Genomic DNA, 115,343 nt, shown 5'->3' on the forward strand with positions numbered 1-115,343 from the left:
CCTTTTACAACAATTCCCCAGCTACCAATAATAGGTGCGTTTTCAATGTCTTCAACATAAAAACTGCTTTTAGGATATTTCGAACCAAGTCTTACAAAGCCCCTCCGCTCAAAAATAAATTTTTTCTCTTTTCTGCTGCGAGATTCTCCTTTTTTACCTGGAGTTGTGCTTTTACTGTTCTTTCTGGCATTTGTACCGGCATCCATATTCAAATCCACCTCGCTAATTACTGATTTTAATTTTAAATGATATCGATTTAAAATTGTTCATCTACATGTTTTGCCATTGATTTGTAAGCGTATACTTTATTCCTTTTACATCGTTTTCTTCTAATAGTCCTTTAAGCCTCTCGCTTATAACTAAGCTCCTGCTGGAAAGCCCTTCAACCCTAAATATATCAGTGTTTTCAATAGCTTTTTCCATTATGGAAAAACCATTGCTAATTTTCATTATTCCTGGTTTGATTTTTTCTGCTTGGTTATTAGATGGTTTGTCTGAAATTTCATAAGATATACAATCAATTTTCTGTGGACAGCAGAAATAATAGTTAAATTCCATACCGTCATATAAGAAAAATGTATCCCTAAAAAATATCTTTGCATTAGTATTATCTTGTATGATACATTTTAGCTTATGGGAAACAAATGTAAATCTTAAACTCAAATAATCGGACATTTCTTCACTAACCATGTGTTTTATGTTTATTAGTAAGTTGTCTTCAGGAATATATGAATCCAAGCCTAAAATCATGTTTTTTCTTTCTTCGGGGGCAATGTTTATTTCATCTAAAAAGATCTTGTTTTTTGAGTTAGTATCTTCTTCAATAACATAGAAATTCATGATCCTATTCTTCCTTTCAGATTTCTGCATATTGAGTTGCTATTTTTTCAGTCAGCATATTTAAGTTTTCCATGTATTTTTGAATATCGGAGCAATGAAAGAGTCCATTATGTATGCTTTGCAAAATTTCTTCCTCTACTAGGCATATTGCTGAATAAATAGCATCCTGGATAGTAAAAAGCAGTACTTTATCTGTATAACAAAATGAGCCTTTTAGTATTTCGTTTATACAGTCTTGTAATTTTCTATTGGATTGATTTAAAGGGCATAGCATCAATCCATCTATAATCCACAGCTCTGAGGTAGGTTTATTTATAGGGCTTCTAAAAAAACATGGACTGTCCTTTTCATTGCACTTGGGAGTTGATCTTTCCATAATTTTTTGTCGTTTTAATAGAAGAGCTTGGTTTAATTTGATTGTATTACCCATTTTTTCACCATCTTTCCTATTTATAGGCCTTATTGCCCGTCTGCCAGTATTATTTCCAAATCACCTTTCTGACGCTCGGATAGCTTTAGAAACTTAAGCTGATCTTCATGTAAGACTGCTCCATTAAGGCTTGCTCCACTCAAATTTGGAAATATAAGATTGCTTTTTTCCAGAGTGCTATTGCATAGAATACTGTTGGATAAGTCTGTATATACAAAATTGTTAGATGAGGAAAGGCCACCTAGGCTAAAGTCATAACCACTCAGATTTGTATAGGTGAAATTGTTGGATGAAAATAAATTACCCTTCATTGCTTTAAGCGTTGAAAGATCAACAAAGGAAAAATCATTTTCTCTTAAAATAACTTCTGCCAAATCAGTCCCCTTTAAAGAGCTCCATCTGAAATCACAGTTGGATATAATTTTACTTTTTGAAAAGCTTGCATTGTTTAATTTTGCTTTAATAAAAGCCGTATTCTCTATACACTTAAATTCAATTTTGCATCCGTTCATATCGGAATTTCTAAAATCACATTTAACTATACCATTTTCAATATCCATTATATTGCCTATTAATCTACTTCCCCTTAAATCACACATGATAAATGAATTATAATGAAAATACTGGGATACATTAAATGTAGCATCCATTAGTCTGGAATTATAAAAATAGGCTTCTTGAATTATAGAGTTTGTAATTTTTGCACAGGAAAGGTCACTTTTCACAAATGTGGAGCAATAAAGGTCACTGTCTGATATGTCAATTCCTTTCATGTCAGCATAAGAAAAGTTGGTATTGTTTATTTCAGTTACAGTAAATTTAGCATCCCTAAGACAGCTTTTTAGAAATTGTGCACCAGTCAGATCACAGTCAATAAACTGAGAACCTGTCAGCATGCAATCATTAAATATGGCACGTCTCAAATTGCTGTTTCTGATTGTTATTCCTTTTAAATCTTTTCCTGTAAAATTATATTCCCGCAAATCTCTATTGCTCAGGTCTAAAGTGTTTGTTTTTTGAACTGTTACAGATTTGTAGGGCATGAAGCAAAAAGGTTTTTCTGCATTAGGTAAAGTTATATTTTGATAGGCTTCGACCTCTTTTTGAAAGCAGCACTTGTAATCGTATACCATAGGTGGATTCATGCTCTTAAAATACTCTTCCTGAATGTAAATTCTGAATCTTGTATCTTGATGAAGTTGTTGGTAGTGATCAAATATTTTGCATTCTAAAGCAGCACTTAGGAGAACTTTTTCTTTAAAAAGATTCCTGGCATAATCCTTGAGAGTTTCGGGCATTTGATCAAGCAATTCACCTATAGATTTGATACTCTTTAAATAATACTGATTTTGATGAAACCCTTTAATCTCCTCGGAAATTTCCAAGGTTCCGCTTTCTAAAGAAAAGAAAAACAAAAGAAATCTGTCTGATAAAATCTCACCAGAAAACTTTTTACCCCTATAACCGTCAAACAAAGCTTTAAGGACAGTATAAATCTCTTTTCCAATGTCATTTTTTCTGATCATTTCCTCTGTTTTACGTGCAAGATCATATTTGCCCTGCTCACCGGCAGCTTTTCTAAACTCATTTAACCTGTCCTCTAAAATTACTCCCCTTAGTCTTTCTTGATAGACTTTGTCCCGCACATTCTCGTAGCCAAAGAAGTTCTCTATGGATGTACATTCAAATCCTGAGTACTCTATCCTGTCAAGCTTTTCTGTAACAATTATATATGGAATATCCTTAATTCTGAAAATCTCCAGTAATCCTGTCTTGTAATCATCTATTTCAAAATACTCCGGTATTCCTGCTTTGCTAAAACATAAACTTCCTTCAATTATACAGTCAAGTTTCTCAGGAATGATAAGAATATACTCTTCTACACGTTTTTTATCTGCTATAAACCCTACATGGCAATATTGCATCTGTCTTAAATCCAATTTACTTTCAAGGTACAGCATGAATTTAATGGAAATGAAGTCGAGACCGTTTTCTGTAAAATAATCTGGAAAATAGGTTCCATTAACAGGAACAAAAAGTGTCTGCAGATCATTGATTTTAAGCTTGTCCCTTTTTATATCTTCTAAAGAAAAATATTTATTAAAGTCTATAATTCTTATTCGCTCGCAATTTTCATCGGGTCTTTCCTTTAAGATAAAAAAGTTCTTCCTTACCTTTGTTGAGTAGTCTGTAAGCTCACTCATATTTTAAGCCAGCCCTTTCATTGCTTTTTGTATATAAAAATACTATCATAACTAATTCTTTATAGTAATGTCCATTAAAACTACCCACTAACAAAAAAGGGGTGTATTTTCTACACCCCTTTTTATCTTGTTTTTTTTCTATGCCCATTTTATTAACTTTTTCAACAGCTTCCTTTGATGATTTTACATTTAGCTTTTTTAAAACTTGATGTATTAATTTTTTTACTGTATTTTCACTCCTATCAAGATCAGCTTGTATCTGCCGCCTTGTCTTGTTTTCTTCCATTAGCAAGTATACTTGTTTTTCACAATAAGAAAGGTCTTTTAACTGCTCCTCCTTTTTTAGTTTCTGATATTCTTTGATAAGTAATTCGTAAGGAGTTGTATTTTTAGATATGTTTCTTATTATATCAGGAAGTGCTTGATAATCCTCTTTATAAACAAAATTCATAGCCCCCGCTGTAAAAGAATCTATTATAATATCATCTCTTTTAAGAGAGGTCAACATAATAATCTTTGTATTGCTGATATCGCTTATCTCTTTGGCCGCTTCAATTCCATCAAGATTATTTTCACTTAAATTTATATCCATCAAAACTACATCGACTGCTATGGATTTTATGAAATCAATAGCTTCATGCTTAGTCTTGACCATACCGGATAGTAGAATATCTTCTTCCCTGCTTAAAAACCTTGACATGGCTGATTGCCAGGAATAATCATCTTCAACAAGTAAAACTTTTATTTTCTCCATATACCATTACCTCATTATAGTTTTCTGCTTTTATGGCATGTGCCTTTTTATTGTTGAAATTTAAGTAAACTGAGGTGCCAAAACCTTTTCTGCTGCTTATTTCAAGCTTACCTTCATGCTGCTTCATGACATTATAGCAATAAGAAAGGCCAAGCCCGTAGTTTAGGCCTGTCTTTTTTGTGGAGAAGAATGGTTCGAATACATATGCCAGGTTGTTACTGTCTATACCGGAACCATTATCAGTTACTTCCACAACAGTCCATTTGCTTTCTCTATAGATGTGTACCGAGAGATAGCCTTCTTGAGACATAGCTTCTATGGAATTTTTAAAAACGTTAATAAAGGTTTCTTTTATATGAATGGGATCACACTCTATAGATGCTTCCAATTCAACACTTTTCTTAACTGTTATTCCCTTTTTGTCAAGATCCGGCTTTATCATTGTAAGGCTTTCATCTACCAATTTATTTAGGCTTACCATAACGGGATTTATAGAGATATCTGTCAGATGCTCATTAATTGTCTTCATCATATTGATCAAATGAGAAAAGGACAAATCAATAAGTTTAAAATCCTCCTGTGTAACTTTTCTTATGTATTCTGCATCTTGAGAATTATTAATACAATGTCTCAAATTATTAGTACAAATGGAAATCTTGGTTATTTCATTTTTAAGAGTATGTGTAAGGAGGGCTGTTCCTGATGTTACAGACTTTCTTGTGCTTTCAAGTTTGCTTTTTTCAAACCTAATCTTGATCCCCATTACACCATATTTTGCACTTGCAACTATGAAAATGGATACCAAAACAAAAACTGTTACGCTGTTATACTTCCAGACAAGATGGTTTCCCATAGCAGTCATTACATAGTTTGAAATGGTATCAAATACAGTTGGAGGCGTGATAATAAGGCACGTGAAAAGTTTCTGTCTTTTTATTACTGTGTTTCTTTCCTTAAGAAAGGTTATTATCAATAAAGCATTTGAAAATATGCAGTAAGGAACAACCCACAAGCTTAAGGCGAAGAAGGGAGCCTTATACCTAAACTGTACAGGATATATCAGATACATCAAAACAGGAGGAATAAGGAGTATCTTTTTTGCATGCCTGCAAAAAAACGGTGTTTTCTTAATAAGCCATTTTGATGAAATGACGCTGTAAACCGACATGGAGTATGGTGATAGCACATATGAAAGGGAATGTAAGTAAAAGATGGTATACTTAATTGGTAATTTAATATTTGGGTTGAGATTAAGACTTGGGTAAACCTGCTTTCGTAGAATTGAACAGAGAGCACCAAGACCTGAAAAAAAGCAAAGGGATGCTATCCATTTCATTTCTTTGTTTTCGTCATTGACTTTTACGATTATAAAAGACAGTGTCCATAAAGAAATCCAAATAAATAACATGATCTGTGCTCTCCTGCTTCAACTTTTGTAAATATCCTATCACAGATTAATGCAAATTGAAATATATAGTATTTTATGTATAGAATCAAAGTATATTGGAGAGATAACACTATGTGCTTTTATCTGTTCTTATAATAGAATACAGCAAGTTGAGTTCTATCTCTGAGGCCCAGCTTTTCTAAAATAATGGTTAGACTGTTTCTTACAGTGCCTTCCCCTAGATAAAGCATGTTGGCTATTTCCTTATTGCTTAGTCCTTCGGCTACAAGGGTGATAATGTCCAGTTCCTTTTCAGTTATGCCAAAGTTCGAAAAATCGGATTTTTACCAGTACTTATAAGTGATGGGATTTTTGAAACGATATCATCACCAAAGACGCTTTGGCCTGCATAAACAGCTTTAAGAGACGGCACGATAGATTCGAAGTTTTGTTTTATAATGTAGCCTTTAGCACCTATCTTAAGTGCTTTTATTATATATTCATTATCTGAAAACGTGGTGAGGAAAAGGATCTTGGCAGTTTTATCTGCATTTAAGATTGATTCTGCTGCATCGAGACCTGTCATAGTTTCCATCCTTATATCAATCAGCAGAATATCAGGCTTTAAACTGTTATAAAGTTCGATAGCTTCCTTTCCATGATAGCCTATTCCAACTACAGATATATCCTCTTCAGCTTCTAATATTGTTTTTAAAGATACACATACCAATTTATCATCATCAACAACTACTATCCTCATATTTTACCAATCCCTTCGTTAAACTTTGCTTTCGGTATGGAAATAAAAATCTTAAATCCTTTTTCGGTACTGATATTGATATTGCCGCTTAAAGCAGTTACCCTGTCTTTAATATTTTTTATTCCAATGCCATTTTCACTGTCTAATCTACTCTGAGTACCATTGTCGTGAATAACCAGTTGAAAGAGTGCCGGATGTTCACGAATTATCACTAAGACATTAGTGGCATTTGAATGTTTGAGCGTGTTTGACAAAGCCTCTTTTGTTACTGCAATAAAGCAGTATTTGATATCTTTATCAATGTTTGATTCCACATCATAATCAAAATTCACAGAGCAAAATTTAAAGTTATCAATTAACTTCTGTATTTCATATTGTAGGTCAATGGATTCTTCATGCAAATCATGAATACTGTTGCGAATGCTGTCCATGGCTTCTGACAGTGTGTCTTTTATAAGCTTTAAACTTTCTTTTGTTTCATCATCTTTTTTTATGGCAAGCAGTGCTCCGATCTGCAGTATGGATCTTGAAAGCAGATGCCCGACATTATCATGAATATCCCTTGCTATCCTGTTTCGCTCTTTTAATGTTGCAAGATTGACTTCGTAGTTCTGCTTTTCCAAAAGTTCATTGTTCTGCTTTTCCAGCTGCATTGATATTTCATTGGCATTATCACGTAGTTTGTAATAATTTCTCTGTATATTATTTATCGAAACTGTACGATATTTCAAAATGCATCCATTTATAATAAAGGCAGCTATTAAGCATTTTGAGGTGATGAGTGTTTGGTTAAAATCAGCTAGTAGCGGAAAGAATGAAAGTACCCAAATCCATTTTGGTTTAAGAAGTACTACATCATAACATATTAGAGGAATAAAAAATAAGAAATCCGATTCAAAAAAGCTAAGGATTAGATACAAAAGAAATATCCCTGAAGTTATACGATGATCTTCCATGCAGCTCAATACAGTACTTAATATTATGACAATCAGGATTGGTACGATCATGTATATGGAATTGGCATAGGGTATATATAGAGCCAGGGAAATTATTATAATCACTAATTTATCAATTAAATTTTTCATGCCATTTACCAAACCTTTATTTTGTAGGAGGAATCATTAATAATGATTTTTATTAAATAAAAATCTATTAATTTTTACATTTGTCTATCGCAAATCGCGTTGAGGCATTCGTTATTTGCTCTGCCAAATGTAAAATTAATAACGGTTTTTATTAGATTATATCATTGGATTTTATTATCCTCAAGTTTGATATTACATTTGTCATACGGGATTAGGAGTTTAGTCACTTATAAAAGGCAATAGGATATATTATCATTAATATATGATAAGCAATTCTTTAATACTCAATGAATAACAGGAGGAATCCTTATGGTAATAAAAGTTAAAAATCTGGTTAAAAGATATGGTGACTTAACTGCCTTGGATCATTTAAATCTGGAAGTAAATGAAGGTGAAGTATTCGGACTTTTAGGTCCTAACGGCTCGGGAAAAACCACAGCAATTAACTGTATTTTATCCCTTCTTAAGTTTGACAAAGGTACTATAGAAATATATGACAGACCTATGGCTCCGGATGCCTATGACATTAAACGCGATATTGGCGTAATTATGCAGAATGTAGCTGTTTTTGAGGAATTAAATGTTTTTGAAAACATTGATTATTTCTGCGGACTATACATTTCAGATAAAAAGAAGCGTCAGCAGCTTGTAGATGAAGCTATAGATTTTGTCGGGCTCAATGATTTCAGAAAGTTTTATCCTAAAAAGCTAAGCGGAGGGTTACTTAGAAGATTGAATATAGCCTGTGGCATTGCCCACAAACCAAAGCTGATTATTCTGGATGAACCTACTGTGGCAGTTGATCCTCAAAGCAGAAACAATATATTGGAGGGTATCCAAAGGCTTAATAAAGCCGGAAGTACAATAGTGTATACGTCGCACTATATGGAAGAAGTAGAACAGATATGTACAAGGATAGCAATTATGGATAAAGGAAAAATAATTGCAACCGGAACAAATGACGAATTGAAAGCAATGATAAATTCAGGAGAAAAACTCACTGTAGAAATATTTAAGATTGATGACAGTTTATTAGATGGTATTAAAAGTCTTCCTAATATAGTATCTGCGGAGTTTAACGGAAATTTACTTGTAGCAAAATCATACAGAGGCAAAAATAATCTTGTTGCCTTGCTGGATTATTTAAAATCCAGGGATATTACTGTTGGAAAAGTCTACTCTGAACCGCCTACACTAAATGATGTTTTCCTTGAGATAACAGGAAAGGAACTTAGGGATTAAAGCATGATTGAATATTACTTAACTAGTTATGAGGGAGGGGTATAAAAATGATTTTGCATAACTATTTATACAGGTTGAAATGCATAGTAAGGGATAGGGATATGATGTTTTGGTCAATGGTATTTCCGATACTTCTTGCTACATTATTCAATATGGCTTTTTCAAATATTTCTACTGCAGAAAATTTTTCTAAAATTAAAATTGGAATAGTTGATAATGCTGAATATAGAGAAAACACATATTTTGTAGATGCCGTTAAATCTGTCTCAAGTGCCGATAAGGGTTTAAGAAAAAGCAATCTATTTGATGTAAAATATATCTCAAAGGAGGAAGGGGATAGACTCCTTGAGGATGGTAAAATTGAAGGTTATATATATTCTGATAATGGAATAAATCTTGTAGTAAAAAAATCAGGCATTAATCAAAATGTGCTGAAAGGTTTTGTTGATGACTATAACCAGACTTCAGCCACTATTAAAACGATTTACGGCAAAAATCCTTCCATAGATAATAATGTACTTATGGCCACTATATCAAACAGGATTGATTTTCTTCAAGAAGTACCTGTCAGTAAATCTGCTCCTGATAATGTTGTGACCTACTTCTATGCCTTAATCGCAATGGCTTGTTTTTATGGTGGTTTCTTGGGATTAAAAGAGGTTATGGCTATTCAGGCAGATATGTCATCCCAGGGAGCAAGAGCCAACATGGCTCCTGTACACAAATTAAAGCTGTTTATAACTTCAATGTTTGCAGCAACTACAGTTCAGCTTGTTACAATTTCGGTATTAATCTGTTATTTGGTTTTAGTATTAAAAATAAACTTTGGAAGCCAGCTTGGATATATATTGCTGACTTGTTTAATAGGCACAATTACAGGCGTTACTTTCGGTACGTTTATTGCCTCAGTTGTCAAAAAAGGTGAAGGTGTAAAAATTGGAGTACTGATTGGAGTTACAATGCTGATGACCGTCTTGTCAGGCATGATGAATGACAAGATAAAATATATTATCAGCACAAATGTTCCTATTCTTGGATATCTAAATCCTGTAGCCTTAATAACAGATAGCTTTTACTCACTATATTTCTATGATACCCATAAGCAATTCTTGATTGATATAATGCTGCTATGTGGTTATAACATCGTTTTTGGCTTAATTACCTACTATGTATTAAGGAGGCAGAGATATGCAAGTTTATAAAGTGTATTTTAAAGCTATCTATAAAAATATGACCCAAATTGCCATATATTTCATAGTGTTCTTAGTTTTAGTAGTAGTTCTTGCCAATACTTATACCAGTCCTACTGATACAAACTATACAGAAACCAAAGTAAATATAGTATTCATAAACTATGACAAAGATTCGAAAATTGTAGAAGGCCTAAAAAATTATTTAAGCCAGAAAGCTAATATTGTCAATATAGAGGATAATACTCAAAAGCTTCAGGATGCTCTGTTTTTCAGAGAGGTTGAATATATCGTCAAAGTGCCTGATGGTTTTACTAAAGGGCTTCTAAATGGTGGGTCAATAAGACTTGATAAAACTTCATTGCCAAGTTCAACGAGTAGTGTATACATGGATAGCATAATCAATAAATACTTAAACACAGTAAAAATGTACGATAGCAATATAGGAAATTTACCTGAAGAAGAGCTTATAAGAAGCATCAATAAGGATTTGGATCAAAAAACGGATGTTAAGCTAAACAGCTATGCAAATGAAGCTTCTGAAAGCGAAAAGTGTTCGTATTATTTTAACTATTTGGCATATTCCATGCTTTCCATACTTATTTTAGGTATTTGTGCCGTAATGATTGTCTTTAACAATACTGATTTAAAAAAGAGAAACCTCTGTTCACCTATAAAACTTAGAACCATGTATTTCCAATTAATACTGGGAAACTTAAGTTTTGCAATAATTACCTGGTTTTTGCTGATTATAGCCAGCTTTATTATGTATGGCAGTTATATGTTTACTGCGAAGGGAATGCTATTTCTTTTAAACTCTTTGATATTTACCATAGCGGCTTTAAGCATAGCGTATTTAACAGGTAATGTAGTAAAAAGCAAAAAAGTAATGTCAGCAGTTGCAAATGTGGTTGTCCTTGGAACTTGCTTTATAAGCGGAGTATTTGTGCCCCAAGCTTTGCTTGGCAAGACTGTAATAACAATTGCAAGCTTCACACCAAACTATTGGTATGTAAAATCTAACAATACCATTGCAAGTATGGTGAATGTTAATATGGAAAACCTTACACCAGTATTTATTAATATGCTCATAATGATTGGATTTGCTTTGGCAGTGCTGGCGATAACTCTTTTGGTTATAAAGCAGAAGAGAGTAAGTGATAGTTAATACCATACTTGTAAAAAATGTTATTTTATGCCTATAATATAAGTAGGTAATAATATATAATTAACTGATCAATTTTCCTTTTATTATTGAAAAGGCTGTATGGCAGGAGGTGATGCTCGTGAAAGAAAAAAATATCAAGTGGCTATATGAAGAACTGCCTGTTTTGATATCCAAAGGCATACTGACACAGAAAACTGCAGAAGAAATTAGAAAATACTATGGGGAGCCGGAGGAAAGAAACTGGCTTAGAATAATACTGGCTATATTTGGAACACTTGGTTCCATACTCATTGGCAGCGGTATTATTCTTATTTTCGCTAAAAACTGGGACACCCTGTCTGTTCCTTCTAGAACTGTTTTATCTTTTACGCCTCTTGTTATTTCACAACTAATCGGCATATATGTAATTTTAAAAAAGACCGGTTCGATGGCTTGGAAAGAAGGAACATCAGCATTTATAACCCTTGCTGTGGGTGCAGCAATATCCCTTATAGGCCAGACCTATAATATATCTGGAGATAGGACTGTTTTTACAATTACATGGATGCTTCTTACAGTACCTCTTGTTTATATATTTGATGCATTTATCCCTTCTATATTTTATCTTGCAGGCATCACATTCTGGGCGGGCTTTGAGCAGTCGGAAGGCGGCTATGCAGTTTTGTACTGGGCCTTTTTAGCTATTCTGCTGCCTTATATTATCAAAGCATTCAAAAATATTGATTCAAATCGGTCTGTATTGTTATTATGGGCCCTGTGCTTAAACTTGTGCGTATCTCTAGGAATAGTGCTTGAGAAAGTTTTACCCGGTCTATGGATTGTCATTTATAGCAGCTTTTTCACCATACTGTTTCTAGTGGAAAGAACATATCACCGTAAAACAGGATCATTAGGCCAGCAGCCTTTTATTGTTACAGGTACCATAGGTATACTGGTTGTTTCAATATTATTAACCTTCAGAGAATTCTGGGAAGACATTGGATGGCATGAATATCGGTATGGGGTTAGATTCAATGAATTTGCAGGAATAGTTGACTATATTCTTGTGATATTGCTGCTGTCAGCAGCAGTTTATCTATTTTTCAAGAATTTGAAAACAAAAAATGCTCTTACACTTATTTTCGGATCATCAGCATTACTATCAGTGGTATGCTACCTTGCTGCATCAGTACTTCAGGATGGTGCAGTTCCTGTCATATTATACAATGCATATATATTTGTTCTCGGTGTAAATACAATCGTTTATGGAATAAGAAATAAGCATATGGGAATAACCAATGGAGGGATGTTGATTATTTCACTGCTGATAATAGTGCGTTTCTTTGATACCGACATATCATTTTTAGTGAAGGGTCTGTCCTTCATACTTGTAGGTGTTGGGTTTATTGTGTCCAATGCAGTTTTGATTAAGAAGTAACTGAAATATTACTTCCGATTTTGAGCGGGTGTTGACGAGTCAAGCCAATACATAAGCGAAATTATAGCGGAAGTTATATTTTAGTTATTACTAAGAAGCAAAAGGAAGTGAGTTCTGATGAAAAAGCATCTTAAGATTATTTTTTTTATATTGCTCTCTCTTATACAGCTGGCTATTCCTGCACAGATGATATTGGGCAGGGAGAAGGCATTGAATAATGGTGAGATTTTTAAATTCCGCATCGAACCTGTTGACCCTGTTGATAATTTCAGAGGGAATTACTTGATTATTAATTTTAATGATAATAAAATTCCTGCTGTTGATAGCAAGGATTATGTGAGAAATCAAACAGTGTACGCATTTGTAGAAAATGATGGTGACGGTTTTACACATTTTACAAGTGTATCTCCCGCGGTTCCTCGAAGAGGAAATTATATCCGAACCAAGGTTTTGTATTCCGATAATGAAGCGGTTTATATAAAGATTCCGTTTGATAGGTATTATATGGCTGAAGATAAAGCCAAATTAGCTGAGGAAGTATATAATAAGAGTCTTAGAAATAGAAAAGATGTATATGTGTCTGTGAGAATATATGATGGTGATGCTGCAGTAGATGGACTTTATATAGATGGTGAGAGGATTGAAAACTATTTGAGGAATCAATAAATTTTTTTATCTGATAAATCATATCCTGACTTTGTTCCTTAACATTCTTGTAGAATGGTTTTGAAATCTCATGGTTTTTTCGCTTTAAAATAGCTTCTTTTTCCTACGGCTATTTTTTTTGTCTCTAATCTTTAATTGAAGATTTTATCGGAAGTTATATTTTAGTCATTGCAAACTTAAGAAGTATTTGCGGTGAACTGCAATTTTATTGCGGGAAACCGCAAAAAAAATGTTGGATTCCGAAAAAATGAAAGATTATGATTTCGGTGACAACAAAAGTAAATCATGTTATATTTGTATGAAAACATAATCTAAAATTAAAAGGTAGAGGAGGCAGCAAATGAGAAATAATAGAATAGTATCAATTGTTTTATTAATTGTAATTATCTTTAATAGCTTAGGGTTTTCAGAAATAGCTTATAGCCAGGCTGTGGTTGAACAACTGGATTTAAAGGAGCCATTGGTGCCAAAGAATTTGACTGTTTCGATGACTACAGAGACATCGATAGGTATAAAATGGGATACATCTTCCCATTCCACAGGAATTAAGGAATACATAGTGTATATGAATGACAAAGAGGTCAATAGGACTCCTGAATGTTTGTATACTGCAGTAGATTTAATTCCAGGTAAGAATTATAATTTTTACATAAGGGCGATAAGCAACAATAATATTATTTCATATCCTTCAAATCAAATCGGTATTTATACTAAAAATGACAATATTAAGCCTACACAGCCCCAGAATCTAGTTTTGAATGAGGAGGGTTCAAATAAAGTCCGCTTGAAGTGGGATTCTTCAACAGACAATATTAAGCTTGGAGGATATATAATTTATAATGGCAGCACAGGTATGGATGTTTCATATGATCCAAGTATCTTATTAGACTATTTGCAGCCAGGGTATAATTATAATTTTAAGGTACGGGCTGTAGATATTGCGGGAAATCAGTCATTAGACAGCAATAGTGTAACTTATTCAACATATGCAATGAGTGAAACTGTAATTGATACAAATGTGGTGCTCGAAGCAGATACGGTTTATGATAATGTAATAATAAAATCAGGAAGCCTGAACCTTAACGGAAGGAAGCTCACTGTAAAAGGGAATTTAATCAATTCAGGGGGGACACTTTATATAAATAATGGCTACCTAGAAGTTAATGGGAACCTTAGATTTCAAAGTGTATATACTGATAATTCAGGATTGCGAACATATGGATCAAGTAGTTCTGTGCTTAAAATGCTAAATGACAGTGATTATATTAAAGTATACGGAAGCTTTGTATGCAACTCTTCCGGACTTAATAGCGATAATCTGACAGCGGGTAACCTTGAAGTGAAAAGGCATTTTATACAACAGAATGGCAAAAATCCTTTAAATTCAAAAGGTACGCATAAAGTTATTTTGTCAGGGGATGAAAAGCAAAATGTGACAATGGAGAGTAATACTTCAGCATTTAATACTTTGGAAATAAAGAACACATCTGCAGAAGGGGTTTTATTCACAACTTTATTTAACTGCGAAAACTTTGTAGATAATATGTCGAAAGCTTCTTTTTTTGATGGAGGAGTAAAAGGTTGGAGGCTCAATGGGGATCAAACCATTGAAGGTGATTTGTCTCTGGCTGCAGGAACTCTGGACTTAAACGGATATACCTTGAATATCAAAGGCAGCCTAAGGCAGTCAGGGGGAAATGTTTTTGTAAACAATGGAAAACTTATTATTGATAAAGATTATTCTTTAGTGGGAGAAAAAGATACCAATTCTAAGCCCTACAGTACTGGAATGTTAAAAATGCTGCTGCCAAAGGACATAGTCTTGGTAGGAGGAAATTTTACTACTTTTTCTATACATAATCATGAAGGTCTTCTTACAGAAGGGGTTTTAGAAGTAAAAGGGGATATATATCAGAAAAATGGATCTACGGGCAATTTCACTTCTTCCAATAATCACAAGGTTGTTCTTTCAGGTGAAAAGCCTCAGAATATATCATTTGAATATTCAAATAAAAGCGGCAATAGAATAAATATACTACTCAGGCATTCTCACACCGGGAGTGCCTGTGTTAATATCTAGACATGGTCTTTGACCCCATGCCTAAAGATAGCTCAAATAAAGGGATACCGTAGTGGCATCCCCATATCTTACAATTTAATAATTGCTAAAGTGTCTGAGGTATAAACGGTTCACCTTTTATCGCTTTCACCAGACTTTCCATAACCTTTTGACCATTCTTCCTGCAGGTAGAAATATAACTCCTAATCCTGCAAAATACAATGGGACCTTCTTTTCCACGGAAGCAACCTGAGATCTTTTGTCTCAGCTTTACCATTCGTATGTCTCGTTCGGCCAAGTTATTATCAAAGGGTATGTTAAAGTCATACATGAATGAAAGCGTCTCAACATCATATTTTTGAAGCCTCGCCAGCAACCTATGTGCAGCATTTTTATTTGGCCTGCCTGTCTTTTCAGCCACTGGTATCGGACACTCCAACTTGCCTTTGGATATAATATCTTTATAAATGGCATTATACTTTGCAGTCTCATTGAAGTCCATTTCTGCTCGACCTTCAGACCTCAAAGTATCAACCCTCTGTTTAATTTCTATCAGAAGGCTAGACATGTTCTTTGCCCATTCATGATTGTAATCCTCATTTATGCCCTTGAGATTTCTCAAGTTATGAGAGTTACATTCCGAATGGCTGCAATCACCAAATGTGTAATAGGGTATCCAGTGGTCATGACACGCTGTTCCTTTAAAATCAGGGAGTATGCCAATATCGTTAGCTGCCTGAGTACCTCTTTTTTCATGAACTTCATAATGTGTAAGTTTGTCTGTAGAAGCACTATGAAGCCACTGAGTTTTACCGCCACTACGCATACCTGTCTCATCAAAATGCACAACTGAAGAAGCTATAAGCTGTTGCTTTGTAGAAGTCTCAACTTCTTCAAGCTTTTTGTAGAGTCTACTATTTACATTAACAAGTGTTCCTTCACTGACATTTTGTCCTATAATATCACTTAAAATTTCAGCTGTTCTCTCAAGTGGTATTAACTGATAGTTTGTCAGGTACGACATAAGAGCCTGTATATTCTCACCATACTGCACTGGCTGCTTTACATCCTCAGGAAATTCTGTTTTGTGTACCTTATTACACGCTGGGCATACCAATTCGTGAGTCCTATATTCAGTGGTGAATACCTTTATAGTAGGCAGTTCAATTACCTGTCTAGTGCGGGTAACTCCATCAACACTTGATAGACAGCATCCACATTCGCATTGTGTAGGTTTCAAATCTACAGTTTTATCCGGATTTTCAACCTTATTTAGTGTTTTGCCTTCATGTCCTTGTTGACCGCCTGTTGGTTTACCAGTTTTCTCCCTCATGTTCTTTGGCTTCTTAAGTCCATCAGAAGATGGGGGCTTATTGCTATTACCACTGTTCTTGTTGAGGCGAGCTTCAAGCTCTGCAATCCTATTATTGAGAGCATTTACCTGACCAGCTAAGCTTAATACTTGTCCGTTTAACTCTTTTACCAGCGAAACTACAGCATTTATTCCGTCATTATACGTTTTTATTATTGTTGTTTCATCCAATTCCTACACCACCATTCAATCATTGATACTATTATATTGGTTGAATTAGTGGTTTTTCATTGATAAAATATTACCAACAGTTTATTTTTGCATCTATGTCAATGCCTGAGTAGAAACAAAAGTTTTAAAGTATACTTTCCCGGCTCTGATTCTCCAAGCTCAACTTTGCAGTAACTAATCTGCTGCTTATGAGCGTCTCATAAGGCTCTAAAGCATGGCTCCGTTAGCTTTTCTAAAGAATGAGGGTCTTTTTCCCGGCTTCTCTCCGCTGGCAACCTCAGAGAGACTCCGAAGGAATGCAACTGGTCCCCTGATATTCCTTAATGGCTTTCCATATCGCTTCCTACAGTGCATATATTAATAAAATTATTCGAAAATAATTTCGTCTTTCTCTGATATCTGAACTTTGACTAATTCTTTAACTTGATTTATTCTCACGCTATATCCTGTTTTTTTATATACGGAATAATTGAATGAATCATTTAAATATGGACCATAATCTTCACCATTTAATGTATACTTTCTCTGTAAGGCTTTAAATAACTCTTCAATATTATCTTTAGAACTACTGCTACCAAACTTTAATTTTACATCTTTCGTTTCAAAAATATATGTCTGTAAAGCCATTTCTAGTTCTCTAGCTGTACTTTTATTGTTATCTTTTATAGCTACAAAACCTAATCCATACTTATTATTCATAAAATAAGCAGCTAAACAGATAATAACAACAATAATTAAAAGAAAAAGTATTTTAAATTTATTCTTAATTACTAAATTCATATATATGCCCTTTCATATGCTTTCAGCTATATTAATTACTTAATTACCTTAATTTTTATTTCGGCAAAATATGATTAAACGAATATGATGGACTTTGATATTTTCTGCTGGTTCCATATATGTGTTTCTTCTATTATATATTATGATGAATTGGATAGCACCCATTTTATTGGATGCTATTATCCGTTGGCATGACTGGTTCCCGATATTCTGACTTATCCCTCATCATTTTATATGTTATAGTTACCAGCTTTCTCATGATACATTTAATACGTAGGGTAGGACTAACAGCGTCTTGCTTGTTTTACCAAGTAGATTTCTGCGTCCCCCCTCAGAACCGGACTTACACCTTTCAATGTATCCGGCTCGCCAGCTGTTTCTAAGTGTAAAGTCAATCGATTTATCTATATTTCTTTTCCAAAATGGATGTCTTTATGGCATTTTTTGCACACTATTAAAGTTCTACGATTCAGTTCAATCATTCTTTGTACCCAATATGGAGTTATTATATTTGCCTTAAAATATTTGTCTTTTAGGCTTTTTAGTTTTTTAACGTGGTGAACTGCAAAATCCCCAGGAGTGCTATTTTGTATTCCGCAAAGTTCACATTTACAATTCTCCAACCTTTTGATAACTAAAGGTTTTTTATAGTAGATTTCATTGGTTTCCTTTATCCACTTTATGGGCTGATTTATGTATATTAGTGGCTCGATAAAATATGTCATGGTTTTACTTCCTGCTTTAGTCTCATAATTTACACCAATTATTTTACGAGTCCCTGTGCCGTGTTTCCTGGGCACATCCATTCCATATTTTTTTATAACCTTTGTGATCGAACTGTCTTCCTTTCTTGCTATAGTTGCTGCCATACTGGAATAATGGTAGTATTTGTACTTTCCTATTTTGGAGCTTACATCCGTTGCAATCCTGTAGTAGTTGTACATGCCTCTAATTTCTGAATTGTATTTGCCAATTATATCTGCAATGGTCAGGTTTATCCTATTGCAGTGATGAGTGGGTTTACCATTCTTTCTGAAAGGTTCCAGTTTTTTATTAATCACGTCGTTTGGAACTAAAAGTTGTATTGTCTCGTTCAGTGTCCTTCTTTTATAACCGAGTGTGTTTTTCTTTGTAAAAGTACAATTGGTAGTTTTGGAAATCTCAAATCCAAGAAATCTTGCTCTTTCTGTTGTTAAGTTTGTTATAATGGTTTTATCCATGTTAAGTTCCAATTTTAGTTTAGTATTAAGTAGTTCTTTTATTTTATCTCTTATTTCCTCTGCTAACTTCTTGCTTCCAATTATACATACAACAAAGTCATCGGCATACCTTGTGTACTTGACCCTTATATAATCAGGGTCCATAGGGTCTAATGAACGTAGAGTATACATTTGTTTTAGTATTTCTTTAGCAGTTTTATTATCGCCTCTTCGTCTTGCATTGTGCCTCGCCTTTTCAAGTTGTGAGTATGCAGGGTTATACTTTCTTTTATTTTGGTACGTGGAATATTGTTCTTTTAATGACTCCATGTACTTATCCAGTTCATGCAAGTATATATTGGCTAGAATAGGACTTATTATACCTCCTTGCGGTATTCCTGACAAAGAGCCTTTTACTTGATTGAATTCAAAATAACCTGCCTTAAGAAATCTTTTTATTAATTCCAGAAGTCTTCCGTCCGTGATTTTTTTACCTAATAGACTAATAAGAACATCATGGTCAATGTTATCAAAGAAACCTTTGATGTCACCTTCAATTACCCAATTTGTTCCCTTATACCTGTTTTTGATTTGATAGAGGGCTGTATGGCAGCTTTTATTTGGTCTGAAGCCATGTGAAGTTTCCAAAAATATAGGTTCATATATTGACTCCAGTATCTGCCGAACTACTTCTTGTACAAGCTTATCTATAAAAGATGGTATTCCCAGAGGTCTTAACTTTCCATTTTTCTTTGGAATATAAGTTCTCCTAACTGGTATAGGATAATATGTCTCAGATTTCATTTTTTCAATTATGTCATTAATGATATCATAGTTGAAACCATCGATTGTTTTATCGTCTATACCAGCGGTCATATTACCTTCCTTCGCATAGATTTTTCCGTAAGCTGTTATATAGAAATCTGGATTAAATAGATTTCTATATAACCTATCAAAGATAAATTCTTTATTTTCTTTTGACTTCTTGCTTAGTATTGATAGAACTATATCAGCTTTCTGCATTTCGCATACCTCCATATTCATTCAATTAAACAACCTGCCACCCTTCGCCATGTGGACAGCTTTCCTGTATCCGATTTTACGGCTTTCCCTGTCTATTCAGGTTCCTCAGACTACTATGGTGGCTCCGTAACCATATCAGCTCTGCTGACTTAGGTTATCTCCGTTTAGTTCTTGAAGTACAATTTCGTGTAACTTAGGTTCCCGTTCGTACCTTTATCGTATTTCTTATACGCTTGAAAAGTCTCAGAGATTATGAGAACCAACAAAGCGAGATTCTCATAGAATCTTTTCATGTGCTTATCAATTAGCCTTCGCACATCCCCCAAAGTTAAGGTCAAGGCACTGGGTTTAAGGCAGTTTAGCTTTAACCATATTACACATTGGTCTCGCATATCCCCCTGTAAGCTAATTTTCAAGGTATACACTTTACTGAAATGCTATGTTCCCTTATGGCGTTTCCACCTCCGGTTAATCAGTCGACCATCCAGACATCTCTCTAGTCCAGAATCCTCTTAGGATGATACTTTCAAGTCCATTACGGACGCACGTAGGGTAGGACTAACAGCGTCTTGCTTGTTTTACCAAGTAGATTTCTGCGTCCCCCCTCAGAACCGGACTTACACCTTTCAATGTATCCGGCTCGCCAGCTGTTTCTAAGTGTAAAGTCAATCGATTTATCTATATTTCTTTTCCAAAATGGATGTCTTTATGGCATTTTTTGCACACTATTAAAGTTCTACGATTCAGTTCAATCATTCTTTGTACCCAATATGGAGTTATTATATTTGCCTTAAAATATTTGTCTTTTAGGCTTTTTAGTTTTTTAACGTGGTGAACTGCAAAATCCCCAGGAATACTACTTTGTATTCCGCAAAGTTCACATTTACAATTCTCAAGCCTTTTGATTACTAAAGGTTTTTTATAGTAGATTTCATTAGTTTCCTTTAGCCACTTTTTGGGCTGATTCATGTATATTAATGGCTCGTTAAAATATGTCATGGTTTTACTTCCTGTTTTAGTCTCATAATTTACACCAATTATTTTACGAGTCCCTGTGCCGTGTTTCCTGGGCACATCTATTCCATATTTTTTTATAACCTTTGTGATCGAACTGTCTTCCTTTCTTGCTATAGTTGCTGCCATACTGGAATAATGGTAGTATTTGTACTTTCCTATTTTGGAGCTTACATCCGTTGCAATTCTGTAGTAGTTGTACATGCCTCTGATTTCTGAGTTGTATTTGCCAATTATATCTGCAATGGTCAGGTTTATCCTATTGCAGTGATGAGTGGGTTTGCCATTCTTTCTGAAAGGTTCCAGTTTTTTATTAATCACGTCGTTTGGAACTAAAAGTTGTATTGTCTCGTTCAGTGTCCTTCTTTTATAACCGAGTGTGTTTTTCTTTGTAAAAGTGCAATTGGTAGTTTTGGAAATCTCAAATCCAAGAAATCTTGCTCTTTCTGTTGTTAAGTTTGTTATAATGGTTTTATCCATGTTAAGTTCCAATTTTAGTTTAGTATTAAGTAGTTCTTTTATTTTATCTCTTATTTCCTCTGCTAACTTCTTGCTTCCAATTATACATACAACAAAGTCATCGGCATACCTTGTGTACTTGACCCTTATATAATCAGGGTCCATAGGGTCTAATGAACGTAGAGTATACATTTGTTTTAGTATTTCTTTAGCAGTTTTATTATCGCCTCTTCGTCTTGCATTGTGCCTCGCCTTTTCAAGTTGTGAGTATGCAGGGTTATACTTTCTTTTATTTTGGTACGTGGAATATTGTTCTTTTAATGACTCCATGTACTTATCCAGTTCATGCAAGTATATATTGGCTAGAATAGGACTTATTATACCTCCTTGCGGTATTCCTGACAAAGAGCCTTTTACTTGATTGAATTCAAAATAACCTGCCTTAAGAAATCTTTTTATTAATTCCAGAAGTCTTCCGTCCGTGATTTTTTTACCTAATAGACTAATAAGAACATCATGGTCAATGTTATCAAAGAAACCTTTGATGTCACCTTCAATTACCCAATTTGTTCCCTTATACCTGTTTTTGATTTGATAGAGGGCTGTATGGCAGCTTTTATTTGGTCTGAAGCCATGTGAAGTTTCCAAAAATATAGGTTCATATATTGACTCCAGTATCTGCCGAACTACTTCTTGTACAAGCTTATCTATAAAAGATGGTATTCCCAGAGGTCTTAAATTTCCATTTTTCTTTGGAATATAAGTTCTCCTAACTGGTATAGGATAATATGTCTCAGATTTCATTTTTTCAATTATGTCATTAATGATATCATAGTTGAAACCATCGATTGTTTTATCGTCTATACCAGCGGTCATATTACCTTCCTTCGCATAGATTTTTCCGTAAGCTGTTATATAGAAATCTGGATTAAATAGATTTCTATATAACCTATCAAAGATAAATTCTTTATTTTCTTTTGACTTCTTGCTTAGTATTGATAGAACTATATCAGCTTTCTGCATTTCGCATACCTCCATATTCATTCAATTAAACAACCTGCCACCCTTCGCCATGTGGGCAGCTTTCCTGTATCCGATTTTACGGCTTTCCCTGTCTATTCAGGTTCCTCAGACTACTATGGTGGCTCCGTAACCATATCAGCTCTGCTGACTTAGGTTATCTCCGTTTAGTTCTTGAAGTACAATTTCGTGTAACTTAGGTTCCCGTTCGTACCTTTATCGTATTTCTTATACGCTTGAAAAGTCTCAGAGATTATGAGAACCAACAAAGCGAGATTCTCATAGAATCTTTTCATGTGCTTATCAATTAGCCTTCGCACATCCCCCAAAGTTAAGGTCAAGGCACTGGGTTTAAGGCAGTTTAGCTTTAACCATATTACACATTGGTCTCGCATATCCCCCTGTAAGCTAATTTTCAAGGTATACACTTTACTGAGATGCTATGTTCCCTTATGGCGTTTCCACCTCCGGTTAATCAGTCGACCATCCAGACATCTCTCTAGTCCAGAATCCTCTTAGGATGATACTTTCAAGTCCATTACGGACGCACTCTGTTTCTTAGTTTTTCCCTCAGACAGTTTCTTTTTGTAATACTCATAAAAGTATGCATTTGTAGGCTTATCCTTGGGATTACTCAACACTGATACAGCAGTTTGGAAGAATATTTGATATAGATTCCTGTTACCAAGTTTGTTGCTGAAATTCTTGTTTGTCTGGCCTGTAGAATATCTCATCGGTGATATTCCTGCATAGGCAGCTAAAGCATCGGCATTTGGAAACCTTGATATATCACCAATTTCCGATATAATTCCAGCTGCTGTCACAGTATTTATTCCCTTCATGCTTTCAAGCTTGTAACCAAATTTGGGAATAAGTTTTTTCATATTATCCTCAATGCTTGCTATGATCGCCATATTATCATTGATTTGCTTAATTGATTATGTAACTATAAAATCTCTCAGGTCTTGAAATTAGTTTGTTGTGTCTCCGTCTTTCTCTACATACTCAAGGATTTGACGTGCCTTTTTCTCAGAACAGTTGTGATGGCTTTTTTCACTTAGAAAGGTTGTAAGTTCTTGATGGGTAATTCCCTTTAATTTTGACGGGGACGGAAACACTTTGAAAAATTCCAGTGCCGTTTTGCTATCCAGTGAGAAGAAAAAATTCTTATAATTTGGATAGTCATGGCTAAGATATGTATGGATTTGATTCTTTAAAACAACATTATTTTTAACAAGTGTGTTCCTCTTTGTTACAAGTTCATTTAATGCCCAATGTAAATCATTTGGTACTGCATCCGGCAAGGAATCAAGCTTATTTAAAAGAACGTTTGCCACACATTGACTATCTATGCTGTCGGATTTGTTTATGCTGGCTTGATTTTTCCTCTCTGATTGTGACAATGAAGGGTTTACATACTTGACTTTATAGTTCCTTTCCAGTAGAAAAATTGCCAATTCCCTTCCATTACCCAGCACATCCTCCAAGCCAAAAACAGGTGTAACTCCTTGGGCTGTGTGCTTTTTAACAAAACTTATCACCTTGGAAAAGTCCTGCTTTCTATTTGGAAATGTCATTTCCCCCAGTTTTTCACTAAAACAATTAATTAAAACTGCTGTGTGTTGGTGCTTATGCACGTCGCAGCCAATGTAGACATGCCGCATCTTTGGGTGGAACATCATTAAATCATCCCTTCTTTATTCATATTTCAAGGTACATAAATTGACCTTAAGCATCCCTAACTCAGCGTTAGACCTTATTAAAAAGGTCCCGCATCAACTTCTAAGCAAAGGTTTTAAAACTTTTATAAAAGCCGTATCCAAAAATACAGCCTTTAGAAAAACTTCAAGACCAAGAATAACGGCATTCTCTGCAAAGCGTTAGAATCTGGCAGAGCAAGAAACCCGCACAAATATCATCAGCCTATTCATGACATAAAGTCAATTTAAGTAAAAATCCTGTAAGAAATACCAGCAAGTGAAGCACTGATGATCATGTCACGTGTCCCTTTGCTTTTTGTCAAATCTTCATGAAATACCAAAACCAAATCCGGCTTTTCCATCTTAAGCATCTGTGCATTTCTTATGGGTCCTGCACTTTTTCCAAACCTTTGCCAGTCTGCCGGATACTCTACATATCTGATACCGCACTGACGGGCAGCACGAACACCAAGAGTATCAGCCCCGCGGCACCCTCCAGCAATAAGCAAATCAATATCAAGACTTTTGACAACGGCTAAAATCTTCTGATAATCCCTATAATAACGGCTTCCAGCTATCAAAACCTTCATAATATAAAACCTCTAATTTTACTGAAAAAGCCTGTAGTAAATACAAGCCTTTGCACTAAAGTCGGAAGCCACAATAGAGCTATATCAACGCTCTTTGAAAATATGTAGTATGTAAAATACCAACCGGAACTGGTAAACGGAGCTGCCATAATCCCTGGCAGCCCTCTGTAAAAACCTCTCAAAACCCCTCAAAACCCCTCATATCTCATCCTCACTGTGAATCTTCTTTATAGTAATGACACCCTGTGAAACCTCAATGACCACTTTGCAGCCAACCTCAAAGCCGAAATCCCGCAGCCAATCTGCTGATACTGTGACAGCTGGAGCATCATCCAACCAATGTGATCTGATAGATGATAAAGCTACCATAAAAATGCACCTCCATAAAACACTTACTAGCCTATGAATCTGTATATCCTGCATAAGCCGATGCAAAGACTACCGCTATACCATGCTATTGTCAAGGAATTTAAAGAGAAAAAGTTTTTTATTGTATAGGTTTGACAGAAACTATCTAAAGTTGTCCTTTGGAGTCCCTCTGAAGCTGCTGAAGGAGTAAGACCATAGAAAAACCGCCCTTTTTTTGTTAGGCTTACAGAGCTGTACTTTTATGAATCGATGGAGCACCTTTATAGACCTAAAAAGCTGCTACAAAGCTTAAAGGCATTACCAAAGAGGAATTAGCGGAATTTCTTTCTATACATAGCAGCGGATTTTTTGGAATTGAACATGCAGAAAGGATATTGATGCTTGTTGCAAAAGACGGCGATACATCAACGGAATACCAGGAAACAAGGGACTTTATTGTGTCTCATTGTATAAAGGAAATTAAGCACTGTAATGAGGAACTGGAAGTAATCGAGGCTGAGATAAAAAAGCATATGAAGCAATTTCCCTACAGGCTTGAGACAATGCCTGGAATTAATACAATAACTGCTGCAATGCTGATTAGTGAGATAGGTGATATCAGAAGGTTTTCAAGTAGCGATAAAATGTGTAGGTATAGCGGAATAAGTCCGGTGGCCTGTTCATCAGGTGACAAGGACAAGAACTTTAGGAATAAGCAGGGAAACAGGCGATTGTATGAGATATTTAGAGATATTGCATCAAGGAATATTTGCAGGGGTAGGGATAAGAAAAGCCCTATAAATGAAACCTTTCTGGAATATTATAATAAGAAGATATCACAGGGAAAAACAAAACGCCAGGCTTTAATCGCAGTAATGCGGCAGATTGCAAAGGTTATCTATTCAATGATGATTCACCAAAGGGAGTATATAAAACCAACCATTTCCAAAACAGAAAATGCATGATAGTATATATATGAGCCTTGTTTTTTACAGGGCTTTTATATATGCTATCGTGAGATAAAGTTTATCTTATACCGAAACGGAGGGTTTTATAATGAAAACGAATAGAGCCTTGTTATTATGCATTTTAACAATATTATTTGTAGGCTTAACTTTTATGAATGTTGCATCATCTGCTGGCAAAAAATCAAATTATCAAGATAAAAACATAGACAACCCCAATTATGAAGCATCAAAAGAAGCAATAAACTCTGAAACGCTACAGTATGTCGTTAAAAAGGGTAATAGAGATTCTAAGGATTTAAAATCAATTGAACAAATGGAAGGATATCCAAGTGCCTCAGATATTCAAAAAGCTAATATAAAAATTTTAAAAAACGAATTATTGCCCTATGAAGAATTTGTTGAAAAGTACCCAGAGTTTGGAACACAAAATAATATTTCTCCTGATCGTATGGTTTGGGTCAGTAAAAAACATTACCCTAAAGGAATAATAACCATGCGTGGAAATGTAAAAAATGCAATACTTATTACTTATTATGATGCTGAAACAGGAGAAAACATTGGATATAGCACATATTCTCTAGATAAGGATGGAATGGAATTAGAAGGACCTTATAAAAATCAATAAATATATAGCACCATAACAGAGTACATATTACCTAATTAACGTGAGTTCGATAATATGATTGTAATAAGAATGAAACAGAAATGAAAAATGAAGCTCCTGTCCAAATCTGTATAATCAATGTTGGCAACAAATTTAACAGAGGGGATGGAGCTTCATGGAAGATTTACTTATTAAAATTTTCTGCGATACTGATGATTTTTGCATTAGGCTCGACAACTATTTAAAGCATCATTTGGTTACTGATAATAGACTGCAGGAACCTAACCTCTTTAACATTTCAAGAATGATGACATTAAGTGAAGTAATGACAATAACAATATATTTTCATCATTCGAGTTATAGAAACTTTAAGCATTATTATAAAGAATTTGTCTGTAAAAGATTAAATGGGTACTTTCCGAGCCTTGTAAGTTATACAAGGTTTGTAGAGTTAATGCAACAAGCACTAATTCCATTAATATTATACACACAAAAATATAGACTAGGCAAGACAACAGGAATTTCCTTTATTGACTCTACGACATTAGATGTTTGTGATAACAGAAGAATTCACTCTCACAAAGTTTTTAAAGAGATTGCTCAGAGAGGTAAATCTTCTACAGGTTGGTTCTATGGGTTTAAGCTGCACATTGTAGTAAATGAAATAGGAGAAATTTTATCATTCTTTTTAACACCGGGTGATATAGATGATAGAGACTCAAAGGTAATAGATATACTTACAAAAGACCTGTTTGGAAAACTTTTTGGAGATAAGGGTTATTTATCACAGCCTTTATTTAAAAAGTTGTATAACCGAGGGATAAAACTAATAACCAAGTTAAAAAAGAACATGAAAAATAAGCTAATTGATATAGAAGAAAAGCTTCTTCTCAGAAAGAGAGCTCTTATTGAGACAATAAATGATTTTCTGAAAAATACTTGCCAGATTGAACATACTAGGCATAGAAGCTTTACAAACTTTTTAACTAATGTCGTAGCTGGTATTGCTGCTTATAGCTTCTTACCGAATAAACCAAGCTTAAAGTTTAGTAAAAGCGTTCTTGTTGCCACACTTTAAGGCTGCTTTTCATAATAAAAAAGGCTCTAAATTTCAAGATACTAAAGCCTTACTTAATTATAATCTATAGATATGGTTAATTATGGCACTTGTTATATCGAACTCACGTTAATTTAAGAATATTTTGGATATCAGTTTCCTGATAATTTCTTAAAATCAATCTATCAGTAATTATTCTATCAACCATTATATACCTCAATCTGCTTTAAAGATTTGCCCCTAATAAATCCAACAATTAAACTAGCTGCGACATGCTGCATGCTACTTATCCAGTATCCAGAGAACGTACTCGATGACCTTCTAACCTCACGCCTTTACTCCATGCATTGTTATGTACTCCTCAACGCTAGAGACGGTCCGTTCCCAATACTTATACCATCTTTATTTCATCTACTCCAAATGATCTTCCACAACTTCTGCAAATAAAACCTGATTTTCTATGTGGGCTCCTGTCTATAAATCTAATACTATTTGATTTTTCGTTACAGTAGGGAGAAACAAGCTTATTGTTGACATACATATTTATTTCAGCATTATAGTCATTAATATTTTTCACTTTATTTTCACTGTCATTTTTAACCAATTCATTATGAAATAATTCATACTTCTTTATTTCATTCAATGCGGAACTTATTGCTTCTTTCCCCTTACATTCAATACCATTTTGGCCATCACAATATAGTCCATCCAATGCGTTTGCTAAAGTTGCTGTTCCAATACATTGGCAGAAAAACTCAAACACACTACGCATCATAGGAGAATTTGTCCATATTTCCTTTTCATAAATATCCATTTGGAAACCTCCAGGTACTTGGTCCTGTCCAAATCTTTGTACATACTCCTCACTAATTGGAATAAGAACCATTGGCAGTAATCCACCTTCCCAAGTATCAAACGAAAAATCCTTATCAAATTCAACGATAAATCCAATTCTGTTAAATTCATTCTTCCAAATGTCTATTATGTTATCAGGAATTTCATCATATTTAACCATTAAGCTAAAACCCATAAGAAACAACCTCCAAAGCCTTGCACGCGATTTTATATAACAAACGTTTGCCATTTGAAACGTCGATGAATCGAAGTGGTTGGGATGACTCTTGTTCAGAGAACACCACGTATGGTTCTCTAAAAATCTACTTAATGATAATTACTGCCTCAGATTCTTTTAACGCAGGAATACATTTAACATTATCACCGGATATTTCAATTCTGTACCCTACGGCATTTTTAGTCGAACGTGGTTTCCATGCCGCATATCCACTTCTACCATATAGACTTTTTTCTAAATAGGGACCAAATGATACATTTTTATAAAAAATCTTGTCCTGTAATGCTTCAATTATTACCTTTACAGAATCTTGATCTTCCTGTTTTATATTCAACTTATTTTTATTTGAAGAATCATATAAATCATTTAATTCATTACAATCCGAGTCAGCAATGAACATCATAATAGCCATAGAAATTTTTTCCGAGTTACTTTCATCTAGATGTTTCTTAGCATACTTCATATCTCCAAAACCTGGACCAAGACCAGTTTGCTTTATCATCAATATAGAAGAAGAAATAATTAATAAAACAATACAAAGTGTCATAAAAATTTCTCTAACCCATTTTGTTTTATTATATACAATTAAGAGAATTCCCAAAATCATAGGAATACATAATAAGCTAGCCAAAAGAACTGCTGTTGATCTAAAGTATTCAAAATATGTGGGATAATCTACATATATATAATCCAAATAATTATAATTATAATCCAAACATATTACTAATGGCCCCCAAATTATTAGGAATATCCCTAGAAGTATAGCTCCATTAATTTTAAAAGATAAAATATTTTTAATCTTCAATATAAAACCTCTTTTCAATAGACCTCTATTCACTTCTCACAATATATTAATTCTCACATAGCCCTTCTTAAACAATCCGAACAAGAGTGTGCGGTATATTGGTGTATTTCGAATAACGTCGCCCGTCTCCAACGTCCTCGAACGGTCCATGCTCCGCGAAGCCTATCATAATTACCCTATATCCCAGACAACTTCACTATCCATTTTGTCAAAAAATATATATTTTTGTATTAATAATTCAACTTCTTGAGGTGTCAAAAGAACGTTATATGTATAATTAACTTTAAAACGTATTTCTTTATATTGTTTTAATTCTAATGATAATATATTTTCAATTTCATTATTCCATTCAGTTTTGAAATGTCTACCAAATGCATTCTTCCAATTTAATATGTGTTCTTTCGCTTCATCAATACAATCAATATTTGATTCAGATACATATTCCAAAATATGCCTAAATAAAGCTTCCTCAAAATTTTTTGCATACACTTTTGCTATAGTATCATCATGATAACAAAGAACAACAATTGGATTATTTATATCTTCAATATACCATCCCCAATCATCTCCACCTCCAGTATGAGCAAAAGGAACAATTAACGGAGAACTGACTATCCGTTCTTCTGGACGCCAATTCACAATCTCATCTATCGAATACCACTCCATATCATCAAACCAGACATATTCTTCACAATTCTGTGTCCAACCCAATCTATCCATATCTAAAAAAACCTTTGGAAAATTAAAACTATTATTCATTATTGTACCCCACAAAAGAATCTAGTAAATAAATTAAACTGCTCCAAAGCCTTACTTAAAACTTGCATGGTCTTTCACCTAACGTCTCCTGTCTTCGACGTCCTCGAACGGTCCTATGAGGATGACCCTCGTCAGTGCAAAACCGTGCCCATGAGAGGATGTAGCGGAGCCATTCTTAAAATATCTTGGAAGTTTGCACTTTCTTAGTTTTCGCTTAGCTTGCAATTTTTTAATCAAACTTTCTGTTTGGATTAAGTTCTGCGGGTGTCTTCCAATCAACGTTGTAAACTCTTTTTAAAATTTGTTTTTTCAATCTCCAATATCTGTGACAATATCCCATTGTTTTTATAATACCTTGATCAGATAATACCTTTTCAGCCTCAAGTCCAGCTTTTTCTATAATATCCTTATACCTGGGATCCTTTTCAATTGGGTCAATCTTAATGTCATTGTCGGCATTACCTTTTGAATCTAATGTTTTAGAAATTGATTCAATTAAGTATATAATTTGGCAAACAAATCTTGGAGCAATTCTATGACAAAAAAATGCCAATGGAAATAATAGTACAATTATAATTAAAACATTTATTCCCCAACTTAAACTACTAAAACTAAACAAACCTATAATTATAAATAGAAGCAACAACAATGAAATACCTACATTTGCTATAGTTATAACTAAATTGATATCAATATTAATTCTTTTCATTATTGCCACCTCAGTCAATCAATTTTTAAAATACTCCATAATGTTACCCAGACATCACTGACGCATTTCAGAGAGCACTGTATTTCCGACCAATGCCGTTTATACATAATATGTTTTTTACGTGCCATAAAAAATCAACCGATTACTTGTCTAATATACATTATAATCATTTTACATTAATTTGTCTTAAATTATTTAACTTCCAAATTTAATAACTTCTTAGATATTCCGTCTAAAAATCACTTACAAGGTCAATTTCTTTCCAGAGCTTTTCTCTGCAGTCCCTCTCATTGTCTTACCATCAATCGCGACTACAGTACCCTTATCAATTTGAGTAATTTCCTTCATCCACTCACTAAAACACTTCTCAAACTGTTTAGGGTCAATAACATCGAGTACCCGCTCTATCGTATACCAAGAGGGGATTCCATTTGGCAACTCTATATATTGCCTCAGCCATTCCTCTTTTGCAATTGCCCAATCTTCCATTTCAGCCCACTCATCACACCTACATACTGTTGCTGCTACAGCAATGAACAAAATATCCATTAATTTATGCTGAACTTTCCCATCTTGTCTGGGATCATATATTATCATAAAGTGATCAAAAAAACTTCCCATATATAATTGCTTCCTGTTCATAGTATTAACCTCACTTATATTATTCTCTATGAACAATAGCTTACTACATCTGTATTGTAGGGTTTAGCTGTAAATTATCCCATGGCAAAATGTTCATTCATACTTTTACCGTGCTTGTTTGTAAAGCGGATATAGCAGGTAAAAACATACAGATTTATATTTGTGAAGAATGTGATTCGGAGGGATATTCAATGATTAACAAAGAAATTCAATTGTTATATGAGCAGATCAAGGATATAAGACCAGATATTAGTATTCCGCTTCGTTTAGGAGAACCGCTAAATCATGAAAAAGTTAAAAAATTACTATTCTATATGGATAAATTAATAGTTGCTACAAAAAATGAAAACTACATCTCAAAAAAATTGATAGCATTATTATGGGATTTATATCAAGACTTTGAAGCTGATGTTAGTCATAAAAAGTTAAGATATCCAGATAAATATTTTATGTATTTAGCTTCAATTTCGTCAAAATTTAGCGAATTAGTTGGGTGTTATGAAAATAATTGCTGAGTTAAAAATATAGATGTTTTTTGTCTTAATTCAAATGAAATATGATGTTGTAAATGTTCTTCTGAACGGGATGAATTAATAAGTATGAGTGATGGTTTTAATTGTTGACATTAACTTTAATAAAACGGAAACTTTTTGAGGAATTGAACCTTGTGAAAAAAGAATTTTAAAATCGCTTTCATTGTTTAGAAAGGCTTCCTTGACCCTGTATCTGGATATAATTTAGCACTTGTGTTGGGTAAGTCAATAATGAAAAGTTTCATAAAATACATTATGTTATTAAAAGTTCGATGAAATTAGAGTATAATAAGATTAATAATTAATAGTTGAATTTAGTTTATTTAATTTATATTGATTATCTAAGGTTATCAAATTTTAGGGGGAGTTTAATTGAAAAACAGAAGTTTATTATTTCTCTTATTTTCCTTATTTATTTTTACTCAGATACCATATAAAAGCTTTGCACAAGATACTTATAATCTAAACACTGCTAAAGTCAAATTTAAAGCTATTGCTGCTGGAGGAGAGCATACAGTAGCATTAAAAGAAGACGGCACAGTTATCGCATGGGGAAAAAACATTTTTGGTCAGTGTAATATCCCCACAGGATTAGCAAATGTGAAAGCAATAGCTGGCGGAGGAGATCATACTGTAGCATTGAAAGAAGATGGAACAGTTGTCGCTTGGGGAAATAACGATTTTGGACAATGCAATATCCCAGAAGGATTAGTAAATGTGAAAGCTATTGCTGCTGGATATAGATTTACTGTAGCATTAGAAGAAGACAATACTATATCATATTGGGGCAGAAGTGTAGATAGAAGTGTAGATAGTAGTTTAGGATTAGTAAATGTAAAAGCTATTGCTGCAGGATTAGGACATATATTAGCCTTAAAGGAAGATGGGACAGTTGTAATATTTGGTTCCAACTTAAATGGCGAAAATAATATTCCTTCAGGCTTGGCAAATGTACGAGCCATTGCTGAAGGGGGATTTCATTCATTAGCATTAAGAGAAGATGGAACAGTTGTCGCTTGGGGAGCAAACAATTGGGGGCAGTGCAATGTTCCATTAGGATTAACAAACGTAAAAGCTATTGCTGCTGGGGAACATCATTCATTAGCATTGAAAGAAGACGGCACACTTGTCGCTTGGGGGTATAATAGTGATGGTGAGTGTAATATCCCTGAAGGATTAACAAATGTCAAGTCTATTGCTGCCGGGGATTATCATTCATTATCATTAAAAGAAGATGGCACACTTGTTACTTGGGGAAACAATGGCTACGGTCTAAGCATAATTACTTCAGATTTAACAGATATAAAAGAAATTGATGCTGGGGATGGACATGTTGCAGTTCTAAATGCAAATGGTACCGTTATAGCCTGGGGTAGTAACTATTATGGTCAATGTAATGTACCAACAGGATTGACTTCCGTTAAATCTATTGCTGCAGGGTATGATTTTACAGTAGCGTTAAAAGAAGACAGCACACTTGTTGCTTGGGGTAAGAATGATTATAATCAGTGCAATATACCTGCAGGTTTAATAAATGTAAAATCTATTTCTGTAGGGTATGATCATTCATTAGCATTAAAAGAAGATGGTACAGTTATTGCTTGGGGCAGAAATGATTATGGTCAGTGTAATATCCCTGCTGGATTAAAACATATAAAAGGGATCGCTGCAGGCGGAGGACATTCGGTAGCAATTAAAGAAGACGGCACACTTGTTGCTTGGGGTAGAAATGATTATGGTCAGTGTAATATCCCTGTTGGATTAACACATATAAAAGGGATTTCAGCAGGTAGAGAACTTACAGTTGCAATAGAAGAAGGTGGAACAGTTATAGCTTGGGGAAGGAATGATAAAGGTCAATGTAATATCCCTGAAGGTTTAACAAGCGTAAAGTCTATTGCTATTGGGGAGTGGCATGTAGTAGCTTTGAAAGAAGATGGTACTATAATTGCTTGGGGATGGAATGTGTATGGAGAATGCAAAATCCCACCTGAAATAGTGAATGTAAAAACATTTGCAGCAGGATATGGGCACACAGTAGTAGTAAAAGAAGATGGTACAATTTATGGCGTTGGATTTAATAAATTTTTAATACCAGGTATAAAAAATCATGGCAATGTATTATCCGGTTTTATAAGCCCTGATATTTCTGAACTTTCTAAACAATCTCCTATAAAAGAAGGTTTTAAAGTTGAAATTATAGATACAGATATAAGTACTGTCAGCAATTCTGATGGAACATTCCAAATACTTGATTTACCTGAAAATTCTAGTGGTTATACAATTCGAATAAGCAAGCAGGGCTATTTATGTCGAGAAATAAAAAATGTTGCTATTGATAGCTCAAATATGACTATAGGTTCAGTTGATTCCCCAATTATTATGTTTGCTGGCGATATAGATCAGAATGGCTTAATAAACATAGCTGATATATTAGAAACTGCAGAAGGCTTTAATACTACTTCAGCTAATGAAAATTATAAACCTAAATGCGATATAAATGGGGATGATTGTATTAATATTATTGATATTATGATTGTGGCAAAAAATTTTGGTAAAAGCAGCGAAAGTTATAAGGAAGATATAGAAAAAACTGATGTATCACAAGCAGCAGTTGACTGGTAGAACTCAAATAATCAATTAGCAGAACTTACTCCTAGTAACGTGTATTATGCCAATTGTATTGCAAAACGAAGCATTGCACATGGTAAAGCTGAAGAGCTCATATCTGTTTCAAGAAATCTAAATACATTTGTCATTAACTGTAATCAGATGATTGCCTAAGTTCTCTATAGAGTCGCAAATCCCAATATTAGTATAATTGATGATATGTAAGAGATAAACTGGTATTTGGGGTCATCAAGTGAGAAAACACGGTTATATGGAAAGCCATTAAGGAATATCAGAGGTGCAATATGTGATAAACTTTTGTTGTAAAAAACGATATTATTGATTTTAGAGGTATACAATGTTTGATAAAATTTTTCAGGATTATGAAGGTTTTGTGCCGGAGATAGCAGGCCTAAAAGTTAGTAAACTTAAAGCTATATTGGCTCCAGAAAATAATGACGAAGTAATCTTTATTTGGATTGGTACAAATAGTAATTCAGATTGGTATAGAATATTTATTGATGGTTGTTACTGTGGAATAAATCATTATAAAAAGGATTTATCCAGCAAAGATCTCGATGAGGATGTAGTTTGTATTGATTATGATTGGATAGATAATGAAATAATTGCCATTGCAAAAGTTGAATTAGGTAATAAAATGTTAGGAGATTCCAGTATACTACTGACCATTGAATTTTTATCAGGTAAAAAACTACTTCTATATTGCTATGATCATGATGGTGAATGCAAGCTTGAACTAATATCTCCATAAAATAAATTTACTAGCAAGCCCTAGCGATAAAACTGGATTCAAGAGTTGGGATACTTTACAAAAAGAAAGGCATTATAAATAAAATCCTTGAACCCTAATGTGTGTCAAATGGTTTTAAAAATTGAAATTTCAATGCTTAAGTTTTATATTTAAGGAGTGTTTTTTGTTGCAAACCAGCAGAGAATATCAGGGGTGCAAAGCCAATTGTTTACCGAACTTTCAGTCTCTCAGAATACAAGTATAATATTGCTGCAGGAGTCATTCAATAGAGTAATCATAGTCCTTTTCAGACTCCATGGTTCAGTTTTCTCAATCCGCTTCAATTCTGCCTCATTTTCGAGCCGCCGATTTCCCCAGAGTATAACTGTTGGTCTACTGTCACACAGAATATCTGATACATAAGAGATATTTGCTGTTTGCGTTAATTCAAGAATTATTTTTCTTCTTTGCTTAAGATGGAGTGCTACACATCTGCCATTTGCCTGTTTTTCAAGTTTCTCTTTTTGCTTTAATGATACCTTAAGCGTTTTACTTTTCTTGTTCTAGGTTTCTGCATCTTCCTTGGCGTCTTCTTGAATAACATTTTCTAATGCTATTTTCAACTCCTCCAACTGTTCTATTGCACTTATATTTTCATCCTTATTTTTCTTATTGAAGTGCTCTCTAAAAACTTGTATAATCGTTTTGATCATGGGTGATGGTATATCCTTTCTTTTTTCTTTCATTTATACCATCACTTTTTTCATTTTTACAAATATATTTTATGTCAACCAATCAATGCTGTTATCTTCTGATTATTCCAATCCTCGAAACAATCTTACCTTGGGACAATCTCCCACAAAACTGTTATGTAAAGAAAAGCGTCTAATATCTGTCAATGTGATTGGATATTAGACGCTTACATATAATCAATGGCTTTCTTTAGAAGAAAATTAGGAATAAAACAAGATTAAACCTTTATGTTACCAGTTCCGTCTATTTTTATTTTATAAAGAACATCAGCGTTTTTATAATTAAGGTAATATATCCAGTTTCCAACAATATTAATATAGCCAAAGTTTCCACTAGCCAACTTGAGTTTGCCACTACCATCTGTTTTTATTTTGTAGAGACCATTGGCGTTACCGTAGTATATGAAATCTCCAACAACATTGAAGCCACAATTGGCTTCGTAGCAATTAAGCTGGTCAGTGGTTACATTAAGATGGCTGGTTCCATCAGTTTTTATTTTATGAAGAGTAAATATTTCGTCCGTAGAGGAATACGAGCTATAGTATACCCAGTCTCCAACAACGTTGAAAGCGTAACTGGTATTTTCGGCAACAAATTGAGGTTTATCAGAACCATCTGTTTTCACTTTACTTATGTATTTATAATAAGGGTAGTTGCCAGTATAATAAGAGAAATATATCCAATCTCCGACAACGTTGATGGTGTAAATATTGTCATATGCTGTTTTAAATATCTCTTTCTGTTCACTACCATCTGTTTTCATTTTCATAATTCTATCATAACCAGGACGTTCATCCGAGATGTAATATATCCAATCGCCAACAACATTGAATCCGCGGCATCTGACATATCCGGTGTCACTACGTAATGTTTGATTGCCGCTGCCATCTGTTTTTACTCTGCCGATAGAGCCTGAGCCGTCAGTTCGATAACCACAGCTATAATATATCCAATCGCCAACAACGCTTACATAGAAAATGTTTCCGTAAAGTAGCGTTTTCTTTCCGCTACCATCTGTTTTCATTTTATTGAGAGTATAATCTTTACCGTTAAAACTTACATAATATATCCAGTCGCCTTGTTGTGCAACTAATCCAACGTTTGCAAGATTGCCAGATGTATTGCCTACGGTGTTGACAGTTGGTGAAACAGGATCAGAGGCGGCGTCCAGAGCAATGGTTACTGTGCGAGTCGCTACGTCCCACTGCACATCTGCTCCAAAAACTTCGGCTATAACTCTTGCCGGAACAAGCGTTCTGCCGCCGATAGACTGCGCGGGTACGTCCATTGTTTTTGTCTCGCCATTTACGGTATACTTTTTATCGCCTAAGTGCATGACGCAAGTTATGCCGCCTTTTTTCTCGGTAATTGTTCTTGTCGCACTGTCCCAGGTAGTTGTCGCTCCAAGTGCGTCACTTATCGCTCTGATAGGAACGAGTGTTCTGCCGTCCTGGATAATTGGTGGTTGGTCGAAAGTTACCGGTTTGTTATTTACATTTACAGTGATTGGCTTTGGTGAAACCGGGGCAGTGCCAGCTACAAATAAAATCCCATTCGTTTTAGCGAACTGTTCGGCAGTCGAACCTGCTGTGCCATAAATTACGAGATTTTTATCATTTGCAAACGCAGAGTTACCAATGCTATTCACACTGTTTGGAATACTTATGATTGCAAGGTTTTTACAGTCTTGAAAAGCATAACTGGCAATGTTAGTCACACTGTCTGGAACAGTTATATTTGTAAGATTAGTACAACCACTGAACGCAAAATCTTCAACGCTTTTGACGCTGTTTGGTATGGTGATGGTTTTAAGATCTGTACGATTCTTAAATGCGCTATATCCAATAGATGTAATTCCGTCAGGAACTGTTACGCTTGAGTTTAATGCTGAACCTACATAGGATAATAACACATTATTCATAACGATAAAATCACTTTTGTAATTTTCAAGCCATTTGGTACCCTTAAATGCATAACAACCGATATTAATGACACTGTCCGGTAGATTCATTTCAGATAAATTGGTACAATCTGAAAAAGCATAATCACCAATGCTTTTAATGCCGTTTTGCATAGTGACTTTTGTAAGATTTGTGCATCCTGAAAAAGCACTATCGCCAATGTTCACAACACTGGATGGTATAATAACACTTGTAATACTTTTACAGTTTGAAAAAACATTATTATTGGAAATAAATTTAACCGGAACATTATTTATTTGGCTTGGAATTGTTATATCTCCACCGTTTCCGTTATACCCAATAATAGTACAAGAAGCGGGACCGGTAAGTGGAATTGACTCTACCCACATAAACCCATCGGTTGTTGTACCCTCATATGAGACAGCAAAAGCAGAGGTTGAAAGAATAAGTGCTGTAAACATTGTTAATAAAAGAATAGATACAATGAATTTGTTGCTTTTTTTGAACATACTTAATCTCCTTTTGCAAATAATTTTAATGCAAACGAGGATATGATCTGTGAAATTTTATCAAAATTTCTTAAACTTTGCTTTAAGTATCTGAGCTCGTTCATTAAATTTTTTATTGTCACATTTTTATGCTCCAATACCCCCGTGAGCAAACTTACATAGGTTATATCGGTCAATATTTATTTTATAAATAGTAGAATGTTGGAGTGTGCTGAAAGACGTCCACTATGAAAAAATGATATCATATGCATAGGAATAAAAAGTGACATGCAACAACTCTAAACGCTATATCTGCAACATCACAAACGAAAAGTTAGTGATCGCTACGAATGCCGTATATTAGAGCAAGCATTTCACCTCTATAGCAGTTTGTTCCACTCAAGTTGCAATACAATAATTATTTCTCACTAGCCCCTGGCATGAGCAATATGAAAAAGAACAAAAGACCATTACAAACTGGAGGAAAATATTAAACTTCTTCAGGTTTGGAATATAATCAAGACTTTTATCAAAATACTATTGACCGAATAGCTGCAATTTGCCAAAGGCATTACTATGCAGTGGAGAACATCCAAGTATATATTCTGTATTACCGGTGTTATCAATAAACATGGTAAAATAGGGCTTAAAGTGAATCCCGGGTCTTTTGCCTCCCATTCTTTAGAAACGCTAACGAAGCCATACTTTAAGAATCTTCGCAGGTGCTTTAAAGCAGCTTATGAAAACTGCCGCGGAGAAAAAACGCAAAAATTCCCCCTCCGCCCTCAAAAAAGAGAAGGGCTTAGCTAGCCTCAATCAGAGGCTTTCAGGCAAAAATACATTTTTGTATAGTCCATTTACTGGGCGTGATAGTACAGGCAGAGTATAAATAACTAAAAAAACAATCGAATAGGAGGTAGCTGATTATTTCAGCCACCGACTCTGCATCCGGCGGTTCCCTAGTTTATACTATAACAGTTTTGTAGTAATCCAAGAAAATTGTATATCCTGATTCTTTTAATCGTTTATCAGTAATTGTGCAGTTAAGTAGTCCGCTCAGTTATACAAACTGGCACCTGCCTTTTATTATGGTATGTGTTATGGGATAATTATCAGTATTATAATAAAGCGATAAATTGTTTTTCTCAGGAAAGAGAATATAAATAAGAAAAAACTTTACATATGAAAACCAAAGGCAGTTCTTGGCCGTCTAATAGCTGACCGGTCAAAAATAACAAGGGGGGTAAAAGAGTGACATGTGACGAGTTTTCAACGCGGATTGTCGCAATGATGCAAACACTGTATCGTGTCAGTTATACGCAGTTATCACAAAGCTGCGACCGAGACGAGGCTGTTCAGGAATGTTTGTACAAGGTGTGGAAGAAGCACCATCAGCTCAAAGATGAGCGTTATATGCAGACTTGGGTGATCCGCATTCTGATCAACGAATGCCATAATATTCAAAGAAAAAGAGGCAGGGAATTGCTACTGAATGAAGTGCCTGAGCGAGTCACGCCTTCGGACGCCGATTTTGAGCTGCATGATGTGCTGTTCAGTATGGATGAAAAGCTCCGTCTACCCATTGTGCTGCACTATATTGAAGGCTTTTCAATCGGTGAGATTGCAAAAATTTTAAGATGGCCTCAAGGCACAGTCAAATCGCGCATGCTGCGCGGACGGCAGAAACTGAAAATATTATTATCCGAGGAGGTACAATTGCCATGCGAGATATGAAAGAATTAAAGAACGCGTTCGGTCAGGCTGATGACGTCTTTGTCAATAATGTATATCATACCCTGACCGATATACAATCAAATAAGGACAGAAAACCTGTAAAAAAAACATACTTTCGACTGGCAGGTGTTATCGCCATTGTCTGCATACTTTGTGCCGGAACTGCTTTGGCATTTAATAACACATGGGGAATCCTTGATTTCCTAAGCGGAAGAAGAGCTGATGTGAAGGTTTTGCCCGAGGCCTCTGACATCGTACAAAAAGATATATCTCAAAAAGGCAGTCAAACCGAATTTGCAGCTTTCACGGTACGCGAGGCCGTATTCGATGGGCAGAACATCTATATCGTCGTAGACGTCGTGCCCTCCGGCTCAGACTATTTACTTCTGGGCCCGGACGCATATCCGTACGATCCCTCCAAGAATTTGGGGCCGCTTTTCAGCGGCAAAACAGGCACAATCGCTGATTATGCCCGAGAAAGTAACAAAGAAATGATGCAGACTTCCGTGGGTATTAGCGGGTCAAATTGCTCCATCGATTATTTGCTTGAGGAAGACGGGACCCTTGTGTGTATGATAAGCAGCAGATTTACCGGCGATTCTAACGTAACAGATGTGGAGCTTGAATGCGTTGCCGTTCCTTTTGTCATCGAGAACGGCAAGTACACAAGAGATATGGACAGAAGAAAAGATACGACGCTCTCCGCCACTCTCAAAAATACCGGAACACAGGGAACCGTAGCCAGCAAAGAACCAGCTGTCTTCAGAGACGGCGGTGTCCGGGTGGACAAAATAACGCTAAAGAGTTCGGCTATGTCCACCTACGCGGAAATCGAGTTTACGGTCATAGATGCAGAAAAATATGCAGAGACCGACGGTATATTGTTTGAATTTCTTGACATATACGGCGAACGCATTCCGAGTGGTGCCGCTTCAGGCGGGGGCATCGAGTCAATCGATGACATGCACTATATTGAAAAGGTTTCACTGCAGGCAATGGAGAAACTGCCAAGTGAGGTCATCCTTCGCGGATACAGCTATTTGGATAAGAACCGATACGAGACGCATACCTTTGGGATGAAGTAATGGCATAAGACCAAGCACAGGTATATACTGGAAAGAATGCGAGTGACACATCCAACAGCAAAATCAGAACCAACCGTTTTGTCGAAAAAGAAGCACACAGCTTCTATTAATGTGCATGGTAAACAGTTTTCAATACGTACAAAAACATCTTGGAGCATACCTTTGTTGGCTTGCTCCAAGGTGTTTTTTGAATATTTTCTATGGAGCAAGGTCGGTTGGAGGAGAGTTGTGCCGGGCTTATACAGCGACAGAGTGATATTCTTCTCACACGATTCAATTAGCACAATGCATCAGGGTTGAGATTTGACAATGCTATAAAATGTTGTTGGTTTTAAATTAAGTTCTTTCATTGCAGCTTTAGCAGTAATCTCATGGTCTTTCCACCTTTTATAAACTTCTTCAAACTTTTCTGGGATTTTAGTTTTAGGTCTTCCCAAGTGTTTTCCTTTACTTTTGGCTGCCGCAATACTGTCTCTTTTTAATATTTATTCTTTCCTGTTCTGCAACATAAGCAAGTACCTGGAGTATTAAATCGCTTATAAATGTCCCAAGCAAATCCTTATGAAGGGTAGTGTCAAGAAGGGACATATCGAGTATTTTTATATCTGCCTTAAGCTCTTGTGTTATAAATTGCTATTCTTTAATAATTTCCTTATAGTTCCTACCTAATCTATCTATAGAAGCAATAATGAGAAGATCGCCTTCCCTTAAAACCTTTCTTAGTAACTGTTACTGCGGCCTATCAAAATCTTTACCACTCTGCTTATCAATTAATATAAATGATTCATCTACACCCGCCTCTTTTAACGATTGTATTTGCCCTAATTCATTTTGTTCTTTATCACTCACTCTTATATAGCCATATTTTCTCAACAGCAACAACTCCTAAAAAGTATTTTAAAAGGTACTTGACTTTTTGAATATATTTACAAATATAATTGTAACCTTTTTGAAGAAAAAATGAAACATATTTTTTACCAGGCTATTTACGATGCAATATGGGAATATCAAGGGTTTTTCAAATATGATTTAAGCAACTTAATTTTAAAAGAATAACCAACCAAAAAGGTATACTTTTTAAAATACTATTAAGATTCAAGGTAGTTTCGCTAAGCAAAGGATTTGTTTCGTGTAATGTTAAATAATTATCATATCAAAACCTCCCTCAAAATTGGTAAAAGCTGCGATCAAAGATTTTTCATTCCAATCCTTTTGTTTTTTACCAGCTGTTGATATAATTAATAGCATCTTATATAAGACAGATGATGAAGATGGAAAAGCCTGATTTGGTACTTATTTTCCATAAAGACTTGGAAAATAGCAAAGGCACTGCTGACATGTTTTCCAGAGTTTTGAGAGCTAATATTCCTTATAGGATTTTTTCCTAAAATAAAATAATAGGTTGCATAAACCTACCATTTTTGGAGATACTATTATTATGATACTTTTATAAAAGTTATTTGCTAGAAATTAATTTACACACTACTTCTTATAGACCCTATGGATTCCCGTCTGTTCCAACTTATCATTTAATTTAACAGCTCCAATTTCAATAATTTCGCTTTTCCTGCCATTTTCCTTTTCCCAGTAGGTAGCTTCCAAATCAAATATAATATAATTCATCTTTTTTCGCCTTTCTTACATTCAATATAAACCAATCACAACAAGCGAAAGAAAAGAATCTCATTGAATAAAATCATTAATGAAATTCCTTTTCTTCCACATTGCTGGAATTATTTAAAATCTTTCTTTCTAATCTTTGCCATCTATCTTCTGTGTGGCAAAGTATCTTTTCTATGTCTTATAACAACACCCTCTGCCCCAAATTCCTTGTTATATACTGACTTTTGAGCAAGTATAAATTCCTTTACATTCTCAACCTTCAAATCTGGTTTATCATATGTAACTTCAGGTACCGAATCAAGTTCCAGTTCATTTGCAAAATGAGTTACTGCATCCCAGGTAAAAAACCTATCAGTATTTACATCAAAAATATCAAATACAATAAATTTTCTATCTTCAAAATAGTTTCCACCCTTTTGAATTTTGGGTCCGCAAAGTTCTCCATATATAATTACGTCTTTTAACTGTTCAATACCTTTGTTTTCAATTTTTCTCGAGATTTCATCCCCAACTTCAAAATAGAACATGTCACTATTATCTTCTCTGCTACAGATGTGCTCTCTTTTCTGAATGTGTGTCAAGGGTATAAAGGATAGTAGAAGTTTTTGATATGCCCTAAATTTGTTTTCTGATATTGGATATGAATAGAAATTAAACAAAGATTTTTTGAAATTAATCTTTAAGTTATATATGAAGTGGGATTAGTATTTTATAAAATAAGATTCTAATCCCGCTTTTTATATTTGTGGCTTTGGCTGGAGGAAAAGCTCTTATTCGTCATTCATCCTTTTGGAAATGTAATTAGTCCTTTTAAATATCTATTAATTGTATTATTATAGATTTATATAAAAAATTATGTAAATAATAAAGTTAAATTTAGTTAAGAGAGTTTACAACTGTCTTTTAAAGAATGGGGAGAAATTAGATGTACATTTTCATGAAATTTAAAAAGACATTAATAGGGGTAATAATATTGTCCTTTCTATTTAGTCAAATGACAATTGTATCTGGTGCCGGTCTGGCAATCCCACTTCCAATTGGAATTGCTCCAACTGCCAATGCTGGAGGACCTTATGATATTACACAAGGATTTCCAGTTGGATTGGATGGAAGAAATTCAACGGATGATGGGAGCATTGTCAAATTTGAATGGGATATTGGTGATGATGGAATATACGATATAACAAGCAATTTAAGTCTGACTTTGGTTCCTTGGACCGATATAATGAAGGCATTGGGCAAAACTGAGTTAACAAAGCATGTTGTAAAACTGAGAGTAACTGATAATAGTGGCTTAACAGGAATATCAACAACATCTTTAACAATAAAGAATCAAAGTTTTACAGATGAAGAGTCGGTTGCTATGGATTTAGCTGCATTGAGACTGAATTTTTCAGAAGGTGATAGTTTAGATTCAGTAACAAAGAATTTTACTGTTCTACTGCAAGGAATTCATGGAACTACAATCAGTTGGATTGAAAACAGTCAGTATATAAGTATAGATCCAGTTACAGGTGTTGTTGAAGTTACAGGACCCACTTCAGTTTCCTGGGCGGTCGCAAGGCTTACCGCAACAGTCTCTAAAGGAAGTGCCAGTGACAGTACAGCCTTTGATATTTTTCTACCCAAATCCACACAAGTTGCGAGCACACCAACAAACACAAGCACACCAACAGCAACAAATACACCTAAACCAACAAGCACAAACACACCAACAGCAACAAATACAAACACACCCAAGCCAACAAACACAAATACACCAACAGCAACAAGCACAAATACACCCAAACCAACAAGCACAAACACACCAACAGCAACAGGCACTCCTACGCCGAGCATAAATCCTGACAGCGTAGAAGTTTACTTCGAAAGCCAGGATCTTAAAGCTTTAATACTTGCGAATACTAATGGTGATACAAACCGTGATAGAAAAATCAGCATTGGAGAAGCAAAGCTGATAAAAAGCCTTGACTTTATTTATGAAAGCAATTATGTGATTACTAGCTTGGTAGGTCTTGAAAAATTCGTGAATCTGGAAACCTTGAAGTTTAACAATGGCAGAACAGATTTTGAAGTGACGGACCTTTCGCCTATTGCAGATTTAACCAAGCTTAAAACATTATTTATAGCATATACAGGTCATCTTATAAGTCTTGGAGATTTAAGAGGTCTTACAAGTCTTGAAAAGTTAACAATACATAATACATATTTATCTGATATATCCACCCTTGGCTCCATGATGAGTTTAAAGGAAATCTATCTTTTCAATAACCAAATAACAGACATTGAGTCCTTAAGCGGTCATAATCTCACTACTCTAAGTATTTATGGCAATCCCTTAAATAATGAAATGACACCTGGTGCATATCATAAATCAGATAAGGATTTTACTGTAAATGGAACAGTATATGAGGTTTGGAAGCAAGGTCCCGTTGATAATACAGAAGTAATTTTGGAAAACAATTTGAAAGCGCTTATTTTAAGCAATACTCCCGTAGATGTAAATAGGGATGGAAAGATAACAGTCAGTGAAGCAAGACTTATCAAGTCACTTAAAAGCGGGTACAGTAGTTTTGTATTATATGACTTGACGGGTCTTGACAAATTTGAGAATCTTGAAGTTCTCGAATTTGACATGTACAGCAACACAAGAGTGATTGCCAAAGACTTTTCACCAATAGGAAGACTAACAAAGCTTAAATCCCTTACCATTTACTCAGCAACCCTGACTTCTTTTGGCAATTTTAATAATCTTATTAATCTGGAAAGTTTGAAACTGTACCCAAGTATTGCTTCAATAAGTGGAATAAGCAGTTTAACAAAGCTAAAAAGTTTGACCCTTGCTTACAATATAACCGATATTGAAGAATTAAGTGGACTAAGTCTTACAGAGCTTAACTTAAGCGGAAACAACCTGAATAATTCTCTTACTCCTGGTGCATATCATCTGGCTGAAAAGGATTTTGTAGTAAAGGGAAGGTTGTATGAGGTATGGAAGCAAGGTGCCATAGATAATACAGAAGTAATACTTGATTATAATTTAAAAGGAGTTATTTTAAGAAACACTCAGATTGATGTTAATGGTGATGGAAAAATAACTGTCAGTGAGGCAAGGCTGTTAAAAGAGTTAAAGAGTTCCAGTTATGATAACAACTATATTATAAATTCCCTGACAGGTCTTGAGCAGTTTGTGAATCTTGAGACTTTAGAAGTGGAAAATACTGGGCTAAAGATTTTTGCGAATGACTTTTCACCTCTAAAAGCTCTGACCCGACTTAAAAAGCTGAGTTTATACATGCCTGTCAATATGAAAAACCTTGAGGCTGTTACAGAGTTATCAAATCTTGAGGAGTTATCTATTGTTGGCTCTAAGTTATCTGATATTCGAGGCATAAGCAAGCTTGTTAAAATAAAAAAATTGGATCTTAGGAGCAATAAAATAACAGATATTGAGGAATTAAGTACAATGTCTCTTAAGGAGTTGACACTTACCTCAAACCCATTGAATAGTTCAACGACGCCCTATGCCATCCACAAAGCTGAAAAGGACTTTATAGTTGGGAACAAATCCTATGAAGTTTGGAAGTTGTCCGATGAGGATAACAAAGAAATTATCCTTGCCGATGATAACCTTAATAGCTTTATAGAGGTTTATTTTGATTTAAATAATGATGGAATAATAAAAGTGAACGAAGGAAAAAACATAAGAAACATTACTTGGAATGAAGCAGCAAGTTATGAGATTAAAACTCTGGATGGGATTGAGAAATTGGTAAATCTAGAGGTTCTGGATTTGTCAAAGGCCAATCTTACCTTGAAATTTAGAACTATCAAGCCTGTCTCATGGTTAACAAAGCTAAATACCTTAAAGATAAATAATGCAATAAATCTCTTAAGTTTTGGAGATGTGATGAAAATGCCGAGTTTAATTACTCTTTCAATTACAAATAGTAAGCTTGCTGATCTTTCAGGACTTAACAATTTCACCAAACTGCAAAAACTTAATCTTGGCAATAACCTTGTTTTTGATATTGAAGAGATCGGTAAAATAAAGAGCATTACTGAATTAAATATAGCTGGAAATCCAATAAATAACAGCAATACACCCAACGCATATCATGATGTAACCAAGGATTTTTCAATAAATAAAACAAATTATGAGGTTTGGAAAATTAATTCCAATGCCGCAGCAGTATTTATGGATATCAACGCATTGGGGATTGACTTACTGAATGGAGATACTTTAAACAGGGTCACTGGAAACTTTAAAGTGCCGCTGCAAGGGCCTCATGGCACTACAATTTCCTGGGCGGAAAACAGCAGTAATTTAAGAATTGATTTAAGGACTGGTTTGGCAGAAGTGACAAGACCTGTGGGAAGTTCTGATAGCTTTGTTTTGACAGCTACAGTGTCAAAAGGCATTGTAAGTGAAAGCAGAAGCTTTGAAATAACCATAGTTAAAAAAGCGGTTTTGGAAGTTGGTAATATAATAGCCTTGGGAGAGTATGATGGGAAAAGCATTCTATGGAAAATAGTTGATAAAAAAGATGATGGAAGCCTGGTACTTCAGACAGTGTCTGTACTTGCAAATAAGGCTCTATCAGGTGCATATATAAATGACAGCCAACAGGATAACAGATATGAATTAAGCAGTTTGAGGTCGTGGCTAAACAGCGATGAAGAAACTGTAACCTACAGGACAAAACCAGATACAACACATGCTGATTATCCCTATGACAGGGAACCAGGGTTTTTGACAAATTTCACAAAACATGAAAAATATATGATGAAGAATTCTGCTATAAAAGTTGAGCTCAGTGAATACTATGTAAGTGAGAAAAGCGGTGGAACAATAGGCATGCCCCAAATTACGAGCATAAATGATACAACAGGGCTTTCCCAATATCCAAATGCCTATTACAAAACAATAATTGACAAGGTATTTCTTCCAAGTATTAAAGATATTTTGAGTATAGGGTATGATAAAATTACCAGTACTTATTTGAGAACTCCAAACAAGGAAAGAAGTCAGGCATTAAGGTTTGAAGCTCAAAATGGTTCCTTTGTCAATGCGGGTCCGAGAAGCAGCTGGCCCGTATCCCCAATGATGGTATTGGATGAAAGGGTTTATATTGTGGGGGGTGAAGGTACTGAAGAAAAGCCTTTGGTGATAGATATGCCAAAATCTGATGAGGAAGCTTGCGATGAAGCTTATGACAATCTCGATGAAAGAGATATTGTTTTTGCAGAAGGGGACAAAGGGGAAAGCGTAACCCGAAACTTCAGTATTCCTGTAGATATAGAGGGGGTATCAATTACTTGGAGTGCCAAATTTAAGGGAACAAATATGGATTGTATTTATACCTCCATTAATAACGGAACTGGAATGGTAACAGTTACAAGACCCGATGGAGTGATGATAGATGCCGAGGTTCAACTTTTTGCAACCATCACAAAAGGCACCGTGTCCAAAATCAAGAGGTTTAGTGTGAAAATTGAAAAACAATCAAACAAAGTAGGCTATAATGACTATATCAAGATAGGATCATATATCGGTAGTGATTTGTTGTGGAAGGTTATTGTAAGAAACAGTGATGGTACCATAGTAGTGCAATCAACAAGAAGCCTTGGAGAGAAAAGCTTTTCAGCTCAATGGGAAGGTGACACAACTGCAAGACATGACAACGGAAGCAACAACTATGAGAATAGCATTATAAGGGCGTGGTTAAACAGTGATTCAAATGAAGTTGATTATGTTGATGGAGCTCCTGTTAAGGCCTATGTAATGGGAGAAGATTATTCAAAGGAACCTGGATTTTTGACAAATCTAAATTCAAATGAAAAGAAATTGATAGTACCTGTACAGCACAAAGTAATGCTTGATCCCTTGGATTTAGCATCAAAAAGTGGTGGTGAGCTTCAGTTCCCCTCCATGTCAAGCATCAATGACGCAGATAAACTGGCTTTATATGATAAGGGTTTTTACAAAAATGTGCTGGATAAGGTTTATCTTCTGAGTGTTAAAGAAGTTGTGGATTATAACAGGAAAGCTGGCATAAGCATTGTTTTATCAACGTGTTTAAGGACACCTGGAATGGGTGGTACAGATGTGTTGTCCTATAATAATGATAATGGTAATCTGGCACATATTTCAGCCTACAGAGGTTTTAACATGTTACCGGCAATGACATTAAACAAGGATTATAATATTGTTTCCGGTGATGGATCAAAAGAAAATCCATTTGTGATAGCAAGTATTATTGATCCTAGCAATGGCGGTGGTAATGGTAACGGAAATGGAAGTGGTATTGGAAGTGGTAACAGTGCAGGTATTGGTGGAAGTGGCAATGTTGGTGGTACAATAATTGTTGTAAATCAAGAGAACAAGCCAATAGCTGCTGTTCCAGGAGACTTGACTGGTGATGACAAATCAAAGGGTACAATCAAAGTTAATGAAATTGGTCAAAGGGTCTTACCAGTATCCCTGGTTGATGAAGATTTGAAGAATCAGATTGGCAGTGTTGTTAAAGGTGGAACTATATCTGCAAGAATAGAGAAAGAAGCAGATATAATCTCCGGAGAAATTGACGGAGAAACCATGAAAAATATGATTGAAAAAGAAGCATTATTCCAGATAAAAACAGAAATTGCGGAATATAAATTGCCAACAAAGGATATTGATCTTGCTAAGATAGCTTCAAGTCTTGGAAATGTGGCCTTAAAAGATATCACAATTAGTATGGTGATTTCCAAGGCAACTCCTGAAGTAATCAACTTTACAAAGACAAATAATAGTTTTACATTTATGGTGGAGCCCGTTGGATTTGAAATTCTTTGCAGGTCTGGAGACAAGGAAATAATAATAGATACTTTTAACAGTTATGTTGAAAGGGTGATTCCAATCCCAGACAATGTGGACCATACAAAGGTTACCACAGCAGTAGTTGTCGATAAAGGCGGTAAATTTAGAACAGTGCCTACGAGAATCGTAAACAGGAATGGAAAATACTATGCTATTATTAATTCCCTCACAAACAGTTACTATGCACTGATTTCAATCCAGTCAAATATGAAGGACATAGATAAGCACTGGGCAAAGGACAGTATAAATGAACTGGCTTCCAAACTTATTGTTAAAGGCAATGAAGCTTCCCAATATGAACCGGAAAGAAATATGACAAGAGCTGAGTTTGCTTCAATAATTGCAAGGGCTCTTGGTTTGAAACCTGGTACTGGTAAAAACACATTCAAGGATGTTAAAAATACCGACTGGTTCTGCCCCTATATAGAAATTGCAAATGAGTATGGAATTATTTCAGGACTTGGTAAAGGTAATTTTGCACCAATGCAGCCAATAACCCGAGAACAGGCAGTGGTTATAATAGAAAGAGCGATGAAAATAACAAGACTCCAAGTGGATGGGCAAAAGGTAACCGACCTTGGAGATTACAAGGATTCCAAATCGGTTTCAGGCTGGGCGACAGATAGTATGGATTCATGTCTGAAGGCTGGAATTATTAAAGGGAAGACCGGGGTATCTATTGCACCAAAGGACCTTATAACAAGAGCTGAGGTTGCAGTGATAATTTCAAGACTTCTACAAAAATCAGGATTGATTTAGTCTGACGAAGAAAGTCTTACAATATGATTGGTATAAAGTTACAAGTCTTCTGCAAAATCTGAATTAATTTAGGAACAGATATAGATAAAATTGTACCTCATCTTAATTGAGTACAGGTCGTGATTTCAAATTTGATCCTTTTAACTGAATAATTTAACTCATTGTTAGTTTAAATTAAAGGCTCATAGGAAATATTGAAAATTTTGCATTGACGGCAGGATTTTCCTGTGGTAAAATTAAAACACTATGCCTTCAGGAATGTTGTTGGGCATTAAGTTAGAAATCGAAAGGAGGATAACAATGTATTATATTAATAATGAGCTCGAACATAATATTTGGAACAACAGACTGGTGCATAAACCAAGTATAGATTTACGTATACATTGGCTTTATCCTCTATTTAATAAGTAATGTGGTTTTCATTTTACTGAGTTTTAACAGGTGGTTAAGTCAACAAATTTGACTTAGCCACTTTTTATTTTTCTCAAAGGAATATTACAATTAAATTACATTAGAGAAAAGTGTTGACAGAGAAGGAAGAGTATAGTAAGATATAAAATGTAAAGTAATGCAAACGAGAACGTTGTTAAAGATAACGTCAGGTAAGACAACTGTGATGTATGTAGAAGAAAATCAGATTAAAGATTTATAATTAATATGAAAAAGAAGCGAAAGGAGGATAATCCAATGACAACATATTTTAATGGTTTAGGAAAACGCAATGAAATTTATAATCAAGGAGCCCATATTATTATGAACAATATTTTGAATTCCATAGCATATAAACTCAATATTTTAGCGGATAGTCTGTCATATGAACCAAGTATGGATTGGAGTAAACATTGGCTTAATCCTCTATTACCAAAATGCAGGAAACGATTGTGTCCATTGTGAATTAGCAATATAAGAACGCAATAAAACAGCATTTATAAAATAGAGTGGTTAAGTCTGATAAAAAGGATTTAACCACTTTTTATTTTACAAAATATATTTACCAAGGACAGATGAAAAAATCGAGGTGCTTTGAAGACTACATAGATTTGGGATCTAAAAAGAGTCTTCAGTAAATTTCCTCGAATTTTAAAAAAGCATTTGATATGTGCTTGTAGCTCAGCTGGAAGAGCATCTGACTTTTAATCAGGTGGTCGTGGGTTCAAGCCCCTCCAGGCACATTTATCCCCAAAAATCATTATTAAATTTACATTTGGTAGATGAAATATCGAAAGGTTTAGGAATTTGAGAATGGAGGATGAAAATTACTAATTGGTTTTATAAGGGTAAGCGGTTATAGCAAAGTATATAGGAGTAGTTCAATTGGAAGAACAATAGTCTCCAAAACTATAAGATGTAGGTTCAAGTCCTGCCTCCTATGCTCAATCGGTAAGTGGCCAAATGGTAAGGCTCCATGCTGATAACGTGGAAATTGAGAGTTCGATTCTCTCCTTACCGACTCTATTTCGAGGTGCTTGAAAGACTACATTGGTATAATTTGGTTCGAATCCGAAAACACCGCAAGGTGTAAATGTCTTTCGCAAAATTCCTTGAAATTTTATGGCGGGTTATTCTAATGGTTAGGAAATGGGGCTTTCAACCTCATAACAGGGGTTCAATTCCCCTACCCGTCACCAAGTCATTGTCGGGTAATGTTAATGGTAGCATGGCTGACTGTTAATCAGTAAGTGAGGGTTCGAGTCCCTCCCTGACAGCTAAATGTGCTTGTGATGTAAAGGATAACATGATGGTCTACGAAACCATTCATATTGGTTCGATTCCAGTCAAGCACGCTAAATGTGGAAGGTTGTCCGAGTTGGTTTAAGGTAGTTGTTTGCTAAACAACCGGGTAATATGCCCCACAGGTTCGAATCCCTCTGGCTCCACTAAAGATAATGAACTTAAATGAAATCAGGTACAATATGGTTACCAGTAGAGCCATGAGGAGTATAAAATCAATTGATTTTATAAAACTGTACAATTTAAAGTTCATTATCTCAACAATAAAAGTGTAAACAGACTTTACCTGAGGTGCTGGAAAGACTACATTGGATGATAACCACGATGTCGTAAGTTCGAATCTTGCCAAATCAGAAATGATTTGTAGCTCAGTTGGTAGAGCACGAAAAAGTGTCTTTCAATTTTTCCTCAGGCAAATATCTTGCTACATATAGATGGGAAAACATAGAAACAGTTTTATAAAATGATTGAAAAGCTTAGATTAGAACATTTTAATGGACTTTTATAAACACTACAGTTTAGTATCTTTTAAGATTATAAATTTCGAGGTGTTAGAAAGACTACATTCCAAGCTAATGAGCGCAGGTTCAATTCCTGCTCAACCCACTAAATGGGTTGGTAGCTCAGTGGATAGAGCAATTAGAAAAAATAGTCTTTTGACTTCTTCCTCGAATCATGTTGGCGGTAACTCAAATGGAAAGAGTGCTAGATTGTGACTCTGGTGGTTGTGGGTTCGAGTCCCATCCGTCAGCCTAGGAAGTTTTAAGGAAAGATTGAATAATTACTTCCACTTTTGAGAGAGTGTTAAGTGAACACAAAAGCGAAAATGTTAGTGGAAGTTATTCTTTCAATCCTAAATAATAATGCTATTTGCAAAGAAGAAAGGTGGATTAAAGTAAAATGATTACGACAGAGATGGTAAAGCAGTTAAGAGAAACTACAGGTGCTGGAATTATGGAGTGTAAGAACACATTATCAAGGTTAGGTGGAGATTTTGAGAAAGCGAAAACAGAGCTTAAAGAAAAATCAGAAATGAAAATCGAAACCAAAGCTGGAAGAATAACTTCTGAGGGCATTGTTGATTCTTATATTCATGGTAATGGCAGAATTGGAGTTCTCGTGGAAGTTAATATTGAAACAGACTTCGCTGCTATGAATACTGAGTTCAAGTCTCTGGTAAAGGACCTTGGAATGCAGATAGCAGCATCAAATCCTCAATATATCAGGAGAGAGGAAATCCCGTCAATGGTTATTGACACAGTTAGGGAGGACTTTAGAAATCAAGCTGTTTTAACAGGTAAACCAGAAAAGCTAATTGATAAGATTATTGAAGGACAACTGGAGAAGTATTACAAACAAATTTGTCTCATGGAGCAAACCTTCATAAAAGATAATGAAAAGACAGTGCAGGATATTGTTAATGAAAAAATTATGTTGATTGGGGAAAACATCACAGTTAGAAGATTTGTCAGATATGAAATGGGTGAAGGACTTGTGAAGAAAGATGAAAATTTTTCTCAAGAAGTGCTTAAGCAAATTGGTAATAAAGTAAATTGTTTACTGACAGAATAACTCAACTTTTGTCTATAGAAACAATAAATTTGAGGTGCATGGAAGACTACATTAGACTGTTAATCTAATTCCGCGATCGGAAAGAGTCTTCCCCAAATTCCTCAAAAATAATACTGAACAAAATGAGAAAACAAGTATATTCGAATCGTTATAAAACCTATTAAATATAGGGTTATGACATTGAGAATTAAAGTTTTCTAATATCAAATAAGAAGGTGAAAAAATGTTTAAAGGTTTGAAAGGTTTTATAAAAGTAAATGAAAATGTAACTTTTGAAGGCGGTAAAGCCTATGATTTAAGCTTTAGAGAGACAGTTGCAGAAATGTTTTCTTTAGGTTTGGTTAAAGGTAACTTCTATCAGAAGGATGAAGATGTTATAAAAAATACAATGGATATAATGAAGAAGGCTTTGACTGAATGCCCTGAATGGGCTACTAAAGCTGCTATATATGGTCAGGAATTCAACAGTTTGAAGCTGGTTCCTACTATTTGGTTGGTTTATCTATCCACTTTAAAGGATAAAACCCTTTTTAACAAGGCGTTTTCAAGGATCATAACAAATCCAAAAATGTTGTATGACTTTTTGGAATTAACAAGAAAAGGTGGAATCCGTCAGGGTATGGGTAGAAGCGTTAAGAGAGCTGTTAACTTCTGGTTAAATGAGAAACTTAACGATTACCATGCAACAAGATATAAATCCAAACTTGAAGATGTGATAAAAGTTGCACGTCCTATAGCTGTTGAGAGAGTACAGCCTTACATGGATTATATAATCAACGACAACGAGGAAGCTTTTGAAAGAGCAAAAGCGTTGAAAGATGTTATAATTAATTTGAATAAAGGTATTGTTGATGCGGACACTGTTGAAAAAGTAAGTAAGTATAACTTGCAGCTTGAAGAAATCAAGCATGCATTTGGCAATTTGACTGCTGCTCAAAAGCAGATGATATTTGAGTTTATGGTATCTGGCTTAAAATACAATGCGTTGACTTCAAACCTTGTAACATTGGAAAGAGCGTTTGCAACTGAAACAAGAGTGGTCAAAAAAGTTACTGAACACGGTGTTTTTGATCAGGTAGAAGTCATAAAAAGCAATGTTCCTAAGGAATTGGTGAAAGTGGTTGCTGATAAGCTTTCAGATTATGAAGCATACAGAAAATCAAGAATGTTGCCTTTTGGACTGATGACTGCAAATGCCATGACAAAGACAAAAGAATGGAATGATGCCATAAACAAAGTACTGCTATTGAGTGGCAAAGGTGTATTCAATGTGCCTTCAAATGTTGGTGTGCGAATAGGTGTGGACACATCAGGTTCTATGGGTACAATTGTGACTACCAGCTTGTCTGCAGTAAACATTGCATCATTGTTTGGCGCCATGGTATACATGAGTATCCAGAATTCAAATGTTTATGCGACTGCTACTTTCACAAAAAAGGTTGCGGTTTCGAAGAATGTAAACTTGTTCGAAAACGCAAAATTGATTGAAAAAACAGATGTAGGTTATGGCACAGTGTTTGAGCCTTTATTGGATAATTATCAGGGCGAAAAGTACATTGTTTTGATATCCGACGGTCAGCAGTCAGACAATCTGGAATCAAAATGGGCGAAACTTGCAAACAAGCCTAAAGGTGCAAAACTTATAATATGGCACCTGGTGGGTTACAACAACAAAATTTCCAACAGAGATGATGTTGTTTACTTGAAAGGTTACAGTGACAGATTGCTTGGTGTTTTGAAAAACATAATGGAAGATAAGGCAGGTCAGTTGGAAAGTATCAAAGCAATTGAAATATTATGAATGATGTTTAAAAAGAGATTGGGTGAATTTAATGTTTAGAAAATATCCGGAAATGAAGACGTTATTTAAATTAATACCATCTGATAAAAAGGGAAGAAAATGGGATGCAACCTCTGGAGAAATTTTGCCGGAGACTGCTCCCCTCCATTTTTTACCCTTGGAAGATTTGGTATTTACAGAAAAAATAGATGGGACCAATATGGGAATAAGAATATCTGACGGTGTTGTGACACACATTCAGAAAAGAGAGCACATCTGTAGCAGAGAAGATAATAGTGACATGTTCTATTTTGAAGTTGGGGATGAAATCTCGAGAAAAATTGAAAACAAAGGTATTGAACAGTTAAAAGACGTAATTATATATGGAGAACTTTGTGGACCCAAAATTCAAAAGGGTGGAAACTATTTTGAAGATAGAAAATTTATTGTATTTGATATTTTTGATGTAAATACTGATAGGTTTTTTACCTGGGATGCAGTAACTCATTTTGCAAATGAACTGGAACTTGATTCGGTACCTGAAGTTACATATGATAAACCAGATTTGAAGGTTGAGAATGTAAAGGAATTTATACTTGCTCAAAAGTCAGTATATAACAAGGAATTTGGGGCAGAGGGTGTTGTTATAAGACATAGAAAAGATACTTTGCCACACAGAAGATGGATGGCAAAGATTAGAAAGAAAGATTTTAAATAATTCCTCAAAAAGTTTGTTTGAAAAACAAACTTTTTGAGGAATTAAACCTTGTAAGTCTTGCTGCGACGACCAGCAAAGCTTTGATGCTTGGCAGCAGCATGGGAAGCTAAACTATTCCAGCAATGTGGAAGAAAAGGAATTTGATGGAGTCTCTACGCTTTCGACATTTTCGTAAGTGGTTTACTTGGTCTTTCATCTCCTTAGCACTCACTTGACAGCTGATGCTGCCTTTTCCTTAACGCTCAATACCATAGCTTTTGTCTACAGCACCTTAAGGTAGTTTGAAATCTTCACCTGTATGGCGATTTCGGCGGGCCCACCGCCATCATTTGCATAGCATAGCTATCTTTATGCAACCCTTCGGGTCGCTTCTTTTCGCCTTCGTGGCACACAATCATCCGCATATCGACAGAATTTCAACCCTCTTTTTGTAAGTTCCTTATCCAGCTCGTCCAGCATGATGTTACTCAAAAGCGGCGACAAATTGCCACCTTGCGGTGTCCCTTCTTCTGTATCCATGACCACACCATTTACAATGACTCCAGATCGCAAGTATTTTCTTATTAGGGATAGTACTCTTCCATCCTTTATCTTCCTAGATAAAAGTCTCATCAATTTGTCATGGTTAACCGTATCAAAGTATTTCGCAAGGTCAATATCTACAGCCCATTTATAGCCTGCATCTATGTACTCCTTGCATTTCTTTATAGCTTGGTGTACATTCCTGCTTGGTCTAAATCCATAGCTTGTTGTATCACTCTATCAAGTACTGTTGGTATTCCCAATAACCTTATTCACCCATCCGGCTTAGGTATCTCTACCCTTCTGACAGGTTTGGGACTATATGTCCCTTCCATAATATCTTTCCTGATTTGGTCACCATTTTCTTCTAGAAACGTTTGAAGTTCATCAACCGTCATTCTATCAATTCCATGTTTACCTTTATTCCCCTTGACCCTTATATATGCTCTATTCATATTGCTCCGGTCAAGAATTTCCTCAAGTAGATTTATGGTGTATCTTTTTCCATCGTTTGATTCCTCTTCTGACGTGGAGAAAATATTAAACATCCTATTGTTCAGCCCTTTCCTTACCATTCATGACTGGCTTGGTACTATGACCTCTGCTGACTTCTCATGACAAATCTTATTTCAACCGTGCTTCAAAATTCATTTCCACACGTCCATGAGATCTCCCCAGGTAAGAACGTTCTCTTTCACTCCATATATCTGCTGCATTTACACCGCCTGTTTCGGATAGTTTTGGGCTTTGTTTTGTTTTGCAAACTTACCCAACAGACATATGCCTTATATGCAGTTTCTGTTCGTCAGACCAGAGCTTTGCCTCCAGCTTCTTTCAGATTCCACCTCACGATGGACACCCTTACTCTTGGCTAATAGTTGGCACTATCAACCCCCATATCGGACTTTCACCGACGAGAGAACGCCCATGCTGGGCACACAAAAAAGCGAACACTCAGGATAAACCTGAGTGTTCGACTTCGATTAAATGTGGTGAGAAAAGGAATAACGGCCATCTGCAATGCTGTTGGAATATCCCAATCAACAGCTTATTGATATAAACATATACATACTATAAATCAGGACGTCTGTCATTATTTTAAAAAAAACAAATTTAGCAAAAACAGATAACTAACAGCAACTTTTGACTTGCCGAATCTCTTGCATAGTGGTATAATTTGGTACTATATAATTTATTTATATAACAAAAAACTAATTCGAAGGAGTGTTTACATGAAAAGAAATTTAAAAAGAGCTGTTGCTGCTGCAATAACCTTGATCTCATTGCAGGCAACCTCATTCACAGCAAATGCCGTAACAGAGTATACACCTTGCAACGATGTTCTTGTCGTACGTAATCCGATACTTTACAAGACATCAAGTGATATACTCGGAAATTATGTATTCAGCGTAAATCTGGCACAGAAAGACGGAAAAACATATTTTTATGATATGAATCGAAATATTATTGTTGGTTCAAGCATGTCAAATATTGAGAGTACTGATTCAACAAATTATTATCATGAGAATAACGCTCTTCTTTACAACGTGGGTAAAGCATGGGATTTTTATAACGGTCTCGGATGGGACTTTTACAAAAGCAACGAACCGATAAGGATTTCACTTTCAATGAGTATGAGATCCGGCGGCGTTAATAACGCCAGTGCATCTAATTATGGACTCTTATTCGGAATCGGCGACGGGATTTACACTCAGAACTGGGGAACGGATATTGACGTAGTAACGCACGAATACACTCATCTTGTTACACAGTTGAAACTTGGCTGGGACAGCACCGTTAAGGGTGAAACAGCATGTCTTATGGAAGCATACAGTGATATAATGGGCGAGCTTAACGACGGCACACGTGAATGGAAAATCGGAACAAATCAGTATATTGAAAACATTAACACCAACAATAAAAAATGCAGCATCAGAGATATTAAGTCGCCTAATGATACAATAACTCCGAATTACTCAGGCGGCTATTGCACTAATAATTTCTATACAAATTATATAAGCTTAAGAGAAGCACTTCCAACACTGATGAATTCAACTTCCGGTGATCGTACATATTCAGCCCTTGGTTCTACGGTAATATCAAATGCTGCATATCGTATGGAATTTTATGGAATTCCTGCTGAGAATCTTAAGGTTATCTGGTATCGTTCGATGGATAAGCTGAAGGATATGACAGCTGACACAAAAGAAGCAACGTTCTCTGATTGTAGAAAAGCTGTTCTTGCATCAACGGATGTATTTACAGGAACAACAAAGACAAATTACGATAATATTATAAAGAGAGCATTTGATGAGGTAGAAGTATATATTATGGGCGATGTAAATGATGACGGCGAAATTGATTCAAAAGACATTGCCGCCTATAAATCATACATTAACGGCACAACCACAATTCTGAATACAACACGAAAGAAGAAATCTGCCGATCTTAATTATGACGGATTATATAACTCTGCAGACCTTGCTCTTCTTGAAGCAAAACTTTATACCAGTTTAGACCAGAAAATGGCTGTTAATCCCAGTAATGCATCGTATTTTACAGGCATGAAATCAGTTAAATTCCCATCAACAAAATACTGGAATAACGAATATGATTATTTAAATGATACAAATGCAACCACAGAGACTCCATGCAATCATGATAACAATAGACTTACACCACCGCATTGTAAATACATGACCATCAATAATACATTCTTTAATGGTTACAATAACACATTCAATATATCCGCTGAAGAACCATATTATCAGTGTGCAGGCTTTGCAAAGAAGCTCCAGTATGAGTATTTTAATACTACAAAGTATCTTCAGCTCTCAAATTTAACCAAATACGAACCAAGAGTCGGCGATCATCTCCGTGTATCATACCGCGGCATTGCAAATCACAGCGTATTTGTTACATCTGTAAGCGGCAACACATTTACTTACGCAGATTGCAATTCAAATGGTAGTTGTAATATAAAATGGGGAGGAATAGGCAATGTTGACAGCAGTGGTTCAATTACGCTTGACGGTTCAATATATTCTTTCTCATGGGTTGAAAGACCAATCATGGTGGGTGACGTAAACGGTGACTCTTATGTGAATTCAGGAGATTCAACTGCAATACTTAGTATTATAAGCAACTCTTATAACACAACAAATATCAGCACAAAATATCTCACCCTATCTGCTGATATCAACCGTGACGGTACTATTGATATAAGGGATGTGAATACTCTTAATCAGTATATTAATGGATCTTCATCTGTAAAGCTTTATTATGTAAGATAAAATAATATGAGTAAAGCAAATCTTACTGTTATCAGTGAGAATAAACGTCATGCACATCATCCCAAACAAGCATGGATATTCAGATGAATGTGTAGCTGTGACTGATGAGTAACGAATGTCGGTACGCAGATATCTTTAAGGATAGAAAAACTGAATTTTCATGTCATCTATTTTGTAAAGCATTGACAACTATGCTTGACGAAAAATATGTCAAGCCCGAAAAGCCCGATTATTCGGGCTTTTTTGCTACCCTGACGCCGAAAAATTTCAATGTAAATCCGTAGATGACATTTGGGGTAAAAACGCATTTTACAGGAAATGAACGCACGTTTTACAGTTTTGACAGGAAACCCAGAGCAGATTTCGGATAAAGATTCCGATTTCTGCTCTTTTTGTGTGCCCAGTGGGCACACGTTCTAACGGGTGAAAGTCCCCAATCCGCCCGACAGTGGGAAGGATACAGCCGAAGCCAAGGGTGTCCAGCGTGAGCTGGAATCTGAAGAAAGGATTAGGCAAAACTCTGGCTTGTTACATCTGAGGCTAGTTACATGGACTAGGTTGCGAGACAAACCAAAATCCAATAACTGTACAGAAATGTGTCTTGTATTTATGAAATGAGTATAAGAGGGAAAGAACGTGTGAGTATCTGGGGATATCTCATGGACATATCCAAGTCCTTCTGGCCCCCTGATATTCTCTACTGGTTTCCAGAAATATAATAATTCGGTCCACACAGTAACACAGAACTCCATAATTGTATTATATATGATCAAATGATAAAATTGATATAAAGAATAACTGATCATATATAATAATTTGTTTATGATCTAATTAATTTATTTGATGTTGAGAGGTTTGAGATGAATAGAAAATTAATTATTGCTATTTTATATGTTTCTTTGCTTTTGGTGGGATGCAGTAGTACAGCAGATAGAGTTACTAGTCCTCTTCCGTCCTTTACACCAGTTCATGAATCCATGGACATTAACTCAAAAGGTAAAGCAACACCAGACGAAAGTAAAGTTCAAAAGCCAACTCCAGAAACAATAACTGTCGGAGGCGGAACCAAACATCTTACAATTGATATTGTTAAGGAGTTAGCCAAAAAGGGAGAAAATCTTAAGTGGGAAGATTTTAAAGATTATATGGGTAATGACGTTGGCAGCGGTTTATATATTATGTCTTATCCTATTGACGAGAAGTTTCATTTAAGGATTGGGTCATTACCTGGAAAGTTAGATTATGCTAAATTATATAAGACAGGAACTGAAAATTCTATTGATATAAGAAGTGGGGATATTGATAAATTTATTAGTGAATAGACCCCTGATATTCTCTACTGGTTTCCAGAAGAATATATTCTAAGTTTACATTAATTTTCATGCTTTGAAACTAAATTTCCGAGTGATTATAAGAACAGCCGAAAATACTTAATGTATCCGGCTGCTCCTATACCTATTAGTTTAAAAAGTCATAACGAATTGAATTTGTTCTTGGATTATTTAAAATGTTTCCGACTTTTTTATTTTCTATCATAGCAATTTAATTTTATTGTTATCACTCAAGTTGTAAGCCAGCAGTTTTCTAATATAATCACTTATATTATATTCTTCAAGTTCAATTTGGCCTTGGAATATATTTTTTAGTTTCAAATTTTTAGGTGATATTTCTAGAATGTACCTCTCGTTTTCACCAAAACCATTGTAACCGCTCAATACTATTGTCAACCCTAAAATAGCATCATTAATAAATATAGCTGGCACTTCGTCATAAATATTTTTTTCCATTCCTTCAAACTTGAGACCTCCAAATAAAATTGATGATATATATACACCAACTTCACTAATACACAAAGCTGATTGAAAAGATATTATAGCTTTGATAAATGGGACTTTCATACAAATCCTCCTATTCTAATAGCTTGTAACCATATGGTACTACTTTACTTAAATACTCTGCCTCAGTCCATATTCTGAATGTAAATGGCTTACCTAATTCCGTTCTATATCCACTCAGACTATTAATAAATGCTTCTTCTAAATCATCAGCTATCAATTTAAACTCAGGTAAATTTCTGGCATCTCTAAAGAACACATTTGAATCAAATCGGGCTGCTAAACTATCACTAACAATAAATGCATCTACATCAAAATCCGTTGGATCAAATGGACCTTGCGTACTATGTTTAATTCCTGTTGCCAAAGAACCCCTGTATCCAACCTTAGCATCAGGAGAAAGTCTTTTAATATTAGCTACATAAGGAGACATTATATTATTGACCTGTGATACTATCTTCTGCCAACTTGCAACGGCATCAGCCGCTGCTGAACCTATCCTTGAAAGTTCATCTGGATCGATTATTCCTCTTGCCTTTGCATTTTCAATAGCTTCTTTCGCCGCAGCTGTCATTACTTCTGTACAAGTATTATGTACTAAAAGCCCATTTGTACCTACTAAATAAGTGTGGAAGTCCGCTACATTCAGGTTCCTTAATAACTCAGGCTTCAGTAAATATTATACATTGTTGTTCCTTTTCTTGCATTGGTTTTTCATAATACTCTGATTTATCTTTCATCATCCGGTAAATTATATTTACAAGCCTACGCATTACACATTTTAAACTCTGGGGTTTAGTTTTTCCCTCAGATATCTTCCTATTATAATACTCATGAAAATAAGGGTTAAAAGGTTTTCTCTGTCCTGCGTAGTTACTTACTACAAGTACTGCAAGGTGGAAAAATCTTAAGGTATTCTTCTCCATAATGTGGATCATCACATACACATTTTAATTTTATAAATATATAGTATAATAGTATAATAAATTAAAAACTTTTGGAGTTGTACTTCATGAATATTGTAAGTTTGGATAATCCACAATTGGATACTGCATTTAACTTTATAATGTACACAAACAGAAATGTCTTTCTAACCGGAAAAGCCGGTACCGGAAAAACAACTTTTTTGCATAAAATAAAACAAGTTTCCCCTAAAAGGATGATTGTTGTTGCACCCACAGGGGTTGCAGCAGTCAATGCAGGTGGAGTCACAATACACTCCTTTTTTCAGTTGCCTTTCGGACCTTTTATACCTGTTAATGATGAATTATCAACAAACAGTTCAGAAAGAAGTATTCAGAAATTTAACAGGGACAAGAAAAATATTTTAAGAAGCCTTGATTTGTTGGTAATTGATGAAATAAGTATGGTTCGTGCTGACTTGCTGGATGGAATCGATGATGTTCTCCGTAGATACAAGGACAGGGACAAGCCCTTTGGGGGCGTTCAATTGCTTATGATTGGGGACATTGCACAGCTTGCACCTGTTGTCAAAAACGATGAGTGGAGTATTTTGAAACAATGGTATGATTCTATATATTTTTTTAGCAGCAAAGCATTAAAACAAACGGATTTTATTAGTATCGAGCTTAAGCATATTTATAGACAATCAGATAGGATATTTATAGATTTATTGAACAAAGTAAGGGATAACAATCTGGATTCGGATGCTTTAGAACAATTAAATGAACGCTATGATGAAGAGTTTTCGAGAAATATTCCCGAAGGTTTTATAGTTCTTACTACTCACAATCAGCAGGCACAGGCTATCAATGAACGGAAACTTAAGCAGATTAATGAAAAAGAAATTCACTTTAAAGCTTCAACAGAAGGTGATTTCCCCGAATACTCCTATCCAACGGAATATGAACTGACCTTGAAAAAAGGTGCTCAGGTGATGTTTGTCAAAAACGATAATTCGGGCCAGAAGCTTTTTTATAACGGCAAAATCGGTATAATTGAAAAAATTCAGGGTGGAACAATTTATGTAAAATGCCCCGGAGAAGAGAAAAGTATTGCTGTAGACAAAGTCCAATGGCAGAATACAAAATATATAATCAATGAAGACACCCAGGAAATTCAAGAAGAGATAGCAGGTACTTTTACTCAGTATCCATTAAAACTTGCCTGGGCAATAACCATTCACAAAAGTCAAGGGCTGACATTTGACAAAGCAGTAATTGATGCAAATGCTGCTTTTGCCCATGGACAGGTATATGTAGCGTTGAGCCGCTGCAAAACGCTAGAGGGTTTGGTGCTAAGTTCTAAAATATCTTCAAAAAGCATCGTAAGGGACCCGACTGTCCGAAGTTTCTTAAATAATGTCGACCAAAACCAGCCCGGAGAAGAGGACTTTGAAAAATCCAAATATGAATACCAAAAGGATCTTGTTTTTGATCTTTATGATTTTAGTTTGGAAAGAAGCCAGCTTTGGTATTTAATAAAACTCTACAATGAAAATATGGGAAGTTTGCATACTGGGCTCAAAGAAAATCTTGATAAGATGATGTCTTTAAACGAAGAGTTAATAACAATATCGGACAAGTTTAAAGTGCAAATAATCCGACATTTGGAAGAAGAACCTGATGTGGAAAAGAATCAGCAGTTGAATGAACGTATAATTAAATCTGGAAAGTACTATGAAGAAAAAATTGCATCAGAGTTTTTAAAAATCCTAGAAAGCACAATTGTTGAAAGTGATAATAAGAGTATTAAGAAAAATATGGATAATGCACTGGAAAAACTGGAAAAGTTTTTATCAGTGAAAATGGCTTGCTTTAAGGTTTGTCAGAACGGATTTAATGTAAATAGCTACCTTTCGGCACGTGCAAAAGCTTCAATAGAAAAAACACCAAAAAAGACTTTGCTAAATTCCGAGGAGGCAGCACCTAAAAACATTAATCACCCAGAATTGTTTGTAATACTAAAAAAATGGCGTCTGCAAAAAGCATCTGAGTTGGATACCCAAGCATTTGGAATATTACATCAAAAATGCCTAATTAGTATTGTCAATGAACTGCCTTCAAACCTCACGGAACTGAAAAAAATAAAGGGAATAGGTAAGCAAAAACTAAAGGCTTTTGGTAATGAGATTTTAGAAATAATCCACTTGTATTGTAAAGAAAAAAATGTAAAAGAGGATAATTTCTCAGATGGTGAAAATGTAAAGGCTACAAGTATTGCAGATAATGATACAGGGAAAAAACCAGCACTCGTGAATATAGCTTTGAGCTTTACAAGCAGGGGCTTAACATAGAGCAGATTGCGTCGGAGCGTAACTTGAAAACATCTACAATTGAAGACCATTTATCAACATTTGTAGCAAGCGGCGAGTTGAAAATTTCTGAATTGATAGAACAACCCAGACTAGACCTGATTGTTTCGGCTTTTAAAAAGCACGGCACGGCCTTTATACAGCCTGTAAAAGAGGAATTGCGAGATGATGTGACATATGGCGAACTCAAACTTGTTAAAGCTTACTTGATGTCTGGGAGATACTAAGGCATGATTGAAATATTACTTCCCCTTTCTACGCGGATGTTGATGAGCTAAGAGGCTTGTTTTTTTAGGATATATATGCTATTTTAAGATTATTATTATAAAGCTATATATCTAAATAAGGAGTGTTGTAAATGAGAGCATCACAATTGTTGGGTGAGAGATATAAAGAAAAACCAGCTGAAGCAAATTTAATAAGCCATATGCTTTTGTTAAAAGGTGGGTATATTAGGCAAGTATCAAATGGAATATACTCTCTTCTGCCTCCAGCTAAAAGAGTTGTGGCTAAGATAGAGCGAATTATTCGAGAGGAAATGGATAGTATCGACGGACAAGAAGTACAGATGCCTGTGGTTATGCCAAGAGAACTGTGGGAAGAATCTGGGAGATATAAATCTATAGGATCGGAACTTGTTCGGTTTAGGGATAGAAACGAACACGATATGCTTTTAGGTATGACACACGAGGAAGCCGCTGTGCATTTAAGCAGAAATGAAGCAGTGACTTATAATAAATATCCTTTTATGATATATCAGTTTCAAACAAAATTCAGGGATGAGCCGCGAGCTAGAGGCGGACTTATTAGAGTACGTGAATTTACTATGAAGGATGCATATTCATTTCATACATCACAAAAAGATTTGGAGAATTATTATGAGAAATGTCTCGCTGCGTACAATAGGATTTTCAAACGTGTTGGCGTCCCTGAAGTCATAGCAGTTGGTTCAGATACTGGCATGATGGGTGGGAGTGTTGCTCATGAGTTTATGCTATTATGCGATGCTGGTGAAGATACGATTGCTATCTGTAACAATTGTGATTATAAAGCTAACCTTGAAGTTGCACAAGCCAGAAGTAAACATAAAGATTATGAGGAAGGAAAGCTTGAAGAAGAAAAGCTTGAAGAAGTATATACTCCTGATATTAAGAGTATTGATAACCTGGTGAGTTTTTTTGGGTTATCCGCGAAGAACTTCATAAAGGCCGCTGTATTTGCAGTTCAAAATTCAAACAAACCCTTAATAGTCTTTATCAGAGGCGATTTAGAGGTAAACGAAGCAAAGTTGAAAAAGGTAGTTTATGCAAATGTATTTCCCCTTACAGACTATACTGATATATCCCTCCATTTTGGTTTCATAGGGCCTTTGGGTCTGGATACTTCCAAGGTTGACATATTGTTTGATAAGTCACTGGAAGGTGAAGAAAATCTTGTCTGCGGTGCAAACAAAGTTGGATATCATTTAAAAGGTTTCAGTATGAAACGTGATCTCATACCGGAAAAATTTTATGATGTTGCAAAAATTAATCATGGAGATGAATGCTGTGTTTGCAATTCAGGAACCATCGAATTATCTAGGGGCATCGAAGTTGGTAATATATTCCAACTAGGGACTAAATATACAATGAGTATGAATATGACATACACTGATGTAGATGGTGAGCGCAAACATCCTATAATGGGATGTTATGGTATCGGAGTTGGCAGGTTGATGGCATCCGTGCTGGAAGTAAGACATGATGATTATGGACCAATTTGGCCTATATCAATAGCTCCTTGGCATGTACACATTTGCATATTAAATGGTCACAAAGGAAATGTTAAGGAAGTGGCTTTTGCATTATATGAAAAGCTTAAAGAACTTAAGTGCGAGGTTATTATAGATGATCGTGATGTAAATGCTGGTGTGCAGTTTGCTGATGCTGATTTGTTGGGTATACCAGTTAGAGTAATTGTAAGTCCAAAGAACTTGGATAATAATAAAATCGAGATAAGTACTAGAGATAAGACTATAAAGAAGTTAGTAGAAAAAGAGGATGCCGTAAAAGAAATACTTGATGTTGTAAATGATTTGTTAAAAGCTTGATTCGATAGCTATGCTATTCTATACTTTTATAAGGCTAAAATAAAACTTAAAAGTCTCCTTTTTGACAAGCGGTAGAGATATTTGAGTGTCAAGAAGGAGACTTTTTAATTTTACAAATTACTAAAGAAGTTGGCTTAAATTTCATCTACAATACAGAAAGATAGGAGATATTCATCTCAAAGGAAATTACTTGATTATTTATTTAAATGATAATAAAATACCTGTAGACGACAGCAGGGATTATATGATAAATCAAACAGTATATGCAATTGTATAAAATCATATAGGAGCTGTTTGTTTAAAAAATTTTATATACTAGGGGGGTATTAGATAATGAGAAAGAAATCAGTAAGCACATCAATTTTATTGGCAATTTCAATTGTATTATCGATGTTTCTTTGCAACTCTACGGCTTACGCTGCTGAACTGAAAGTGGAAATAGGTTCTGCAGGGGGGTATCCGGGAGCATTGGTTACAGTTCCGGTAAGCTTTTCAAATGTTCCTTCATCAGGTATAAACAACTGTGATTTTGTATTAAAATATGACAAAAGTATATTGGAAGCTGTAGATGATGGAGTGGAAGCAGGACCAATAACCAGAAACAATCCTGTAACATTTGATTACATTATCGATAAGAACAATGGCACGATAAAGTTCCTTTACTGCGACGAAACAGGCTTGGGAAATGAAGCAATAAAGTCGAATGGAGTATTTGCCAATATAAGGTTTTTAATAAAGCAAAATGCATATGCAAGTACATATAAAATAAAACCGACAGGTGAATTTGCATTTGGGGAAAACGGCCTGGAATACATACCTGCAAGCATTGACGAAGGAAGCCTGGAAATTATGATGAAACCGGAATTTAAAATATCCGGGTATATAGTACCTGACATTAATGACAGTCTGTTATCCTCAGACCAGAAATCCAACTTTAAAATAGAAATAGAAGGTACTGGAGCATGTACCATTACAGACAAAGATGGTTTCTTTGAATTGTATACCGACAGCGATACAAAAGACTATAATCTAATAATAACTAAAGAGGGATTTTTGTATAGAGTAATACAAGGTACAGACATCAAAAGTTCAAATGGCATTACTGAAGTATCTACAATGTCAACTCCCACCAAAATGTGGGCTGGTGATATAAATGGTGATGGGGCTATAAATATGGCGGATATAGTAGAGGTAAGTAAAGTATTCAACACCTCCAGTGATGACATCGGGTATAAAGCCAAATGTGATATGAATAAGGACGGACGGGTTAATATGGCGGATATAGTGGCCATAGCAAAGCACTTTGGCTGTGTTTCAGTTGATTATATATAAGAGGGGGGAGTAAAATGTTAAATAATTTATTAAAAAAGCTTTTAATAATATACACCGCTGTATTGGTGATTGGCTCTATTTCCTTTGCTTCAGTTGTTTTTGCAGAGGGAACTGCAATAGATGGGATGACTATAATTGATTTTAAGGATACCAATTTTGAAAGATGTATACTTGAAAAGATAGGTAAAGGTACCGGACATGTTTATGCTTCGGATGTTGCAGGGATAAAAGAGCTTAATTGTTCTAATGCCGGAATAACAGATATTGAAGGAATGCAGTATTTTGAAAACCTGGAAAAGCTGGACCTCTCCGGAAATAAATTAAGCTACATAACACCATTAGTGGGACTTAAAAAGTTAAACAGCTTATACCTTGCCAATAATGTCATTGAAGACTTTTCACCTGTAAAATCATATTATGATAATTTACAGCAGAAGGACTTCAGAATGGATTATGTGCCGGGTGAGTTGAATGGGGATGGTGAAATCAATTCTGCTGACAGGGAATTACTCAAGAAGTTCATTTTTGGGATTGAAAAGACTTTTCCTCTTGCAGTGGGATATGAATCAAGGCTTGCAGATTTAAACGGCGATGGGAAAGTTAACTCTATAGATTATGCGGCCTTTAAGAAGTTTTTACTCCAATACATTACTGTCTTTCCAAATAAAAATTACATACCTTTGGCAAATGAAAATGATTTTGAATTTGATACCTCTACTGGATTAATTGTTAAGTACATAGGAGCAGGCGGAGATGTGAGAATTCCTTGTGTGATAGGTGAAGTGCCTGTAAAGGGCATAGCAAATCTTGCATTTTCAGGATGTACGAAGCTTAGCCGCCTAATAGTCCCTGAAGGCTTAACATCTATAGGAGAATATGCATTTTCAGGCTGTGGTTATGTTACCGATATTGTTGTACCTAAGAGTGTAACAAACCTTGGAAGGTTTGCGTTTTCAGGTTGTGGTCTACTAACAGGAGTGTCAATACCAGCTGGTATTGACAGTATTGGAGATAATACATTTTACTGCTGCAGAAGCCTTTCCAATATTACAATTCCTTTTGGTGTAAGCAGTATTGGGAATAATGCATTTTATGACTGCGGTTCTTTAGACAGCATAATAATTCCTGAGAGCGTTATCGAAATAGGAGATAATGCATTCTCAGGATGCGGGAAGATAAATCGTATTGATATACCTCAGAATATAACTCGTATAGGAGAGGGAACATTTGCAAACTGCAGTAATTTAAACTATATTAGAATTCCAAATGGGGTTACGTCTATTGGAAAGAATGCTTTCAACGGCTGCAGAGCATTGAACACTATAGTTCTTCCTAATGCGTTAACTGCAATTGAAGAATATACATTTTCCGGATGTATAAGTCTTGGTAATATAGTGCTTCCAGCAAGCGTTACAAGAATAGGGGAATATGCATTCTCAACCTGCAATTCCTTATCCAATATAACTTTACCTAAGAACCTGAAATATATAGGTTATGGTGCCTTCTTCAGATGTACAGGTCTCAATTCCGTTAAAATACCAGGCAAAGTGGCAACAATAGAAGCAAGGGCATTTGAAGGCTGCAGCCAGCTGTTTTCAGCAGAATTTGCGGCAAATCAACCGGCCTATTTTGGGGATTATGCATTTGAGGGAACCGGTACAGGTTTTAGAATTGTAATTTTACCTGAGGCTAAGGGATTTGGAAGGCCTGATCCATACGATGATGAAAAATTCTGGACATGGTCTATAAATGGAAGGTCATCCTACCTGATAATTTTAAAGGGTGAGGAATATGTGACACCTACACCTACAGCAACTGCGACACCGACAAATACACCAACTCCTACCCAAGGGACTCATTTGGCTGATGAACAGGATTTTGAGTTTAACTATGAGACAGGGACAATTATAAAGTATATAGGCACTGGCGGAAATATAATAATTCCTGGTATAATTGGCGGAGTAGAAGTTACAGGAGTAGGAGATTATTCATTCTCAGGATGTTATGACCTGTTTAATGTGGTAATACCAGAAGGCGTAACCCGTATAGGTGACGGAGCATTCCAAAGCTGCAACAGGTTAGGCAGAATAACAATTCCCGAAAGTGTGGGTGAACTTGGTAGAAGTGCATTCCAAAATTGTGGATCGCTCCTTAGCGTAGTCATTCCTGAAGGAGTAACTGTTATAGGAGATCATACATTTACCGGCTGCAGTGAGCTTTTGAGTATAACAATCCCGAAGAACATTGCAGATATAGGGGATTATGCGTTTTCAGGATGTAGAAAACTGACAAAGTTTATAATACCAGAAAAATTAACTGCCATAGGAAATTTCACTTTCGAAGGCTGCAGCGGGTTAACTACTTTGGTGATACCTGAAGCTGTGACCTCTATAGGGGAGTATGCATTTTCAAACTGCAGTGGACTTAGCAAGATAACATTACCCAAGGGCGTTACAAGGCTTGGTAAGGGTGCATTGCAGGGCTGCAGCAGCATAACCGGATTAACAATACCTGAGGGTATAACCACAATAGAGGAAGCTACCTTCCAGGGCTGCGGCAGATTAATCAGCATTACTATACCTGATAATGTAAAGACCATTAAAAAATATGCTTTTGCAAGCTGTATAAGATTAATTGGTATAACAATTCCAAATAATATTACTGTGATAGAGGATTTCACATTCTCCGATTGCAGCAAACTGACAGATATAACCCTGCCAGGAAGCCTTACCGCTATAGGATATGGAGCATTCCAAAGATGCAGCTCACTGCTTGCAATAACCATACCTTCTGGGGTATCCTATATAGATGAAAGAGCATTTGAGGGATGCACCAAGCTGTGTATTGCGGAGTTTCTAGGCAAGGAACCCAGATTTGGAACGGATGTTTTTAAAGAAACTTCCGGAGAATTTAAAATTACAATATTGCCTTCGGTATATGGGTTTGGAAGATTAAATAATACATCTTGGATATGGATGCCGCAAAACAACCCTCAGTACAGGGTTGAAGTATCTCAGTAGATACGGTATGCAAAGTTTTAAGGCATATAAAAACCATACTAGGAATGACTAAAAATTATTAAAGTATACAACAGGAGAATTTTTAAGTGAACATAGTACCTTTTATAAAACGCAAAGCCAGTTGGATAGTGCTCTTTATGTTGATAATGTTGAAATATGCCTATTATGGCTACAGTTATTACCCTGTGCGTGACGACAATATAGCATATGGTGCATTCGGTTTTAACAGCAATGTTTTTACAGATGTTTTTTTGCATTATAAACTATATACTGTAAGGCCTTTAACAGGCTTATTGGATACGTATTTCTGGATGAAGCTCTGGGGAAATTTGGGGATAGCACTTTTTATTATAACCCTCTTGCATTTTGTAACGTGTGTTCTAATATACAAGGTGTTTAAAGCAAATAACCTTAACATAGGCTTTTTTGCCCTGATTGTATTCACATTGCTACCTTTGGGAAGTGAAGCCACATATTGGATAAACGCTTCCACACGCATTATAGTAGGCCTTTTCTTTACAGCGTTGTCACTATATTTGCTTTGCGTTTATCTTGGTAAGCAGGACAATTTAAAGCAGAGGTATATTATTTTAGGTGGGTTTTCAATTGTGAATCTCATTTCTCTTGGCTTTTACGAGCAGCTCATAGTGCTGAGTTTTTCAGCAGCAATGATGATAATTGTTATGAGCTGGAAAAGGTTAAAGAACAAATTTATTGCTGCTTTACCTGTTCTGAACTTGGGTATAATCGCTTTGTGGTATAAAGCTTTTAGCGGTCAGGGTATGCACTCGGGGCGTAGCACCCTTATTAATAAAGATTATATAGATCATACAGCCAAAGTAGCCTCTTCCATCTTTAAAATATGGACAAATACCCTATCTGAGCTTTGGAACTATGGATTCCGTAAAGGAATTAAGGTGATAGTTGAGGACAAAAATTTTATTTTTTTGGCTACAGCAATAGCATTATGCATTATCTTAGCCATATTGATAAGTAGAGAATGCAAAGAAAAAAATATAAAGTTAAAATTGAATATATTTAAATTTACCATGGGCGTTGTATTGTTTATACTGCCTTTGGTACCATTTTTCATACTAAATGATGTGATATTTTTCAAAAGGAATATCTTCCTATCATTTTTAGGACTAGGACTAATATTGGAGAGCATAATCAATCAGGCATCAAGGAATACTGTACTGAATATTGGAAAGGGTGTTGTAGTAGGCGTAATCACCTTTGTTTTTCTTGTAGGGAATGTATATGAATTGTACTATTACCGCCAGGTTGGGATTATAGATTATGAGATAGCCGGTAAGATATCAAAGGCTGATGGAGTAGACGAATTTTTAAGAGATCGTAAGGAACTTGTTCTTTTTAATTCCAAAGCAAAGTATGTGGAAGCATATACAAACAGGTCGCCTAACTGCACAGATGCTGATTGGTCATTAACAGGGCTGTTACAGGCGTATAATAAGATTGCTGATCTGAAATACAATGCATATCCTGTATCTGATAAAATTAAAATGCCTATGAGTGAAGAGAGAATTAAATCTTCAGTATTATTAGGAATCGATGATGCACGCAATGTATTTCCTCTTAAGATATCTAAAGAGTATGGAGATAAAATTGTATTATCCAAATCTGATGGAGGAGAATTTGGTGAAGTAGAAATCTTACCTGACAAATTAATAGAGTTTAAGAAGAAATAAATTCATTCCGTAATCCCTGTTGAAATTGGCCTTTCAACAGGGATTACCATACATTATTCTATGGTTTTGCTTCAAAGGACATGGATAAGGTTTGGATTTCTTTCATAAGTTTTGTTTCTTTTAAAAGAGTATTAATCATTTCCAATTTACACGATGAGTCTTTTTCAATCTGCTGCTCAAGTTGGGAATTGAAAGTAAGGAGTTCGTTTATCATATGCAAAAGCTTGTTAATATTTGCAGCAGGAATTTGGATAAAGTCACCTTCTTGCTTTGTCAGGGTGTCTTTTTTATCTATGCATGGTATCTGATCTTTTAAAGCACTTATAACTTCATATGCGGAAGCTTTATTTTCTTTGACTGCTATCTGTCCGAATTTTAAGTTTTCGGACTGCTTCTGCTTTTCCAGAATTTCATGCACATCATCCTCTTTTAAAATACCCTTTGACTGAAGAATATCTCCGATCCTTTGAGTGGAGTAACTGTCATTAATTTTCAGTTCATCAATGAATAAGTTTATTATCTTTTCACGGAATAGCTCATGAGCTTGGTTGTTATCAGGTGTTTTTAACACTGTTTCTATGATATGGAATGCCTGGGTAATAACTCCTAAACACCTAATGTCCATATCCTGATTTAGTTCAGCCTTTTCTCTTAGGATTTTGGCAATCTGTATTGAAGCAGATTTGATATAGCTCTTGGTTTTTGTCAAGTTAAGATTTGATATTGTTTCAAATAGTTCCACAACACTTTCGATTAAATAGCTGTTTGATGTGCTTTCTATATCTACAAGCTGAATACTTATATCTGTTATGGACTTTAAAATTTTTTCCTTCATTCTATGACTTTCAAGAATTATAGTTATCTCTTTCTGATGTATGCAATAACTTCTTACTGATGATACATCATCTAATTTTTCCAAATCCTCAATAAGCTCGGCAATATCTTTTTCCGTTAGTATTAGAAACTGCATTGTAGTGCCTTCAAAACTGAAGACCCCATTTTTAAATGACTCATCATCAGGTCGGGCCGGATTGGAGTAGAGAAGCATTGAAAAGGTTTCGATCTTTTGAAAAATGAGCCAAGCACGAACTGATTTCATAATACAGCCTTCGGAAAAATCCACCTCCAGGCTGTAAGGACTAAAGCCCCTTTCCAAATTGCCTGCTATAACTTGCCAGATTTTCGGATCAACATTTATATAGGGGAGAATGCTTATATCTTCTGTAAACATTACCTTTGAAGGATGAAGGAACCTATTTGATTCAACGTAATTTACGTTTATTGAAGAAAACAGTTCTAGCATTCTGCTTATATCTAAGCTGGTGTCGGAGTTGTTTCTTTCTATAGTAACAAGACAATTTTCAAGAAAATCATGGCAAGCATATAATATATCATAAATGCTCTCCGAGAACTGCCTGGTGCCACTCTTTATTTCATAAAGAATGTCTTCCATTGTATGCATGACCTTCTCAATCTGTTCAAACTCCATAGCAGCAGAATTGTCTTTAATGGTATGTGCAACATGGAATATAGTATTAATAATGTCAGCATCACTTCTTCCACATTTAATATCTATTAAGGCCGTGTTAAAACTACTAAGATTATCTTTTAAATCTTCTATATAGCCTTGAAGTATAGCATTCATACCACAATCAGCTCCTTAACTTATATATGCTGCCCTCTAAATAATAAAAGATTAGCCGTTTTCCATTTAGACTATTATAAATAAGTCAATATGAGTATCGACACATTTTAAAGAAGATTTATAATAAATTAGAAATAAATTATTTGTATTTTTCATAGCTATATGTTTTGCATTAATCATTTTGCATTTTTAATTATTGCAAAACATTTTCCTTGATTCATATGTTGCGAGAAAATTGATTTTTGTATTGCAAAATCCATATATTGTTATTAAAATTCAATATAAGAGGGCGATAAAATAAAAATTTACTAATTCCAATTTGTCAGTTATAATATAGTTAGATATTGTATGTTTTTTTTATATTAGAAATTCTAGAGAGAATAGGAGGTAAAAGGTAGGTGTACATTAAATTTTTGATTAAACAGGGGGGATGTGAGACATAGACGAGGCCACGGCTTTAATCCTTTATTCTTATTAATTAAAAATAAACCCATATATTTATTTTATATATTTACAAATTAGCTTTCAATTCACCTCATAGTCGTCGTTAATGTAAAATTTTGTTGTAAATATCATTCGAAATAATTTAATTTCCATTTATATATATTCTTTTAGAGCCTCAGCCAATTTTTGTATTTAAATACTTTTTGTTTTGTAAATTTCAAAATCAATTAGTATTAAATTTAATTGTTATATAAATTTGAAAGGGGAATTAATAATGAAGCAAATAAAAACTATTAGAAGTATGACCAAAAAAGCTGTATCTTTACTTTTGACAATGGGAATTCTTATTGCAGCTATGCCTGTAATGAATTCATCAGCTGCTGATACAGCTGAAAAAGGTACTTTGACGCTTAGCGTAGACAAGACATCAGCTATTCAAGGTGACATCATTACTGCTACTTTAAGCATAAAAAACATTAAAAACTTTGCAGGCTATCAGGTAAACATGATGTATGATCCAAAAGTTCTGCAGCCAATAATTCCTTTTGGTGATGATTTTTTGCCTTACCTCAATTTAACAGCCGTTGAGCCAGGAACATTGCTTGCTAACTCGAAATATTCTCCTGTTGACTTGGTTTTCCATGATGTTGAGATAGGTCTTTTAAGCTTCGGCAGATCATATGTCCAACTTGCTTCATATAAAAACTCAGCAAACGTTGAATCAACTGGGTCCATTGGAGTAATAAGATTCAGAGTATTGAAAGTACTTCCAACTGAAATATATTTCAAGGACACAAAAGTATTACCTAATGGATTTGTAGGAACATCAATTTTTGATTATAATGGTGCACAAACAACTTATTATGATATAATTCAACCTGGAAAAATATTTACAGGCAGTTCTTCAACTCCAAAGGTTATAACTCCAGGTCCAACAAGTACACCGGCACCAGTTGGTGTTCCTGAAGATATCAATGGAGACAGGGCTGTTAATATGGCAGACGTTGTGCTTATGGCTGCAAGCTTTAATGCAATTTCTACATCACCTAATTACAACAAGAAATGCGATATAAATAATGACGGAACAGTTAATATGTCAGACGTTGTCAAGCTTTCATTAAAGTTCAACTATACATATTAAGGCATTATTAATAAGTGAGAATATTTAATAGCAAAACAAAGGGACTGGTATATACCCCTCAATTGGGGTTGATACCAGTCCTTTTAATATTTGGCAAGGAAATTATGGTGTATTCTGTACCTATTGATTAAAGTAATCGTTGGAGGTCCTATTGAAGTATTTTGCCATAATAACTATATCTGCAATGTTAATTGCTTTATCCATATTAAAATCACAATTGGAACTGTACAACGAATCCCCTAAAGTGCTATTGAAGCGTTTGGCGATTTCCACAACATCTTTCATATTTACCACATTGTCCTGATTCCCGTTGATAGATACATCTCCAGGCCATAATTCCAAAGGTTTTTCCTGTGTCCCTATTTGGGTTATTCCTTTATTTTCAATATTGTTTATCTCTCTTTTAAGATAACCGTCTTTTGTGATTATTAATGAAATTGGCTTATCATTATATATAGGCAGTTCGAAATACCCACTTGAATCAGTGTATGAATATTGTTGTGTGTCTGCAATTTTCACCTGGAATCCTTTATTTAGCTCACTATTAGTTTTATCAAAAGCTGGCTTTATATATCCGCATATTTTTTTGCCCAGCGGACCTAAATCAAGAATTTCACTGCCCGGATCTGCTTTCCATGACTTTGAAAATTTGAACCAATCAATATTACAGCTTCCTTTTCCTTTGAAAATTACATAAAGGTTGCTGCTTACCCAGTCTGAGCTTCCGGAACTCATTCTAAAAGCTTGTTCACTGAATTTCAATGGATCATTCCCGGTATTTTTGAGTTGGAAGGTACCTAAAAGTGGACCATCCAATGAGTTAACCCTTACCTCAAGGCTATTTTCACCACTGTCTCCCCATACCGAAGCATTAACTGAAAATATGTCAATGGAGTCATAATATGCATAACCGCTTAATGTTACACCATTTATTATGACATAATCACTGTCGTCGCATGAAGTGATATAATCCTTTTCCTTTACAACACCTGAAATATCACAATATTCAGCGTCTCTAACAGTTGGTCTGGAATACCCGCTTGGAACAGTTGGTTGCGGCGTTGGCTGCTTGGATAACCTTTTAACCGATATGGTATCAGCAATACATGTACCTTCAGAAACTGACTTAACCATTACTGTAATCCAGCTGTCCTTTTTATATTCCATAAAAGTGCCGAATTTCTTAGTTAAGCAGAAGCTTCCGCTAGTATTTATGTTATAAAAGCTGTCTACTTGTTGTCCATCATGAAAAATAGTATATTTAGATAAAGTATTTTGAGCACCTTCAGGTATTAATGCGGTTATTTCATAATATCCATCCTCAGGTATTTGATATCTCCATAAAGCAGTGCTTCCAATCTTTGTTGAGAGCCTATATGTCCCGTTAACCCCACCACTTTGTTCCTGCCATTCACCTTTTTCAAAATACTCTTTTGATGAATTATCGATTATTACAGGAGTATATTCAATTGTTGGAGTAGGAACAACGGTAGGAGTAGGTGTTGATGTGCCGGGTCCATAATTTCTGGCATTTATCTGATAATATAATCCTTTATATTTATTATTTCCATAGTAGCTGACTTTAAGAACATCTCCTACAGGCATATTTATGTATTTAGGTAAATAGTTAAAATAAGCTATTCCGGAATTATCTGTTATGGAGTATGCATCTATATCCCAATTGTAGTTCGATCTTTCAATATTTATAGTCTGTCCTGGTATAGGGTTACCGGACATATCTTTTAATTGGAATCCAATCTTTCCACCCATTCCATTAATTGAAATAACTTTTTCATCTATACCACGGAAATAATCAATATTATCGCATAACGGAACAAGTTGAACTGAATCTGGTTGTTTTTTTTTCTCAGCAGCACTACCTGTGAGTTTAAACCAATCATATCGACCGCTGCAATTTCCCTTAAATACCAGATAAATATTGCATGATGCACCACTGATTGGAGTCAAGGTGGTGTTTTGCTCCAAATAACATGATACTCTTTCATTGGTGTTTATTAATTGAAGTGTGCCTAATAGCTGTCCTGTAGTACTATCTTTTCTAATTTCAATCTGCCCTGGCTCGGTATTTTGATCAAGAGAAATTCCTGCACTGAAAATATTATTGGGAATATGCCCGCAGCCAAAGCTTACATTTGGAATCAATATGTTTCCGCCTTGTTTTCCGGCATAAAGATATGTATCTTCTTTAATAATATCCCCTCCGAATATGCAGTTCTCTGCTTCTGCATATACAGGTATTGCCGCAGCACATGGAGAAGGAGTAGGCCTTGGAGTGGGAGTTGAGGTAGGTTCTGCGACACGAATAAATTCTACTTTATCGGCAATGTGCTCTGTACCTGAGGTAACTGTTAGATATATTTTAACCACAATATCTTTCTCAAAATAATACTTTAGAGTTTCAGGTAGGCATGTTTGGTCTTGATAAAAACAATCTATTACTTCATAGTTTTTAATAACTGTATATTTTGCAGTTTTTGCATTTGTATCTCTTAATGGATAGGATATGGAAATATCATAGTAGCCTGAAGCGGGTACTTTATAATACCAGCAAGCTGTATCACCGACTTTGCTGCTTATTTTGCTGAGCCCGCCATTGCCTTCTTTTATGTGTCCACTCCATACTTCTGGTGCTTCATAATAACCGTATGATTGCTCTGGTGCAAAAAGATCATAATCTATAACACATATGTTATCTGTGCTTTGTGATGGATCTGCGTAGGCTTTCGCGTTGAAATGCGTTGACGGATCAAATGATGTTAAGGAAAATAAGAAAATTATTGATAGTACGATAGAAATTATTCTTCTAAATTTCATTAATACACCCCTAAAATTTTAGAGATACCTTTGTAAATGAGGTATTCACTTTGATATATAAATCTAATATGATTATACCCCGATTAAGTATTTGATGTCAATTATGGTTTACAAAGATGGCAAGTGGACCTTATGGGGTTATTTTAGTATGTTAAAGAAGCCTGCCTTCAGATAATATTATGTAAATTCCAAATGAAATTATTACAGAATTCTAATTGATAGAAGAGAACCTTAAGGAAATTGGCAAAGCTTCGGAATGGATCAGCAGCTAGTATAGCGTTATTTGAATTAGCAAGTGGTTTAATAGCCTTAAACTCATTGATAATTAGGAGCTTGGGAATCATGATGCTGAACATTGATTTAGCTAACATTACACGAGTATTTCAGATGTATTGAGAATGTGTAATTATATGATATCCATCCACTACTAGACTAATATTAAAATGGTGGAACATATATAAATATAGAATTAGCCTGTTAATATTATAAAGACTATATTTACTTAATTCTGACAAAAAATTTACATAATTAGTTGAAATCTTCTGTAAATAGTATTATAATCTGTAGAGAATTAAAATTATGTCCAATATATAGTCTTAACATATGTATATTGTTAAATATGGTTATAACTGTGATTGAGCAATATAATATATGATTTGTTTATGCTTATCGAATTATCATAAATTAAAAAGCTTTCATTTAAATTGCTGTATGTATATTAATATATTAAGTTCTTTTAGCCAATAAGGATAATTATAAAAAGTCACTTATAATTCTACCGGCTTAATGCTTTTTAAGCTTTATATAGATTATCAGTATTTTATTATTTTCTTAAGGAGGTTGAAAAATGTCAAAAGGTAGAAAACTAGTTTCTTTTGTTGTGCTATTTTTGTTTATCTCGCAGATTTTTCTTACAACGGGGATTGCATTCAGCACAGCTTTAGAAGAAAATCCAAATGAAACTGTTTTAAGTGATAAAACAGTAAAGGAGAGTTCGCTAATTCCTACATTGAATCCTGTTAATGAGACAAGTACAGCTAAGACTTCAGTATCTCCAACACCATCGATATCAGATGATAACGTTGATGATGAAGCAAAGGATTTATCAAAAAGCGAATCTATTCTTAAAAATGAAGCTAAGGTTTCTAAAAAAGAAGTAATTGTTAAGTATAAGAATAAGGCTAAAAGAACTACTGTTAAGGAAAGAATAACTTCTAAAAGATCAGCTCGTAAACTCATGTCGAAAAAATATTTAGACAATTTTCAGATGGAAGTAGTTGAAATTGAGGATGGAGAAAGCATGGATTCTATTTTGGATGAGTTAAAAAGCGATCCAGATATAGAATATGCACAGCCTGATTTTAAACTGAACTCTTATGTTGTACCGCAGGATGATGATAGGTATGCTGAACAATGGGGCTTGTCGAACAGTGGACAAAATGTAATGGGACAAGTTGGTACTGCTGGTGTGGACATTAGGGCAAATGAGGCTTGGGATCTAACTATGGGTTCTGAAAATATAACAGTAGCTGTTATTGATTCAGGAATAGATATAAAACATAAAGATCTTTCAAACAACATATATACAAATGCAGAAGAAATAGTTAATGGCATAGATGATGATGGTAATGGATTTGTGGATGATGTAAATGGATGGGATTTTGCAAATAATGACAATAGTGTATATGATTCTGAAAGCCAGGATTCTCATGGAACCCATGTTGCAGGAATCATAGCTGCAGGGGTAAACAATTCTGGTATAACGGGGATATCTCCGCTAGTTAAAGTTCTTCCTATCAAATTTATTAATGGTAGTAATGGTTATACATCTGATGCACTAAATGCAATTAGTTATGCAGAATCTATGGGAGCAACAATTGCAAATATCAGTTGGGGAGGAAATGAATATAATCCAGCACTGAAAGAAGCAATTGAAAAAAGTGGTATGGTTTTTGTATGTGCTGCAGGTAACATGGGAACATATGTGGACTCAGATCCTATATACCCTGCTTGCTTTGGATTGTCCAATATTATATCCGTTGCTGCTGTGGATAATAGAGGAGAACTAGCAAGCTTTTCATCATATGGCTCTAGAATTGATGTAGCTGCTCCAGGAGTTAATATTTTAAGTACCTTACCTGGAAATAAGTATGGATATATGAGTGGAACATCGATGGCAGCACCATTTGTTTCAGGGGTTGCAGCTCTTATGAGCAGTGTTGATATAAATTTATCCGTAGCACAAATAAAATCAAGAATCAGAAATAATGTGACAAAGATTTCAGGACTTGAGGGCAAAGTTTCAACTTCAGGGCTCTTAAATGCAAAACTATCTATTCTTAATCAGGCTCCGATTGGAGAGCCATCTAGCACTATATTACCTACACCAACATTAATTCCTGGGGAAAAGCAGTCCCCTACAGATTATAGTGTTTCTTTAGCAGGTAATCATAAAGTTAATAAGCCAATAGTCAGAAAAAGTAATTTGTTTATTGATTCATTATTGAAGAATCCAAATAATAATGTCCTCAATACAAAGGATGGTATAAATAATATATCAATATCAAGAATGAAAGGAAATTATTTAGCTGTAACATGGACTACTGACGTTGACTCTGGTTCAGAAGTATACTACGGTAAATCTAATCTTCTTGAGAAAAACATAAAAGTTAATGAATTGACTAAAAAACATCAAATTATTTTAAAAGAAAGTAATACAGAAGAAATAAAGTTCTTAAAATTAGTGTCCATTACTAAGGATAATCAAGAGTATAGTACTCAAGTGCTAAATGTCAAGGATTATGTTGTCGATATGGGTGGAACAGCACCATCAGTTCCAGAAAAGGTTGAGATAAAAAGGGGTCTAACCAGTTTACAGGATGTTTCGACATTAAGTTATATTATGGATAATAACGCCAACCATTCCTTTAGTTCACCTCAGCTTATAAATCAAGGAACAGTTTTTGGGACTATGGACACAACATATGCCCAAGATATATATTCTATAAGTCTCCAAGCATCAACTGCATATAAATTTACGTTGACAGGAATAGCACAAGGTGATGACTATGACTTATATCTATACAATAGTTCAGGTATAGAGATAGGTAGATCAACATACTCAAGCAATTATGACGAATCTATAACATATACACCAACTGTTACAGGAACATATTTCATTAGTGTCGAAAAGTTTACATTTGGTAGTAGTTCACAGCATCATAACTATCAACTAATGGCGTATGCAACCAATAATTCACCTGATAGTTTTGAACCTAACGATAGTGAAGATACAGCAAAACCGATTACAGTCAATACAACCATAAACCCTACACTTAATATAAGCACCGATGAGGACTGGTTTGAATTAAATACAGCAAAAACCGGCAAGATTAGTGTTACAATGAAAAGCATTCCTGTAAATTGTGATTACGATGTAGAGGTTTATAAAGGTGATGGCTCACTTATTGGAGGCTCATATGCCAGCAGTAATAAAGATGAAGTATCTGCATGTCTTATAAATGCACCAGGGAAATATTATATAAGAGTATATTCGTATAGCGGCTTTAGTCCCTCAGATACTTACGAGCTTAAAGCTGTAGTAGTAACTCCTGATGAATTTGAACCAAATGAAAAACTCAATGACGTAATGAGTGAATCAAGACCGGAAATTAACTTGGAAACTAGCTCATATGGAACGATAGACAATGTGGATGATACAGACTGTTATTCATTTTTAGTATCCAGAAATACTAAGGTTTCTGTAAAATTACAAAACGTACCTTACGGTACTGATTATGATGTCTACCTATACTCATATGAAGGTGGGGAATTTGTTGAAGTTGGACGTTCTACTGTACCTGGGAATAGTGATGAAAATATAGAAGTTGATCTTTCAACTGGCAAATATTATTTAAAAGTCAATTCGTGGTCAGGCTTTTCCGAATTGGATGACTATAAATTGACACTAAAGGATTTAAATCTTGGAAAGATAAGCATAGATCTTGACAGGACTATTGCATTAAAGGGGGACATTATTACTGCAACTATAAAGGGGCAGACATTACCTTCAATATCTGGATACCAGTTTAACTTGAAGTACAACCCCAAGGTTGTTCAACCTGTAATGAATGACATGAGTCCATTTACTCAATCTACTTTACCGGCAGGAAGAACCGTATTGCTTAATCAGAGCCATTCGTTATTTACAAATGCAACAAATGATCTAACAAACGGTACATTAAATTTTGCTGTGGGCTACACAAATATTGACAGCTACAAGCAAAGCGGAGTATATGATAAAGACGGAATTTTTGCTGTAATAAAATTCAAAGTGTTGATGGATTACCAGATACAATTTGCGTTCCAAAATTGCGAAACGATGCCAAATGCTCTAAATGGAGTATATTTATTTAATGTGGATGGACAGAAGATTAATTCAGGACTTGCTGTTAGTAATTCAAAAGTTGCAAATCTAGGCTTTCCTGCTTATCCACAAACGGTTACTACCAATTCAATTGAAAATGAGATTCCTACTGTTGATGTAAAATCTGGAGGGGCTGTTGCAATTACGATTTATAATCGTAGTACAACGCCCCATTTCTATAATGATAGTGAAATATTTTAACCAAAATATTATATTCTTTTTCTTTCTTTTGAAAAAAGAGTATAGCAAATAAAGCTTACTGATTTATGCTCTTTATTATAAACATTTTTATCTAAGCTGTTTTTAATGGATGTAAATATGTAGAACATCGTTCTGACTGAATTTTGTTGTGCAGTTTGTTTACATTATGAGCTAAGCCAAGAAGAATACATTCTGCCAAGATATTCTTTTTCCCTTTACACAAAAAACGTCTGAATCCCATATCTTGTTTTATTTCTCCAAAAGCACCTTCAGACTGAATACTTCGGTTCATTCTGAGCTCTTTTCCCTCATCACTAAGGATTCTGGTTATCGCTGCCTCACGTTTTTGCTGAAATAGTTTTGAAACTTCAAGATGCTTGGTTCGTTCTTCCAATGGCTTTTTGCTGTTTCCCTTAATGCATTTTGATTTAATAGGGCATTGAGTGCAATCTTCACATGTATAACAGGTTTTCTCACTTCTATAGCCAGTCTTGCTTTTGCTGAATTTAATCCCTGTGGCTACAAGCTTTTTACCGCTGCTACATATATAAAAGTCGTTTTCTTTGTCATAGCTCATATTTTCCTTCCTACTGATATCAGTTTTATATTTCCGTGTCTTACTAATTTCATAATTGGAAGGTTTGATAAAAGCAAGCTGACCGTTCTCATCGAGATAGACGTAGTTTTCCTCACTTTCATAGCCTGAGTCTGCAACTATATTTCTGTAAGTATACTTCAAACGACTCTTTATGCTGTCTAAAAATGGTATTAGCGTGGTTGTATCTGTAGGCTGTGGTCCAGCACTAATCCATACTATATATTCAGCATCTACCCCAAACTGAATGTTGTAGCCGGGTTTTAATTGCCCATTCTTCATAGCATCTTCTTTCATCCTCATGAAGGTTGCATCAGGGTCTGTCTTTGAATAGCTATTTCTATCCCCCATAAGATGCAGATGCTTATTATATTTCTTGAGCCTTGATATGTATTCATCCAGCTGTTCAAATGTTTTTTGGAGAGGAGATTTTCTTTTTCCTATACCAGAGACAAATTGAATATCTTCATCGTTTTTTATTTTGCAAAGTTTACGTCTGAGCTTTTTCAAATGGTGCATCTTGATTTCTTCACCATATAAAATCTTAAATCCAAAATTCTCTTCTGTTTGTTTTAAAAAAGTTGGGAGCTTATCCATCAGTTTTTTCTGATTCTTAGTGACAGAACCTTTCCAGACAAAAGTATATTTATTTGATGCAGCTTCAAGCTTTGTCCCATCAATAAATAGATTTTTCATTGAAATTTCTTTGTTTTCAGCAAGCATCTGCGTAAACTGTGCCAAAAGATTTTCTGAAACAGGTGCAAAATGAATACTTCTGAATCTTGCAATTGTTGTATAATCCGGAGCAGGCGAGCCTTCAAGAAGGTACATATAATTAATGTCCCGCTTGCAGGCTCTTTCGATTTTCCTTGTAGAATAATTACTATTCATATAAGCATATAGCATGATCTTCAGCATCTGTGTTGGGGTTGCTTGTTTTTTCCTTAAACGGGAATAAGTCTTATATAATTCTGATAAATTCATCTCCTCTACAATTTGACCCAGCAACCTTACAGAATCATCATTCGGAATCATACATTCAACATTTAACGGCAATTTTAATTGATAGAAACCACCGTGCGTAGTATAATCTTTATGTGTTAAATTTTTTACTAGCATAAAAATATTTTACACCTTTTGCCGGACTTTGAATAGTCTGGCAATTGTTTTTTGCAAGTAAAAAAGGCTCCTACACTAATTTCTTAGTGCAACAGCCCCATATTAAATCTGATTCATCAAACGACAAGTCAGGATATAAGGTTCTGGTTAAAGGAATGATAAATGGGCAGTATTATTGCAGCCCAGACAATATACTAACCGATTCGAATGGATTCTTTTCAATTGGTGAAATAAAAGAGGGGCTTGGATACAGACTTGAGGTGTCAAAAGTTGGTTATCTAACAAGGATTATTGATGGAGTAAATATAACCAATAATGATAATACCCAGATTGTAAATATTAACACCAGTGCTAATCCGTTTGTTCTCTGGCCAGGGGATATTAATCAGGATAATGCTATTAACATGAGTGATGTTATGGGAATTGCACAACGTTTTAATGTTACATATCAGGATAGTAAGTACGATTTATTATGTGACCTTGACAGAAACAATGCAATCAATATGAGTGATGTGATTATTATTGCAGGCCATTTTAACAAGTCAATATCAGGATATCCTCAGTATTTTCTAAAGTTTAATAATGGTAAGCTTACCCTAAATGAGGACACTGTAGTAGATGGTAACTATACTCTTCAGAATAATACTATTGATCTTAATGGTCATAGTCTAACCATAAATGGAAATTTAACACAGACTTCTACTGAAGAGACATCAAAGAATTCTATAATAAACATTAATAATGGTACTTTAACAGTTAATGGTGACTATAAGCTTCAAAACTGGAGTACTCTTTTGATGAGGAATTCCAAGGATAAAGTTATTGTTAATGGAAACTTTATTGATGTTTCAAGGATTGACCATTGCTTAAACAATCAACAATCAGGAGATGGTAAGCCTTGTTTGACAAACGGTACTTTGGAAGTCAAGGGTAATTTCCTGCAAGGTGTTGATAATACTAATACTCCGGTTGCTGTGAATGTAATTATGGGGAATCCTGCTAATTTTCACACAAGCGGTGGCCACAAGGTTATATTAAGCGGAACTTCTACTCAAACTGTTATATTTGTCAGTGCTGGAATTGAGAATAACAATTCTATGTTTAATAATTTGGAAATAAAAAATACAAGTGCTGAAGGTATTAAGTTTGGTGATATTAAAGAATATGACTCAAATAATAACCTGATTACGGTCAAATCCAAACTATATGTAAATACTCTAATAAATACTACAAGTACAAATACAACAAAACTATATGGTGATGTAAGAATCTCGCAGATCAAAAATCCATTAAAATGTAATCTGACAATTACAGGAAACCTTATTCTGGATCTTCCTTATGAGTCAACTGTATTTAATTTGAATGGAAATAAATTAACAGTCACAGGGGATATAATACAAAAAGGTGGATTATTAGATGTTGCAGGGGGACAATAGAGGTACAGGGAAGTATACTTCAAAGAGGAACCACTAATTCAATGCCGACAGTATATGTAAATAATGGGAGAATTATTGTTGGTGCTAACTTTGAAACTGGCAGCACTACTACCCAATATCATGGTAGATTAAAAATGCTGAATCCAAGAGATTATGTCCTTGTTAATGGCAACTTTGGTGCTTATTCATATCTTGGTGGCACTGATATATTGACAGCAGGCACTCTTGAAATAAAAGGTAACTTTACACAAGGTTATGGACAGCATAATAACTTTCATGCAAATGGAAACCACAAGGTTATTTTAAGTGGTACTACACAACAAATAATTACTTTCAATAAATTTGAAAGCAATGTAACTAATTATAACAATGGAAATGGCTCGAGGTTTAATATTCTTGTAATATCAAATCCTAACTGTATCTTTTATCCACCGGAAGCCAGGAATGGAGTAAAGGTATCAGTTTCAAGTGATGATCCATTTACGCCTAAGGTAGCAATACAAGAAAGACCTGAGAAAATGACTGATGCAAGAAAAGACCACTGTGCTGTAAGCATAGGTAGTAAAATGTATGTCCTTGGTGGTATTGGAGATACAGGTTCGTCCTTGAAATCAGTTGAAAAGTTCAATCTGTATGGTGCAGAAGGTATTGGCTGGACTAACTGTGATACTTCAATGAAAGTTGAAAGAAGCAGCTTTGCAGCAGTGGCAATGAACAATTTAATATATATAATTGGGGGAATAAACAAGACCGGAACAACAACTAATTATATTAACAATATCGAAACGTATGATACTGGTTCTTCAACTAGCTATCCCGATTATACATATACTAATCCTGAGTGGCTGAAGAGATATGAACATTCAGCGGCAGTTGTTAACGGTAAGATATATATAATCGGTGGTATTGACAGTAATGGAACATACCTCAATGATATTCTCGAGTTTGATCCAAATGCTCCGGCAGGGACAGAAAAGCTTCAGAAAAAGTCTTACACATTGACATATGCTAGAAGTTCCTTTGGAGTAGCAGTTTTAAATGATAAGATTTATGTATTCGGGGGTAAGGGAAGCAATGGAAATCCAATAAATAAGGTTGAAGTTATAACCCCCTCTGCTTCAAAGGTAGAAGCAGCAACAAGTATGGGATTTGACAGAAGGTCCTTTGGAACTGCTGTCGTAAACGGCAAGATCTATATAATGGGTGGTTATGGTAACAACTCAACTGGTGTAGCATCTTCCGAACAGGATTCAATTATTGAATGTACTCCTGGTAATGCTAATAATACTACTAATACTAATCCGCTTGTAATTAACTATGTAGCAAAAACACAAAAGTTAATTACTGCAAAGCTTAGATTTGGCACAGAAACTTTGTATAACAGAATATATATTTCCGGTGGTTCGGCCACGGATAATGGTGTTGCATTAAAAAATCTTGTTGAATATATACCTCAGCAGATACCTGGTATTAAATTCCCTGATAAATACCTGGGACGTGATACTACAGCTGCCAAGAAGATGTATCTTGACAATCATGTAAACGTATTGACAGGAAACTATACCGACCAGATTAAGGATATAGCAATCGATACTACAGGAGTAGATTTTGTATTCGAACGGTCATATAACTCAGCAGCAAGAAATGAGTCTACAAATATCGGTAAAGGCTGGAGAAGCAACTTCGATACATGCATAAAAGATGTTACTGGTGCCAGTGATTATGTTGTAATTGCATCGAGTTTGAATTTAAGAGAATGGCCGGAAGGTCCTATAATCGACAGCTATAGCAATGGCACTATGGTATCTAGATATGAGAGTGTTGACGAGTATAATGGGTGGGTATATGTAAATATACCTAAATTCGGTATTAACGGATGGATGTATAAAAGCTATCTTAAGTCATCACCTGAAAAGAAATATGAAGTTACTTATCCTACCGGTTCAAAGGAAGTATTTAAGCAGATAGGTACTTCTACCAAATATGCAGCATTTGGTAACTATGATCAATTGGAAACAGCGGATGGAAAGACATTTAAGTTATATCGAAAAGATGAAAAGCTTATGTATGTGTATACAAGAGCAGATTTAGCAGTTACTACTCCTGCACTTTTGGCTAATATAACAGACATGAGCGGAAATGTATTGACAATAGGATACACATCTGGAAAAGTAACTTCTGTTTCAGATGCAGTTTCTGGTGTAACAAACAGAAAACTTACATTTAATTATGACAGCAATGCATATACAGCAGCAGGCCATCCTGAAATAACAAACAGCAATGCCAACCTAATAAAAACAATAAGTGTAGGCTATAAAGAAAACAATGTTAATAAAACCGGATATATTGTATTCAGGTATGACTCCAATAATCAGCTAATAGGTGTTATTGATTTAAAGGGAAATGAAACGGTATACTCATATGTGCCCAATAAGGTAGGTCTTCTCGAATCTGTCAGTGAGAATGGTATTGTTGAAATGACAAATACATATGACAATGTTCTTGAAAGAATAATAAGACAGACTGATTCAGAAAGAAATATGGAGGTATACCAGTACTATGATGTAACGATTGATGAGAAAAACAGCAATCTGGCAGATTCTGAAGGCTTCATAAGATATACATTTGATAAGAGGGGCTATAAACATAAGACGGTTATGAGCGTTATGGATATGAAACCTATATCTCAGGAAGAACCGGATGATGGAGCCAATGTAGGACTTTCCCCTACAAAGACAAATTACTTTATATATGATGCGACAAATACAGAACGCAATATTACCAATCTAAAAGAAGGAGACGACTTCTATAAAAATACTTATAAGGATATGCAGGCAGGTACTACAAACTATAAGACAAAGGAAGTAATAACCGACAGGTATGGTAATGTAACTGTAGTTGAAAAGGATAATTCAGGGGATGTAACACAAAGAACCCTCTATGAAAAACAAGATTATGCTGCTAACGCTGAGGCTCAAAGAACGAAATATATAAGGAATAAGTATGTTTATTCTGACAGCACATTTACAGGTAGTACAGCATTAAAGATTCATAATCTTTCAGGCGAGTATTTGTTTGACGGTTATTATGATGGAGTAACCAAGAAGAAATGCCTGGAGGCAACTCAGTATGATTATGACACTAAGGGAAGATTAAAGCGTATAGTAAGCCCGTTGAACTTAAATAGTGTTGTTGAAACTACTGATTTAAACACTATAAAATATACTGAAGGAACCAGCGATAAATCATTATTTTCAATAACGGAATACAAATATAATGATGAAATAGCTGGTAATACTGATACAATCAAGGGATTGCTGGATACAATAACTTATCCTGAAGGCGGATCAAAGTCAGATGTCTATATCAAGGTCGTAGCAGCAAACAGCACTACACAGTACTATAAAGTAACTATCAACCGAGCTTCATTGTGCAGCGACGCAGGACTTACCAGTGTACTGAGTCAGGCAATCATAGCAGGTAGTGAAGCAGGAACAAGTGCATCACCGAAGACAGCGAGCATCAATGTAGCCAATAGCGTATCCACAGTAGCTGCATCGGATATAGTGAAGCACGATATCGGAGCAACTGTGACCTTCTACGGAACTAACAGCAGCTTCACAACACCAGCTACAGGAAGTGTGAGTCTGACAGCAGGATCAGGAACGAACGTCTACATCATGGTTAAGGCTTCAGACAGCACAACAAGGTACTATAGGGTAACCATCAACCGATCAGCCACTTTAAGCAGTGATGCAGGACTTAACAGCGTACTGGGTCAGGCAATCATAGCTGGAGGCGAAGCTGGAACAAGCGGAGCACCGAAAACAGCAAGTATCACCGTAGCCAATGGAGTATCAACTGTAGCGGCATCTGATATCATCAAGCGTGATGTCGGAGCAACTGTGACCTTCTATGGAGCGGATAGTAGCTTCACAACACCAGTAGTAGGAAGTGTGAATTTGGTAGTAGGAACAGGTACGAACGTTTATATCAAGGTTGTAGCGGCAAACAGCACAACACAGTACTATAAGATAACCATTAACCGATCAGCTTCATTAAGCAGTGATGCAGGACTTACAAGTGTATTTGGTCAAGCAATCATAACTGGTAGCGAAGCTGGAACAAGCGGAGCACCGAAGACGGCAAACATCACCGTAGCAAATGGAGTAACCACGATAGCTTTATCGGATATAGTCAAGCATGATGCTGGAGCAACTGTGACTTTCTATGGAATAGACAATAGTTTCACAACACCAGTTGTAGGAAGTGTGAATATGGCAGCAGGATCAAAAAACTTTGTATATAATAAGACTGGGGATTATAATATATCAGCTGTAAAGGAAAACAACACAGGATCAACCTTGGGTACTGAGACAACAACTTACAGTGATTATGATATATCTGGCAGACACAAAACAGAAATAACACAGAAAGGCTATACTACGAATTATGATTATGACAAAAATGGTAATGTGCAGAAGATAATCAAAAAAGGGCTGGATCCTTCAGAGGAAAGTGTGACATATGTAAGGTACGATGAGTTTGACAGAAAAGTCCAGGAATTATCACCTGAGCTGTATAAAAAGTATGGTGAGAGCAAAGAAGATGTTGGATTCAGATATACCTATTATAGTGACGGTAAGATTGCAACTGAAACTGACACAGAAGGTAATACAACAAAATATGCTTACGATGAATCGGATAACCTCAAGAAATTGACAAAACCGAACGGATCAGAGTATATTTATCAGTATGACTGGATGAACAGGCTTGTACAGGTTAACGGGCCTGAAGGAATACTCGAAAGCTACAGTTATAATGTGAGCGGTGGTAAAACAACAGAAACTCATACAGAATATTTCAGCGACACTGATACTGCAAGCACAACAAATACATACGATTATGCTGGAAGGCTTATTCAGATAGACTATCCTGATACCAGCAAAGTTGTAAGAGAGTATTATGCAGATGGTAAGATAAGAACTGAAACCGACGGTAATTTAAGCAAAAGCTACTTTAATTACGGACTGTATGACTCTGCAAGAAAAGCCAAATACGATGAACAGTGGGTGCCATTTAGGAACAACACTATTAAATATGTGTATTCCAAGACAGTTTATGATAAGGCTGGAAGGGTTAGCACAACTATTACCGGAAATGACAATGCAGGAGTATCACTTAATTCAACTCCTACTGCAGCATCAATTACTGTTAATGAATATTACGGTAATGGGCAATTGTGGAGGTCCACTGATAAAGAAAGAAATAATGCATTTGAAGAAAAGACAGGAAAGGTTATTGAATTCAAGTATGATAATGATGGAAATGTATACAGTGAAAAGGAAACTGTCAGTGATGGAATAATAAGTAATGACACTGGAACAGGAACAGTCACTGTAAATACCCAAAAAACCATTGAGACACTGTATGATCACAATTATCTCGGTTTACCTGTGAATAAAAGGGTAAAAGTCGAAAAACAGGACTTGTACGGCAATAATACAACAAAGGCCGATAATAGTCAAAACACTGACCTTGTTGAGACTTGCACAAAATATGAATATGATTTGAATGGAAACCTCTACAAAGAAACAAGCGGTTTAATATTCGATCAGAATCAATATGTTGATACGAAAAGTAAAGTTGTTACCGAATACCACTACAATGGAATGAACAAAGTCACAGATATAATAAGGACTTGGAAGGATAAGGACAACAACGATGTATCAATAAGTACCAACACCGAGTATAACAATGAAGGTGATGTAAGTAAGAGTAAAGATGCAAAAGGCAATATTATTGAATACAGATATAATCCAAGCGGTTTCCTTGAAAAGGTAATCAGAAAAGATGTTACAAAGGATTATGACGCAAATAATAATCCAATTATTAAGGATGAAATAACTGTATTCAAATATGATAGAGCAGGAAGAAAAACTGATGAAGTTTTACCAGAAAATTATACAGGCACAGCGGATGACATCGTCAATGTAGATAACCTGAACAGAAATACCTTCACTTATGATAAGATGGGCAGAATACAGACAGAAGGATATAATGGTAAGGAATATACTCTTAAGGATACAGGTGATGGTTGGAATGAAAATACTGTTAACTATATTTCTAAAGCGTATTTGTATGATGCCAATGGTAATGTAACCAAGGTACTTAATGCTGCAGGATATGAAAAAGGTGCCTATGAAAGAGGCAAGGTAATATTAAACAATGATTTAGGTACAAGGTCATATGCAGAGATTGTAAGTATAGGCTTAAACCCAGTAAACTCAACTCCAGCTCAGATTGCTGCACTTGGTTATGGAACCGTATATACATACACACCTGCAGATAAAGTTAGTACAGTGACTTATGCAGATATAAAGCAGGATTCAAGCAGCAGCAACTCACAGATATTCACCTATGATACTTCCGGAAGAATGACTTCTGAGAAGAAAGCAAGAGGACATATTGCAGTAACTGGATATGCCAACGATTTGCATTATGATGAGACTATATACAATTATGATGACTATAACAGAAAGAAAACAGTACAGGTTAAAAAATGTGTTGATGTAAATCCTTCTGTTACAGCAGTAACTTTAAGCACCGATGAATTTGATTTTGCCGGAAATGTGGTTAAATCAACAATCGGTAATAGTATTGTAAAATACACATACAATGCATTCAACCAGGTGAGAACTGTAACATATCATGGAGATGCAACAGTTGGAGATTATGTACTTACAAGTCAGTATGACGAACTGGGCCGTGTAAAAATGCAGTACACCGATGCCAGCTCACCAGTCTATTACAGTACTACATTCAACATGCCAAGTATAGCTGATGTATACACATATGATGGAAATGACAAGGTTGTTATAAAGAAACACGGAGAAAAAGGCAGCTATGATGCCAATAAGGAAATAGTATTAACAAATGCAACTACAATTTCTTCTGTATATGATGCAAACGGCAACCTTAGCGAGGCTTATGATGCCAAGCAAAATAAAACCAGCTTCTACTACGACGAAGCTGACAGGCTTGTTAATACAACAGCATCTGTTGTCACAAATGACGGAAGAAGCGTTGATCATGCTTCAAGAACGTATTATGATAAAAACGGAAATGTTGTAAAGATGGAAAACGCAGTAATAGATACAACATATGGAACAAGTGTAAAAAAATCTACGAAAAACACATATGATCCGTTAAACAGGCTAATGAGTGAGGCTGTAGTAAACACCGACGGTACAATAAAGAATTTAAGTCTTTATGAGTACAACAGGGACAACGGACAATCAAAATCAAGTGAAGCATCAAACACAAGTGATTCTTCAAAATATAGAATCACCACTTACAACTATGACTTACTCGGGAGACTTGTAAAAACAATTGAGCCGAGCCATACCAATGCAATAAATGCACAAGTAATGATAGACATGGAAACAATTGTCTATGATTATGCCGGAAACATAATGAGCAAGGCTGACGGCAGAAATAAGACAACATATTACAAATATGATGAATATAATAATCTCAAATATGTAATATGTCCAGTAGACAATGACGGAAAAGTATATGCTACAAGATATACATATGATGTTAAAGGCAATATGACTCAGATGGATTATGCCGAAGTTACTTTGTTAGCTGGTATTCCAAAGCTTGATACAAACGGAGAACCTACATTAACAAATGTAAAACAAATATCAAAATATGATTATAACGTTAGTAACCAGGTAACAGCTAGGTATGACGGAAACAGTAAGTCTGACAGTTATAACTATTATACTAACGGATTGATTTGTACAAAATCCAACAGAAAAGGTGATAAATTCGGCTATGTTTATAACAGTGACGGCAACGTAACTTCAGTAAGCCTGCTTGGAACTACACCTACAGAAATAACAGCTTACAGGTATGACAGCAATGGCAATCCTGAGGGTATTGACGACAAGACAAAGGCAACTGTCACAATAGCAAGAACATTTGACATGTTAAACAGGGTTATGACAAAGACAACTCCTGGGGGCACAAATAAGTATGAATATGATATAGTCGTGCCTGAAAGCGTATTTAATGAAAAAGGACTAACTGCAGAAACTATTGAAACAATAAAACCTGGAGACACAATCGGTAAAAAAGTAACAAAAGTATATGATAATGAGGAAAGATTAAGGTATGTTATTGATGGTTATCTCAATCTATCTGTTGCAAGTAACATTTTAAAAGGTAAAGTTATTGCAAAATACAGTTATTATAATAATGGAAGCCTGCAATCATTGTCATATTCCAATGGCAGCACATATCCAGTAGATGAAAGCTATACATATTATGAGGACAACAAGCCAAAGACATTGACAAACACAGTAAACGGTACAGCAACTGAAAGCTATACCTATGTTTATGATGAGAATGACAACATCATAACAAAACTGGACAACAAGGGAACAACTAGCTACCAATATGATGGACTAAGCAGGCTCAGTAAGGTTGTTGAAAAGAATATTGCTCTATATGGTGCCAATGCATATGAAAGGACAACTGAGTATTCCTATGATGGTATTGGAAACAGAAAAACAGAAGTAGTAACCTCAAAAGATAGCAGTTACACTATTAAGAGCAAGATTGCCAAGATTTATGCATATGATGCGAGAGGTTGTATCACCGATGTGGTTACAAAGGATAGTACATCTCTTTCGTCAGCTGATCTTACAATAACTCAGGATACGTATACTACAGATATGTTGAAATATGTATATGATCTTAATGGAAACCAGACGACAATAACAAGGACATATTCAAAGAACAGCGTATTACCATTGGAACAGGTAGCAGGATACACATATGATAAGTTTGACAGGCTTGATTCAGCAAATGTAAATTCAGTTACCACATACTATGCATACGATGGTGAAGGGTTCAGAGTATCAAAAACAACAGGAACTGTTACGATAAAGTACCTGTATGAGTACGACAAAGTGGTCTCCGAATACAACCAGTTAACAGGTGAGCAAGTCAGAAATATTTATGGAACAAACCTGCTATCACGTAGTATAATAGTAAATGGAGTTGAAAATGAAAATTACTATTACCTCTACAACGGACACAGTGACGTAACATCACTTGTAAGACCTGATGGAAGCATTGCGGCAACATATTACTATGATGCCTTCGGAAATATAATTGAGGACAAGTACTATACAACATCAGGACAGGAAACAACACAAAAATTAAATAACGATGTAAACTATGCAGGATATTTCTATGACAGCGAGACAAAGCTGTATTACATTGGAGCAAGATACTATGATTCCTTAACAGCAAGATTCCTGACAGAGGACACATATACAGGAGATCCGAATGATCCATTAAGCTTGAACCTCTATGCATATTGTGCAAACAATCCTCTGATATACCATGACCCAAGCGGACATTTTTGGAAGGAATTGTGGGGAGGAGTCAAAAAAGCAGGAAGTGCAGTTGCAGATACAGCAAAATCGGCATGGAACTACGTAGATAAGAAAGCACCAGTAGTAACAGGATTCTGTGAAGGACTTTATGATGCAGGAAAGAGTGCTGTAACCGGAGTTGCAGATATGGGTAAGGGTGCATACTATGCAGTAACTCACCCTCAGGAAACACTGGACAGTGCAAAAAAACTTGTAGGAACAGTAAAGGATGGTGTTGTATACGCATACAATCATCCGAAGGAAGCATTAAACAAGACAATAAACGCAGGTAAGTCGGCAGCAAAGGCAATCGGAAAAGCTGTAAATGATAACTTGATTCACGGTGATGCCAAAACAAGAGCCAAGTTCTTCGGAAGGCTTGTTGGAGAAGTCGCATTATCAGTAGCAGGAACCAAGGGACTTGATAAGCTTGCAAAGGTTGGTAAGGTAGCTCAGGTTCTCGAAAAGACCTCAAAGTATACCAGCAAAGTAACCGCACTTGTAGATAAAGCCAAAGATGCAGTAAATATAACCAAGTATATCGGACCTAAACTCGAAATGGTAGGCGTAGGCAAACTTGGTCGTTATGTTGATAATGCTGTAGAAGCTGCAGGCGAGGTTGTTGAGAAAAATGCCATTCAGAAAAACTTCATGAAAGTGGTGTATGGCGAAGGTAGGGAAGCTGGTGAAAAGGCTACAAAAAAGGCTAGAAAAAAGGTTGCAAAGAAGGCTGATGATGTTGCGGGAGTTGGTGGGAATACTCCAAAAGTGGAAATTGTCGATAAGAGCAATAAAACTTTTAAGATAAATGATTGGAGTGACTATCCTGACGATTATGTTCCTTTGCCAGATAAAAATAAAACATGGGAGTTACTTGAGGGTGATGCATATAACGATGCAAGAAAAGCAGCAAATAGTGCAAATAGAAAAATTTCAAAAGCAGATCCTAATATAAAAGCAAACGAACTTGAAATTCACGAAATAGAGCCTGTTAAAATGGGTGGAAGCCCGACAGACCCTGCTAATAAAACAGGAATTCAAGGGAAAGTACATAGAAAATATGTTACTCCTTGGTGGAATAAAATAAGGGATGCTGTTAAAGAGGCACTAAAATAATTCGGAAGGATGAAAGAGTATGGATTATAAAAAAAACAAGTATTTCAAAGACCTTGATTTTGGTAATCATCTTTCTATTACAATTGAAGATTTAAAAAAAGTTGAAGATGCTGTGGGAATTAGTTTCCCACAGCAATACAAAGAGTTTATGCTATTTTCTAACGGTGCAGTTGGTGAAGTAGGTGATAGTTATTTAACTATATGGGAACTTGAAGATGTTGAGGAGTTTTATGAAGATTGTTGTAAAGATAACTTAGATAATATAGTTTTATTTGCATCTGATGGTGCAAAGATGGGCTATGGGTTTGATAAAAACAAAAATGAATATATTGTTTCAGTACCACTAGATTCACTTGAAATTGACTATGTAGGGTTCTGTGCCAATACATTTCATGAATTTATAGAATACTTATATAACTTCAATTGGGATGAAGAATAGTTTGAAATATCAGTTGAAAGATGAGGAAATTAATATGAGTAGTAGTGAAAAGGAAAATAATAAATACGATGAAGCAAAAGAAAGCTGTAATGTTGTTAATAGACAATTAAGAAAAAATGACCCTGCTTTAAAAGGATTGCAAATACATGAAATTGAACCTATAAAACTTGGGGGTAATCCTACGGATATATCAAATAAAGTTTTTTTACCTCGTGAGAAACACGCAAAAGTAGTTGTATGGTGGAACAAAAAGATAAGGGAAGTCAGGGTAAAATTGGAGGAATAGCAGTGAATAATTATGATAATTTGTTGGATAAAATGGAATTAAATCCCCCTTGCTCAAATGAGATTATTAATGAAGTAGAAAAAAATCTTAAATTTTGCTTTCCAAAGGATTATTTGAACTTTCTTTTAACTGGTAATGGCGGAGAAGGTTGGGTAGGAGAAAATTCATATCTCTCATTATGGAAAATAGATGAGATTATATCTTTAAATGAAGCATATGAAATAAACGAGTTTGCTCCAGGTCTTATACTATTTGGCTCAGACGGGGGATTAAATGCTTATGCGTTTGATTCAAGGAACGAAAGTACCATCGTTGAAGTTCCCTTCATAGGTATGGATTTAATAGAAGTAAAGAATTGTGGTAGTAATTTTGTTGAATTCCTAAAGTTTTTAAATAAAAGTGGATAGTTCATCTTCCATTTTTAAGGTATGAAATTAATGCATGGAAAAATTATACTTGTATGTGATTTTACACCTTATGGCAACAGGAAATTAAAAAGTTAAATTTTAACAAAAACAATAGTATTAGTATTGTTTTTGTTAAAATTATACTGTGGGCATGTTTCAAAAGCGGCAACTTTACCCCTATAAGGGGTATGGCAATGATTCGTGAATTTTACAGCCATAAGACATAATTTTCCTAATTGAGGTAGTGGGAGCATCCGTGCGACCAGCGCAAAGTATATGGGAATTATTACTTTCTTCTGCAATAATTTTAATTATTTTATTAAGTTGTTTCTGTTTACTTGAACTTTTCAGTATGATATAATTTTAACGAATTAAATAGGTGATGGAGTTCGCCATTAACTGCTACTATGCTAATGACTCCTACATAATTTACGAAATTGTATTTTATGTAGGAGTTTTTATTTTGAACTACTTTTAATTTCAAAGAAAGAAGGGTTTTATGTATGAAAAGTATTAAATTGTTGCATACTTTGAAAGATATATCAAAGTACATACTTATTGGAAGTATTATAGGTGTTTTGGTCGGAATTATTAATGCTGTTTTTCTCAAAAGCCTCGAATATGTCTCAGAAAGCAGGATACATTATCCTTGGATTATCTTTTTTCTTCCGCTTGCAGGTGTATTTGTAAGTTTTATTTATATTAAATTCGGTAAAAACTCTATCAAGGGAAATAATTTAATTCTTGAGAAAATCAATCAAGAAGACGTTACAGTTCCTCTAAGGATGGCACCTTTGGTTTTTATAGGAACGGTATTGACTCATTTATTTGGCGGTTCTGCAGGTAGAGAAGGTACAGGCGTTCAAATGGGCGGCAGCATTGCCAATTGGATTAGCCAAACACTAAAGCTAAATAAGCAAGATAGTAGAATTATATTAATGAATGGCGTAAGTAGCGGCTTTGCAGCTGTTTTTGGAACACCTTTAGCAGGTACAGTTTTTGGACTTGAGGTTGCAGTTTTAGGATTTATGAGCTATGAGGCTATCATTCCTTGTTTTATAGCGGCATATATCGGGAACGCTGTTACTGGGCTTCTAGGATTAAACCACAGTCATTATGCTATACAAAATTACATAGGTATAACCCCAATAAATTTCTTTAAAATTATTTTAGCAGCAATAGTTTTTGGATTGGTTAGTAGAACTTTTAGCAAATTAACTCACAAATTAAAAGATCTCTTTAATTCGAGTTTTGAAAATGCTATGGTAAAAAGTTTTATCGGGGTATTATTATAATTGTACTGGTTTATGCTGTTGATTCCCGAGATTATATTGGGTTGAGTTTGCCATTGATAAAAGAATCAATAGGTGGGCATGTTTCTCCTTTTGCTTTCGCTTGGAAATTAATTTTTACTTCTATAACATTGGGAGCAGGCTTCCAAGGAGGTGAAGTAACCCCATTGTTTGTAATTGGGTCTACTCTCGGTAACTTTTTAGGGGATCTATTAAGTATTTCTCCATCTCATCTGGCAGCATTAGGGCTTATAGGTGTATTTGCTGGTGCAACAAACACTCCTATCGCATCTTTCATACTGGGGGTTGAATTGTTTGGGGGTACAGGGATTGAGTTCCTGTTTGCGACTTGTGCTGTAAGTTACTTCTTTTCAGGGCATACAGGCATCTATTCCTCTCAAAAAATCGGGAGAAGTAAATATTCTCTCAGAGATATTCCAACTAATATAACTTTGGGAAATTTATCGAGAAAGAAAAAAAGCCATGTTCTTAAAACAGATTTCAGGTTAACCGGTCAACTTCAATTTGGTAAATCTAGTGTTGAATTACCTGTAACACACGGATTAAATCTATTTAGAATTAAATCAAGTATGAAGGGATTAATTTTAAATCATCATTCATTTAATCCAGATGGAGCCAGTTGGAATTCTCCCCCACTTGCCGGCAAGGAAAAGCTTATAATTTCTCCGAATTGTGATGAAATCTATGCAGTTCAAGTAAACGAAGTGTATGGAAAACTTGATAAGGTCGTACTGGTGAACTCTAATCTTTTTTTAGATATTAAAGTGAACTGTACAATTGTTGAAAATTCTTCAGAAGAAATTACTAAAGTACCAACTATTAACGATGATGATCTTACTACTAAAAAGTTATCAGGTCAGTTCAAATGGGGTACTTCTTCTTTTGAGTTAGAAAGTAATATAGGTATTAATATATATAGAATTTGTGTTTTGGGGAATACCATAAGATTAAATCACAGTTCCTATAATGCTGATGGACATTTCTATTCCCTACCACCTCAAAACGGTCAAATTGCTCATAGAGATTTATCAGTTGGGACACATGTGGTTACTGTCGATATTGGTACATCATATGGAGAAAAGGACATTATAACGATTGTTAATGGTCACTTTTTTGAAGATATTGAAATACAATACAAAAAGATTAATGATGAGGAATTGGATGATTCAGAAGAAATGGATGATCTGGAAGAGATTGTGGATTAATGATTAATCATCAAAACATAGCTATATTTGAAAACAATTCGTATATGGCTATGTTTTACTTGTTTATATATCCACCAATTAGAAGATTTATTAAATAGGATTTTTTACTACGTTTCTGCTATAATTTTGCCAATATCATATAAATCATAGCCACCTATACCTAAAAGTTCCATCTTAAATTCTTCAGAACGTATTATTTCAAGTACTGCTTGAAACGGTGGTTTTTCAAAATCTTCTTTTTTTATAACAAGATCATATCTTTCTTTCTGTAATGGAATAAAATCAACACCCTGTACCTGTAAAGCTACCTTTTCATTACCAATTCCCAGATCAGCTCCTCCCCGAGCAACAGTGCTGGCAACAGCCAAGTGAGAAAGACATTCTCGACTATATCCTTTAATAGAGCTACCGAAATATTTCAAAAGTTTTAAGTGTTCATCTAACAATACCCTTGCACCAGAGCCTTTTTCTCTGTTTACTATGGTTATATCGGGCCTCTTTAGGTCTTCCCAAGTGTTAATATTTTTAGGGTTACTTTTTGCTACATAAAAACCTTGCATACGACAAGCAAGATGAATAATAACTGTGGGGATTCCCGGAAGTAAATGTTTTACAAACGGAATATTATATTGTCCTGTTTCGCTGTCCCAAAGATGTGTAGTAGCCATCTGAACGTTACCATGATATAAAGAATATAAACCATTGTAACTTCCTATATAAGCTCGCAATGCCTGAACTCCTTTAGGGTGGCATTCTAGATAACGTGATAAAATATCAAGAAGAATATCTTGTCCGCAAATAATAAAACCATCTCTGAAAGGTTTTATGTCATTATTTAATAGGTGCGAATTTGCTGATTGAGTGATATCATTAGTTAAATTGCTTTTTTGACTTTTACTTTTAGATTTATATTCTTCAACATCGTTTAGGTCTACCCGGACTTTCCTACCTATCCTATATGCGTTAAGTTCTCCACGTTTAATTAATTCATATACAGTATTTTTGGCTATTTTAAGGATATCAGCTACTTCTTGTGGTGTTAATGATGAACAATCTCTCATTTATCTCACTTCCTTAAACTGTTTCTCTATACTATAGCAATAATCAATCTGATATGCAATATTAAAGTCAAAATGCTTCATTAATAATCTTATGTATTTATATAGATACGCCTTTTAAATAGCGGTATATAACTATTATGAGTATAAAAATAATATTGTATGAAAATTCATTTAGTTATAAAATATGAAGCAAAATCAAACTTCTATTGCAAAATGACTTGATTTTACACTTGAAGGTGTTTATAATGAATACAACATGATAAAATCTAATATTGAATTGTGTTATGTCATGCCACGTTATTTCTTGCCATGTTTGCAATGAATATTGCATGTCTAGTTAGTAAGTCACTAACTTTAATTAAATTCATATAACTTATTAAAATCAAAAAATTGAAAAAAGGAGTTGGTCATATGTCAAAATGGTCTATTTCATTGATATTTTCTTCCTTATTTTCTTTAACTCTATTATTAAGTGGATGTGGCTCATCAGTGAATACAATAAATAATACTGACCCAACAAAAAATCAAACAAGTATAGTACAATCGGAAAAAAGCACAACCAACATAAAAGAAAATAGCAAAACAGAACTGACAGTTGCTGCTGCTGCTGATTTGGTAATAGCATTTAAAGAAATCGGAGATCTTTATGAAAAAAATACAAGTATTAAATTAAAGCAAATATTTTCTTCTTCAGGCACTGCAAGAGAACAGATTGAGAATGGTGCACCTTATGATGTATATGCCTCAGCAAATATTAAATTTGTGGACGATTTAATAGAGAAGGACAGGATAATTGCCGATACTAAAGAATTATATGCTATTGGGCGTGTTGGTGTTGCGATAAAGATCGGAAGCACATTACAAGTAAAAGAAGTTAGCGATTTGTTAAAGCCGGAATTTAAGAAAATTGCAATAGCAAACCCAGAACATGCACCTTATGGTTTGGCTGCAAAACAGGCTTTAGAATCATTGGGCTTATGGGAAAAACTAAAGGATAAAATGGTTTTTGGAAAGGATATTCAGGATACATTAACACTAATAAAATCAGGTAATGTAGAAGCTGGATTTATTTCTTTATCAGTTGTCAAAAAAGATGAAGTAACTTTTTTACTTATTGATGATAAGTTGCATAAACCGCTACAACAGGCTATAGCTGTTGTTAAAGGAACAAAGTCTGAGAAAGAGGCACGAATTTTTATTAAATTTGTTAATGGAGAGTATGGAAGGGAAATCATGAAAAAATATGGTTTCGTCCTTCCTGAAGAAATAAATGAATAATGTTAATCTCTTTCCACTGTTTTTATCGTTTCGTGTAGCGGTTACAGCAACATTTATCAGTATCCTTTTCGGTTTGCCTATAGCTTATTTTTTAAGTCGTAAACAAGGAAGAATATCAGATTTTATTGATACTTTGACAAACTTGCCTGTTGTATTACCTCCGACTGTACTTGGCTATTATTTACTCGTACTACTCGGTCGGCAATCCTGGATCGGTAAATTTCTCGAAGAGCAATTTGATATTATGATAGTATTTACCCCTATGGGAGCAATTATAGCTTCAACAGTTGTATCCATCCCATACTTGATAAAATCTTCAAAAACTGCCTTGACGGAAATAAACGAAGATTTTTTGAATGCTGCAAGACTATTAGGAAGAAACGAACTAAACATATTTTTAACTATTATGATCCCTATTGCCTGGCGAGGAATTATATCAGGAATAACTATGGCTTTCGTAAGGGCTTTGGGGGACTTTGGTACAACATTGATGGTGGCTGGAAGTATTCCAGATAAAACATTGACAATGCCAATTGCTATTTATGATGCATTACAGGCAGGAAATAAAGATATGGCAAATATGCTTGTACTTATAATGACAAGTGTTTCTATTGTTGTTTTGTATATTGTCAATCGATTGGAAAAGAAGATGAAAAAGGGGTGACACTAAAATGCTTGAAGTATCTATTAATAAAACAATGGGTAATTTTTCGTTGCACTCTTCATTTTCCAGCGATAGAGGAGTACTGGGAATACTCGGTTCATCGGGTTGTGGCAAAAGCTTGACCTTAAAGTGTATTGCAGGACTACATAGTCCCGATAAAGGAAAGATAAAACTTAATGGAAAGGAGTTATTTAATTCTGATGTAAAAGTAAATATACCTCCACGGAAAAGGAATATTGGTTACGTGTTTCAAAATTATGCACTATTCCCACATTTAACAGTATACAAAAACATTGCGTATGGGGTCAAACACTTAGATAAAAAAATACGTCATGATAAAGTTATTGAAATGATTGGAAAAATGCAGCTTTCCGGCTTTGAAAACCGTTATCCTTCACAATTATCGGGAGGGCAACAGCAAAGAGCTGCTCTCGCCAGGACATTGATAACCGATCCGGAATTACTGCTTTTAGACGAGCCTTTTTCTGCCCTTGACAGTCATATAAAGCATTTACTGGAAAAGGAATTATTAAGTGTAATTCGAAATAACTATCATGGGATTGTACTGCTTGTGACGCATAATATCGAAGAAGCGTACCGTCTGTGCGATAGAATTTTAATTTTTGATAAAGGTAGGTCTATACAAATCGGAAGTAAGGAAGAAATTATTCGTTCACCATCTACATTAACGGCTGCAAGGATAACAGGCTGTAAAAATTATTTTGATGTGGATATTATTGGCGAAGAAGATGGATGCTTTATTACAAAGTCTAAGGGGCTTATATTAAGAGCCAGTAAAACGGCGGCAGAAGTTCAATCGAAAATGGTGGCTGGTGTCCGAGCACATGATTTACATATATCCTCAAAATTTACGAATGAGTTGAATACATTTGAATGTGAAATTATTGAGAAAATCGAAGGAATTTTTTCTACATCAATAATAGTAAACTGCGAAGGCAACATTTTTCAGGTTGAAGTATCAAAACATAATTGTCCTCATTTAATGGGCTGTAAATGCAAAAAGCTCATGTTACATATACCAGAAGATAGAGTTTTCTTGGTAAAAGGTGATCAAAATGAACGGATTTAGGGGGAAATAACCTTATGGAAAAAAAGAAATCTATCATTATGTCTTTAGTAACTGGAACACCTATTGGGTGTTTAGGTGGATTAATCGGATTGGGTGGAGCGGAATTTAGATTGCCTGTTTTAGTCGGTATATTCAAAAAATCGACTCATAAATCGGTGGCTTTAAATTTGGCGGTTAGTTTGGTGACAGTCATATCCTCATTGGCTTTCAGGCTTCCAAATGCTAAAATGAATAATCTTTTACCCTTACTGACTGTAATCATTTCTCTAATATGTGGTTCAATGACAGGAGCATATACTGGTGCCCATTTTTCAAAACGAGTTACAGAAGCCTCCTTTAAGAAAGTTATCCTTGTATTGCTTGTTTTTATTGGACTGTTGCTGATTGTAGAAGGTTTTTATCCTATTGCGTCAAGTGAAGTTCAAAATTATTCTACTGCATTAACCGTTATTATCGGTGTACTATTTGGTCTTGTGATAGGTTTTATCAGCAGCCTATTAGGTGTTGCTGGAGGTGAGTTGATAATACCGACCTTGATAATTGTCTTTGGTGTTGATATAAAAATTGCAGGAACAGCTAGTTTATTAATTAGCTTACCGACTATAATTATAGGAATTATGAAACATGCATCCAATGGTGTATATTCAGTACGTGAGGATATTACACATTTAGTTATTCCAATGGGTATTAGCTCGGTTATAGGTTCTTTCATAGGAACTGTGTTGGTATCATATATTTCTGGCCCATTTTTAAAATTGTCACTTGGATGTATTTTAATTGCTTCGGCTGTGAAGTTGTTTTTAAAGAATTCGCAAAGGTAAACCTTTATGAATATAAAAATATTGTGATTTTTTCATTCGTAAACATTAACAAATTGATTTTTTGAATGTTCATAAAAATCATTGACCATTACGAATAATATTGATAAACTTTTAGTAAAAATACTATCAGGAGAGTTTAATTTGGGACGAAAATATGGATATATAAGGGTAAGTGATAAAGAACAAAATGAGGACAGACAAGTCATAGCAATGAAAGAAATTGGTATTGACGATGGGTCTTATTTTTATTGAAAAACAGAGTGGTAAAGATTTTTCAAGGCCACAATATCAGTTATTAAAAAGGATTATGCAAAAAGGAGATATATTATATATAAAATCCCTTGATAGATTTGGGAGAAATAAACAACAAATACTAAATGAATGGCATGAACTAACTAAAGTTAAAGAAATTGAAATTGTTGTTTTAGATATGCCATTGCTTGATACAACTAAATTTAAAGACCTTAACGGACTAGAAACTTTAATTCAGGATATAGTACTGCAAGTGCTTAGTTGGCTTGCGGAAGATGAAAGAAAAAGGATACGTGAAAGACAACGTGAAGGAATTGATGCTGCAAAAATAAAAGGAAAGCACTTAGGCAGACCAAAGATTTGCTTTCCAGATAATTTTGAAAAGTTTTATAATGCATGGAAAAAAGGTAGTATTACAGCAACTCAATGCATGATCGAACTCAATTTAAAAAGGACATCCTTTTATAAACTAGTGAAACAATATGAAATGATGTGATAAAATGCCAAGTATAAGCGAGACCGCTTATCCCAGATATAAAAGCAACTTTACTCAGAAAGAATTAAATGACATATATACACCAACCCAGAATGAAATTGATTTTGCAATCAATGTAACAAGAGGAGATACAGCAAAATTATGTTTTATTGTCATGCTTAAAAGTTATCAAAGACTTGGATTTTTTATTCCTATCACAGAAATACCAGTACAAATTGTTCAACATATTGCAGAGACTATAGGTATGTCCATAATACCTGATATAAATAATTATGATAGATCTGGAACAAGACCACGACATATTCAAATACTGAGAGACTATTTTAAAACAAAACCATTTGATAAAGTTGCAAGACATATTGTTTCAAAAGCAATGAGGGAGGCAGCAAAAACAAAAGAAGAACTTGCTGACCTTATTAATGTTGCTATTGAAGAGTTAACAAGGAATTATTATGAACTACCTTCATTTAACACATTAGTTAGGTTATCCAGACGTATTCGCTCACTAGTTTATCGTTTCTACTTTAAAACTATTAATAACCGTTTAAATGAAGAAATAAAAAAGCAATATGATATTTTATTGGAAGTTGAACAACAAAAATCGTTTACATCTTGGAATTCTTTAAAAGATGATCCAGGAGCACCTACATTAAAAAGCATTAAAATAATGGTCAATTACCTCGCATGGATAAAAAAACAGAATATCGGTAAAGAAGCATTAGCAGATATCCCAATTATAAAGATAAAGCAGTTTGCATCTGAAGCACAAACTCTGAATGCAGCACAAATGAAGCAACTGGAACCAAAATAAAAAATATGCCCTGATAGCAGCAATGCTTGCAGTTAAGAATACTAAAGCTTATGATGATATTGTCGAAATGTTTATAAAAAAGATGAATAGGATTAAAAATAATGCCAAAGAAGAACTTCAGAATTATAAGTTGGGTCAGTATTCAAAAATAGCAGACAAACTTGTTTTCAAGCTAAAAGAAGCGGTTTTAGTCTGTAAATCAGAAGGAACAAAAGAAGAAAAATATGATAAAATAGATTCCATTATAGCTGGAGAAAAAGCAGATGAGGTTATAAATGATTGTGATTCTCATATTGCGTACTCTGGTAATAATTATTACCCATTCATGTGGAAGCATTATAAAAGCAGTCGTTCGACCCTATTTAATATTTTAGAAAGCATTCCGTTAAAAACAACAAACCAAGATTCCTCTATTGAAGATGCAATAAGGTTTATAAAAAAATATAGAAGTTCAAAACTGGATTGGGTACCTACTATTGAAATAATAAATAAAGGAAAGGAAAACCAATCTCAGAGACAACTCCTTGATTTATCATGGATTCCAGATTTATTTTGGAAGATAATATCTGGCAGCAGTAATCGAAAAATATATCCTGAAAAAATTGACCGAAGACACTTTGAAGTATGTGTTTTCTATCAAGTAATGCTTGAACTTAAAGCCGGTGATTTATTTGTTCCGGGAAGTGATAATTATTCTGATTACCGAGAACAGCTTATTGATTGGGACGAATATAATAAGAATATTGATGACTATAGTAAACGGTTAAACATGAACTTTGAAGCGGATGCCTTTATAGACAATCTAAAGAATTGGCTTAATGAGATGATTACAAATACAGATCAGTCATTTCCCCAAAATGAGTATCTTAAAATTGTAAATGGCGAAGCAGTCTTAAGTAAGCCGGAGAAAAAGAAAAATCCTCAACAGCTTAAAAAGATTGAAGCATTGATTGCTGAAAGATTAGCTCCTGTTAACATCCTTGAAATTCTTATAGATACTGAATATTGGCTTAATTGGACACGGTACTTTAGTTCTGTCTCTGGCCACGAAACAAAACTCGAAGAGCCTGTAGAGAGATTCCTTGCAACAGTATTTTGTTATGGATGTGGTTTAGGACCTTCTCAAGCTTCTAAATCATTAAAAAAGCTTAATAGAAAGCAAATAGCATGGGTTAATCAACGATATTCTAATGAAGAAAAACTGGAAAAGATGATACGGCTTCTTATCGATGCATACAATAAATTTGCCTTACCAAAATTCTGGGGAAACACAAAAAATGCTGCTGCTGATGCTACAAAATGGGATCTTAATGATAATAATCTATTATCTGAGTATCATATTAGGTACGGTGGTTACGGAGCATTAGGTTATTATCTTGTAGCAACCAATTATATAGCATTATTTAGCCACTTCATCCCTTGCGGAGTTTGGGAAGGAGTTTATATTCTTGACATATTTTTCAATAGCAATAATGAAGATAATGAGGATATCCAACCTGACACAATTCATTCAGATACACAAGGACAAAATGAACCCATCTTTGGCTTATCCTATCTTTTAGGAATAAATCTTATGCCAAGGATAAGGAACTGGAAGGATTTGAAGCTTTACCGGGTTAACAAAGATGATAAATATGAGCATATAGACGAGTTGTTTTCTGAAGCAATTAATTGGGATTTAATAAAGACTCACCTTCCTGACATGCTAAGAGTCGCACTTTCTATAAAAGAAGGAAAAATAACACCATCAACCATTCTCCGTAAACTTGGTACATACAGTAAAAAGAATCGATTATATAAAGCATTTAGGGAGTTAGGATGTGCAATACGTACAGGTTTCTTAATGAGATATATAAATGATCCCGAGCTCCGAAGTACCATTCAGTCTGCTACCAATAAGAATGAAGCCTTTAATGGTTTTTCAAAATGGATATCGTTTGGAGGAACAATGACTGAGAATAACCGGGATGAACAACGAAAAATAATTAAGTACAATCATCTTATTGCAAATTGCATTATATTTTATAATGTTTTTAGTATAACAAAGATATTGCAGGAATTGATATCAGAAGGGTATGAGATTGATGAAGCTATTTTATCTTGCTTAAGTCCATATCCTACAGATCATATTAACAGGTTTGGACAATATGATTTTGATTTAAATAGAAAACCACCAAACCTTGAATATTCAGCACAAATAATTAAATCATAAGGCTGGCATTTGGTAAATTATGTCTTATGGCTGTAAAATTCACGAATCATTGCCATACCCCATAATAATCCTCAGTTGATTAATCTATAGCTATATAACAAATCCGCCATTAGGACTTAGTATCTGACCTGTAAAAAAGTCAGCATTTTTAGAAGCCAAAAACAAGGCACATCTGGCAATATCCTTTGGTTTTCCTAACCGAATAAGCGGAGTTTCATCCTTTAATTGTTTTAATTCCTCTAAAGAAAATGAACTAAGCATATCAGTTTCAATAATTCCAGGGGCAATGCAGTTAACTTGTATATTTGATGGGCCGAGCTCTTTTGAAAGTGCTTTTGTAAAACCTATTACACCAGCCTTTGCTGAAGAATAGTGCACTTCACAGGATGCTCCGACCATTCCCCATATAGAAGATATGTTAATTATTTTTCCACTTTTTTCTCGTATCATATGTTTTAAAACACTTTGTGTGCAATTAAAAACACCTTTTAAATTGACATTTATCATATAATCCCATTCGTCTTCGGATATATCTGTAAATATTTTTTGTTGGGATACTCCTGAATTATTAATAAGTATATCAATTTTTCCAAATTGGTTGATGCAATAGTCTACCATTGCATCAACCTGAACACGTTTAGATACATCTGCTTGAAATAATTCTATTGAAAGACCCTTTGATTTTAGTTTTCTGTATAATAATTGAGCTTTCTCTAAGGATCGGTTATAGTTTAAAATGACATTGTATCTATTAATGGCAAATAACACGACCATGCTTCTACCAATACCGCCTGAAGCTCCTGAAATTATGACTGTTTTATTCTTATTCATCTTCGGATATTCTTTCTAAAATTATTTTTCTTTCCAAAAATGAGATTTCTTTTACTTTAGCCAGGATATATTTTCTCTGATAAAATATATTCTCAAGACAAAGACCGCCACCATAGGATGAAACCTCATTAACTCCTTCAAAAACCAACTTTTCTTCACCTTTTTCATCAATAAGATATACATTTGATTCACACATGTTTTATCATCCCTTAAGTTAATTTATTTCTATTACTTTGCTGCAAATACGGTCAATAAGGTGCCTCTCGTGGCTAATAACAAGAACTCCTATATTTCTTTTTTTAGCTATATCAATAACCACATTCCATATATGAGCTTGTGTAATAGCATCTAACATTGTTGTCATTTCATCTGCAATCAGAAACTTTGTATCAGGACTTAATGCACGTGTAACACAAAATCTTTGCAGTTCACCACCGGATAATTCGTTAGGCCATCTTTGAAGCCATTCCTCTTCAATGCCAAGTGAATGTATTAGAGAGTCTTCAGGTGACCAACCTTCATTTAAAGTTTTGTGCATTTTCCAATGTGGATTGACTGATTTTTCAGGGTGTTGGAAAACCAATTGAACCGGGTTGAAACGATCTTCTGGTAATGGCTTACCGTCTAACAGAACATGTCCCTCATAAGGCTTTTCATATCCAGCAAGAATTCTGGCAAGAGTGGTTTTTCCAGAGCCACTGTTTCCTGATAGACCAACTATTTCACCGGAGTTTAATTCCATAGTAAAGTCTTTTATTATAAAGGGGCCCTTACCATAACGAAAATTAATGTTTTTTGATTCAAGTAGCATTATGGCACCTTACCTTTCCTGAGTCTATTTCACGTATTTTGGGCATTTTTGACAAACAATCCTGGCTCCTAGTAGAACACCGTTGGTGGAAGAAGCATCCTTTACGTTCCTCATAGGAAGGTTGAAACCCAGAAATGGGAATAAAGCTGTTTTGGGGCAGTGCATTCCATAGTGCTTTTGTATAAGGGTGCTTTAAATGCTCTCCATTTCCGGAAAAATTCGATGCAGGAGCAACTTCAACGGTTGTACCGGAGTAGAAAACAGCAATATTGTCTGCCACATTAATTGCAGTACCTATATCATGGGTAATAAGCATCACAGCACATCCTTGGTCAGCAAGCTCTCTAAGATGCTGCAATGTTTCCTTTACCACCTCAGGATGAAGTCCTGGTGTTGGTTCATCAGCAATTATTAATTTTGCACCGCCGATTACAGCTGAGGCAAAAAGTACACGTCTTGCCATGCCGCCTGAAAGTTGAAATGGAAACTTGATTCCTGTTTTTTCATCTAAAGAGTATCTTTTAAATATGCTTTTTTGTTCTTCTTTTTTATCACCTGTATTTACAGAAGCTTGAACCTGTGCCCCTACTTTCATAAGAGGATCAAGGAAGTTAACCGACTGGGGTATCAAAGATATTTCATTGCCCCGAAGCCTTTTTTGAAGTTTGGGTGTGAGGGGCATGCCTTTATAAATAATTTCCCCAGATACAACTGCGTTTTTAGGAAGCACTCCAAGTACGGCATGGGCAAGAAGGCTTTTTCCTGATCCGCTTGAACCGACTATTGCCAGTATTTCACCCGAATTTATTGTTACATCAAGGTTTGAGATTACTTTAAGTGTCCTTTTTTTCAAACCTTTTTGATATTGTATAAATGATATTGATAAATCCTTTACCTCTAGCATTAAATCTCCTCCTCCAACTTTATTCGTTTGCATTATGTGGGTCAATGAGTAGTCTAAGGTTTTCGCCGATAATATCAAATGATCTCACAATTATTAACAGCGATATCCCTGGAAAGAATGCTAGCCACCACATTCCGGTAGACAGGTACTTCATTGATTCCGACAATATTACACCAATTGCAGGCTTGTGTGGAGATAGTCCAAAACCTAAAAATGTTATGGATGCTTCATGAAGTATGGCATGAGGAAAGAGAAGAACGAAACCCACCAGAAACTGCGGTACCAAATGGGGAAGCATATGATGTACAGCAATCCACCATCTACTCTTGCCCATATGCCTTGAAATTTGTACATACTGGGCAGTCCTTAGCTGCAATATCTCTGCACGTATTACACGTGTCAAGCTGGTCCAGTGTGTTAAGGCAACCCCAATAATAACACCCTTTGCACCTCCACCCACTGTAAACGCTATTAAGATTAATGCTACAAGGTGAGGCATTCCTTGAAACAAATCAACCATCCAGGTTATTGCACTGTCAACTGCCTTTCCCATGGTTGCAGCACACAGTCCAAGAACCAATGCAACTGCAACGCTTACAGCAGAGGCTATAATACCAATATAGATACTCAATGACAGCCCTTTTACAGTCCTGGTGAACATGTCTCTTCCAAGCCAGTCTGTTCCAAAGGGATGAGATAACGAAGGGCCAAGGTTTTTTAAATCAAAGTGTGTTGCTATTCTTTCGTTACTAAGAATTACACTTGCCAATATAATCCCGATTAGAACCAAGCTTGATAAAGAAATCATTATAAGTGTGTGCTGTCTTCTGTTTGGTTTTAAAAAAGAAGGAATATTAATTTTACTTGTTATATTTGATGCTAATTCACTCATACTGCTTTAACCTCCCTGATCCTTGGATCTACAACCCTGTATATGATATCTGCCATCATATTTCCGGCAAATACAAATATTGAACTAAAAAGTACAATTCCCAAAAGCAGAGGCAGATCACCACGAAGTCCGGCCTGTACAGTTGCCTGTCCAAGACCAGGATAGGAAAAAACCTGTTCTGCAAGGACAGAGCCGCCAAAAATTTCACTTAGGGATGCAAACTGCAATGTAATTGCAGGAAGGGCAATATTGCGTAGACCGTGCCTTAAAAAAAGCTTAATTCCATGTTCACCTCTGGCTCTGGCAAATAATATATAATCGCTTTCCAGAACATCCATGAGCTTTTGTCTTGTATGCAGTGCAATATTCGCAACTCCAACTATGCTTAAAGTCAATGCCGGAAGAATTATATGGCTAATGCGGCTTAAAAGGGTTACGTCCTTTGAAATAACTCCTGCCGGTACACCCATTCCAATTGGAAACCAGCCAAGCCAGACTGAGAAAACGATAAGCAGCAGAAGACCTAGCCAAAAAGTCGGAGTAGAGGCAAGAGTGAGGCTATACCATTTTATGATCCTGTCTATCACTCGCCCTCTATTCATTGCAGCAATCACACCTAAAATAAAACCAAGAATTCCAGATAACACCCATGCAATTCCCATTAGGGCCAAGGATGCAATAAATCTTTCTTTTATTACATCCAAAACAGGCCTCCTATATATCATGGATGTTCCCATATCTCCATGTATAAGAGAATTACCCCAGGATAAAAACCTTTCCACCGGGGGCTTGTTCAGCCCCCAATGTTCAGCTATTTTTTCTCTCTGGGCAGGACTAACCTTCATCATATCGGCACCTATATATGCCTGGACTGGGTCTATGGGTGAGTGGCTTACCAATGCAAATGATATTACAGATAGTGCTGCCAGCAATGATAAAATGCGTATGCTTTTACCAATTATGAATTTTAGTATGCTCCCATTAAACATGTATATTTACTCCTTCCAGACCCACTCAGCTATATTGTCGGTAAGAGGCCATCCATGACCATGAGGATGGATTTTCTGCTTTCCTATGTTGAGATTATCCCTTACAAGATACAAGTGTTGAAGATTAACAAGCCATGCCCAGGGAGCATTACCTTTTGTTGTGAACCCTGTCTTTCCATCCCATTGGGCTTTTTTCCAGTATTCTATTGCTTGAGTCTCATCTGTGGCTTCTATTGCTTTATTGAGATAATCGTCAACAGTTGGATTTGAATAGTGTCCGGAATTAAAGTAATCAACTCCCATATATTTGCTGTTGTAAAGGTTATACATCTCTATGGGATCGTGGCTACCCCAACCGAAAACAATGGCATTTGAGTACATCTGAGTTTTTATATCATCCCAGCTTTTGCCTTCAACGTTTATTTTTATGCCTATATCTTTTACTTTGTCTGCTACTGCAATTGCCAATGATTGACGGGTTTGATCACCCGAAGGATATATTAGTTTGAATTCAGCCTTAATATTGCCTTTATCAAGAATTCCATCATTGTCTGAATCTTTCCACCCGCCATTTGAAAGGATCTTCTTTGCCTCTTCCGAATCAGCATCTTCAATTACTGTCTCAGGGTTCCACCAAGGCATTTTGTCACAAACGGTGTAAGCTGGAGAACCATAACCATTT

At 35.1% G+C, this 115,343-nt stretch carries 82 protein-coding genes, 6 tRNA genes, 3 pseudogenes and 1 riboswitch (2 of these 92 only partly in view); of the genes and pseudogenes, 49 read left to right on the top strand and 42 right to left on the bottom strand.

Translation table 11 applies throughout. From position 1 onward, the window contains the following. The 8 genes and pseudogenes from Bccel_RS25835 to Bccel_RS25870 all read right to left on the bottom strand — a co-directional run. Window positions 1-206 carry the start of a hypothetical protein gene (locus Bccel_RS25835; protein WP_036944808.1) on the bottom strand. Its footprint begins 1,327 nt before the window's first position, so only the first 206 of its 1,533 coding nucleotides appear in the window; it begins with the start codon at window positions 204-206; the stop codon falls past the left edge of the window. 64 nt (window positions 207-270) lie between these two features. Then, window positions 271-840 carry an imm11 family protein gene (locus tag Bccel_RS25840; RefSeq protein ID WP_036944806.1) on the bottom strand — a complete coding sequence of 190 codons (570 nt, stop codon included), beginning with the start codon at window positions 838-840 and terminating at the stop codon, window positions 271-273. Window positions 841-856: 16 nt separating this feature from the next. Continuing rightward, the gene (locus Bccel_RS25845) at window positions 857-1,270 is read right to left on the bottom strand and encodes a hypothetical protein (protein ID WP_036944805.1); all 414 of its coding nucleotides are present in this window, start codon (window positions 1,268-1,270) and stop codon (window positions 857-859) included. Window positions 1,271-1,299: 29 nt separating this feature from the next. Beyond that, entirely contained in the window at window positions 1,300-3,474 is a 2,175-nt protein-coding gene (locus tag Bccel_RS25850) for a pentapeptide repeat-containing protein (protein WP_036944804.1), read from the bottom strand. Beyond that, the gene (locus tag Bccel_RS25855) at window positions 3,467-4,228 is read right to left on the bottom strand and encodes a response regulator transcription factor (RefSeq protein ID WP_082225164.1); all 762 of its coding nucleotides are present in this window, start codon (window positions 4,226-4,228) and stop codon (window positions 3,467-3,469) included. Before Bccel_RS25855 ends, Bccel_RS25850 begins: the two co-directional genes overlap by 8 nt. Then, window positions 4,200-5,636, bottom strand: a complete 1,437-nt coding sequence (locus tag Bccel_RS25860) for a sensor histidine kinase (protein WP_036944801.1) — start codon at window positions 5,634-5,636, stop codon at window positions 4,200-4,202. Before Bccel_RS25860 ends, Bccel_RS25855 begins: the two co-directional genes overlap by 29 nt. A gap of 119 nt (window positions 5,637-5,755) precedes the next feature. Further along, window positions 5,756-6,375 (bottom strand): annotated as a pseudogene (locus Bccel_RS25865) (response regulator). Next, the gene (locus tag Bccel_RS25870) at window positions 6,372-7,106 is read right to left on the bottom strand and encodes a sensor histidine kinase (RefSeq protein WP_242853180.1); all 735 of its coding nucleotides are present in this window, start codon (window positions 7,104-7,106) and stop codon (window positions 6,372-6,374) included. Before Bccel_RS25870 ends, Bccel_RS25865 begins: the two are co-directional and overlap by 4 nt. A gap of 663 nt (window positions 7,107-7,769) precedes the next feature. On the opposite strand from Bccel_RS25870, the gene Bccel_RS25875 reads away from it, so the two are divergent. The 6 genes from Bccel_RS25875 (at window position 7,770) to Bccel_RS25900 (ending at window position 15,223) form a co-directional block, all read left to right on the top strand. Beyond that, complete coding sequence (locus Bccel_RS25875) at window positions 7,770-8,702, top strand: ABC transporter ATP-binding protein (protein ID WP_036944799.1); 933 nt, start codon at window positions 7,770-7,772, stop codon at window positions 8,700-8,702. A 47-nt stretch (window positions 8,703-8,749) separates the two neighbouring features. Beyond that, the gene (locus Bccel_RS25880) at window positions 8,750-9,904 is read left to right on the top strand and encodes an ABC transporter permease (protein ID WP_036944797.1); all 1,155 of its coding nucleotides are present in this window, start codon (window positions 8,750-8,752) and stop codon (window positions 9,902-9,904) included. Next, entirely contained in the window at window positions 9,891-11,060 is a 1,170-nt protein-coding gene (locus Bccel_RS25885; protein ID WP_036944796.1) for an ABC transporter permease, read from the top strand. The genes Bccel_RS25880 and Bccel_RS25885 overlap by 14 nt, the downstream gene beginning before the upstream one ends. 118 nt (window positions 11,061-11,178) lie before the next feature. Then, on the top strand, window positions 11,179-12,477 hold the full coding sequence (locus Bccel_RS25890) for a DUF2157 domain-containing protein (RefSeq protein WP_036944795.1): 1,299 nt from the start codon (window positions 11,179-11,181) through the stop codon (window positions 12,475-12,477). A 117-nt stretch (window positions 12,478-12,594) separates the two neighbouring features. After that, complete coding sequence (locus Bccel_RS25895; RefSeq protein ID WP_036944793.1) at window positions 12,595-13,143, top strand: GDYXXLXY domain-containing protein; 549 nt, start codon at window positions 12,595-12,597, stop codon at window positions 13,141-13,143. A gap of 340 nt (window positions 13,144-13,483) precedes the next feature. Beyond that, on the top strand, window positions 13,484-15,223 hold the full coding sequence (locus tag Bccel_RS25900) for a fibronectin type III domain-containing protein (protein WP_036944792.1): 1,740 nt from the start codon (window positions 13,484-13,486) through the stop codon (window positions 15,221-15,223). Between the two features lie 85 nt (window positions 15,224-15,308). Here Bccel_RS25900 and tnpC read toward each other — a convergent pair whose 3' ends face one another. The 9 genes from tnpC to Bccel_RS29275 all read right to left on the bottom strand — a co-directional run bounded on the left by tnpC (window position 15,309) and on the right by Bccel_RS29275 (window position 24,899). Further along, window positions 15,309-16,745, bottom strand: coding sequence for an IS66 family transposase (tnpC, locus tag Bccel_RS25905; protein ID WP_050753869.1), 1,437 nt, complete (start codon window positions 16,743-16,745; stop codon window positions 15,309-15,311). Window positions 16,746-17,111: 366 nt separating this feature from the next. Continuing rightward, window positions 17,112-17,525: a hypothetical protein gene (locus Bccel_RS25910; protein ID WP_036946085.1), complete on the bottom strand. Its 414-nt coding sequence runs from the start codon at window positions 17,523-17,525 to the stop codon at window positions 17,112-17,114. Window positions 17,526-17,929: 404 nt separating this feature from the next. Next, window positions 17,930-19,747 carry a group II intron reverse transcriptase/maturase gene (gene ltrA / locus Bccel_RS25915; protein ID WP_050753870.1) on the bottom strand — a complete coding sequence of 606 codons (1,818 nt, stop codon included), beginning with the start codon at window positions 19,745-19,747 and terminating at the stop codon, window positions 17,930-17,932. A 678-nt stretch (window positions 19,748-20,425) separates the two neighbouring features. After that, window positions 20,426-22,243: a group II intron reverse transcriptase/maturase gene (ltrA, locus tag Bccel_RS25925; RefSeq protein ID WP_050753522.1), complete on the bottom strand. Its 1,818-nt coding sequence runs from the start codon at window positions 22,241-22,243 to the stop codon at window positions 20,426-20,428. A gap of 512 nt (window positions 22,244-22,755) precedes the next feature. Continuing rightward, window positions 22,756-23,124 carry an IS110 family transposase gene (locus tag Bccel_RS25935; RefSeq protein ID WP_050753871.1) on the bottom strand — a complete coding sequence of 123 codons (369 nt, stop codon included), beginning with the start codon at window positions 23,122-23,124 and terminating at the stop codon, window positions 22,756-22,758. Between the two features lie 87 nt (window positions 23,125-23,211). Beyond that, window positions 23,212-23,922 (bottom strand): IS110 family transposase, encoded by a 711-nt coding sequence (locus Bccel_RS25940; RefSeq protein ID WP_036945895.1) that lies wholly within the window; start codon window positions 23,920-23,922, stop codon window positions 23,212-23,214. Window positions 23,923-24,185: 263 nt separating this feature from the next. Continuing rightward, complete coding sequence (locus Bccel_RS25945; protein ID WP_050753872.1) at window positions 24,186-24,530, bottom strand: DUF2493 domain-containing protein; 345 nt, start codon at window positions 24,528-24,530, stop codon at window positions 24,186-24,188. Further along, on the bottom strand, window positions 24,527-24,712 hold the full coding sequence (locus Bccel_RS25950) for a hypothetical protein (protein WP_036945897.1): 186 nt from the start codon (window positions 24,710-24,712) through the stop codon (window positions 24,527-24,529). The genes Bccel_RS25945 and Bccel_RS25950 overlap by 4 nt, the downstream gene beginning before the upstream one ends. 16 nt (window positions 24,713-24,728) lie before the next feature. Then, window positions 24,729-24,899: a SymE family type I addiction module toxin gene (locus tag Bccel_RS29275; protein ID WP_160317759.1), complete on the bottom strand. Its 171-nt coding sequence runs from the start codon at window positions 24,897-24,899 to the stop codon at window positions 24,729-24,731. Between the two features lie 377 nt (window positions 24,900-25,276). Between Bccel_RS29275 and Bccel_RS25955 the strand changes: the two genes are divergently transcribed. The 3 genes from Bccel_RS25955 to Bccel_RS25965 all read left to right on the top strand — a co-directional run bounded on the left by Bccel_RS25955 (window position 25,277) and on the right by Bccel_RS25965 (window position 27,528). Next, window positions 25,277-25,843: an IS110 family transposase gene (locus Bccel_RS25955; RefSeq protein WP_050753873.1), complete on the top strand. Its 567-nt coding sequence runs from the start codon at window positions 25,277-25,279 to the stop codon at window positions 25,841-25,843. A 91-nt stretch (window positions 25,844-25,934) separates the two neighbouring features. Further along, on the top strand, window positions 25,935-26,471 hold the full coding sequence (locus Bccel_RS25960; RefSeq protein WP_036945900.1) for a hypothetical protein: 537 nt from the start codon (window positions 25,935-25,937) through the stop codon (window positions 26,469-26,471). Window positions 26,472-26,625: 154 nt separating this feature from the next. Continuing rightward, complete coding sequence (locus Bccel_RS25965) at window positions 26,626-27,528, top strand: IS982 family transposase (protein ID WP_050753112.1); 903 nt, start codon at window positions 26,626-26,628, stop codon at window positions 27,526-27,528. 370 nt (window positions 27,529-27,898) lie between these two features. Here Bccel_RS25965 and Bccel_RS25970 read toward each other — a convergent pair whose 3' ends face one another. The 5 genes from Bccel_RS25970 to Bccel_RS25990 all read right to left on the bottom strand — a co-directional run bounded on the left by Bccel_RS25970 (window position 27,899) and on the right by Bccel_RS25990 (window position 31,494). Beyond that, a complete protein-coding gene (locus Bccel_RS25970) occupies window positions 27,899-28,537 on the bottom strand; it encodes a hypothetical protein (protein ID WP_036945930.1) in 639 nt (212 codons plus the stop codon). A 127-nt stretch (window positions 28,538-28,664) separates the two neighbouring features. Then, entirely contained in the window at window positions 28,665-29,384 is a 720-nt protein-coding gene (locus Bccel_RS25975; protein ID WP_036945933.1) for a hypothetical protein, read from the bottom strand. Window positions 29,385-29,555: 171 nt separating this feature from the next. Beyond that, entirely contained in the window at window positions 29,556-30,143 is a 588-nt protein-coding gene (locus Bccel_RS25980) for an SMI1/KNR4 family protein (RefSeq protein WP_036945934.1), read from the bottom strand. Between the two features lie 229 nt (window positions 30,144-30,372). Continuing rightward, window positions 30,373-30,852, bottom strand: coding sequence for a hypothetical protein (locus Bccel_RS25985; protein ID WP_050753874.1), 480 nt, complete (start codon window positions 30,850-30,852; stop codon window positions 30,373-30,375). 243 nt (window positions 30,853-31,095) lie between these two features. Beyond that, a complete protein-coding gene (locus tag Bccel_RS25990) occupies window positions 31,096-31,494 on the bottom strand; it encodes an ISAs1 family transposase (RefSeq protein WP_050753875.1) in 399 nt (132 codons plus the stop codon). Between the two features lie 191 nt (window positions 31,495-31,685). On the opposite strand from Bccel_RS25990, the gene Bccel_RS25995 reads away from it, so the two are divergent. The 3 genes from Bccel_RS25995 (at window position 31,686) to Bccel_RS26005 (ending at window position 35,409) form a co-directional block, all read left to right on the top strand. Continuing rightward, window positions 31,686-32,009 carry a hypothetical protein gene (locus Bccel_RS25995; RefSeq protein ID WP_036945611.1) on the top strand — a complete coding sequence of 108 codons (324 nt, stop codon included), beginning with the start codon at window positions 31,686-31,688 and terminating at the stop codon, window positions 32,007-32,009. Between the two features lie 390 nt (window positions 32,010-32,399). Continuing rightward, window positions 32,400-34,652 carry a dockerin type I domain-containing protein gene (locus Bccel_RS26000; RefSeq protein ID WP_036945613.1) on the top strand — a complete coding sequence of 751 codons (2,253 nt, stop codon included), beginning with the start codon at window positions 32,400-32,402 and terminating at the stop codon, window positions 34,650-34,652. A gap of 343 nt (window positions 34,653-34,995) precedes the next feature. Next, the gene (locus Bccel_RS26005; protein ID WP_036945615.1) at window positions 34,996-35,409 is read left to right on the top strand and encodes a hypothetical protein; all 414 of its coding nucleotides are present in this window, start codon (window positions 34,996-34,998) and stop codon (window positions 35,407-35,409) included. Window positions 35,410-35,951: 542 nt separating this feature from the next. Here the strand turns inward: Bccel_RS26005 and Bccel_RS26010 are convergent. Both Bccel_RS26010 and Bccel_RS26015 read right to left on the bottom strand, forming a co-directional pair. Further along, window positions 35,952-36,134, bottom strand: a complete 183-nt coding sequence (locus tag Bccel_RS26010) for a hypothetical protein (RefSeq protein ID WP_036945616.1) — start codon at window positions 36,132-36,134, stop codon at window positions 35,952-35,954. A gap of 224 nt (window positions 36,135-36,358) precedes the next feature. Continuing rightward, window positions 36,359-38,572: a DUF5050 domain-containing protein gene (locus Bccel_RS26015; protein ID WP_050753876.1), complete on the bottom strand. Its 2,214-nt coding sequence runs from the start codon at window positions 38,570-38,572 to the stop codon at window positions 36,359-36,361. Between the two features lie 1,230 nt (window positions 38,573-39,802). Here Bccel_RS26015 and Bccel_RS26020 point away from each other — a divergent pair. Further along, the gene (locus Bccel_RS26020) at window positions 39,803-40,285 is read left to right on the top strand and encodes an RNA polymerase sigma factor (RefSeq protein WP_036945618.1); all 483 of its coding nucleotides are present in this window, start codon (window positions 39,803-39,805) and stop codon (window positions 40,283-40,285) included. Beyond that, on the top strand, window positions 40,273-41,370 hold the full coding sequence (locus Bccel_RS26025) for a hypothetical protein (protein ID WP_036945620.1): 1,098 nt from the start codon (window positions 40,273-40,275) through the stop codon (window positions 41,368-41,370). Before Bccel_RS26020 ends, Bccel_RS26025 begins: the two co-directional genes overlap by 13 nt. Before the next feature lie 729 nt (window positions 41,371-42,099). Here the strand turns inward: Bccel_RS26025 and Bccel_RS32905 are convergent. From Bccel_RS32905 to Bccel_RS26035, 3 genes are all read right to left on the bottom strand, one after another. Continuing rightward, entirely contained in the window at window positions 42,100-42,243 is a 144-nt protein-coding gene (locus Bccel_RS32905; RefSeq protein ID WP_322787019.1) for a recombinase family protein, read from the bottom strand. Between the two features lie 609 nt (window positions 42,244-42,852). Beyond that, entirely contained in the window at window positions 42,853-42,993 is a 141-nt protein-coding gene (locus Bccel_RS29885) for a 3'-5' exonuclease family protein (protein ID WP_201781980.1), read from the bottom strand. 143 nt (window positions 42,994-43,136) lie between these two features. Further along, the gene (locus tag Bccel_RS26035; RefSeq protein WP_160317760.1) at window positions 43,137-43,652 is read right to left on the bottom strand and encodes an RNA ligase family protein; all 516 of its coding nucleotides are present in this window, start codon (window positions 43,650-43,652) and stop codon (window positions 43,137-43,139) included. A gap of 266 nt (window positions 43,653-43,918) precedes the next feature. Here Bccel_RS26035 and Bccel_RS26040 point away from each other — a divergent pair, with 266 nt between their 5' ends. The 11 genes from Bccel_RS26040 (at window position 43,919) to Bccel_RS26090 (ending at window position 56,415) form a co-directional block, all read left to right on the top strand. Further along, on the top strand, window positions 43,919-50,614 hold the full coding sequence (locus Bccel_RS26040; RefSeq protein ID WP_036945573.1) for an immunoglobulin-like domain-containing protein: 6,696 nt from the start codon (window positions 43,919-43,921) through the stop codon (window positions 50,612-50,614). 687 nt (window positions 50,615-51,301) lie between these two features. After that, the gene (locus tag Bccel_RS26045; RefSeq protein WP_036945572.1) at window positions 51,302-51,508 is read left to right on the top strand and encodes a hypothetical protein; all 207 of its coding nucleotides are present in this window, start codon (window positions 51,302-51,304) and stop codon (window positions 51,506-51,508) included. A gap of 205 nt (window positions 51,509-51,713) precedes the next feature. Further along, window positions 51,714-51,786, top strand: a tRNA-Lys gene (locus Bccel_RS26050). A 127-nt stretch (window positions 51,787-51,913) separates the two neighbouring features. Further along, a tRNA-Trp gene (locus Bccel_RS26055) sits at window positions 51,914-51,986 on the top strand. Window positions 51,987-51,992: 6 nt separating this feature from the next. After that, a tRNA-Ile gene (locus Bccel_RS26060) sits at window positions 51,993-52,064 on the top strand. Window positions 52,065-52,167: 103 nt separating this feature from the next. Next, window positions 52,168-52,242, top strand: a tRNA-Glu gene (locus Bccel_RS26065). A gap of 6 nt (window positions 52,243-52,248) precedes the next feature. Further along, window positions 52,249-52,320 (top strand) — tRNA-Asn (locus Bccel_RS26070). Window positions 52,321-53,023: 703 nt separating this feature from the next. Further along, window positions 53,024-53,097 (top strand) — tRNA-His (locus Bccel_RS26075). A gap of 148 nt (window positions 53,098-53,245) precedes the next feature. Beyond that, window positions 53,246-53,917: a translation elongation factor Ts gene (gene tsf, locus Bccel_RS26080; RefSeq protein ID WP_036945571.1), complete on the top strand. Its 672-nt coding sequence runs from the start codon at window positions 53,246-53,248 to the stop codon at window positions 53,915-53,917. A 223-nt stretch (window positions 53,918-54,140) separates the two neighbouring features. Then, entirely contained in the window at window positions 54,141-55,718 is a 1,578-nt protein-coding gene (locus tag Bccel_RS26085) for a hypothetical protein (protein WP_050753877.1), read from the top strand. Between the two features lie 31 nt (window positions 55,719-55,749). Continuing rightward, on the top strand, window positions 55,750-56,415 hold the full coding sequence (locus Bccel_RS26090; protein WP_050753878.1) for an RNA ligase family protein: 666 nt from the start codon (window positions 55,750-55,752) through the stop codon (window positions 56,413-56,415). A gap of 354 nt (window positions 56,416-56,769) precedes the next feature. On the opposite strand, the pseudogene Bccel_RS29280 reads toward Bccel_RS26090, so the two are convergent. Beyond that, window positions 56,770-57,479 (bottom strand): annotated as a pseudogene (locus tag Bccel_RS29280) (reverse transcriptase domain-containing protein); the annotation flags it as partial. Between the two features lie 690 nt (window positions 57,480-58,169). Between Bccel_RS29280 and Bccel_RS26100 the strand changes: the two are divergent. The 3 genes from Bccel_RS26100 (at window position 58,170) to Bccel_RS26105 (ending at window position 61,552) form a co-directional block, all read left to right on the top strand. After that, window positions 58,170-60,230: a dockerin type I domain-containing protein gene (locus Bccel_RS26100; protein WP_036945201.1), complete on the top strand. Its 2,061-nt coding sequence runs from the start codon at window positions 58,170-58,172 to the stop codon at window positions 60,228-60,230. A 104-nt stretch (window positions 60,231-60,334) separates the two neighbouring features. Then, the gene (locus tag Bccel_RS29890) at window positions 60,335-60,514 is read left to right on the top strand and encodes a hypothetical protein (protein WP_152966097.1); all 180 of its coding nucleotides are present in this window, start codon (window positions 60,335-60,337) and stop codon (window positions 60,512-60,514) included. A 576-nt stretch (window positions 60,515-61,090) separates the two neighbouring features. Further along, window positions 61,091-61,552: a hypothetical protein gene (locus Bccel_RS26105; RefSeq protein WP_036945203.1), complete on the top strand. Its 462-nt coding sequence runs from the start codon at window positions 61,091-61,093 to the stop codon at window positions 61,550-61,552. A 210-nt stretch (window positions 61,553-61,762) separates the two neighbouring features. Here the strand turns inward: Bccel_RS26105 and Bccel_RS26110 are convergent, their stop codons facing one another. The 3 genes from Bccel_RS26110 to Bccel_RS26120 all read right to left on the bottom strand — a co-directional run bounded on the left by Bccel_RS26110 (window position 61,763) and on the right by Bccel_RS26120 (window position 62,991). Continuing rightward, the gene (locus Bccel_RS26110) at window positions 61,763-62,128 is read right to left on the bottom strand and encodes a hypothetical protein (RefSeq protein WP_050753880.1); all 366 of its coding nucleotides are present in this window, start codon (window positions 62,126-62,128) and stop codon (window positions 61,763-61,765) included. 10 nt (window positions 62,129-62,138) lie between these two features. After that, window positions 62,139-62,639 carry a hypothetical protein gene (locus Bccel_RS26115; RefSeq protein ID WP_036945205.1) on the bottom strand — a complete coding sequence of 167 codons (501 nt, stop codon included), beginning with the start codon at window positions 62,637-62,639 and terminating at the stop codon, window positions 62,139-62,141. An 88-nt stretch (window positions 62,640-62,727) separates the two neighbouring features. Beyond that, a complete protein-coding gene (locus tag Bccel_RS26120) occupies window positions 62,728-62,991 on the bottom strand; it encodes a hypothetical protein (protein WP_050753881.1) in 264 nt (87 codons plus the stop codon). Between the two features lie 86 nt (window positions 62,992-63,077). On the opposite strand from Bccel_RS26120, the gene Bccel_RS32225 reads away from it, so the two are divergent. From Bccel_RS32225 to Bccel_RS26150, 6 genes are all read left to right on the top strand, one after another. Beyond that, window positions 63,078-65,321 (top strand): HRDC domain-containing protein, encoded by a 2,244-nt coding sequence (locus Bccel_RS32225; RefSeq protein WP_082225167.1) that lies wholly within the window; start codon window positions 63,078-63,080, stop codon window positions 65,319-65,321. Between the two features lie 5 nt (window positions 65,322-65,326). Then, window positions 65,327-65,566 (top strand): helix-turn-helix domain-containing protein, encoded by a 240-nt coding sequence (locus tag Bccel_RS26130; protein WP_242857087.1) that lies wholly within the window; start codon window positions 65,327-65,329, stop codon window positions 65,564-65,566. A gap of 131 nt (window positions 65,567-65,697) precedes the next feature. Beyond that, the gene (locus tag Bccel_RS26135) at window positions 65,698-67,428 is read left to right on the top strand and encodes a proline--tRNA ligase (protein WP_036945210.1); all 1,731 of its coding nucleotides are present in this window, start codon (window positions 65,698-65,700) and stop codon (window positions 67,426-67,428) included. A gap of 333 nt (window positions 67,429-67,761) precedes the next feature. Then, window positions 67,762-68,760: a cohesin domain-containing protein gene (locus Bccel_RS26140; RefSeq protein WP_036945212.1), complete on the top strand. Its 999-nt coding sequence runs from the start codon at window positions 67,762-67,764 to the stop codon at window positions 68,758-68,760. Between the two features lie 14 nt (window positions 68,761-68,774). Then, window positions 68,775-71,780, top strand: coding sequence for a leucine-rich repeat protein (locus Bccel_RS26145; protein ID WP_036945214.1), 3,006 nt, complete (start codon window positions 68,775-68,777; stop codon window positions 71,778-71,780). Window positions 71,781-71,866: 86 nt separating this feature from the next. Further along, window positions 71,867-73,489, top strand: a complete 1,623-nt coding sequence (locus Bccel_RS26150; protein WP_036945216.1) for a hypothetical protein — start codon at window positions 71,867-71,869, stop codon at window positions 73,487-73,489. Between the two features lie 58 nt (window positions 73,490-73,547). Here Bccel_RS26150 and Bccel_RS26155 read toward each other — a convergent pair whose 3' ends face one another. Further along, complete coding sequence (locus Bccel_RS26155; RefSeq protein WP_036945217.1) at window positions 73,548-75,134, bottom strand: Hpt domain-containing protein; 1,587 nt, start codon at window positions 75,132-75,134, stop codon at window positions 73,548-73,550. A 718-nt stretch (window positions 75,135-75,852) separates the two neighbouring features. Here Bccel_RS26155 and Bccel_RS26160 point away from each other — a divergent pair. Then, complete coding sequence (locus Bccel_RS26160; RefSeq protein WP_036945220.1) at window positions 75,853-76,719, top strand: cohesin domain-containing protein; 867 nt, start codon at window positions 75,853-75,855, stop codon at window positions 76,717-76,719. Window positions 76,720-76,839: 120 nt separating this feature from the next. Here Bccel_RS26160 and Bccel_RS26165 read toward each other — a convergent pair whose 3' ends face one another. Continuing rightward, on the bottom strand, window positions 76,840-79,554 hold the full coding sequence (locus tag Bccel_RS26165; RefSeq protein WP_036945222.1) for a carbohydrate-binding protein: 2,715 nt from the start codon (window positions 79,552-79,554) through the stop codon (window positions 76,840-76,842). A gap of 847 nt (window positions 79,555-80,401) precedes the next feature. On the opposite strand from Bccel_RS26165, the gene Bccel_RS26170 reads away from it, so the two are divergent. Further along, window positions 80,402-84,181, top strand: a complete 3,780-nt coding sequence (locus Bccel_RS26170) for a S8 family serine peptidase (protein WP_050753883.1) — start codon at window positions 80,402-80,404, stop codon at window positions 84,179-84,181. 91 nt (window positions 84,182-84,272) lie between these two features. On the opposite strand, the gene Bccel_RS26175 is transcribed toward Bccel_RS26170, so the two are convergent. Further along, the gene (locus Bccel_RS26175; protein WP_050753179.1) at window positions 84,273-85,895 is read right to left on the bottom strand and encodes an IS1182 family transposase; all 1,623 of its coding nucleotides are present in this window, start codon (window positions 85,893-85,895) and stop codon (window positions 84,273-84,275) included. A 44-nt stretch (window positions 85,896-85,939) separates the two neighbouring features. On the opposite strand from Bccel_RS26175, the gene Bccel_RS26180 reads away from it, so the two are divergent. The 6 genes and pseudogenes from Bccel_RS26180 to Bccel_RS32390 form a co-directional block, all read left to right on the top strand. Continuing rightward, window positions 85,940-87,331 (top strand): dockerin type I domain-containing protein, encoded by a 1,392-nt coding sequence (locus Bccel_RS26180; RefSeq protein ID WP_152966098.1) that lies wholly within the window; start codon window positions 85,940-85,942, stop codon window positions 87,329-87,331. 41 nt (window positions 87,332-87,372) lie between these two features. Further along, window positions 87,373-97,899: a Kelch repeat-containing protein gene (locus Bccel_RS26185; protein ID WP_050753885.1), complete on the top strand. Its 10,527-nt coding sequence runs from the start codon at window positions 87,373-87,375 to the stop codon at window positions 97,897-97,899. 19 nt (window positions 97,900-97,918) lie between these two features. Then, window positions 97,919-98,338, top strand: a complete 420-nt coding sequence (locus tag Bccel_RS26190; protein WP_036945520.1) for an SMI1/KNR4 family protein — start codon at window positions 97,919-97,921, stop codon at window positions 98,336-98,338. Window position 98,339: 1 nt separating this feature from the next. Beyond that, the gene (locus Bccel_RS26195; protein ID WP_036945518.1) at window positions 98,340-98,624 is read left to right on the top strand and encodes a hypothetical protein; all 285 of its coding nucleotides are present in this window, start codon (window positions 98,340-98,342) and stop codon (window positions 98,622-98,624) included. A 2-nt stretch (window positions 98,625-98,626) separates the two neighbouring features. Further along, a complete protein-coding gene (locus tag Bccel_RS26200; RefSeq protein WP_050753886.1) occupies window positions 98,627-99,031 on the top strand; it encodes an SMI1/KNR4 family protein in 405 nt (134 codons plus the stop codon). A 369-nt stretch (window positions 99,032-99,400) separates the two neighbouring features. Beyond that, window positions 99,401-99,461, top strand: a riboswitch (Fluoride riboswitch). Window positions 99,462-99,534: 73 nt separating this feature from the next. Next, a pseudogene (locus Bccel_RS32390) lies at window positions 99,535-100,802 on the top strand (voltage-gated chloride channel family protein); the annotation flags it as partial. A gap of 854 nt (window positions 100,803-101,656) precedes the next feature. Here Bccel_RS32390 and Bccel_RS26210 read toward each other — a convergent pair. Continuing rightward, window positions 101,657-102,610, bottom strand: a complete 954-nt coding sequence (locus Bccel_RS26210; protein WP_036945652.1) for a substrate-binding domain-containing protein — start codon at window positions 102,608-102,610, stop codon at window positions 101,657-101,659. 489 nt (window positions 102,611-103,099) lie between these two features. On the opposite strand from Bccel_RS26210, the gene modA reads away from it, so the two are divergent. The 7 genes from modA (at window position 103,100) to Bccel_RS26245 (ending at window position 110,234) form a co-directional block, all read left to right on the top strand. Continuing rightward, window positions 103,100-103,888 (top strand): molybdate ABC transporter substrate-binding protein, encoded by a 789-nt coding sequence (gene modA, locus Bccel_RS26215; protein ID WP_242857014.1) that lies wholly within the window; start codon window positions 103,100-103,102, stop codon window positions 103,886-103,888. Beyond that, the gene (gene modB / locus Bccel_RS26220; protein ID WP_036945650.1) at window positions 103,881-104,552 is read left to right on the top strand and encodes a molybdate ABC transporter permease subunit; all 672 of its coding nucleotides are present in this window, start codon (window positions 103,881-103,883) and stop codon (window positions 104,550-104,552) included. Before modA ends, modB begins: the two co-directional genes overlap by 8 nt. 7 nt (window positions 104,553-104,559) lie before the next feature. Then, the gene (locus tag Bccel_RS26225; RefSeq protein WP_036945649.1) at window positions 104,560-105,642 is read left to right on the top strand and encodes a sulfate/molybdate ABC transporter ATP-binding protein; all 1,083 of its coding nucleotides are present in this window, start codon (window positions 104,560-104,562) and stop codon (window positions 105,640-105,642) included. A gap of 14 nt (window positions 105,643-105,656) precedes the next feature. Next, window positions 105,657-106,463: a sulfite exporter TauE/SafE family protein gene (locus Bccel_RS26230; RefSeq protein ID WP_036945647.1), complete on the top strand. Its 807-nt coding sequence runs from the start codon at window positions 105,657-105,659 to the stop codon at window positions 106,461-106,463. 232 nt (window positions 106,464-106,695) lie between these two features. Continuing rightward, window positions 106,696-107,211: a recombinase family protein gene (locus tag Bccel_RS26235; RefSeq protein WP_338053619.1), complete on the top strand. Its 516-nt coding sequence runs from the start codon at window positions 106,696-106,698 to the stop codon at window positions 107,209-107,211. 4 nt (window positions 107,212-107,215) lie between these two features. Continuing rightward, entirely contained in the window at window positions 107,216-108,022 is an 807-nt protein-coding gene (locus Bccel_RS26240) for a DUF4158 domain-containing protein (protein ID WP_050753887.1), read from the top strand. A gap of 22 nt (window positions 108,023-108,044) precedes the next feature. Then, window positions 108,045-110,234, top strand: a complete 2,190-nt coding sequence (locus tag Bccel_RS26245; RefSeq protein ID WP_050753888.1) for a Tn3 family transposase — start codon at window positions 108,045-108,047, stop codon at window positions 110,232-110,234. 90 nt (window positions 110,235-110,324) lie between these two features. On the opposite strand, the gene ymfI is transcribed toward Bccel_RS26245, so the two are convergent. The 7 genes in view from ymfI to Bccel_RS26280 are tightly spaced (at most 19 nt apart) and all read right to left on the bottom strand, a layout consistent with a single transcriptional unit that may run on beyond the window. Further along, on the bottom strand, window positions 110,325-111,065 hold the full coding sequence (ymfI, locus tag Bccel_RS26250; protein WP_036945339.1) for an elongation factor P 5-aminopentanone reductase: 741 nt from the start codon (window positions 111,063-111,065) through the stop codon (window positions 110,325-110,327). Next, a complete protein-coding gene (locus Bccel_RS26255) occupies window positions 111,058-111,261 on the bottom strand; it encodes a CooT family nickel-binding protein (RefSeq protein WP_036945336.1) in 204 nt (67 codons plus the stop codon). Before Bccel_RS26255 ends, ymfI begins: the two co-directional genes overlap by 8 nt. 18 nt (window positions 111,262-111,279) lie before the next feature. Next, a complete protein-coding gene (locus Bccel_RS26260) occupies window positions 111,280-111,876 on the bottom strand; it encodes an ABC transporter ATP-binding protein (RefSeq protein WP_036945334.1) in 597 nt (198 codons plus the stop codon). Next, entirely contained in the window at window positions 111,866-112,780 is a 915-nt protein-coding gene (locus Bccel_RS26265) for an ABC transporter ATP-binding protein (protein WP_036945331.1), read from the bottom strand. Before Bccel_RS26265 ends, Bccel_RS26260 begins: the two co-directional genes overlap by 11 nt. A 19-nt stretch (window positions 112,781-112,799) precedes the next feature. Continuing rightward, window positions 112,800-113,672, bottom strand: a complete 873-nt coding sequence (locus Bccel_RS26270) for an ABC transporter permease (RefSeq protein WP_050753889.1) — start codon at window positions 113,670-113,672, stop codon at window positions 112,800-112,802. Next, window positions 113,669-114,661 (bottom strand): ABC transporter permease, encoded by a 993-nt coding sequence (locus tag Bccel_RS26275; RefSeq protein WP_036945329.1) that lies wholly within the window; start codon window positions 114,659-114,661, stop codon window positions 113,669-113,671. Before Bccel_RS26275 ends, Bccel_RS26270 begins: the two co-directional genes overlap by 4 nt. 6 nt (window positions 114,662-114,667) lie before the next feature. Further along, a protein-coding gene (locus tag Bccel_RS26280) for an ABC transporter substrate-binding protein (protein WP_036945327.1) crosses the window boundary here: on the bottom strand, window positions 114,668-115,343 show its 3' portion. It continues 917 nt past the right edge of the window; 676 of the gene's 1,593 nt are visible here — the last part of the coding sequence; the start codon falls outside the window, past its right edge; the stop codon is at window positions 114,668-114,670.

This window comes from Pseudobacteroides cellulosolvens ATCC 35603 = DSM 2933, from assembly GCF_001262605.1.
Lineage (GTDB): Bacteria > Bacillota > Clostridia > Acetivibrionales > DSM-2933 > Pseudobacteroides > Pseudobacteroides cellulosolvens.

Bases quoted from the DNA above. Each gene is read 5' to 3' on its own strand.
- Bccel_RS26145 (WP_036945214.1), top strand. From the start codon at position 68,775: ATGTTAAATAATTTATTAAAAAAGCTTTTAATAATATACACCGCTGTA.
- Bccel_RS26275 (WP_036945329.1), bottom strand. From the start codon at position 114,661: ATGTTTAATGGGAGCATACTAAAATTCATAATTGGTAAAAGCATACGC.
- Bccel_RS25880 (WP_036944797.1), top strand. From the start codon at position 8,750: ATGATTTTGCATAACTATTTATACAGGTTGAAATGCATAGTAAGGGAT.
- Bccel_RS26185 (WP_050753885.1), top strand. From the start codon at position 87,373: ATGCCGACAGTATATGTAAATAATGGGAGAATTATTGTTGGTGCTAAC.
- Bccel_RS26265 (WP_036945331.1), bottom strand. From the start codon at position 112,780: ATGCTAGAGGTAAAGGATTTATCAATATCATTTATACAATATCAAAAA.
- Bccel_RS26090 (WP_050753878.1), top strand. From the start codon at position 55,750: ATGTTTAGAAAATATCCGGAAATGAAGACGTTATTTAAATTAATACCA.
- Bccel_RS25860 (WP_036944801.1), bottom strand. From the start codon at position 5,636: ATGTTATTTATTTGGATTTCTTTATGGACACTGTCTTTTATAATCGTA.
- Bccel_RS29885 (WP_201781980.1), bottom strand. From the start codon at position 42,993: ATGAATTATATTATATTTGATTTGGAAGCTACCTACTGGGAAAAGGAA.
- Bccel_RS25885 (WP_036944796.1), top strand. From the start codon at position 9,891: ATGCAAGTTTATAAAGTGTATTTTAAAGCTATCTATAAAAATATGACC.
- Bccel_RS26110 (WP_050753880.1), bottom strand. From the start codon at position 62,128: ATGAAAGTCCCATTTATCAAAGCTATAATATCTTTTCAATCAGCTTTG.
- Bccel_RS26135 (WP_036945210.1), top strand. From the start codon at position 65,698: ATGAGAGCATCACAATTGTTGGGTGAGAGATATAAAGAAAAACCAGCT.
- Bccel_RS25990 (WP_050753875.1), bottom strand. From the start codon at position 31,494: ATGAACAGGAAGCAATTATATATGGGAAGTTTTTTTGATCACTTTATG.
- Bccel_RS26120 (WP_050753881.1), bottom strand. From the start codon at position 62,991: ATGGAGAAGAATACCTTAAGATTTTTCCACCTTGCAGTACTTGTAGTA.
- Bccel_RS25895 (WP_036944793.1), top strand. From the start codon at position 12,595: ATGAAAAAGCATCTTAAGATTATTTTTTTTATATTGCTCTCTCTTATA.
- Bccel_RS26240 (WP_050753887.1), top strand. From the start codon at position 107,216: ATGCCAAGTATAAGCGAGACCGCTTATCCCAGATATAAAAGCAACTTT.
- tsf (WP_036945571.1), top strand. From the start codon at position 53,246: ATGATTACGACAGAGATGGTAAAGCAGTTAAGAGAAACTACAGGTGCT.
- Bccel_RS26160 (WP_036945220.1), top strand. From the start codon at position 75,853: ATGAAGCAAATAAAAACTATTAGAAGTATGACCAAAAAAGCTGTATCT.
- Bccel_RS25850 (WP_036944804.1), bottom strand. From the start codon at position 3,474: ATGAGTGAGCTTACAGACTACTCAACAAAGGTAAGGAAGAACTTTTTT.
- Bccel_RS25910 (WP_036946085.1), bottom strand. From the start codon at position 17,525: ATGAATTTAGTAATTAAGAATAAATTTAAAATACTTTTTCTTTTAATT.
- Bccel_RS25875 (WP_036944799.1), top strand. From the start codon at position 7,770: ATGGTAATAAAAGTTAAAAATCTGGTTAAAAGATATGGTGACTTAACT.
- Bccel_RS29275 (WP_160317759.1), bottom strand. From the start codon at position 24,899: ATGGTAGCTTTATCATCTATCAGATCACATTGGTTGGATGATGCTCCA.
- Bccel_RS25855 (WP_082225164.1), bottom strand. From the start codon at position 4,228: ATGGAGAAAATAAAAGTTTTACTTGTTGAAGATGATTATTCCTGGCAA.
- Bccel_RS26140 (WP_036945212.1), top strand. From the start codon at position 67,762: ATGAGAAAGAAATCAGTAAGCACATCAATTTTATTGGCAATTTCAATT.
- ymfI (WP_036945339.1), bottom strand. From the start codon at position 111,065: ATGAATAAGAATAAAACAGTCATAATTTCAGGAGCTTCAGGCGGTATT.
- Bccel_RS26175 (WP_050753179.1), bottom strand. From the start codon at position 85,895: ATGCTAGTAAAAAATTTAACACATAAAGATTATACTACGCACGGTGGT.
- Bccel_RS25840 (WP_036944806.1), bottom strand. From the start codon at position 840: ATGAATTTCTATGTTATTGAAGAAGATACTAACTCAAAAAACAAGATC.
- Bccel_RS25945 (WP_050753872.1), bottom strand. From the start codon at position 24,530: ATGAAGGTTTTGATAGCTGGAAGCCGTTATTATAGGGATTATCAGAAG.
- Bccel_RS26010 (WP_036945616.1), bottom strand. From the start codon at position 36,134: ATGAAAGAAAAAAGAAAGGATATACCATCACCCATGATCAAAACGATT.
- Bccel_RS26235 (WP_338053619.1), top strand. From the start codon at position 106,696: ATGGGTCTTATTTTTATTGAAAAACAGAGTGGTAAAGATTTTTCAAGG.
- Bccel_RS25970 (WP_036945930.1), bottom strand. From the start codon at position 28,537: ATGGGTTTTAGCTTAATGGTTAAATATGATGAAATTCCTGATAACATA.
- ltrA (WP_050753870.1), bottom strand. From the start codon at position 19,747: ATGCAGAAAGCTGATATAGTTCTATCAATACTAAGCAAGAAGTCAAAA.
- Bccel_RS25960 (WP_036945900.1), top strand. From the start codon at position 25,935: ATGAAAACGAATAGAGCCTTGTTATTATGCATTTTAACAATATTATTT.
- Bccel_RS26085 (WP_050753877.1), top strand. From the start codon at position 54,141: ATGTTTAAAGGTTTGAAAGGTTTTATAAAAGTAAATGAAAATGTAACT.
- Bccel_RS25940 (WP_036945895.1), bottom strand. From the start codon at position 23,922: ATGATGTTCCACCCAAAGATGCGGCATGTCTACATTGGCTGCGACGTG.
- Bccel_RS26210 (WP_036945652.1), bottom strand. From the start codon at position 102,610: ATGAGAGATTGTTCATCATTAACACCACAAGAAGTAGCTGATATCCTT.
- Bccel_RS26260 (WP_036945334.1), bottom strand. From the start codon at position 111,876: ATGCTACTTGAATCAAAAAACATTAATTTTCGTTATGGTAAGGGCCCC.
- Bccel_RS26100 (WP_036945201.1), top strand. From the start codon at position 58,170: ATGAAAAGAAATTTAAAAAGAGCTGTTGCTGCTGCAATAACCTTGATC.
- Bccel_RS25845 (WP_036944805.1), bottom strand. From the start codon at position 1,270: ATGGGTAATACAATCAAATTAAACCAAGCTCTTCTATTAAAACGACAA.
- Bccel_RS26170 (WP_050753883.1), top strand. From the start codon at position 80,402: ATGTCAAAAGGTAGAAAACTAGTTTCTTTTGTTGTGCTATTTTTGTTT.
- Bccel_RS25985 (WP_050753874.1), bottom strand. From the start codon at position 30,852: ATGAAAAGAATTAATATTGATATCAATTTAGTTATAACTATAGCAAAT.
- Bccel_RS25965 (WP_050753112.1), top strand. From the start codon at position 26,626: ATGGAAGATTTACTTATTAAAATTTTCTGCGATACTGATGATTTTTGC.
- Bccel_RS26270 (WP_050753889.1), bottom strand. From the start codon at position 113,672: ATGAGTGAATTAGCATCAAATATAACAAGTAAAATTAATATTCCTTCT.
- Bccel_RS26105 (WP_036945203.1), top strand. From the start codon at position 61,091: ATGAATAGAAAATTAATTATTGCTATTTTATATGTTTCTTTGCTTTTG.
- Bccel_RS26040 (WP_036945573.1), top strand. From the start codon at position 43,919: ATGTACATTTTCATGAAATTTAAAAAGACATTAATAGGGGTAATAATA.
- modB (WP_036945650.1), top strand. From the start codon at position 103,881: ATGAATAATGTTAATCTCTTTCCACTGTTTTTATCGTTTCGTGTAGCG.
- Bccel_RS29890 (WP_152966097.1), top strand. From the start codon at position 60,335: ATGAGTAACGAATGTCGGTACGCAGATATCTTTAAGGATAGAAAAACT.
- Bccel_RS25900 (WP_036944792.1), top strand. From the start codon at position 13,484: ATGAGAAATAATAGAATAGTATCAATTGTTTTATTAATTGTAATTATC.
- Bccel_RS26045 (WP_036945572.1), top strand. From the start codon at position 51,302: ATGACAACATATTTTAATGGTTTAGGAAAACGCAATGAAATTTATAAT.
- Bccel_RS26025 (WP_036945620.1), top strand. From the start codon at position 40,273: ATGCGAGATATGAAAGAATTAAAGAACGCGTTCGGTCAGGCTGATGAC.
- ltrA (WP_050753522.1), bottom strand. From the start codon at position 22,243: ATGCAGAAAGCTGATATAGTTCTATCAATACTAAGCAAGAAGTCAAAA.
- Bccel_RS26005 (WP_036945615.1), top strand. From the start codon at position 34,996: ATGTTTGATAAAATTTTTCAGGATTATGAAGGTTTTGTGCCGGAGATA.
- Bccel_RS26115 (WP_036945205.1), bottom strand. From the start codon at position 62,639: ATGACAGCTGCGGCGAAAGAAGCTATTGAAAATGCAAAGGCAAGAGGA.
- Bccel_RS26190 (WP_036945520.1), top strand. From the start codon at position 97,919: ATGGATTATAAAAAAAACAAGTATTTCAAAGACCTTGATTTTGGTAAT.
- Bccel_RS26155 (WP_036945217.1), bottom strand. From the start codon at position 75,134: ATGAATGCTATACTTCAAGGCTATATAGAAGATTTAAAAGATAATCTT.
- Bccel_RS25935 (WP_050753871.1), bottom strand. From the start codon at position 23,124: ATGAAAAAACTTATTCCCAAATTTGGTTACAAGCTTGAAAGCATGAAG.
- Bccel_RS26245 (WP_050753888.1), top strand. From the start codon at position 108,045: ATGCTTGCAGTTAAGAATACTAAAGCTTATGATGATATTGTCGAAATG.
- Bccel_RS32225 (WP_082225167.1), top strand. From the start codon at position 63,078: ATGAATATTGTAAGTTTGGATAATCCACAATTGGATACTGCATTTAAC.
- Bccel_RS25995 (WP_036945611.1), top strand. From the start codon at position 31,686: ATGATTAACAAAGAAATTCAATTGTTATATGAGCAGATCAAGGATATA.
- Bccel_RS25955 (WP_050753873.1), top strand. From the start codon at position 25,277: ATGCTTGTTGCAAAAGACGGCGATACATCAACGGAATACCAGGAAACA.
- Bccel_RS26230 (WP_036945647.1), top strand. From the start codon at position 105,657: ATGGAAAAAAAGAAATCTATCATTATGTCTTTAGTAACTGGAACACCT.
- Bccel_RS26015 (WP_050753876.1), bottom strand. From the start codon at position 38,572: ATGTTCAAAAAAAGCAACAAATTCATTGTATCTATTCTTTTATTAACA.
- Bccel_RS26255 (WP_036945336.1), bottom strand. From the start codon at position 111,261: ATGTGTGAATCAAATGTATATCTTATTGATGAAAAAGGTGAAGAAAAG.
- Bccel_RS26225 (WP_036945649.1), top strand. From the start codon at position 104,560: ATGCTTGAAGTATCTATTAATAAAACAATGGGTAATTTTTCGTTGCAC.
- Bccel_RS26165 (WP_036945222.1), bottom strand. From the start codon at position 79,554: ATGAAATTTAGAAGAATAATTTCTATCGTACTATCAATAATTTTCTTA.
- Bccel_RS25980 (WP_036945934.1), bottom strand. From the start codon at position 30,143: ATGAATAATAGTTTTAATTTTCCAAAGGTTTTTTTAGATATGGATAGA.